This window comes from Ehrlichia ruminantium, assembly GCF_009728835.1.
Taxonomy (GTDB): domain Bacteria; phylum Pseudomonadota; class Alphaproteobacteria; order Rickettsiales; family Anaplasmataceae; genus Ehrlichia; species Ehrlichia ruminantium_B.
Genome location: NZ_CP033455.1, coordinates 230,687 through 346,029, shown reverse-complemented (window position 1 = coordinate 346,029; position 115,343 = coordinate 230,687). Strand labels below are relative to the sequence as shown.

The following is a 115,343-nucleotide window of genomic DNA, read 5'->3' as shown; positions in this document are numbered from 1 at the left end:
TACTCACTACATCAGTAAGTTCATGCAAGTGAATAGAACAAAACTGTACTAAATCTTCTTGATCTACAATACATATTTTATCAACACCACATTCATACATCAAAAACAAGACCCAACTAACAAATTTTAATTAATATCAGACTATACTTCTTATAAAAGTATCACTTATTATATACCAACATTGTTTTGACAAATTAATTCAATATATATAAAAGAACCAACATTCCTATAAAGATAATGTTACAATTATACTTAATACCGAGTATTAGTTTAATTCACAATATGAAGTAAATAACCTACTAAATAATAAGCAAAAAACTTTCATTTTTCACTAGCATTATCGAATTATATCCCTAGAAATAACATTAAACACAACCAATAATATATTACATAATACCAAACAAAATACTCACACAATAAACCCTACAACTTACTATGGTACTAAAAATATTGTCAATAATATAATACTAGGGCACTCCAATCACTAGCTCAGGATATTAATAAATAACTTACCATAGAAATAAACTTGAAACTCTAACCATTAGCTCATCATAGAAGCAAATATCTTACCATAAACACAAGCTTGAAATTATATGAAAAAGCACATCAATATATTAGGGAAAAACCTATTAATCACTGCCTCATCATAGAAATAAATACCTTAGCATAAAACAAGTTTGCAATGATATGAGAAAGCATTAAATATATCAGGAAAAACCTATTAATCACTGCTTCATCACAGAAATAAATACCTTAGCGTAAAAACAAGTTTGCAATGATATGAGAAAACATAAATATATCAGGAAAAACCTATTAATCACTGCTTCACCACAGAAATAAATACCTTAGCATAAAACAAGTTTGCAATGATATGAGAAAGCATTAAATATATCAGGAAAAACCTATTAATCACTGTTTCATCATAGAAATAAATACCTTAGCGTAAAAACAAGTTTGCAATGATATGAGCAAGTATAAATACATCATGAAAAAATTATCGCCATTAGCTCATTATAAGAAATAAATAACTTATCATAGGAATAACTTTGAAATCATATAGAGCATTGGCACATAAGAATGATAAAAATACCACATTAAACTTTTTTAATTATAAACATGCAACCCAATTGTGGCCTCAAAAATAATCTAATTAAGGATTTCCGTATATTAAATAACATAATAAATAAGAGGATTACATACCAAACGATACAAGGTCATCTACTGATATACATGGCATCACTAAGCAAAATCCTATCAAATAAATAAAGTTCTTGATAATATAGTAATTACCAATAGCAAATTATAAATATTACATAATATTGATTCATATTAAGACAATATTGCTTATTACATAGCTACATTACGCAAACTTAAATCAACTGACTATTATTTCTACTCGCAAATATTCTTTTAATGTTGCATTTTATTGAAGTACTGGATAATTGTCGCTGCTATTTCTTCAACAGACTTTTGTGTAACATCTATAACAGGCCATCCATTCTTAGCACATATTTTTTTCGTTGCATTGATTTCCATAAGTACATGTTCATAATCAACATATCCATAATTACTTTGATTTTTCATCGATACCAATCTAGCCCTTCGTATTTCTATTAATCTATCAATATCAATTGTCAAACCAACTATCAGCTTATTCTTCATCTTTGATAAATCTACAGACAATTCAACAGAATTTATTAATGGTATATTAACTACCCTATATCCACGATATGCCAAATATATACTAGTAGGAGATTTTGAAGTTCTAGAAACACCTAGAATAATTATATCAGCTTGATCTATATCCCAAAGATTTTGTCCATCATCATGAGCAATAGTATAATTAATTGCATCAATACGAGTAAAATATTCATCATCCAATCCAATACTAGCACTAATATACGGATCTTTTTTTACATTTAGGTAGCAAGAAATTTCCCTAATAACATGTGATAACACAGGAATACATGGTATTTCCTGGATACCAGCTTTTTGTTTTAAATATTTCCTTATATCATCATCAAACATTGTATACATAATAAAATTATATTTATCATGCTCAATTGTTAACATAATTTTATCTATTTGTTCACAGCTGTTAATACATGACCAAACAAATTCATGAACTTCTACAGACTTAAAATGCTCAAGCGCAGATCTTGCAACTGCAGCAACAGTTTCACATGTAGAATCCGAAATGAGATGCAAATTTAAAATAACAGGATTACTCATAAAAATATATGCATGACACAAAATAAAATCCGCAAAAAATTGCCTTATTTAAGTATAAACACATAAAATTTATAAAATAAATAAATTTTTTACTAAAATATTTGACATATATAACATTTACTAATTCCACAATATCCAAAAAAATAATTAGGAAATTTATTACCCACCGTAATCTTACTACTCAATGTAACAGTTCCATTATAAAAATATATTATATTTCTACCAATTTTAAAACATTACAAATATATAACAATCAGAAAATTTCTGACACATTTTCTACTATAATTAACATATTATACATTATCTAAAAATTTCAATTTACATTTTTTAATATAATCATCAATAAATTCAGAATTTAACATTTATCTTACTAGACAATTTAGCATAGTTAAATAACTTAGAATTATAATAGCAGCCTTACCAGTTCTAAAGAAGAATAACTCTTAAAACACTTTAAAAACACAACCAACAAATAATCAAAAAATACTATACATTACTTTTACAATCAGAACACAATACATGCCCTCGAGATACTGACTTCATTTCCTCTGGTGTAACACTCACATAACACGATATACATTTAACATCACCAGGAACTAACTTATCATCAACTATGATTCTGTCATCAAAAGTAAAACAGTAACCTTCCCATAGATTATTTATATTACCAGTACTTTTAAAATATTCTAGAATTCCCCCTTTCAAATGGTATACCCTATTAAATCCTAAGTCTTTCATAAAGGCTGTAGATTTTTCACATCTTATACCACCAGTACAATACATAGCGATAATAGGATCATCACTAACCTTATTTTCTGCCCAAGATATAGCCCAATCTGGAAAATCACGGAAACAACTTGTTTTTGGATCTATTGCATTTTTGAACTTTCCAAAATTAATTTCATAACCATTCCTAGTATCTATAGTATATACATCAGACCTAGAAATAAAATCATCCCAATCTTCCGGATTGATATATTCACCACATATAGTATTATCAAAATCCTCAATACCTAAACATACCAATTCTTTCCTTAATTTTACTTTCATTTTAGAAAATGGGTTACATACAGCAAAACTTTTATGATATTGTAAATTACTTAATCTATCATCTAAATCTAGGAAAGAAAAAAATTTATCCAAAGAATCTTGACTCCCAGCTATTGTAGCATTAATACCTTGCTCAGCTAAAATTATAGTACCCTTGATATCATGCCGTACACAAAACTCCTTTAATACAGGTTGAATATCATAATAATTAGATAAATATACAAAACGATAAAAAGTTGAAACAACATACCCCATATTGGATTTCTCTTTCTTTCTAATGTTTTTAATATATTTTATAAAAGCAAGACTGTCAATTAAGCACAGTTTCTCGACTTACATAAAATAACATAACCTAAGATCAAAAAGCACACCATATTTTTTACATGCTAATAAGCAAAACAATACACAAAATTATAAATATTCCCCATAATACCTCAAGAATACTTATATTAACCAAATATTTTCTACAAATAATAAAATGTTTTATTATCATGACTAGATATGAATAAAAATCTTACACTATATCAAGTTTCATTATATACCTGCATTATAAAAATTCAGACATATAAAGTTATGTATCTCACGATTACACTATCCCAAAATCTTCAAGTAATTAATACACTTTCTTAGCTATTAAGTAATTGAATATCCTTTAACATTATAACCACAGATAAAATTTTCAATACTACACACAGTTTTACCTTCCATCTGTACTATAAGGGGAACTAATATGGTATTATCTTTACATTTTATATGCATTTCAGAATTAATAATCCTACTAGATGCTACATTTTTCACATTATCATCAAAATAATAACCCGCTTTCAATATCCTTAATCTTTTACCATTCAAAAATATAAATGCTCTAGGATATAAAGCTCTAATTCGTCTACATGCAACCTCAGCTGTTTCATTAATATCTATATGAAAATCCTCTATTTTATTTGTATAGGTCGCATCATTTCCATCTTGTACAGTAGGAACTAAATTATCAATATTATTCAAAACCTCTAGCAACATTTCTCCACCTAAATTAGATAACTTATTACTTAGAGTTTCAATATTATCTTGTTCATCTATTGGGAGCTTTTTTTGTAAGAGAATATCACCTTCATCCCAACCTTCATTCATCTGCATGATTGTTACTCCAGTCTGATTATCGCCGTGTAGAATTGCATAATGTATCGGAGCAGCCCCACGCCATCGTGGCAATAGTGAAGGATGGATATTTATACATCCATACTTTGGCGTACATAACACCTCTTTTGGTATAATTAACCCATACGCAACTACAACAATCACATCAGGATTTAACTCTCTAATCCTATCTTGCTCATCACTACTCTTTAAAGATTTCGGAGTATAAACTGTTAGACCATTAACTTCAGCAACATTATGAACAGGAGTTTTAGTAAGTACTTTACCTCTACCAGCAGGTTTAGGTATTCTCGTATAAACAGCAATTATTTCATGCTTCGTATCATCTAGAATACATGAGAGTACAGTTACAGAAAACTCTGGAGACCCCATAAATATTATTTTCATAATAACGAAATACCTCAGTTACATATAAGCAATGTATATCAAATCTATCAAATAAAGCAAGCATGATACTTTACACAGTGATAGACTTAATAAAAAACTTAAATAAGTAAATCGAATATATACAATTTAAACATACTATGTTATGTTATTATGTACTTTAGGATTTATACTTCCAAAATTGATAAATATAATATGTTTCAAATATTTAAAACATATATGCTTCTAATCCAAATAGTATTCCACACAACATCAAAAAATACTCTTAACCCTATTCATAAATATTATGCCTCTAATATTTATAGAGAATAAACACTCAACTTACATAACAACCAAAATGCATTATAGATCACACATATCGTATATTAATGAATTTATGATATACACTTAATACACACCCTGTAATTTAATGTTTCTTGGAGAAATCACAGGAACACATAACCCATATTTCAAAAATTGATTAACATAATATGTTTCAAATATTTAAAACATATATGCTTTTAATCCAAATAGTATTCCACACAACATCAAAAAATACTCTTAACCCTATTCATAAATATTATGCCTCTAATATTTATAGAAAATAAACACTCAACTTACATAATAACCAAAATGCATTACAGATCACACATATCGTATATTAATGAATTTATGATATACACTTAGTACATTTAATGTTTCTTAGAGAAACCACAGGAACACATAACCCATATTTCAAAAATTGATTAACATAATATGTTTCAAATATTTAAAACATATATGCTTTTAATCCAAATAGTATTCCACACAATATCAAAAAATACTCTTAATTCTACTCATAAATATTATGCCTCTAATATTTATAGAGAATAAATACTAAGTTTACGAACAACCTGAATGTATTAGATCACATATATTGTAAGTCAACAAATCTATTATATATACTCAATACAAAAACCTGTAATTTACTGTGTCTTAAAAAAACAACAAGAATACAACTTCATCTCTCAAAATTGATTAACATAACACGTTTCAATATTTAATGTGCTTTTAACACACATAATACTGAATTTGATATTACACACTACATAGTACTCGCCAGTCATTAAATACAGTATGTAAACTACCACTTATACGGTAAAGTACACTACCTCAACTCTATACTAATACTGAATAATAATACCTTAAATAACTGCACGAAGATACAATGTTTAGTTATTTATATATTTTAATACGCTAAGTATGCTGATACAAATGCTAATCAATAACAAGATATACAATAAATAACACTAACCATATGTACTCATATCCTACTTACATTCTTCATGTTAAAACTTATAGCAAACATATCATTTTTAAAACAACAACATTACACAACTACACATCTGATATTTTACATCAGCCAATATTAACTTAACCATTACTAATTAACTTACATGTAACGTCACCTTTATCAACACTATACAAGATAAGAGTGGGGCGGGTAGGACTTGAACCTACGACCTTGTCGTTATGAGCGACCTGCTCTAACCAACTGAGCTACAGCCCCATAAAAAGTTATCATACCATAGGCATATTATGTATCATACATAACAGCAATTTACAATAAAAAGTTAATCGCAATTTATACTATCAAAGAATATCAATCAAAGCCACACAACTATTTATATCACATACTATATTGTAAATAACATTCTCAACACCTAATAACACATAATAGAACCTACATAGACCTAAACAGCTGAACTACCACTATCACTACATATATGGACCTGACATAAATATAGTAATACATACCAAGAACAAATCAAACTTAATGCTGAACTGCATCAAGGTCATCAACTTCTACAATATCTTGTGTTACAATATGGTCCTGTTTTATCATATCTACAATTTGGCGAGTTAACGCTGCACTAATTACTTCATCAACATTAGAAACAAAAATTAATTCCAGCCCTGATTTAATATTATCTGGAATTTCCACAATATCTTTCTCATTTCTAGAAGGTAGTATGACAGTTTTTATACCACTACGTAACGCAGCTAATAATTTCTCACGCAAACCACCAATAGCAAGAACCCTACCTCTTAATGTCACTTCTCCAGTCATAGCAACAGTTTTCTTCACGGGTATATTAGTCATCAATGATACAATCGAAGTACACATAGCTATCCCAGCAGATGGCCCATCTTTTGGTACTGCACCTTCTGGTACATGCACATGTATATCATTTTCCATAAACCTCTTAGGACTAATACCAAAATTTGCACATCTAGAACGTATATAACTATACGCAGCTTTAACAGATTCCTGCATTATTTCACCTAATTTTCCAGTGTATTTTACCTCTCCCTTTCCAGGCATCAACACTGATTCTATGGTTAAAATGTCTCCTCCAGTATCAGTATAAGCTAATCCTGTAACCATACCAACTAAGTCTTCCTTCTCAATTATACCAAAACTAAACTTACGTACACCTGCATACTTCTCAATGTTATCCATATCAACATGGATACTTTTAACCTTATCAACTAAGACTTCTTTAACTGCTTTCCTCATCAAACTTGCAAGTTCTCTTTTAAAACTACGAACACCACTCTCTCTAGTATAAAACCTTATCAAATGATATATTGCCTCGTCAGAAATACTCCACTCTTTTTCTTGTAGACCATGATCCTTATATAATTTTGGAATCAAATGTGCTCTCGCTATTTCTAATTTTTCATCTTCTGTATATCCAGATATATTTATTATTTCCATTCGATCAATTAATGGTTTACTTAAATTTAAAGTATTAGCTGTTGCAATAAACATAACATTTGAAAGATCAAATTCTACCTCTATATAATGATCTACAAAATGCTTATTGTGTTCTGAATCTAAAACTTCAAGCAATGCAGCAGTAGGATCACCACGAAAATCTGAACCTATCTTGTCTATTTCATCTAAAAGGAACAAAGGATTAGATGTCTTCGCCTTTTTCATTTGCTTAATTATCTTACCAGGCATAGCACCAACATAAGTTCTACGATGTCCCCTTATTTCTGATTCATCATGTATACCACCTAAAGAAACATGTACAAAATTCCGACCTGTAGCTTCAGCAATTGACCTAGCTAGCGAAGTTTTACCCACACCAGGAGGCCCAACTAAACATAATATAGGACCTTTAGGTTTCTTAATACGTTTTAAAACAGCTAAAAATTCCAAAATCCTTTCTTTAATCTTATGCATACCATAATGATTATTATCCAGAATTTTAAGAGAATTAGCCATATTAATCTTTGCATCCGAATATTTCCCCCATGGAAGATCAAGAACCCAATGAAGATAACTAGATATTATGTTGGCTTCCGGAGACATAAAATTCATTTTCTTATATCTCTTTAAATCAGTCATAAGACGGTCTTTAGCTTCATCAGATAAAGCAGTTGCATTTATTTTCTTCTCAAATTCAGTAGCAGAATCTATATCAGCAGTACTCCCATCACTCTCTTCCAATTCTTTTTGTATAGCTTTTAGTTGTTCATTTAAATAATAAACTCTCTGAGTTGTCTCAATTTGAGATTTCACACGGTTACGAATTTTCTTCTGCGCATTTAATACACTTATTTCTAATTTTAAGAAATCATACACCTTCTCTAATCTTTTAACAATGTTGAAAGTTTCAAGTATTAGTTGCTTTTCTGAAACCTTAATACCTAAATGTGATGCTATAATATCTGCTAAGCTACTTAACTCTTTCATATCGTAAATAGATGATGCAGCTTCTGCCTGTATTTTTTTACTTAATTTATTCCAAGCATCAAATTCACTGATGACAGACCTTTTTAAAGCCTCAAGCTTATCATCAACAACCAAAGCTGCATCCTTACAAATAATTGATACCTGAGCCTTAAAGAACATTTGATCATCAATAAGCTTTACTACTTTAGCTCTACTTTCTCCTTTAATCAGGATCTTTACAGCCCCATCGGGAAGCTTCAATAATTGCACAATATCTGCCACTGTACCTACTCTATATAAATCATCAGTAGTAGGATTATCAACAGAACCATCTATCTGAGTTAATAATAAAATTTTGTAATTATTATTCTGGGCAGCATATTCTAGTGCATTAATTGATTTTTCTCTCCCAACAAACAACGGTATAACTACTTGAGGAAACACTATAGTATCACGTAAAGTGAGTACTGGTAGCAAAGTTTTATTTTTCATATAATACCCTCAATGCTTCAAAAACAATCGCGAATTTACCATCGACTCTTCAACCATCTGCTTACTAACTACTATCTGATCAATATTAGAAGCTCCCGGAGTATCAAACATTAAATCAAGTAATAAGTTTTCTAAAATTGCTCTTAATCCTCTAGCTCCAGCTTTTCTGATAGCCGCTTTTCTTGCAATCTCTGATAATGCACTATCATCAAATTCAAGATTTATATTATCCATTTCAAAAAGTTTCTTGTATTGCTTTACTAAAGAATTCTTTGGTTCAACTAAAATACGACATAAAGTAGTTTCATCTAATTCACCTAAAGATGTAATAACAGGTATCCTACCAACAAACTCTGGAATTAGACCAAATTTAACTAGATCTTCAGGTTCAGTATAGCAGAAAATATCTTTATCTTTTGAAGCCTTTTGTACATTAGCCTCAAAACCCATATTACTACCCCTATGACGAGATTCTATAATCTTTTCTAAACCATCAAATGCTCCACCAAATATAAATAAAATATTATCAGTATTTATCTGTATAAATTCTTGATGCGGATGTTTTCTCCCACCTTGAGGAGGAACAGAAGAAACTGTACCTTCAATTACTTTCAATAAAGCTTGTTGTACACCCTCACCAGACACATCACGAGTAATAGACGCATTCTCAGATTTCCTAGATATTTTATCTACTTCATCAATATAAATAATGCCACGCTGCGCAGCATCTACATTAAAATTTGCTGCTTGCAACAATTTTAACAATATGCTTTCTACATCTTCTCCAACATATCCAGCCTCTGTTAAAGTAGTAGCATCAGCCATAGCAAAAGGAACCTGCAATACTCTAGCTAAAGTACGAGCTAGTAATGTCTTACCTGATCCAGTAGGCCCAATTAATAAAACATTAGATTTTGAAATTTCAACATCACTAATAACACCAGAATTCGATAAACGCTTATAATGATTATATACAGCAACTGATAATACCTTTTTTGAGTGTTCTTGACCTATTACATATTCATCAAGAACTTTTTTGATCTCCCTAGGTTTTAAATCAAGAGCATCACCCTTCTTATAGGAGCTACTTTCTTCCTGTAGTATACCACTACATAAATCTATACACTCATTACAAATAAAAACTGATGGCCCAGCAATTAATTTACGGACTTCACTATGGATCTTGCCACAGAAAGAACAACTGCAAGAATTTTTATCACTATCTGCCATATTTATCCAATCCTAATTATTTATCTCAATATCAAGACGCTTTTCTATAATCCTATCAATAATACCAAAATCTTGAGCTCTTTCAGCACACATAAAATTATCTCTTTCCATATTCTCTACAATTTCTGACAATGCTCTACCTGTATGTTTGACGTATATATCATTGAGCCTGCTTTTTATATTTAATATTTCTTTAGCGTGTATTTCTATATCAGTTGCTTGTCCTTGAAAACCACCGGAAGGTTGATGTATCATGATTCTCGAATTAGGAAGGGCACAACGTAATCCTTTTTCACCACCAGCTAACAATAATGAACCCATAGAAGCTGCCTGCCCTAAGCACAATGTAGCAATTCTTGGTTTAATATATTGCATAGTATCATATATAGATAAACCAGCAGTAACAACACCTCCTGGAGAGTTAATATACATAGCGATATCCTTTTCTGGATTCTCTGCTTCTAAAAATATAAGTTGAGCAACTACTAAGCTTGCCATTTGGTCTTCTATTGGTCCAGTGATAAAAATTATACGTTCTTTTAGCAACCGAGAATATATATCATAAGCACGCTCACCGCGACTAGTTTGCTCAACCACCATAGGGACTAAAGTCATATAGATTTCTCCTTACTCACACCACAATTTATAATAAACATCATGTCAATTAATACTACTTATCACATATTCTCAAGCACAAGGTCAAGCTCTTGAGTAGTCATAACTTTCTTATCTTTTTTGACTAACCTTATTATATAATTAATAACCTTATCTTCAAGTACTTTCCCACTAATATAATTCGCAAAATCTTTATTAGATCGTAGCATTTTTAATACAGCATTTAGGCTTATTCCATAATCAGAATAATAAGTGTTGATAAAACTTAAAATATCATCTTTATTTACAGAAATACTATTATGACGCGACATTTTTACCAATAGAATACCAAGTTTTACACGTCTTACTGCTTCAGCTGTTACATCAATTTGTTCTTTCTCAGGATTATCCTGTATTTCTTGATTAATCTTTTCAATTTCTTGATTTACAACACATTCTGGAACATCTATAGAATAAGTCTTATCCATATAGTCAAATAATTCCTTTTTAACTACAGCAAAACTTATTTTATCACATTGTTGTTTTATTTTATTCTTAGCAAAATCCTTCAGCGCTTCTTCATTTGTAAAATTATAATATTTAACAACACTTTCATTATCTTCAACAGCTTTAGCCATAAATATACTTTTTACAGTCACTGACACATCTGCGTTCTTACCAGCAAGATGCATAACTGCATAATTGTCCGGAAACCTAATAGGGAAATTTTTTGTTTCTCCAATTTTCATGCCTATCAATTGATCTTCAAAATCTTTTAAAACTGCCCCACTTCCTATCACTACAGTAAGATCCTTAATATCACCACCCTTTAACATCTTACCCCTGATTTTATTTTGATAATCAACAACTACCTTATCACCATTTTGAATTTCATACCCTAAATCAGACACTTCAACAAAATCAGAACATTGCTTTTTTAAATCCTCTATAAACTCATCAATATCAGAATCCTGAATATTTACTTCAATATCACTTAAGACTATATCATCAAGAACTAACAGTGGAGCCTCTGGCATAACTTCAAAACTAAGCTTATACACTAAACTATCCTTGCCCATATTATTACTTTTATTATCCGCATCCACCCCACAGTCAGGACAGGAGATAACAGAAATATTTGACGATATTATTTCTCCAAACTTACCATTTTTTATAAAATCAGAAGATGTATTTTCAATAATTTTTCTAATTAAGCTACTTACAGCATCATTCAGGTATTCTTTTTTGATTAAATCAACTGAAACTTTTCCAGCTCTAAAACCAGGAATTTTTACATTTTTGGCAATTTCTGACAATTTAGTATCTAATTGATTAAAAAAATATTCGTTGTCAATCACGAATTCATATTCCCGTTTCAACTTATCACTTAAAATTTCTTTTACTACATAATTATTCAGCATATCACTATACCCTGTACGATCACTAAAGTGCGGATAGAGGGACTTGAACCCCCAATGAGTTACCTCGCTAGGACCTAAACCTAGTACGTCTACCAATTTCCGCCATATCCGCCTAAAACCACTGTAATAATAACCAAAAAAACAACTAAACTATAATTATAGGTATTAATGGTATAATACTCAAGGCTTTATTATTTAATAAAATTATATATACATAAGAAAGCATTGTTTATAGATTAAACAACATCACCTAAACTTATAATTCATAAAAACAGAATTTCTCCCAATACTTCAGTAGCTTGTAAACGAAGTAGTCCCGATGTGATTCGAACACACGACACACTGATTAAGAGTCAGTTGCTCTACCAACTGAGCTACGGGACTTTACACAAACACAGAGTAACCCTGTATTAATTAGTTGTCAAATCCAAATCCAGTATAATTATTATTATTTACTGCTTATAAATTATAAATATGTCCTAACTACATAAAAAATTAGAGTATATTTAATATTTTTTTAAGATAGTAGTCTTGACTGCTGACATTATCAATCATACAATACAGGATGCTAGGTTAGTAGCACCATAATATGTGGTTTACACTATAACTATTAGGAGTATTACATGAAATTACTAAAAGTACTATTTTTTATAATGTTAATGTGTGCTATGTCTGGATGTTCTATGTTTTCAAAAAGAGAACGTAGGATTAGAAGTCCTTGTATCAATTCAATGGGTAATACTACTCCTTGTTATAAATATAATGTAAATGACTATTGGTTAAAACATAAGTAAATTTTATTTAGTATTCACATGGTTATAATAATAGTGAGTTGATAATTTAATATATCAGTTATTATGCACTTTATTAGCCATAATCACAAAACGAGGTGATTTTGTTTATGTGGAGGTAATGTGCAAGTACATACAATAATAGCCACGTGGTTTGGTTGCGGTAATATAAGTAAGGCTCCTGGAACTATTGCTAGTTTAGCCACAATATTACTTACTCCAGCTATAATTTTTAATACTTTAATTGGTATGTTATTACTAATACTAGTGTTAATTATAGGGTTTATTACAACTTCAAGATATTTACTCGATTATCCAGGTGTGATTGACCCAAAAGAAGTTGTTATTGACGAAGTCATAGGACAGCTTATAGCGTTTAGTATTCCCGTTATTTTTTTTAGGCATTATAATTATATGCCTGAAACATTTGACATTTCATACATATTACATTATTTGAGCATGTTCACCTTTAGTTTCATATTTTTTAGAGCATTTGATATAGTAAAAATATGGCCCATAAATGCTATTGAGCGTATACCTGGTACTTCTGGTATAATATTAGATGATATGCTTGCAGGTATTATGTCTTCTGTATGCACTATATTCATTATTACTCAAATAGGTACTTAGGTGGAAAATACTCACATTTCTTCTTTAGTAATGGATAACTTAAAAAACTATTTTACATATGTAATGCAAATATCAAAGTTAGAGGCCCATCACTTTCAAGACATCACATTAATTATCAATGAGCAACACACTTCATTACTAAACTTTGCTTTCCATGATACAAAAACAAGTCATTGTAATGAAGCAGCCGTAATAGAAGCCTTAGAGTTTTTAAAAAAAAGAAATATAGAAATAACATGGGCAGTAGATTCACATATGAAAAAACTCAAGTCAACACTTGAAAGGCTAGGATTAGTAAGTGTTAGTTTCCCTAAAAAAGCTGTTGCAAACATAGAAAACTACATCATACCAAACACACAAAACTTAGGAATCACATTAAATGTCGTAGATAATCAAGCAAAATTACTTGAATTAGATAATATAGCACTACACATATTTCACAGTTCTCCTGGAGAAATTGCAACTTTCCTTAGAGGATTGGCTAATAATGATGATATAAGCAACTCTCCACTTAAATTTTTCTTAGTAAAATACAATAATGTCAAAGTAGGTATATGTGGCATGTATGTGCAAAATAAAGTTGTCGGTTTTTATAGTGATGGTGTACTTCCAGGGTATCGTAATCAAGGAATAGCAAGTCAAATGGTAATAGAAAGAATTAAAATTGCAAAAAAACAATATGCCTGTAAATATGCTATTGCTCAATGTATGAAACCCTCTGTGAATCTTTATAAAAGATTAGGATTTAAAATGCTAGGTAGTTTATCTTTATACACATCCTTAGTTTAAAGATTAACTAAAATTATACTAACAATAACGTATTATGTTTATTTATATAACTATTTTTTTGCTAATATTTGTTTTAGGATTGTTAATTAACGCATACTACCAAGCACATATTGACATATGTGCTTTAAAACATAATAACAACCTTATCAATAGCCTACTCTCAACATTAGGAGATGGGTTTTACTTATGGGATGAAAAGAGACGTATTGAAAAATTTTCTAGCAATTTACAAATCTTATTAAATACAATTTTTTACTCTTTTGATGAATTTGCTGATTTTTTTGAAGAATCGCAAGAATTACAGAAGGAGTTCACAGAAGCAAAAAAAGTCAATAAATCCTTCACTATGAACCTTAAAGGACAAGAAACAGAAATCTATTGTTCGTGTTATGGACAAAGCATAGTTGACAATAATGGGCAAATAATTGGCGTATTACTTTGGGTACAGAACATAACAAATTATAAATTATCAATAGTCAGCCTAGAATATGAGAATACAAAATTGAAAGAAAACTTACTAAACTACACAGACATGCTAAACAATTTACCATATCCTCTATGGAAAAAAGATAAGGATTTTAAAATCAAGGCACATAACTCATTTTACACAGAATTTATAAAAAATAACATTAACTCAGAAATCAAGCAAAACGAAAAGCCTAACGTAAGAAATAACAAAATCAGCCAAAAAGTACAGTATGCTATAATCAACAATGAAAGAAGATTATATAATATGGTAGAAGTGCCTATAAAAAATTCCACAGAATTTATTGGATATGGAGAAGACATAACACGTATTAGTTACTTCACCCAAGAATTAAAAAATTATACCACATTACAGAAAAACTTACTTAATAATTTACCTAATCCAGTAGCTATTTATAACAGAGATAGCTCTATTATATTTTATAATGAAATGTTCACAAAATTTTGGCACTTAAGTCCTTCATGGTTAGACACTCACCCAAATTATCTCAGCATTTTTCATAAAATATACAAAGAAAGGAATCTTCTAGATAAGGAGAAATTTGAGTTTATAAAACAACAACAATACGAAATCTTTAAACAAATAACAGAACCATATCATGGAACAATGGTTTTAAAAAACAAGACTACTATAAAAGTCATAGTAATTCCAAATTTTAAACAAGAATTAACATTTATATACAATCAAATATTTCACACAGAAAACTCTGACTAAAGCTTCAAATAATCAACACATAACCATACAGTATCAAACAATAACGATAGCGAACACATTATTTATTACGTTCTTCATTCCAAGCTAATTGTATTGACTCAAGGATTTTTTCATTACACCCACGATCATCATCATTAAACCCAGGTAGTTTTAACACCATTAACCGCAAGTCTGTAAATCTAGTATAAAATATATCTTGTGCTGGATAATTTTCTTCTAAAGAAATAGCTATACTTTCAATATCAGTCCATTTCATAACAAAACCCATTTATATTAATTCAAAAAAATTCAATATACATATTAAAGCATATACACTAAAATGCACACAAAACATTATAAATTCCTCAAGCCTGTAATTAAGATATTTTAAACACATAATAATACATCTTTTATTATAATCAGTAATTCTTAAACATTAAATTTATCATATAGTTTAACAACACTTACTACAACTACATACTAAACAGTGATTCTTAGAATAAATTATTAACCCAATTAAATAAGCACTGATAAATAACTTAAAGCCAAATATTACAACAAGTAGACAATACGCTATTTATAACCAATTTTGTAATTAAAGGATGTACATCAAGATAAAATACCTAATATTTTAAATTCTATCATTTTATAAAATTCACATAGGGTTTAATGCAGTGAAAAATAGTACATTTACAAGTATATCTTCTTGTAATTTTAATTCTTTTTACTACCATTTGACCCGCCATTTCTTGAGTACAATACTCTGGAAGTACACTATCACTTTAAATGAATAAATATCTTTTTATTAAACACTTTCAATTCAATAAATATTTTTCACACTACTAAACAAACTACCTATTACATTCATTTTACATTTTACTTTGAAAGTTTTATAATAAGTTAATATTAAAAATACCAGTAGTTCTTAAAAACAAGTCTATTAACAGTTCAAACAATTTACCAAAACTCTACTAAACACATAGCTTTAATCCTACCCGACAGAGAAGAAATTTTTAGTGTATATAAGAATAACATCAATATTATATATTTTTCAACAAAAACTCACTTACAAATTACAATATATCCTATTAATTTAGACACATAACATACCAAAATATTACCTTTACTAACCCAATTTTAGATTGCTAACATACTACTACAGTCATCCTAGGATAAATGCATAAAAATACATTGACATGTATTAATAAAGTTATGATACTAAAACTCATGTAGTTTTGTATTATTAAACTGCATATTTGTTTTGCATTTGTTAAAAGCATCAAGGTGCTTTTAATTCTATTTTTAGGTTTTTTATTAAATAAAGGGTGTATGGTAATACAGAGAAAATATAGAGCAAGTCGTAGGTTGGGTGTAAACTTATGGGGTAGATCTAAGGATCCATTTAACACAAGAAATTATCCTCCTGGTCAGCATGGTAGCATGGGTTATAAAAAGCCATCTGACTTTGGTAAGCAGTTCGGAGCACATAAGAAATTTAAGTGCTATTATGCTATCAGCAGTAAGCAAATGCGTAACATATTTTTAAAAGCTTACAAGAAAAAAGGTGATACTGGTGATAATTTTGTTGGGTTATTAGAATCTATGCTATCAAGTGTTTTATACAGTTCTGGGTTAGTACCAACTATCTTTTGTGCAAGACAATTAATATCGCATAAACATATACTAGTAAATGGAAAAGTAGTGAATATATCAAGCTATACTGTCAAACCAGGTGATACTATTAAACTTAGAGAAAAAGCAACAAATCTTCCTGCAGTACTTGCAGCAATTGACGCTCAAGAACAAAAAGTACCTGACTACTTAGAAGTTGATGTAAAAGAAAAGTCTGTGAAATATCTAAGAGTACCTAAGTATTGTGAAATACCATATCCAGCAAATATGGAAGTCAACTTAGTCATCGAGTTTTATTCTAGGTAGAGTTAGTTATACGCCCATGTGGCGGAATGGTAGACGCGACGGACTTAAAATCCGTTAGCTGTATAGCTGTGGGAGTTCGACTCTCCCCATGGGCACCATAGTTAAGAGGTATAGTTAACTATATAATATATGTTTTCCCTGACTTGCTAGAGAGTTATTTGTTTTTCCGTACATTAGTTATTTTATAGGCCTTATGGCAAGTATGGGATTTGTATAATAGTAGTTGATATAATATGTCCATCTACAATAAAGTAATGTAAATACCTGCTATAACATACAGTGTCAGAATGATTTAAGATTATTTGATTACAATCGCAAGTTAAAGATCACACAAAGAGTGAAATTTTTTTATATAATAGCTAGCATAATGCATCAAAATAATATACCATTACCGTTAGTGTAAACAATTAAGCCAATGAGTGATCACATTTCTAAGTTAGTTAATCAATATATAACATATGGTATAGCCATAGCTGTAATTTTACTAGTAGGTTTTATTATGGAACCAGTATTAGTTCCGTGTTCCACTGCCATGATAGTTGCCTATCTTTTAAATCCACTTGTCAATAAACTAGAAAAGCTTAAACTACCAAGACAACTATCTGTCCTAATTATCTTAACATCTGTACTATATATCATTATAGCTTGCCTGGTTATATTAATTCCACTCGCATACTCACAACTTTTATCATTAGTAAAGTTTTTGGCAGAAAAAATACCAGTAATCAGCAAAAATAACATAACACCTTTTCTACAGAAATATAACATTAGCGAATATGAAGAAATAGTCAAAGCTATAAAATTACCAGAATCATCACTTGAAAGCTTATTAAATTACGACAATATGAAATCTTTACTGAGTATCTTTAGTACTGGGTTAAAGAATATAGATACTATATTTCTTGGAGCAATAAATTCTAGCATAAATATCAGTTATATAGTTTCTACAATATTAATTACTCTTATATTCTTATTTTACATATTATCCAACTGGCCATCTATCATAAAACAAGCAACAGCATTAATACCTGTAAAATATCAAAACACTATAAAGCAGTATACAGAAAAAATAGATCACATAATTTCAGCATATATAAAGGGTCAATTAAGTGTATGTCTCATTATGGCTATATATTACACCATATGTCTTTGCGTGATAAATTTAAAATATTTCTTCATCATAGGACTTATTTCCGGTATGATGACTTTTATCCCATATATAGGGCCAATTTTCTGTGCAGTACTAAGTTGTGTTATAACAATGCTCCAATTCAATAATTGGACAATATGTTGCATAGTAATTGTAATGTTTATCATTGGACAAACAGTTGAGTCAAATGTTATCACTCCATTCCTAATAGGAAAACGTATAGACATACATCCTATCTGGATAATTATTGGAATGATAATATGTGGATCACAAATTGGATTCATAGGCATATTATTATCAATTCCTATAACTGCTATAGCAGGTGTATTTATCAAATCAATTGTAAATCAGTATATGAATAGCAAGTTCTATAGTAACATTGATTAAAAATTCAATAACATCTTACCCACATAATTAAATACGTTTACTACTTAATACCTTAAAAAAGTATAGCCTTTTATTTAGTACTCCCAGTAAACTACTTGATTGTAGGATTCATAAAATAGTGCTTAAGGAAATTGATTTTTTGCACCATGTATATTGAGTTTAGCACAGTGTCTTGTGTTTTTTTGTATTATTGCTATGACTTCTGCAATACTAACTTTTTTTTTTGTTAAATATTAAATAATTTTTGGTACACTGTGAGCTTTTATTGCAGGAAAATATTCTGGTATATTTAAAGAGATGAATTAACCATAATAATATAAGGAATCCAATATGTTACTCTTACTACATAAAGTATATAATTACTTATAGTGAATTATTTAAAAGCATAACGCCTTGTAGATTATGTAGTGTGTTCAATTCCTTACTAAGAACTGATTATAACATCAATGAACAAGATTTAATAGTATTACTGTCTTTTGCAGTAGCATTACTTGTATTATTTATTATATATAAATTGAATTAGAAGCTTTTATGTCTCGTAGCAATAACAAATATAAATCTAATAAAGGACTTTTTAAAATGAACAGTAATACCATAATATATAAAAAACCCTAGATATTAGAAAACTGTATTTTTATAAACTGATGTAATACACAAGTAAATTCTATAAACATACTACAATAATATAATCCTTATACATTCAGAAACTACACCTACACAGAGCTGAATAACCAAATTTTACGAAATTCATTCCTAAAAATTCACATAATATTACTTAGACGCAATAAATCTTAGAAGAAAAAAATTTACAAATACATAAAAATATCATTTCTTATCTAGTATAGGCCAATCATACTACAATGAATGGTAAATTATCATATTAAGATAATCAAAATGAACATCATATCTATGTAAACATATTAACCCTACGAAATCACTTCAAAATAACCCCTACAATGGTACTTTATAATTATAGATAACAAGAACATTCAATAAAACTCAATCTATGATACAAGATTATAATAAATAATTTTGAGATACAGCCTATTCAATAACAATGATATACGAAGTAATATTTTTATTTTTATCAACTCCATATTTGACGAATATATTCTTTAACTATCCACACAAATAATTCTCAAAAACACAAAATAAAAATATAATCAACAAAATCCACTCTATTAAAAAACATTTTAACTGATAAACTGTTCACATTATCCATAATACAAAAGATAAATCCTATAACGATAATTAACACACGTAATTAATAACACTATTTAATTTTGGGGAAAGTTCCCACTATTACTATCATGACTACATACTGCTAGAAAAAAATCAAGAAACACATAACATGCTAATTTATAAACTGTTCATTATTACTTATAATACAAGGGATAAATCTCATAAACGGTAATTTATAAACTGTTCACATTACCCATAATACAAAAGATAAATCCTATAACGATAATTAACACACGTAATTAATAACACTATTTGATCTCGAGGAAAGTTATTCCTATAACTATCATGACTATACACTGCTAGAAAAAAATCAAGAAACACATAACATGCTAATTTATAAACTGTTCACATTATCCATAATACAAAAGATAAATCCTATAACGATAATTAACACACGTAATTAATAACACTATTTGATTTTGAGGAAAGTTCCCACTATCACTATCATGACTACATACTTCTAGAGAAAAATCAAAAAACACATAATATGCTAATTTATAAACTGTTCATTATTACTTATAATACAAGGGATAAATCTCATAAACGGTAATTTATACATGCAACTAACACTATTTGATCTCGAGGAAAGTTATTCCTACAACTACCATGACTATATACTGCTAGAAAAAAATCAAGAAACATATAACATGTTAATGAACCAACAGTGGACTTCCTTTATCCTATACGGAAAATCAGGTTCAGGAAAAACCCATCTTGCACACATATGGCAAAAACTTAAAAATGCTATTTTTATTGATCACAATCTAATAAATACAGAAAAAGATATAGAAAATGTAATATCAAGTAGTAATGCTTTTATAATTGAAAACATAGAGAATATAAGCAACGAATTATCTGCTTTACATTATTATAATTATATAAAAGAAAATAAAAAACTACTACTGATGACTTCTTCTATAGCCCCCAGATTTTTAAACTATAAAATTAAGGATTTAAAATCTCGAATGTTATACACCATGAATGCAAAACTAGCAAATCCAGATGAAGAATTACTAAAAATTATGCTAATAAAATTATTTGTAGACAAACAAATGCATATAGAACTCAAAGTTATAAACTACATTCTTAATAATACAGAACGTTCTTTCCAAAGTCTAAGCAATATTGTAAAATGCATATACCGAGAATTACCATACTATAACAATGGAGTAACCATCCCATTTGTAAAATCTATAATAGGAAAACATGAATCAATATAAAGGAAAAGTACTGACTATAGCTGGATCCGATTCTGGTGGCGGAGCAGGTATTCAAGCAGATATTAAGACAATATCATCTCTCGGATGTTATGCTGCAAGTTGCATTACATCAGTTACTGTTCAAAACACAATGCAAGTTTATAAGGTACACAATATACCACAAGACATAATAAAAGGACAAATAGAAGCTGTATTATCTGATATGACAATAGATGCAATAAAAATCGGTATGCTACAATCTCATGAAGTAATAACAGCAGTAGCAAAATCACTACCATCAGATATTCCCATAATTGTAGATCCAGTAATGATATCAACATCAAATTTTAAATTAATGAACGATAGTGCAGTTCTTCATTTTATAGAATACATAATTCCACAAGCAACCGTAATTACACCAAATATACTAGAAGCAGAAGTTCTTACTAATACAAAAATCTCAAATAAAAACTGCATGAAAAAAGCAAGCAAAATTCTTAAATTACTTGGTACAAAATCCGTTTTAATTAAAGGTGGACACCTAAATCACGAAACTATAGATAATATTTTGTTAACAGAAGATAATGAAATATTCAACTTTTCTCACAAAAGAATACCACAAAATGAACTACATGGAACAGGATGCACTTTATCTTCAGCTATAGCAAGCTTTATATCACAAAAAATCCCTATACCAGATAGCATAGATCTGGCTATTAAGTATCTTCTTAATACCATAAGGATAATACCAAAAATAGGGAAAGGCAATAATCCAGTATTTCATAACTATAATACTATACACAACTCACTTCCATAATAACTTTAATAGACATATTACATACACATCCTACATTCATTACTAGCTATATTAGTAATTTCAAGTTTACTTTCATATTATATGAAAATTAAAATATATGCACATAGATCCAATCTATATGTGAACACTTATACACTCAACACATAATAGAAGATACTATTCTAAATACTGAGCAAAAAACATAAATCCTAAAAACCCTTACTAGAACCTTTAGCTTCTTGTTTTCTTAACGCAGCATTTACATCTTGTGGTGTTCCATACGCTATCTCTGATGCTAAACTTTTACCAATTTCAGCCACTTGTTCCAAATCTGCACGACTAATTCTTTGTTTACTACCTCTTGTCTCCTGTTGTGGCAAATCTTTACCCGATATTTTTTCCTGTATAAAACCAGATTTCCCTTCCATATGATGCCTTAAATATTCACCATCCATACATAATCTAGCTTTAGTTTCTGCACACGTTTTAACTAAATTTACACCTGATGTTTTGAGATCAGACACACATCTTTTAACTGGATCAACAATCGCCGTTAATCCTGCCCTCACAGGTAAACATTGCATATTTTCATTATGTATACCATTTATAATCGCACTAGGTGATCTAATAATAGCTTCACTAAAATCCGCAGAATTTCTTACAATGCAAGATACAGTAGACAATACATTTCCCAAAACAGATAGTATACACACAAAAACTGCACCAATTGCACCAACAGGGCGCCATTTATTTTGTAATACTCCTGAACTAGTGTGTATAATATCTCTATCTATTTTATCCGCAAGATATTTAGCCGGAATACTACAACATTTTGCTACAGCACTTAAAACACTAGCAACTAACCTACCTGCACATCCAACTACTAAACCACACGCATTAAAAGGAAGTACTATCAAGGATAATACGAAATCTGTTTTTTTAGTTTCATGATTTACAATAGAAAACGAAAAAGGATAAACTGTTGTTTGAAAATCAGCTACAACTTTTCTACTACCTCTTCCTGGAACTGGATCAACACATTTATTCCCATCATAAGCTACAACTAATACCTTATTCTCCTCTACCTTACCTTCAAAATCTGAATAATTATTAGTTCCTGCAGTATTAATAGCGAATAACTTATTACCATTAACATCTAATACTTGTTCTCCATTACTTCCTGATAATGGAGTAATAGGATATCTTTTACCCTTATATACTACAAATTTTCCTTGAATTTCTAAACCAAACCTATGACATTTACTAGATACATATCGACATTCTTGATTCTTATGTATAACTGGTACTCGAGCTCTACATGTAACTTGTTGAACAGTTCCAAAGTCAGGTAGTCTTCTCAATATTGGAAGGATACCCATATTTCGATATATTGTTCGTAAAACACCTAATCCTTTGAAGGGTGCATTTACTATATTTTTGGCACCACTAGCAATCGCTTTACCAAAATTATTTAACATACTTTAGCTACATAACAGAACATATTAAACATTATACATTAAATGGTAAAAGAAATTAATACTAAAAGCGCTAAAATTAAGGAATATAATAAAGAGCATCACGCAAAACGCTCTACTATTAGAACCTTATGATAAACAAATAAAAATAAAAATTACTTATTAAGCTTTTTATAACCATACAAAAACACAATATATTAAGTACTAATAAATAAACCTCAAAACTCAACTTATACTAAATACAGCAAATACCAAAAATAATAAAGTAATAATGACAACCACATTTATAAACACAAGCGCAGAGATCCTCAATACAGAAGATTGTACATAATCTTCTAATATAACTTGTAAACCTAATATTGCATGATAAAAAGCAACCACAAAAAAACATATTGATGCAATTAAATCAACAGTTGTTAATTTTAAAAAAGTCAAATCAAGTTCTGAAACAGACTTACATACTACAGAAATAAAACGTAAAAACTTATAAAAAAACCATACAGAAAAAGGTAGCATTACAAACGCTGTAATCCTCTGAGATAACCAATGATAAACCGAGCTGCTCATTATAATCCCCTACCATAAATTTAAAAAAACATTATAAACAATAAAAGAAAATAATAAGGACAAAACCAATACTACAATACCACTAATTTTAACAGCAGACTTAGTTAAACCTAGCCCAAAATCCCACAGTATATGCCTTATACCATTTAAATAATGATAACACAAAACATTTAAGCAAACAAAAATAAATAACTTAAAACTATAAAGTGCAAAATAAGAAGCAGAAAAAAAAACATAAGCTTTATGTACAACTTCAGGGTATATAGCACAAGCAATAAAGGTCCATGCAAGAAGTAATAAGCCAATAAATAATAAAACACCAGTAAACCGATGAGTAATGGATAGTACTGCAGCCATCGGCAACTTATAGACCTGCAGATGAGGAGATAAAGGCCTAATTTTTGACATTAACTTAATATAATAAAAAACCCTAAAACTTTAATAACTTAAATTAAGTAATAATAAAACCTTTAATTACCAAGTAGCTTAATTAAACAAAATAGAAATAAAGACGGCGCAGCACCTTATTTATCAACGTTACTGAGAAATAACATAAAATAAGACAGCCTAAAAGGAGGTAATCCAGCCGCAGGTTCACCTACAGCTACCTTGTTACGACTTCACCCTAGTCACTAACCCAACCTTAAATGGCTGCTTCCTTACGGTTAGCACACCAGCTTCGAGTTAAGCCAATTCCCATGGCGTGACGGGCAGTGTGTACAAGACCCGAGAACGTATTCACCGTGGCATGATGATCCACGATTACTAGCGATTCCGACTTCATGCTCTCGAGTTGCAGAGAACAATCCGAACTGAGACAACTTTTTTGGATTAGCTAAACCTCGCGGTCTCGCAACCTATTGTAGTTGCCATTGTAGCACGTGTGTAGCCCACCCTATAAGGGCCGTGCTGACTTGACATCATCCCCACCTTCCTCCAGTTTATCACTGGCAGTTTCCTTAGAGTGCCCAGCATTACCTGTTGGTAACTAAGGATGAGGGTTGCGCTCGTTGCGGGACTTAACCCAACATCTCACGACACGAGCTGACGACAGCCATGCAGCACCTGTGTAAGGTCCAGCCGAACTGACTCCCTCGGTTAAAAGGGATACGACCTTCATGTCAAAAAGTGGTAAGGTTTTTCGCGTTGCATCGAATTAAACCACATGCTCCACCGCTTGTGCGGGTCCCCGTCAATTCCTTTGAGTTTTAGTCTTGCGACCGTAGTCCCCAGGCGGAGTGCTTAACGCGTTAGCTACAATACAAAGATAAAATCCTCACATTTAGCACTCATCGTTTACAGCGTGGACTACCAGGGTATCTAATCCTGTTTGCTCCCCACGCTTTCGCACCTCAGTGTCAGTATCGAGCCAGATAGCCGCCTTCGCCACCGGTGTTCCTCCTAATATCTACGAATTTCACCTCTACACTAGGAATTCCGCTATCCTCTCTCGACCTCTAGTCTAGCAGTATTAAAAGCAGCTCCAAAGTTGAGCTCTGGTATTTCACTTTTAACTTACTAGTCCACCTACGTGCCCTTTACGCCCAATAATTCCGAACAACGCTTGCCCCCTCCGTATTACCGCGGCTGCTGGCACGGAGTTTGCCGGGACTTTTTCTATAGGTACCGTCATTATCTTCCCTATTAAAAGAGTTTTACAACCCGAAGGCCTTCTTCACTCACGCGGCATAGCTGGATCAGGCTTTCGCCCATTGTCCAATATTCCCCACTGCTGCCTCCCGTAGGAGTCTGGACCGTATCTCAGTTCCAGTGTGGCTGATCGTCCTCTCAGACCAGCTATAGATCATTGCCTTGGTAAGCCATTACCTTACCAACTAGCTAATCTAACGTAGGCTCATCTAATAGCGATAAATCTTTCCCCCGCAGGGATTATACAGTATTACCTATCATTTCTAATAGCTATTCCATACTACTAGGCAGATTCCTACGCATTACTCACCCGTCTGCCACTAACAGATACTTATAACCGAGGCTATAAACAACTGTCCGTTCGACTTGCATGTGTTAAGCTTGCCGCCAGCGTTCGTTCTGAGCCAGGATCAAACTCTCAAGTTTGACAAAACCATAATTACTTATGGCTTGGACTCATGCAAAAAAACAAATATAAAAAACGTAAATGCATGATAAAAAATAAATTAGCTATTATGCATCGCCGCCTTTACTTCTATTCTATAAATATTAAACTATTCAAACAACTTTATTATTACGACACTTAGCCATGGGCTAGATTATCAGTTAATACGACATATATGTCAATATATTTTTTAATATTAATTTCAAATAAAAAATTATGTAAATGTAATCTTGGCTCCATGTTTATTAAATAAATCTACTATTGCAATAAAATCACTTGTTTTTCTAATGTTTTTTATCTCGACAGAACTATTAGACACCATACCTAAAATTAAACTTACTACTGTAACTTTAAAGTCATAACATGCATCTATTAAAATTCCACCAAGTATATTACCAGAGCAACCATGAATAATTAAATTATCAGCTTCTATTTCTACCTTAATCCCACATCTAATTAGACCATTAATAAGATTTTGCAACCTTTTATCAATAAATCTCCTTAATAAACCACTAAACATAGTAATACCATGAGCATAGGCAGAAATAACCATCATAATTAAACACTCATCCAGACTAAAATCTTCACTAATTAAACAATCAACTCCTATTAATATACTACTTTTTACTAACAGATCTGCAATTTCCGCACCAAGAACATTTTGCCTCTTATTGATAAAAAAAATATTTCCTCCCATTTTTATCAAAATCTGATAAAAACTTTTTATCTCATCATTTAATAATACATCCAGTATCACAATCTCTGAGTTTTCTACCATAAGTGCCACAGCTATAACAGCTAATGTACAAAAAAAATCATTCGGTATATATATATCTTTAGAATATAACTCTTGTTGACCACATATATTAACACGCTTTTGAGAAGCAAAACATTCTATAGAGACATTAAAGTGTTTTAACACTGGTATAATTTTATCATAATCTATAGTATTATCAATTATAGTGGTAGTACCACATACATTTAATGCTGCAAATAATAACATAGTTTTTATTTCATTTTTGTTAGTGATATATTCTATAGGCAACATATCCATACAACCAATGAGAGCAATCGGAAATCTATTACCATTTAACATAAATCTTGCCCCCATTAATGATAACGGTTTTATTATTTCACTAACATTCAAATCATAATCTCCATCAAAAAAAGATATAAAAGGACAACTAGATAATCCCCCTATCATCATGTAGATAGATGGATTGTTTAAATACAATGTATTTTTAGGGCAAATAAATCCACCTACCCCTACCCCTTGTACAGTACATACACCATCTTCATATTTAACTTGCACATCAAGTGAATTTAATGCCTTAATAGTAAGTATCACTTCATCATTATACGTAATATGATGAATTTTAGTCATTCCAACTACCTGAGATGCTAATATCAGTGCCGTATGAGATATAAAACTATCTTTAAGTATATTAATATTTCCATTTATCTGGCCTATCTTTTCAGATGTAACCACCATATACAACCCCATTATGGAAGAAATACAATGCTATAGAATATAATGATTGCAAAACTTATCAATGCAAATTTTAACACAGCATTACATGTCTTTAATATCCCAAAATTTTAAATAAAGTCATTTTAATTCCAAATATTGATCATAAGAAATCTAAAAAATAATACACTTTTTTCTAACATAACAATCCTTACTTGTACTTGTGTAATCAACCTACTCTACAATCTTGATTGGCAGCATGCAACATAAGACCCCTTTTTACAACAAATAGGGAAATGATGCCCAATAGAATACTCATCCTAATCTGTAAAGGCTGACAACGATACGATGGCAACTATACAACGTGAAAGTATTTGTTCAGTAATTTATACATTCAAATATATTATCAGATACATGCTATTTTATAAACATACAACCCAAAAATTCTTACATATTAAATCTCAAATTACAATGTTACCATTCGGGATCTACATACAACAGCAACTATACTTAACCTTAAACAACTTAATTCTCTAATAACAAATACATATTACCAGAACATATCATTCTATAATTATACACAAAAGGCTCTATATTAATATTCCACGGTGATTTGATATATTAATTCTTCATATATAATGCCTTTTCAGACCACAAGATCATTGATACTAATATCTCTAACCCAATTCAGCTTAAAAATTTGCATAAAAATCAAAGGAGTCACAAGAAAACTATTAGGTAATTGAATAGTAATATGATCATCTGGAAGTAATAAATCAATAAAAACCACAGTGTTACCACTGTCTTTCAACAAATTAGACAATTCCTTTATCACTATACTATTTTCAGAACTAACATATACTGTCATACTCTTAATCATTGAAGCAATCTTTCTTTCAAAACTGTATATGTTTTTACCTAATAATCTTACTGAAGAACTATAAAAAGTATTGTCCATTTCAACAATTACGGGTACACCACTATTAAACAAGTCCTTGCTATCTTCTATTACATTACCACTATAAAAGGCTATCTCATGAATATTATGTGGATCAGAAAGAGTCACAAGTGCAAATTTATCCTTATTTGCTGAGCGAACTTTAACACTCGAAACAACACCCGCTATCTTATTATTATAAGCAGACTTATTATCATAGTTAATAAATCCTATGTTTAACCTATCCAAAAGGTCCTTATAGCTCTGCATAGGATGATTGTTAAGATAAAAACCTATGGAAGAAAATTCATTATATAATTTCTCTTCCTTACTCCAATCATCAGTCTCTACTAATTTATAATGATTTTTATCATTAAATAAACTAATTTGATTAAAGTTAGAATTATATCTATTATATTCAATAATATCTAAAAATAAAATTACTGATTCAAAAAGTTGCTTCCTGTTACTATGAATACTATCTAATACTCCAGCTTTAATAATATTTTCCAACATTCTTTTATGGACAGATTTAGTACTGACTCTATCAATAAAATCCCATATGTCCTTATATTTAACATCACTGATCAACTCATGAGCGGCATACTGTCCTACATTCTTCAACGCCCCAAGGGCATATCTAATAGATGATCCCTCAATAACAAAAAACACTTTCGAAGAATTAATATCAGGAGGTAGTATATTAATCCCATGCAATTTTGCCTGATGACAAAACATTTCTAATTTATCTTTATCAGTTATATCAATATTCATTGATGCAGTAAAAAATTCAATAGTATAGTTAGCTTTTAAATAAGCAGTTTGATAACTAATCAATGCATAAGCTGCAGCATGCGATTTATTAAATCCATACCCAGCAAACTTTGCAACTAAATCAAAAATATAACTCGCTTTTTCTTGATCTATCCCATTATTCACAGCTCCATTTATAAAAGTCCTACGCTGGTTATCCATTTCCTCCTTAATTTTTTTACCCATAGCACGTCTTAGCAAGTCTGCTTCACCCAAACTATATCCAGCCATAATTTTAGCAATTTCCATTACTTGCTCTTGATAAATTATTACTCCAAAAGTTTCTTTAAGGACACCTTCAAGAATTGAATGTATATAGTCAGGCTGTTCTAACCCATGTTTACGAGCTATATATACAGGTATATTATCCATAGGACCAGGCCTATATAAAGAGATTAACGCAATAATATCATTTATATTATCAGGCTTTAACTTACTGATTACCTCTCTCATTCCAGAACTTTCAAGCTGGAATACACCAATAGAATCACCACTAGATAACATCTCATATGTTTTTCTATCATCTAAAGGAATAGATAATATATCAACAACATGACCCCTATCATTTACCAATTGACAAATCTGATTTATTACAGTTAGTGTACGTAGCCCTAAAAAATCAAATTTAACTAATCCTGCTTTCTCCGTATATTTCATATTATACTGCGTAATAGGTAAGGAAGCTGTACTATCATAATACAGTGGTACTAGTTCTTCTAATCTCCTATCACATATTACAATACCAGCCGCATGTATTGAAACATGACGATATAGACCTTCAAGTTTCAGTGATATTTCCAATAATTTTGCAACTGTTTCATCATCATCACGTTCTTTTTGTAGATTCTTATCCATTCCTATTGCTTCGGATAAAGTCACTGGCCTAACAGGATTGTAAGGAATCATTTTACAAATTCTATCCACTTGAAAATAAGGAATCTGCATTACTCTACCTACATCTCGTAACACAGCTCGGGCTTGTAATTTACCAAAAGTTATAATATGAGCAACATAACCATATTTTTTTCTTACGTATTCTATCACTAGATCTCTTTTCTCCTGACAGAAGTCAATATCAAAATCAGGCATCGATATACGATCAGGATTTAAGAACCTCTCAAAAATTAAACCAAACTCTATTGGGTCAAGATCAGTAATCTGCAAAGACCAAGCAACAAGAGAACCAGCACCAGATCCTCTACCAGGGCCTACCATTATACCATTCCTTTTACTCCAACAAATAAAATCCGATACTATTAAAAAATATCCAGCATAATCCATAGAAATAATAACATCTAACTCATATCGTAACCTTTCATTATATTTAACCACATCTTCTTCTGTTAGATTTTTCAACTTTAAACGTTTGTCCAATCCTGATAATGCTTGAGTAATTAACTCCTGACTTTCATTTTTACCACTTGAACACGGGAAATGTGGTAGTATAGGCTTCCTTACCTCAGGCATAAAAGAACAACGTTGTGCTATCAATACCGTATTGTAAATTGCTTCTGGAACATCATGAAACAAGTTATACATTTCTTCTGAGGACTTAAAATAATGTTCTGCTGTAAACATCTTTCTATCTTCTTGAGCAATATAATGACCATCTGATATACAAGATAACACATCATATGCTGGAAAATCCTCTTTCTTGATAAACAATACATCATTAGTAGCAACTAATGGCAAATTTTTTTCATATGCAAATTTAATAAGCGCGTTTTCTACAATGCTTTCTTCTTTAACACCATGACGTTGCAACTCAACATAAAGATTATTTTCAAACGCAACTAACAACTTATCAACAATACCACGATTTATAACATCATGTAATAAAAGCTGAGCTAATAATCCTTCATACCCTCCTGTTAAAACAATAATACCATCTTTTAGTTCAATCAACTTATTGAAATCAACTCGATTGAATTTACTTGATTGATTCTCTTTAAATGAACTGCTAACAATATCAATGATATTTCTATATCCAACTTGATCTTTAGCTAATAATACTAACTCTCCAATGCTATTGCCATGATAGTGCATCATGATATTACAACCTATAATAGGCTGCACCCCAGCATTAGCAGCATAATCAGAAAATTCTAAAGATCCAAATAAATTTCCAGAATCCGTTAATGCAACTGCAGGCATATTATACTGGACACACAAACTGACTAAAGCATCTATTTTAATCATTCCACGAAGTAATGAATAATCACTATGAGATCTAAGATGAACAAATATCTGATTCATAATTACCAACCAAAAAAAGGAATGTTAACAACCCAGATGATGAATACATATAAAAATCAGTTCCTCACATATTAAGAAATAAACAACTCATCACTTCTTCAATATACAAAAACGTACCTATATAGTCATGAATTATAAGTAGACATACAATAATAATCTTACACTACAAGATCAACAATCAAGACTATAATTATATAAATTAAGTATCAGACTGACAAACTTACAATGATATTCATCGAAATAAAAATTTAGGAATTAAATTCACAACTTGCAAATATAAAAATCACTCAATAAAACTTATATCATATAAACTAACTACTATACAATATTAAGTATATTACAAGATGTAGCATCTATAAATTACCACTCACTCACAGTAAGTGATGTTGCAGATAAACTATCTATGAGACTTGCTATAATGTGTTTATATTAGATTATTAACCTCATCTACATCAAAAATATTATAAAAACATCTACAGGATATAAAAGCGTAATTATATAGTGTACTTTCTTGGCCAACAAATTCCGCTAAAACACTATTGTTTACCTGTAAGTATGTCACTTAATGACTTATTATAACTCACACTACTAGCTTTATTGGCAACATGACTGCAACGTGTACTATCGACAAGAGCATTAATAGCTTCCTGTAGCATTATTTCTTCATATTATATACATAAATATATCCCCTAATTTATATAAACACGCAAAATTGCTTTTACAGCTCAATTAGAAAAATACTACATATATAGAATGAAACATATAACTAGTAATATAGTCTACTCTATAAGACTTTTGAACTATTTTCAACAAGGAAAGATTTTGAAGACTGTATTAAATTATTTACCTATAGTCCACTAAACTTTAACTAACTCTTTATACTTACTTTGAGAAGAATTACAAATATATCAATTGACTATAACCATTTAAGCACACTTAAGTTATTAGCTATGAATGTAAATTACTAACACTTGAACATATCAAAAATTTTTAATATGCATCTTATATTTGAATTATCCAAATTTTACTTTTACGTTAATAATATCTATTACAAACAGATTAGACAACACACACACAAATCTAATGTGATAGATTTATCACTCACTTTCAAAACACAAAAATTATAAATTTATAGTTACATGTTTATAACATACAGTCTTATCATCAATACAGTTAAGACAAATTTTATGTCTACTAACATATCGATTACAACAGCTTAGCAAATACAAGTTTACATAACATAAATCTAATATGATAGACTTATCACTCACTTTCAAAACACAAAAATTATAAATTTATAGTTACATGTTTATAACATACAGTCTTACCATCAATACAGTTAAGACAAATTTTATGTCTACTAACATGTCGATTACAACAGCTTAGCAAATACAAGTTTACATAACATAAATCTAATATGATAGACTTATCACTCACTTTCAAAACACAAAAATTATAAATTTATAGTTACATGTTTATAACATACAGTCTTACCATCAATACAGTTAAGATAAACTTCATGCTTACCAAAAAAATCAATACAAGTTCTACTTTTTCACTATACCAAAATGTCGACTAATTTTTTCCAGATATTTTTTAAACTATTTCGTCGAAATATAAAACACAACACTTAGCCCAAATTAAGCTAAAATGACCCCAATATTATCATAATGTCCATTACATTATTAAAATAAAACTATAGAGAACATAACATCAACATTATATAACCATTAGGATCCTCAAAATAGAAATAACATATATAGATTTTAAAACATAAAACTAACAGACATCATGAAGAAAGATCAATTACAAAAATTCAATCCCATACAATAAGTATCGTAAACAACACTAAGCGTGACTATAGACTAAATAATAGTTAACAGAGTACCCTTGTACATACAATATAACTTAGATATATAGATAACTTACTAATTACAATAAAATTACATAAATATAGTTTTCAATTTCACCTCTAACACAGATTCTTACCTATATACGGCAGGTAGTGCAAATAGATCATGCAATATCACGTTAACTAAATAATTACCATATAGACATGCAATACCAGATAAGCAAAATCAGTACCAAACTACAATAATAACACTATGGTCTGCATATTTTTATTACAGTAAGTAATGCTATGGCATAACAACTGATATAAAAAATAATGTTAACAACAGAAATATAGAAAATATAAATATCACTCTTGGAATTTGCATTAATCATTAAATAATACCAGCAATCAAGATATTGCTACAACCAAGAAAAACTGATGAATATTTTCTTCCCAGTGCAATAATAAAGTAATTATTCATTAATGATCTGGTGATTACTAATATTAGTATTCCAAGCGTTATGCCCAAATACAAAATAAAATCAATTATTGAATTAAGCACAAATTACTTTAATATAAACCTAACAAAATATACAGTTTGACTATCTACAATAAATTTAACTACCTATACAATAAATCACTAAAAAATAATAACACTACAAGTTTACGATATTGTATCCTTTATACAATTACACTCCCCTTTACCAGCTCTACAACTTGGAGTTAAATCAGAAAAAAACGTAACAATTGCATCCTTACTAGCTACTAGAGAATAAGTAATACCATTATACTCATAAAGACAGAACTTATTTGTCGTAAGATTAATACTTTGGGATAATCCTTTATACGCTTTTGTAGCATATATTATAATATCATCAGCATGTGATAAATCATACCCTTTCCTATTATCAATAATAAGCCGATTACTATAAGGATTTTTAAATATAATACCAACTGTAAAAATTTTATCACTAACTTCGTCACTAGGGTGATAATATCTACCAGCCCAACCATTTTGCTGAGCCTGTATATAACGACCAAAGAAATGCATCCCTGCTAATCTGTTTTTTCTAGGTTCACCACACATTATGTGAGTAAAACCACGCCTCCTGAACCATAGCCTTGCTAATTCTCGTTTAAACGTCTCAAGATCAGCATTTGGACTAAAAACTTGATGATCTAATTCCGTATAAATCTTATCAATATATTCTTTATATTTAACATCATCTAACATATGTCTAAACCCTTCTATTTTAGGTTTGTCACCCCAACTACCACACAAGTCAAGTACAGCCTGATCAAACTTGTTTAGTTCAGGCATAATTGGTAAATCACACTTACTTTCTTGTGTAGGTTTAAAAAAGAAATTAAATCCAGAAACACTATCAACACACTCACGAGTACTATCATGAGCTGTAACAGCCATCAAATTTAACGGTACTAATAAAATATAAAGATAAGAAATATATTTATAAAAACTCATAAATTTTGCTCCATATAATAAAAAATATTTTTATGTATACATTATATACTAATATTAGCATAATATTAATATATTATCATTATATTAATAAAATAAGTTTAGTAAATAAATTAAATTTTACTAATTTATTAAAATTATATCTTTAATATAGTAATGTACTATACACAAAGCTTTAATAAGCTAAACAACATAGGGAAACTTCCCACAATACAATATAAATGTTATAATAACCAAACAGCACAAACCACAAATAATATGGATATAATTCAAAAGATAAAAAATAAAGTTACATCAACACTAAATGTCTTAAGTCTTGAAATAATCGATGAATCTATAAAGCACACAGGACATAACTTTCATTCTATATCTAACATTTCACATATTAAAATCATACTAGTATCAGATGACTTTACAGGCATGATCAAGATTAACAGACAAAGGCTACTCCATAAGATCTTATACTCAGAAATAAAACTCATACATTCAATTTCATTTCACTTATATACACATAAAGAATATAACAGCTACACTTAGGAAAATCTTTAATCACAGTAGATTTTATATAATCACAAGCAATAGCAAGTGCACTAATTCTTATAAAATTAATTATAAGTAACCTGGCTTCTAATATTTACAGCTAACTTGTAAAGAACTAACATAATAAAAACCAAACATTTACTATTTAACACAACCAATATAATAAATACTCCACGTATATAAAAGGATATAACAACTTACATTAAATAAACCTGACACAAATAAAATTAAAACTAATAAAAAAATACGTAAAGTGTTATTAATATTGACTAGGTTGATAACAGAATAAACACATAAACTTATTCAATACTTTATCATACTTTCAATCACACATATTATAAGTTTCGCATCCTAAACTATAAAATATCATAAGCGCAGCAAAGCTTGCAATCATATATTATATAATATTTCATTTATACATCTTAAGTAGCTTTAATATACTGGTACCTAGTATGAATTCTATCCACATCTTCTCTCAAAATTTCATCAACATAGGAATATTGTTCAGGCCTTCAATAACCCAACCTAAATACTAATTGATTATACATCCCTTACATATCTAATGTAAAAAGTATCACACCACACTTAGATATATATTTACAAACATTATTTTACGGATATAACTCTATAACACTCCACTCATGTGTATCATTAGGTATAGTGTACTGGTACCTAGTATGAATTCTATCCACATCTTCTCTCAAAATTTCATCAACATAGGAATATTGTTCAGACCTTCAATAACTCAACCTAAATACTAATTGATTATACATCCCTTACATATCTAATGTAAAAAGTATCACACCACACTTAGATATATATTTACAAACATTACTTTATGGATATAACTCTACAACACTCCACTCATGTGCATCATTAGGTCTAGTGTACTGGTACCTAGTATGAATTCTATCTACACCTTCCTGCCAAAACTCCATCAACATAGGAATAACTCTGAGACCAATCCAATAACTTGGCCGAGGTATTGGTTTACCCATGAACTCTACTTCCATTTTTTTCATGCTTGTAATAAACTCTTCTCTATCTTCCAAAATACTAGATTGTTTAGAACAACAAGCACTTATTTGGCTACCACGTAATCTAGTGGCATAATATTTATCTGAATCTTCAGGTAATAAAGCTTCTATTACACCTTCAACTCTAACCTGCTTAGAAATATGCCTCCAATCAAACACTAGAGAAACAAAAGGATTCTCACTGATATCTTTTCCCTTACGACTATTCATATTTGTAAAAAATACAAACCCTCGATCACTATGTTGTTTTAATAATACAACCCGTGCTGAAGGTTTAAGATTCTTACCACATGTAGCAAGTACCATTGCAGTAGGCTCCTTACAATGAACCTTGAGTACTTCTTTATACCACAGATTAAAAAAATCGATAGGGTTCTTCTCAATCATAAATTTTTCAGACTTACTAATACTGCCATATAATATCTATACTACTCAACAACAATAACAAATACTATTACTTTATCTTTAATTATAAACTAATTATCTCAAAATATTCAAACACAAATATAGTCTTATACTCTCAAAAACACACATTTCTACAATATTTATCCCATATAAAATAAATAGTTACACATTATTAACATTAATGATACTATGCTAGTATAAGAATTACCAATTCATGTACATACTGACACTTACTTTGTCTTGAGATTACCTAGATACAAGCACATAGCTATTATAATACTTATTCCATATACTTGATAGATCTATATATAAAAATATATCACAAACCTCAAGTAGGTAACAAATATATTACATTTAATTAGCTTTATCACTCAGAACTATTTGACAAAATTCATCTATCTTACCCAAATTATCTGCTAAAATCCTTTGAGCATCTTTTTGAACATTTCCAATATTTACTGGTGATGCATCACTAAAATCATGCGTAGCATACTTTATATCACCTGACATTCTAAAATACTTATCACTTGCTTTAATGAGCCTTTCCATTTTATAGTCTACAGCATCTAACCCAGCATCAACTATAACAAAAATGATCTTAGATCCCCAATATAACAATGAATTTTGTACATGTGAAAAATCCATATTAATGGTACCACATCCAACAGATAAACAATATACCGTTTCACCAGGATATAATACCTGTGCTGCAGCATAGGCCTCTATTATAGGATTATTAGAAACAAGAGAACTATCAATCAATAATTCTTTCTTATTATTTACTACCAATTCATAAGGCGTAAAATAAGTAGGAGCACCTACAGCAGCTCTTGCAACATCACGCACTTTTACACTTCGATATTTTTCTATCCAACTTCTAAACATTACAGTTCGATTTGAATACAAATCATAACTTGGTACCATAAAATTCAGCATTAAATCATTCATCGTAGTATCACCAAATACTTCCTGTAAAGTTGCATTTAAATTTTCATCAGAATACATTGGACCAGCAACCACTGATATAACTTTTCTTGTAATTGAATTACTAAAAATTCTACCAGAACTATGTAACAATATATCTAATACATCAGATACACTATATTTATGCATCCCATTATTATTCTTAAGACATAACGCAGCACCTATAAGACTACCTACTGAACTACCAGCTATTAAATCAAATATATCAGCAATCGGCTTATTAATTTTCTTTTGTATTGCTTGTAGTATAGTTGCGGCAACTATTCCTCTAACTCCACCACCATCTATTGATAATATATACCTAGCCATAAAAATACACTCTTATGTTTATAAATATACTATTAATATTATATTAAAGACAAAAATGCACAAAACACTTTATTAAGATTTTTGTCATGGACAACTTGATTATTATGAATTTATTAACCTAAAAATATAACTTATTAAGTAAAATTAACAAAAACATACACACCAATAATAATACTATCCCTTACATAAATCTCTGATCATTAGTTAACTTATACACCTAACTGTCCATACTTACTCTTATAATAATATACAATTCACACATATAGGGTACACTAGATAAACTTCCATAAAAAACATATATATCGCGAAAACATTAGTCCTGAATAAAAATGGAATTACATACCATATTCATCAATAAGTATATGTTAACAATCTATACAATACATCTTGATAACGTTTTATAACTTATAAGTATTAGTTATATACAATTAATAACAATCCAATATCAAAGAGAAGATTCACTACCTATTCATCGATATTACACAAAAATTTATTCTAACTTGATAAAACATCATATTTAGGCAATTATGCCTGAATTTACCCTTCTCAACTATCATTACAACACATTAAACATCACTGTTATTTCTAGTAATTTATAAAACAATACATCTTCAACTAAACATATTAAATATCACCTGACTTATCTATGAATAATAAATTCACTAAACCTTAGTAACACCATGACAAAATACACATTCCCTAATTTGATAAAACATCATAGTGAAGCAGTTATGCTTGAATTTACCCTTCTCAACTATTATCACAACACATTAAACATCACTATTATTTCTAGTAATTTATAAAACAATACATCTTCAACTAAACATATTAAATATCACCTGACTTATCTATGAATAATAAATTCACTAAACCTTAGTAACACCATGACAAATACACATTCCCTAATTTGATAAAACATCATAGTGAAGCAATTATGCCCGAATTTACCCTTCTCAACTATTATCACAACACATTAAACATCACTATTATTTCTAGTAATTTATAAAACAATACATCTTCAACTAAACATATTAAATATCACCTGACTTATCTATGAATAATAAATTCACTAAACCTTAGTAACACCATGACAAAATACACATTCCCTAATTTGATAAAACATCATAGTGAAGCAATTATGCCCGAATTTACCCTTTCTCAACTATCATCACAACACATTAAATATCACTGTTATTTCTAGTAATTTATAAAACAATACACTCTTACCTAACACACCAAAAATTATCTGATTTCTTCATGAATAAAAAAACCCACTACATCCTAGTAACATTATGACAAAAATACACACTTTTAACCTGATACAACATCATAGTAAGGAAAACACACTTAGATTTACATATTCTCAATTAACACATTAAATATTATTGTCATTTCTAATAATTTACAAGATAATACACCCACAACTAACATATAAAAAATCATATGACAAACCCTCTATGGGGAGGAAGATTTACTACATCCTCCAGCGATATTATGAAAAAAATCAACGAATCAATATCATTCGATAAAGCATTATATGAAGAAGACATCCTTGGATCAATTGCACATTGTAAGATGCTAGTAAATCAAAAAATCATTAGTAAATATGAAGGGCAGCTCATTATTCATGGACTAGAGGTCATACAAAAACAAATCGCTTCTGGTGATTTCAAATTCAGCACAGATTTAGAAGATATACATATGAATATAGAGTATAACCTAAAAAAAATGATAGGCAATATTGCTGGAAAATTGCATACTGCAAGATCTCGAAATGATCAAGTTGCAACAGATCTTAAGTTATGGATTAGAAAATCAATAAAAAAATTAAAACAACAACTATATGAACTACAACTAACTTTATTAAAAATAGCTGAAACTCACTATGATACAATTATGCCAGGTTTTACACACTTACAAATTGCCCAACCAGTAACATTAGGCCATCATCTTATGGCATATTTTGAAATGTTCAAAAGGGATTATTCACGGTGGGACGACCTATATAGACGTATGAACCAATGTCCAGCAGGATCTGCAGCATTAGCAGGTACGTCTTTCCCAATAGATCGTCATTTTATTGCTCAGGAGTTAGGATTCGATAGTCCAACTGAAAATTCCATCGATGCAGTTTCAGATAGAGATTATGCTATAGAATTTTTATCTAATGCTTCAATATGTATAATGCACTTGTCAAGACTGGCAGAAGAAATTATTTTATGGTGCAGTTACAATTTTAAGTTTATCACACTCTCTGACAACATCACAACTGGCAGTTCAATAATGCCACAGAAAAAAAACCCAGACGCTGCAGAATTAATCAGGGGGAAAACTGGTAGAATCTTTGCATCACTTAATCATGTATTAGTCGTAATGAAAGGTCTACCACTAGCATATAGTAAAGACATGCAAGAAGACAAAGAGCCTATATTTGATGCGGCAGAAAACCTAATACTATGTATAGAAGCAATGAATAGTATGCTACAAAACATTACAATAAATAGTAAAAACATGTTAGAAGCTGCAGAAGACAATTATTCAACAGCAACAGACTTAGCAGACTGGTTAGTAAAACATTTAAATTTATCGTTTAGAGAGTCCCATGAAATCACTGGGCAAATAGTAAAACTAGCAGAACAAAATCAATGCAAAATACATGAACTAACATTAACACAAATGCAAACAATAGTGCCATCTATTACTGAAGATATATTTTTAGTTCTATCAGTAAAGAATTCTGTAACCAGTAGAACTAGCTACGGAGGTACTGCTCCAGTCAATGTTCTAAAAGCAGTAGAAAATGGTAAGTTATATTTAGAGAAGATAAATGATAAAACATAAGCCCTAGCTTATGAGTATACTTTTAATGGCAGCATTATTATTCATAAAATAATCTATCTAAACACTACTCCTCTCCTTTCTCCTAATAAAACAAGTAAAATACAATAGTAATTAAGTTAAAAATTATACATAATAACTCATTATACAATACTACTAAATAACTTATTGTATATCTGATAAACATACAGCTATTAATACGAATTACAGACCATAATCTCACATTACAGGCAATAACTTATTACACAACACTATTAAAAACTAGTTCATATTTCAAAATACATAGTTTATTAATAAAAAGTATAAATTCTTTTACTTATATACACATAACTTAATTGACATAAGAATCAAATCCAATAGTGATATTTTAAGAACATTTATTCAGTTATTACTCACCATATGTATTTATACCATAATGCCATATTAGTTTTGGTAATATTAAAAATGCTCAATATCTTACAAAATATTTTTTATTCATAATATAACAACACATTTAAAAAATAAACTTTGCAAGTTTACAAGAACTAGCAAAATTTATAGATTAAAATTATACATCATAAATAAAAAATTTTCTATATAAGCTAGAATCTAATACTTTACATTAACTATAGAATTATGACTTACAATCCTTTCAAAATAAACTTCTAATACAAGTATTATAATGTCAAGCAACTTATCAAGAAGCTATAACTAAACATGTACTTAAAAAAAGCTTATATTTACTAAGTTGTATATGTTCAAATCAAAACATTATTATACATCACAAAACCTATAACTTAACAACACCTATAATAACACTACAACATAAATGTAACAATGCTAAACCATAACCAACTTTTAAATCATAATCCACTGATAATTATTTGATTACTTACCTTACACCTAATTTCAGCAATAAAGTCATACATAAATACTGAACTTTAAATAACATTATCTTGAAATATCTTATAAGTAAATAGCACATGTATACAAAATAACTTAAATAAAAGCTCATAAATTTCCGTATACTAAGAGATATATAGAACTTAAACCCTATTATAAATTAGTAAACAATCTGTATAGAACCTAAACATATAGTTATTAAAAGTTACTACTCCTAAAATACAAAACTTAGTCATAATAAATTAACGTACAACTACTTATATCCGTAATGAATACAACACAAAAATGTTTCTAAAAATAGCTTATGGTAAAACATAGAGACCCATCACAGGCCATCACCAAAACCTAAAAATATAAACAGGATGATAATTTATTATACCATGACATAGGAAAACATATATTAGATCATATAGATGCATTATTATTCCATTAGATAACACTAGTTTAAATATTACACAGTAACACACTACTTCCCAGCAAATATAACCCTATAATTTCTCATAACAACTTTCACTTTTTAGCCATAAGTAATATATGTATCACACTGTGATCCTCTTCAGAAACACTATGCACACAATGATTTTTTATATTATCTACAACATTAGCAAGCAGTATTCCATTTAAATGATCCATTTCATGTTGTATACATCTAGATAACCATCCATATACCCTTATTATACACTTATTTCCAAATAAATCCGTATACCTAAAATCCATGTGCTTTGGTCTTGTAATATTAATCAACCCATAGGATTTTGCTGATGAACACCCTTCAAACAAATCAACAGTTTCAGCAGAAAAGCTTAAGATTTCAGGATTTATACATACCATATTTTTGCCATGTAAGGAATGATGTCCAGATAACACTTTAATATCTTGTGTCATATCAAATAACCCACTAAACATATTAATAACAAACATCCTTTTATGACTACCAAGTTGCACTGCAGATAATCCTACAGTTTTACTACTTTCCATAACTTTCATCATATCATCAGCTAGTGCTATAACATCTTGATCTATTTTCTCAATAGGATGAGATATAGCATGTAAATTTCGCAAATCTTGAACATTATCAACGGATAAGATATTCATAATTATATTCCTCTCAACTTTTAGTATAAGCAATTTACAGTATAATTCTATACATTTCATTATCTTAACAGTTGTTATACGTATTTAATCAGTTATACAAGTAGGATTTTATAAGAAATTGACATAATAAAAGTACAAGCATATAAACTAATCATTAAATATTATGTCCTACAGCGTATGTTTACTAATGCACTGTTTTGTATTCCACCAGAAATTGCTCACAAGATGACAATTTTTGCATTAAAAAATAATTTTATTCCAATAAAAAAAGTTGACCTACCAAGATCGCTTAATATTTCACTTTTTAACAAATCTCTTAAGACACCAATAGGAGTAGCAGCTGGCTTTGATAAAAATGCTGAAGTAATTAAACCTTTGCTATTAACTGGTTTTAGTTTTGTTGAAGTAGGTACTGTAACAAGATATCCACAAAAAGGAAACAAGAAACCACGTGTATTTAGATTAATAAAAGAAGAAGCACTTATCAATAGTTTAGGTTTTAACAATAAAGGCATAGATTTTGTAATAAAAAAAGTAAATGACGCAGAACTTAATCACTGTATGTTTGGTATTAATATAGGGTTTAACAAAACATCACCTAATCCTATACAAGACTATTTCGAATTAGTAAAAAAAATATATGGCCTTAGTAACTACATAACATTGAATATATCATCCCCTAACACTCCTGGATTACGGGATTTTCAAAAACAAGAGTTACTATCAGAATTACTAACAGCAATATCACAAGTAAGAAAACTCACAGATTATGCAGAATCTGTACCAATTATGTTAAAAATCTCCCCAGATATCAGTGATAATGAAAAACAAGATCTTGTAGATCTATCAATAAAACATAAAGTTTCTGGTTTGATTATAAGTAATACCTCAGTTCAACATCAAAAATTACTAGGCAACTCACATGCAAATACACAAGGAGGATTAAGTGGTAAGCCGATATTTGACTTATCAACTCAAGTTTTATCTGAAATATACAAAATTAGCCAACAAAAACTCATACTAATAGGCTGTGGAGGAGTAAGCAGTGGGTACCATGCATATGAAAAAATAAAAGCTGGAGCATCATTAATACAGCTATACACAGCTATAGTATATAATGGATTTAATATAGCAAATAAAATCAGCCTCGAATTAGCAGAACTATTATCTGCAGATGGGTTTCCAACAGTAAGCCATGCGATAGGATATAACAATTGACGTAGAAAACAATGTTAATAATAGATATAGGAAATACAAATATTAAATTTGGAATTTGCATTAATAATAAAATAATACAAACAATCAGAATATCGTCACAACCCAGAAAAACAGCTGATGAATATTTTGTTTTCTTTAGTTCAATGGTAAACCAATTACACATTGATGATTTTACAATTACTAGCATTATCATTTCAAGCGTTGTTCCAAGTATAACAAAGCCAATTATTGAATTAAGTACAAATTACTTTAATATAAATCCCATTATCATAAATAACTACCACGCAGATATTTGTAATATTAAGATAGATTTAAATGATAAATTATTAGGATCTGACAGATTAGCAAGTATCATAGGAGCAGTTACTCTATATCCAAATAAAAATTTATTAGTAATAAGTATGGGCACTGCAACAGTATTCAATTTAATAAGTAAAGAGAGATCCATCTATGGACAAGTTATAGCTCCTGGGGTACATATTATGGCACAAAGTATGAGACAACACACAGCATTGTTGCCAGAAATATCTCAAATTAAAGTCAATAAAGTAGTACATAACACATTGTTTTACGCTATAGAAGCAGGCGTATACTGGGGATATATTGCTATGGTTGAAGGGATTGTAAAACAGATATTACATGAAGAAAAGAAAGATTTATACACAATAGCAACAGGTGGAAATGCAACTTTATTCAGTGATCATAAAAATGTTATTAAGAACATCGATGCAGACTTAACCACAAAAGGTATGATACACTTATACAACATACTATCCCACAAATAGCTCATAAGCATCTTATGAGATTTCTTATGTTACCACAACAATTGTATTCTTACTGTAAAAAATACATATGTGATGCGTCCTCATTTATTACAAAAAACATTCGTAATGTTGGTTTATCTTTATCTTCACACGGCATATTACATAACACTATGGTAGATCGATAACCAAAGTATTCATATTTTACTAATCAATTAATAAACGCATAAACATAGACATATGTTTATGCAATATTACAAGATTATACTAAACTTATATACTCATAAATTCATCATAGGTAAAAATATTACGCAAAATACAACAGTATATATACAAGTATGCTGAAAAACATACACATTACATTATAGCAAATTACAAATTATATTACCCAGCTTTCATTACAGATTCTCAGATAGATTATATATCTAATAAATATTATCAAATTACACTAAACCTACATATTTACAGATCAACTATACTAAACAATACTATTAAAGTATCACAGATTCATACAAATACACTGGACAACATACACATTACATTATAGAAAATCATAAATTATAATTACCTAGCTTTCATCACAGACTCTCAGACAGATTATATATCTAATAAATATTGTCAAATTATACTAAACCTACATATTTACAGTTCACTCATATTAAAAAATATTATTAAAGTATTACAGATTTACACAAATACATTGGACAACATACACATTACATTATAGCAAATCATAAATTATAATTACCTAGCTTTCATGACAGACTCTCAGACAGATTATATATCTAATAAATATTGTCAAATTACATTAAACCTACATATTTACAGATCAACTATACTAAACAATACTATTAAAGTATTACAGATTTATACAAATACACTGGACAACATACACATTACATTATAGTAAATCATAAATTATAATTACTCAGCTTTCATTACAGACTCTCAGACAGATTATATATCTAATAAATATTATCAAATTACACTAACTCCATATATTCACAATTTTGCTATAGTTAAAAACACTGTTAAGAGGAACAAACTATCATATAAACATATATTAAGTGCATAGCTTAATCCATTAATATTCTGTAACATATTAATTTGTATAAAATACATATAAAGCTATACTTCAAATATATTTGAGCACATACCCTACCTATTTATAATCAGCATATCTGTTATATATAATAAGACATATAAAAAAGCATTTTTTCAATAAAATTATATGATAAATATCTAATATTCTCTAGTTTACTCAGGTGTAGTAATATTTTTTTCAGTAGTGTACATTACTTCAAAACGTGATATGGTCATTAATACACATAATCAATTACACCAAAATCAATCTTTGACTTGGTTATGATATCTTTCTCAAATAATTGATCCACATTATTTATCCATAAAAAATATAACTGTCTCCAGATAGTATCAAAAATAAGACATTGATTATCTAAACCACTATATAGTGATAAAAAAAACTCAAGTTATAAAAATATAGCAACATTACGAAATTTATAACATACTTGATCACATACTAAAAACGATGTGTATAGCAGTTTTAATCAACTTCTTTATACAAAGTACATGAAGACTATACCAAAGACCCTACTAAAAAAACTAATCTCCACTATATCTAATAACAAACTATATAATCATTAACTTATAAGGAAACCATAACATACGACAAACTTTTGATTTATCCTATAAATCATATTTCAACATAATTAAGATAATGCACTAACATTAGAACAATTACATTTAATAGGTATTTTTGTAGATATTTTTTGAATTTTTTCAGCTACATTTTTACTTACACCTGACAATATACGGGATAAAGTTGTATCATCAAGATAACTTACGATTAATAATAACGAATCCATATCCGATAATTCAAATATTTTAATAGCTAACTCTATTGGCATATTTTTATATATTGCTGATATACCACGTATCTTCTGTAAGTTATCTTGTATATCAAGATTAAGCAATGCCACTATTTCTTGTTTTACTTTCTCTAGATATAAGACCTGGTCTTGATTATGCTGTTCAATTGCCTTCAACCTTAACTCTTTATCTTCTAATTCTTTTCTTTGCTCTAATAAATTATAATATGACTTTTCTAAATCTACTACAGAAACTGACCCACTATTTACTTGTAACAACTGTACTTTCTTAGCTAAGTTACCCAATAAAATATTATTACGCTGATCCTGTACAAATTCAGCATTATCTAGTACATGAAACCTTGCAACTTTACTATTATCAGCATAATAAAAATATGGAAACAAAATGCCAATAACACAAAATACTAATATTACATTAACAATATAAACTACTTGCATATTACAATTTAAATATTTATAATCTCATTAAAATTCATTATGTATGATAAGGTACCGTATTAATTTCGCAATAAGTAATTATTGTACCTTACATTAATATTGTTATACAAGTAAAGACATTTTAGTAAGTATTAAAAGGTGAGGCTATTTTTTATTTTATTTGTATTGTGGTTAGCACTATCAGGATACTTTGATCTATTTTTTATAGGCTTAGGTATTGCAAGTACTATATTTGCAGTATTTATCACAAAAAGACTAGAAAATGCTATACCAGATGATAGCAGCTACACCTATAGAACAAAAACAAGAAAACTTAGCTGTACACCCTTGTATTTTATACGCTACTGCTTTTGGATTATATTACAAGTAGCATTATCTAACTTACATATAATCAAAAAGGTATGGAATTTTAAAACAATTATTGGCCCACCAATTTTTAGGTTAGTACAAACCAAACAAAAAAGTGCTATCAGTGTATCACTACTTGCAAATTCTATTACATTAACTCCTGGTACAGTAAGTGTTAACGTGTCAGAACTTAATGCACCATATGAGATTAGGGTTTTAGCTATAGATGAAGAATCTATGTCTGGTGTTACAGATATCGACAATAAAGTTAGTCAGGTATTTGTTGATGATTAAATTATACACACTTGACTAATAAATACAGCTTTCCTCAGTTCACTACAGAACATACGTACTGATTCGTCATTTGCTTACGTAATTGTATTTTCTTAGTAAAATTATCTAAGTTCTCGATAAATCCAGTATCATCAATGTACAGAAAATGATATTTTATAAAACTTGATTACATCAAGATGTATATAATAATATTCAGTACTATTTATATACATAACTTAATTAACAAAAAAAACCTTTTTCCTACGTTTCAATATAAACATCTCTACCTTTATACCCTAACAAAAATAATTTGGACTGCCACCATACACTCTCATTTTATATAATGATCCAAGTATTACCTAAACCTTATATTACATTTATTAATGATCACTTACTACCAGAATAAAGTAAAATCTTTCATTAAATGAAATTTCACAAGATATCCTCTACTTACAAGCATAATCATGAACAACACTTTCATAAGCAAGGGAATCCACAACCACACCTTGAACATTATTATCAACACGTTGTGTGTTTATTGCACCAGAATTACCTTCTTGCTTACTGAACTCAAGCGCAATCAGACGTTTTAGTTCTGAGACTTCAAACGTCCAAAACTTGCTTGATAATAAAGAAACCTCACAATCACTACATTTATCACTTAATTTAAAGTCTTTTCCTTTTTTAACACAAAACCTACAACTAAAAGCTAACAGATACTTAACCTTAAGGTGACAATCAATAAATACATTTCTAATATTATTTAACTTTAACCAAAAAGCATTACCAACCTTACAAGCAATATATAAATATATTCCATCCGAACTAAATATAGAACCTGTAAATGCATCACTTTTTATTACTATTTCAGTATTTTGACCAGTAATGTCCCCAGCAACGTTATTTCCATACATCTCAATATTACCATTAGTACATGATACACTAGCAAATTTAGCTACATCACCTCGAACAATAATCCCATTGTTACTGGATTTATACAAGCTATTACATACAACATGCCCAGAAACTGATCCATTAACCTCCACTAAACCATCATTTGATATGATACAACCCTGAACATTGCCATAAACCTTAATACTTTGACAATTTATTTGAAATCCTTTTGGAATATTACCCATTATAACGATTTCTTTACACAACATTGCCCGCAACGTAGCATCATTAGGTATAGATTTAAAATGCTCTTCAGAAAATATCACTCGACCTTGTACTGAAAACAATGTTAAATCTTCTTCCACAATACATTCAGTATCAAATACACTAAATAAGTTCCTTAATTTCTCAACCAATTCTTCATTTACACCAGACATATATTTTCTAGTTTCACATCTTATATTGTCTTGACCCATAGCAAAAAACACATCCTCCAACTTTCCTTTATGGATTAAACTATGAATAGGCTTCACTTTAGAATTTATCCAATCCAGACTATGTAAGCCTTCAATATACAAACTTGAAATCTCAGGGTCAGGAACTGAAAGAATAGTTTTATAGTACTTACAACAGGGCTTTATATCATTTATAATAGTTGCTTCACATTTCTCAAAATCTGAAGACTTAATTATACATAACATTATCCAATTGAAAAGCATATACTTACTTTCTGAACGCAAGCGTTCAGTCAGACCACCAATACCATAGACCGTATTACATAGCTGTCCGAACAAATCCTTGATAAACGCCTTCAATTCTTCAGGTGTCAAAATTTGACGTTTGTAAGAAACATCACTTGACATCTTAAATATAGAAGAATTCTTTCCAGAACGTTTTGATGAAACGTTACGTACACCTAATAAAGATTTATTTACTAAGTTGCACAAACTACCATCAACAACTACCGAATCCTGAGAATCATCCAAGCTAGAAACTGATGAAGAAAGACTAGTACATTTACTACTTACCGATGAAAATGATGATAGCCGTTTTACTGTTCTTGTGAAGACAAAATTTTGATCAGCAAATGAACCTGTATTTTTTGATTTAGCATCTGACTTTCCACTCCCAGCAACACTTTTCATAGATAACTTGCCATTATTCATACCACTTGTTGAAGGCATATTTTTACTATCATCACAATCTCCATAAGGCGATACTCTTGATCCTAAATTTGATTTCACATTTATACTATCAGCAACACCCATCCCAAGAGCACTATGACCAGATAATTTGGACGATGGATTATTTGCCTTATAATTTGGTAGAGTATTACTACGACAAAACTCTCCACGATCAAAACAAGTGTCCTTACTTGAAATTCCAGATACCCCATACAGAGATGAATCCTTTTTCATAATATTTGACATATCTTGTAAAGATACATTACCTATACTTTCAGATGATTGTACACTTTGACTAGCACATTTGTCTTCTTCTTCTAAAATATGAGGTATATTAGCACTACAATCTATTTTCTTCTGTATATTATTTAATACATAATCTACAAACATTTGTAATAAATATACTATTTTAACATTTCCAGAATCATCATACCTAATAAATAGGCCATTCCTATCCCTGACCACAATATCACAAAGTTTACTACTCAAACTAGATTCAACCTCAGATAGTTCTATACTAGGGAATATTTCAAGTAATTTATCCTGACCTATTTCTGCAACCAATATTTTAATCAACTGCTCTTTACTACCAACATCAGAAATCAATGATTTTAACAGCGCATGCCTATTTTCTTCATGTAGCATACATTGCACTACAAAAAAATTATATACCCCTATCGATATCCTACTAGCAGAAAGATTAAGCATATTTGTAGAATCTTCACCTGGTAACTGATCTACACTCTTTGTTTTACCACTCTTTTTTCTAAGAGAAACTCCTGCATTACCGGTCCTTAAAGTTAATGGAGCAGATGTTGAATAAATAGTATCTGTTAATCGAGTACTCACTCTTATCTGACTACTAGAAGGTCCAGGCAGAGAATCACATGGTACCTTATCTTCCGCAACAGTAACTTTAGGTGTAGATTTGTCAGATACTGCTATATTATCAGATATACTAGTAGTCGATTTCTCAATAGCATCAGGTACTACCAAAGTATTCACATCAACAAACAATATATTATTTCGTCTACTGTCAGATCTACCATAGGTTTTTGCATTACTAACCCGCCTAACAATCCCCTGTTCTTCTAAACTTGATCCTGTGACTGCAGCACCTTCTACCTTCTCTGTACTGCTACATGACTCTATAGTAGCACCTTGTATTTCCTGAGCAACAACATCATCACATATTTTTATTTTCCCTACTTGATCTTCTTTCACACTAAAATCTGTTTTTAATACCATACACTCGGATTCAACTCTTCCATATGAAGATTCACCATCAGTTCTACTACTTGCCACATCAACTTTTGCTGACAAAGATGCTACAACAATAGACTCACCATCAGTTTGATTATTAACACTACTTAAATCATCAGCAACCAGAGCAGATCCTGAAGGATCTACACTCTGCATGTTAAAATCTGTTTGTAATACCACACACTCGGATTCAACTCTTCCATACGAAGATTCATCATCAGTTCTACTACTTGCCACATCAACTTTTGCTGACAAAGATGGTACAACAATAGACTCACCATCAGTTTGACCATTAACATTACTTAAATCATCAGCAACCAGAGCAAATCCTGAAGGATCTACACTCTGCATGTTAAAATCTGTTTGTAATACCATACACTCAGATTCAACTCTTCCATACGAAGATTCATCATCAGTTCTACTACTTGCCACATCAACTTTTGCTGACAAAGATGCTACAACAATAGACTCACCATCAGTTTGATTATTAACACTACTTAAATCATCAGCAACCAAAGCAGATCCCGAAGGATCTACACTCTGCATGTTAAAATCTGTTTGTAATACCACACACTCGGATTCAACTCTTCCATATGAAGATTCATCATCAGTTCTACTACTTGCCACATCAACTTTTGCTGACAAAGATGGTACAATAATAGACTCACCATCAGTTTGACCATTAACATTACTTAAATCATCAGCAACCAGAACAGATCCCGAAGGATCTACACTCTGCATGTTAAAATCTGTTTGTAATATCACACACTCGGATTCAACTCTTCCATATGAAGATTCATCATCAGTTCTACTACTTGCCACATCAACTTTTACTGACAAAGATGCTACAACAATAGACTCACCATCAGTTTGATTATTAACACTACTTAAATCATCAGCAACCAAAGCAGATCCTGAAGGATCTACACTCTGCATGTTAAAATCTGTTTGTAATACCACACACTCGGATTCAACTCTTTCATATGAAGGTTCATCATCAGTTCTACTACTTGCCACATCAACTTTTGCTGACAAAGATGGTACAACAATAGACTCACCATCAGTTTGACCATTAATACTACTCAAATCACCTGCAGTTACAGTAACTTCATAAGGATTTACACTTTCTATTGTACTGACTACAACACCATCAATGCCACGTTCATCACTTACTAATACAGTATGTTGTTCTTCTTCATTTTCCAAATATGATGTAATAACAATATCATTTTCAATCAGGATATCTTCAGTACTTACATCTTGAAGAACAGACCACAACTCTTGATCATAATTATTATTGACATAGCATATAAAAGATCTCAACGTAGGATATACCTTATAATCTACTGAATTTAATAACTGTCCATGCTCTGTTGTACTAAAATTAGAAGATCCGTGTCCAACAATGTTACTAGGTTTCTGTGTAAATACTGTAGGAAATATTTTAACCAATTTATCCATATCAATTTCAGCAGATAGTATTCTAATCAACTGGTCTTTATTACCCACTTCTAAAATTAACGTCCTCATTAACTCTTCCCGACCAGCACTTGATGATATACAATTCCAAATATAAAACTCATTAATTTTATGTGCAGCATCAGGAGCAAACGGATCAAATTTATCATAGCTCTCAATCTGGCTCCTAACCTTAACAGGGTCTACATTAGGTTGAAAAACACTGCCCTTTTTAATAACATCATATTTTTGTACAGCTCTTTCTCTTGTAACCGTAGATAAAGGGTGAACTCCACTAAAACTATTAGATGATTTTAACATTATTTGCCTTTTCTTACTCGCAATACGATTTAATGTAAGTGATCTACCAAAAGACTCTCTATCAGCCATTTCTGTAGCCTGACTCTGCCCCCTATCTAACACCATAACACTCAATTGATTGCCCAATTCCTCCAATGTAGAACACAACTGATTCATCTGATCTATTACATTATGTATCTCTAAGTCTAACTTAAATAACTTCAGCAGAATAACAGGATTAATAATTCCTTTTTTAAATCCCCTACTTTCTACATCAGATGTATCATTAAATATTTGCAACAAGTTTCTTATAATAATTTGCGTTTTTTCAATTAACTCAACAATAACCTTTCTCTGCTTTATAATGAATGCAAGTTCACTACTTTTATTAACTGCTACCTTAAAATCATAATCAATAAAAGAAAATATATCATCCTGACCATTTCCTTGCTTACTTATCTCGCTTTGAATTTTAACAGAATCAGTAACTTCCTTATCAACTACACTGTGGTCTTGTCTTAATACTCCTTGAGTTGATGTAGAAGAAGCATTATTATCATCAACATTCGCTTGAATTGCTGCTACAGTATAATAACCAGCATTCTGACTATCTACTGTCATAGTTTTGTGTCTCCTCCTACGTGAATGCTTTGAACTCATCATACGATCTACACATGTGGTACAGAAAGCATTATGCTGACTATCAATAGTTTTCTTAGATAACACATTAAGTGATGTAGTTTCATACCCAACAGAAACATCTAATACATCCTGAATACAATTTACACGATATAAAATATCCTCAATACAGGACAAGCACACTACATCAAAAAAAGCTACCTGCTGGTCATAATTCTTTTCAAATTGCCTAGAAATAATATCATATATTCCTACATATATTCCTCTCAATTTTTCATTTAATCGTGCAATAACTTCTCGATTAGCATCTAAATCAACATCACTATCTGGCACAGTATATTCTGCTACTTCATCACTATGCTCTTTAATTGAAACACCATTCGCCTGATGTTGGTCAGAGGATTGTTTACCAGAACTAGAGGACTCCTTAACTTTAAACTTAGCAGCAAATTTGAGCATCATTAATATAACCTAATTTATAAATATTTTTCTTAATTTATATAGTTCTGGTATTAATATATAAAAATAATTACAAAACATGTTACATAAACATCCATTACATTCATCAAGTAAGAAATTAAGATAAATATAAGGCAACTGCATTAACAAAACAAAAAACACAAACAATAAGCATAAAACAACTTAGCGTTAGAATTTTCTCCATGAGAAGCTTTAAAATTACTTTATACTCAATAAATATGGTAGTACTTATTTTTCTAATACTATAACTGGACTTTTTAATTTTTAACTAATTTATAAATAAATTAATATGTAAACAAATGTAATCTACTATGTTTACAGTTTAATCTACAATAAATAACTTTATTTAATTAGAGACTACAAACTCTATGCCACACAATTTCTGAATCAGATTATCAAATAATTAAACTATTAACTAAATATTTAGCTAGTTTATAATAATCTTACAAGATAACATGCCACTAATAATAAAGTCAAAAACAAAAGTTTAACTAAACAAGAACACAGAATCACCAATTAAAATATTACCTACCTAATAAGCCTATAGTATGGATTATCATAACAACACAACAAGAAAAATATAATGTTTTCTGTGCTTAAAATGTCCATCATTACAATATAATCGATATTTTTCACCGTATAAAACCATCCTCCTAATTTTTAATAAATATTAATGCAACAAATACACAATGTTAAGATTCATTTTTTATTATTTATACCAATTTAATATATAAACATTCACAATATATGTAAAAAAAATAATAAGTCAATATAAAAAAATTAATATAATAAATAAATTTTTTAATAAATAGTGGATGATCAAACTTGCTATAATCTAACGTTCTACATTAAACAACTGGACAATATAATTTGTAACATAGATCCAGATAACTTACCACAATATCAGTAAAAAATCCAATTTAACATACAAGATTAACAAATTTCATTACATTTACAATATTATCCTATTCACACATACATTATTAAGGATTACATACACAACTGATGATTTTTTATTGTAGATCTTGAAATATATATTATTTATATTTAATGTTTTACTAAGCCCCATACATTATACACACTACACATTTTATAAAAATGTTTACATAAATTAATAACTACTAAAATAATATTATGCCAGATTTCTCTATAGAAAATGAAATATTAAAATTAAAAAATAATAGCAACTGTGTCATCGCAGGAGTTGATGAGGTAGGGTACGGGTCTCTAGCTGGCCCTGTAGTATCAGCAGCCGTTTTTTTTCCAAATTACAATAACAATATAATACTAGATATTAACGATTCAAAAAAACTAACTCCAACAAAAAGACAAAAGATTTATAATCATATCATCACAATAGTAAAATGGAGCATAGGATTTGCACATATATCAGAAATAGACGAACATAATATATTAAATGCCACACACATCGCAATGAAAAGGGCACTAACAGGTCTAAATGCTCATACAGATATAGATTATGTAATAATAGATGGAAATAAAGTACCAGATATACCGTGGAATGCACAAGCAATCATAGGAGGAGATACCATTAGTACATCAATTGCTGCTGCATCTATAATAGCAAAAGTTACACGAGATAGACTTATGGAAATGTTACATACACAGTACCCAAAATATCATTGGCACAAAAACAAAGGATATGGAACTAAAGATCACATAACATCTTTATATAAATATGGAAAAACTATATACCACAGAAATACATTTACTCCAATATCACAAATTACCCATACTTATAAAAACTAGTAATTCAATATGCACAAAACCAAATATCACTAAAACCTTTTTACAAAAATATGTTTAAATACTTAATTACTAAACATAAATAATTATACCTTAAAAGTATTTAATCAAATTCACTAAAAACCAGCTATATAAAAATCAACATCATATCCTATGTATTTTAGAAATCACAAATCCTTTTACTACAATCGCTATCATAACTAATATATTACAAGGTTCATAAGATCATATTTACTAAAATACAATACATACATAAGAGAACATACTACGTAAAACATTAAACACTATTCCAAAGCATTGTAGAAATTACAAACTCTTTACTACAACCGCTACCATAACTAATATATTACAAGGTTCATAAGATCATATTTACTAAAATACAATGTATACATAAGAGAACATACTACGTAAAACATTAAACTCTATTCTCAATACACTGTAGAAATCACAAATCCTTTTACTACAATCGCTATCATAACTAATATATTACAAGGTTTATAAGATCACATTTACTAAAATTACAATATATACATAAGAGAACATACTACGTAAAACATTAAACTCTATTCTCAATACACTGTAGAAATCACAAATCCTTTTACTACAACCGCTACCATAACTAATATATTACAAGGTTCATAAGATCACATTTACTAAAATTACAATACATACATAAGAGAACATACTACATAAAACATTAAACTCTATTCTCAATGCACTGTAGAAATTACAAACTCTTTACTACAATTGCTACTATAGTTAATATACTACAGATTTATAAAACCAAATTCATTAAAACTAGATATACAAAATTACTATATGTAACAATAGAGAAGATATACTACGTAAAAAAGAAAACTAACTTTAGAGATAGACAACCCACCATTATAGTGGATATTAATTAAATAATTTTAAGACATGTAATGCTATTTTTTTATAGATACTACAAGTTACAATACTATTATACAATAAATAAAATACCCTAAATAAGATATAAAAACCAACCCCATTAGATCTAAAATTCTTATTCTAAAATATCCAGACAATATATTAACAATGGCACCCCATACTGGAACCCATGAACATACTAAGGATAATAACATTAAAACTGAACAGATATAACGACCTAGCCTGCCATAATCATCTTGCGTTTTATGATATCCCATACGTGCACAAATTATCATCCTGCCAAGTACCCAATTAATAATGCTACCAACTACTGATCCCAGCGTTGCCACTAACAACATTAAAAAATAATTATAGCCTCCAAAATAACTCATTATCTTAAATATTAACACCTTATTTAGTGGAAGCACAAGAGCAGCAACTAAACTATCAATAAACAATAAGCTATAAATTTCTAGCATATGTAGATATACCATATTATACTTCAATGGGACCGGTGCGATTTGAACGCACGACCTCCAGATTAGGAATCTAATGCTCTATCCTACTGAGCTACGGCCCCAACATACGATTCAATCATATCCATTATCTGTATAATGTAAATAAATTTTCAAACTTACATAACACTACATACAAACATATCTGATTTAAAAATATAACTACTTTATACATAAATGAACATCACTTAGTATGTTAACAAACCATAGTGTAAATAAACAAAATTATTCATATAAAAAATGAATTTTGTTTCTAACATATAGACATAAGTGACAACTTTTTATTATCCTACTCTCATTATAAAATCTCATGTGATTTTTCATCAATAACTATTAAAGATCAAAAAAACATACATCTCAATACCACTATAAAAGAAGTAACATAAAATGACTCTATTATGACCTAGGATTCCTATGTTATTAAAATATTAATAGCGTTTTTAATTAATACAACATAGAAATAAAACTACACTATTTTTCTTTGTTTAAGAACTTCACATAATCTTTCCACGTCAGACAGTTTATGAGATGCATTAAATACAAACCTTAATCTTGGGGTAGGAGAAGTAGGAGGACGTATTGCAATAACGAATAATCCTTCTTCTTGTAAAACTTTCTGTGCACTTAAAGCAGTGGTTACATCTTTCATAATTATCGGCACTATATGACTACTAGGTTCTGGAAAGCCTAAATTCTTACAGAAAAACTTTGCAAGTTTAATCGGAGCATCTATAACAGATTTATTAATAATGTCCAATGCAGAACTCGCAGCTGCAACTACCATTGGTGGTAATGCTGTTGTATATATAAAAGTCTTTGCTTTATTTTGTATATATTTTATTACAACTTCAGACGCACACACATATCCACCCAAAACACCAGCTGCTTTAGATAAAGTACCCACATATATATCCGAATCAGAATGCATCATCAATCCAAGACTATGAGCACAATCGGTAATAAGCCACGCATTGTACTTTCTTGCCAATACTTTTAACTGTTTAATAGGTGCGATATCACCATCCATACTATATACTTGTTCAACAATAATTAAACAGCGCCTATGTAAATTTCTATATTTTTCTAAAATATATTCACAATCTAGATAATCATTATGTTTAAATCTATAGTTTTTAGCTTGTGAAAGCTTGATTCCATCAATAATAGAAGAGTGTACTAATTTATCAGAAACTACCATATCATGTCTACATATCAAGGCAGAAATTACCCCTACATTAGCTAAATAACCACTACTAAATACTAGAGCCATCTCTTTATCATATAATTTAGCTAACTTAGATTCTAAACAGTGATACAAACAATTATCCCCAGTAATCATTCTAGAAGCTCCAGCTCCTACTCCATAAAGATTTATTGCATCAATAGCCGATTTTTTTAATATAGGATGACCTATTAACCCTAAATAATTATTACATGAAAAGGACACTAATTTTTTATCATTGTGATAAATCATACATCCGGCATCATATCTAGTAATGTTAGGAAGTTCTCTATACATACTACTATGTTTCAATTCTATCAGCTCTTGATTCAACACTTGGTCTAACATAACGTACCAATATTTGCCTTCTCTATAATGATTTATTATATAATATCGTTATTTCATATCATAACATTACCTATTCTTCCAATGATATTAGAACAACATTCCAGCATCTGTATTTCAAGATTATAATAAGAAAACAACACACAGAAAAAATCTCATATACAAAAAATTATATTAAATCTCTCCTAACAGTACCAAAGATATATCAATCCTGTAATAGGTTCAGCGTACTGTTTTACCACAAACATTTACTCTGATAAAAATAAAAAAATATAAAATACTTTTCAAGAAATCCCACTAGAAAATAACTGAAACATACAACTAAATATCACAAATATTCAACTACTAAACTGTACAATTCATTATCTATTCCTATATAAGTCTCCATAATCAATACTTAACCCGTTTAATCTCCAAAGTTTACATTACAAAACATCACTATTAACTTTAACGTAACAACGTACAGCTTCACTTAAACACAGAATTCCCTACCACTATAGCAATATACACTTACCATTAGCACAACCTATATAATAAACTTCACTTTTTATAATTGAAAACCAAAGATAAACAACAACATAATCCTTATATTCTAAATATAAACTTTCAACATTTTACTATGTATTAGCCTACATTCAAAATATAAAAAATTATCACAATTACAGTGTATACAATATGAATATTTAATAACAATATGTAAACACTTCACAGATCTTATTCGCATTAAATATCACTTAGATAGAATACACATCCTTCATAAAACACATTTATTCAAAACATGCATATCTTATAGACCCCATATTCTAAAAATACTACATAATAAGCCACTCAGCTTATATTCTAAAACGTACAAAATTATCAACAACTACAAAGTATATAATTTGAGTATTTAATAACAATATGTAAACATTTCACAGATCTTATTCGCATTAAATATCACTTAGATAGAATACACATCCTTCATAAAACACATTTATTCAAAACATGCATATCTTATAGACCCCATATTCTAAAAATACTACATAATAAGCCACCCAGCTTATATTCTAAAACGTACAAAATTATCAACAACTACAAGGTATATAATATGAATATTTAATAACAATATGTAAACATTTCACAGGTCTTACTTGTACTAAATATTACTTAGATAGAACTGAAATTCTTAATAAATAGATTCAATAATAAGATAATATACAAAATACTATTTAGAAATATTAGAAACTTACAAAATTAAAACACAATACACCTCTAATATGAATAGCATTATAAATAAACAGAAATTAATGCATACAACAAACTAAAAAGTCATAAAAATAATTCATATTATACTTAATTTGAATAAATACCTACCATTGGACTGTAGTATAAATATAAAAGAAAAAACCGTAGACCTGGCACCATAACTTATTAGCATAATTAATACTTGTATGGATAATACAGCCGTAATTTAAAGTATGGTGCTTTTTAAATAACTATGCAGCAACCTACTAAAATATATTAAGACTAAATCAACTGTCCAATACCAATAATAAATATAAGTAGATTACAACACACAATACCGAGTACACCTAATTATAATCTCAAAATTACACACCAAAAAACAAATTGTAATACTATATTTAATTCTTAGTAATCAACAACACCCCCAGTATCAGACACTCCATCAGAAATGCCGCAGTTATTATAATGATCATCAGCTTCAATCGATGCTAGATCTTGATATTCACTATTATAATACATAGAATAATCATCCTTATTTAGTAAAGATAATTTCTTTATTTTATTCATTAAAAATCCAGTTCCTGCTGGTATTAATCTACCTACAATAACATTTTCCTTTAATCCATATAAAGAGTCTTCTTTACCAGAAAATGCTGCTTCTGTAAGTACTTTTGTAGTTTCTTGGAATGAAGCTGCAGAAACAAATGAATTAGTATCAAGACTCGCTCTAGTAATACCTTGTAGTATTGGTATATATTTAGCAGGCGACTTACCAATTTTTTCCATATCATTGTTGGTTTTTATAACTTCTTCTATATCTACATTTTCCCCTATTAGATACATAGTATCCCCTGGTTCAAATATTTCAACCTTTTGTAACATCTGTCTTAAAATTACTTCTATATGTTTATTATCAATACGTACACCTTGTAATCTATAAACCTGCTGGATTTCAGCAATCATGTAATTTGCTAAGGCTTCTACTCCCAATACACGTAATATATCATGAGGATCAGGATCACCATCCATCAACAAATCTCCTTTATGTACAAAATCACCTTCATTTACAATAGTATGCTTACCTTTAGGCACTAAATACTCTACAGGAGATAACTTATCATCTACTGGTTTAATAAATATACGTCTTTTAGATCTGTAATAATCTTTCCCAAATTCAACATAACCATCAATATCACTCACTATAGCATGCTCTTTTGGACGACGTGCCTCAAATAACTCAATTACTCTTGGTAAACCACCTGTAATATCCCTAGTTTTAATGGATTCTCGTGGAATTCTGGTAATTATGTCACCAGCATGAACTTTTTGTCCATCTTGTACACTTAATACTGCCCCTATTGGTATAAAATAATTAGCTTCCAACCCACTAGACAATGTTATAACATTACCATTATCATCAACTAGAACTAACCTAGGTCTTAAATTAGCACCTTGCAAATGTAACTTCCAATCGACTACTACCCTATTAGAAATACCAGTAGATTCATCCAATACTTCATTAATTGATACACCATCTATCAAATCCATATACTTAATTATACCAGTTTTCTCAGTAATAATAGGCATTGTATAAGGATCCCAATCAGCAATTTTTTCAGTAATTTTAACAAGTTGACCATCATTTACATAGAGCCGAGCACCATAAGGAATACTATGACGCATTTTCTCATTTCCAACACTATCAAGCAATACTACATCACACGATCTACTCATCACAATCTTATTGCCATACTTATCTTCAACAACATTACTATTGACTAATTTAACCTTAGCATCCAATACAGCTATTAAATTTGAAGTCTCAACCCCTCTCATTGCAGTACCTCCAACGTGGAAAGTACGCATAGTCAACTGAGTACCAGGTTCACCAACAGATTGAGCAGCAATTACTCCAACAGCCTCACCTATAGATACAATATCACCAATAGCAAGATCCCTACCATAACACAACGCACAAATACCTTTTTTAGCCTCACAAGTAAGAGGAGATCTTACTTTAACAGCATCCAACCCCGCTATTTTTATTTTTTCTACTTTAGCCTCATCTATCAACTCCCCTGCTTTTACAAGCAACTCTTTAGTTATAGGATTATACACATCAACAGCAGCTACCCTTCCTAAGATAATATTATCTAAAGTTTCAACTACAGTACCACCATCAATAACCGATCTCATAGCAAAACCATTATGTGTCTTACAATCATACTGAACAACTATACAATCCTGAGCAACATCAACAAGCCTACGAGTTAAGTATCCAGAGTTCGCTGTTTTCAAAGCTGTATCTGCTAAACCTTTTCTTGCACCATGTGTTGAATTGAAGTATTCAAATACATTCAATCCTTCCCGGAAATTAGAGATGATAGGAGTTTCAATAATTTCACCTGAAGGCTTCGCCATTAATCCTCTCATTCCAGCTAATTGTTTCATCTGAGATGCAGATCCCCTAGCCCCAGAATGAGCCATCATATAAATAGAATTCAATTTATCTTCTTCATCATATACAGAAATAGCTTTCATCATATCTTTAGCAATAAGATCAGTACACTTAGACCATTCATCTATAACTTTATTATATCTCTCACTCTTCGTAATTAATCCATCCTGATACTGCATAGCAAATTCTTTAATTTTCTCACTTGCATTATCTACATGCATTGTTTTAGTATCTGGAATGATCATATCTCTACGTCCAAATGAAATCCCAGACTGAGAAGCATACTTGAACCCAAGCGACATTAATTTATCTGAAAATTCAACAGTCTCACTTTGACCACAACTTCTATATACTAAATCAACTATAGACGTGATTTCTTTTACAGTTAGTACCTGATTTACTAAATCAAAAGTTAAATTCTTATGTTCTGGAAATATCTGCCATAATATCAACCTACCAGGTGTAGTTTCTATAATTTTTGAATAATATGTAACATTACCATCTAATGGATTAGTATTACAATAATTCATCTTGTACTTAATCTTAGTACATATATGTATATCCTTATTATGCAACGCGTATTCTACGTGGCTAAAATCACCAAAGAATAAAATGTCTGCAGGCTCAACATGATCTTGCAAAGTCAAATAATATATCCCAAGTATTATGTCTTTAGAAGGTACAATTATCGGTTTACCATTAGAAGGACTCAAAATATTATTAGTAGACATCATCAATATTCTAGCTTCAAGTTGAGCTTCAAGTGACAAAGGTATATGAACAGCCATCTGATCTCCATCGAAGTCAGCGTTAAATGCACTACACACCAAAGGATGTAATTGTATTGCTTTTCCTTCTATCAACACCGGATCAAATGCTTGTATACCTAATCTATGTAAAGTAGGAGCTCTGTTTAATAATATAGGATGCTCATGTATAACCTCATCTAAAATATCCCAAACTTCTGGTTTTTCATTTTGTATCATTTTATTCGCTAATTTTACTGTTGGAACAATACCATACATTTTTAGCTTAGAACAAATAAAGGGCTTGAATAATTCTAAGGCCATTTTCTTAGGTAAACCACATTGATGCAGCTTTAAATTAGGACCCACAACTATTACTGATCTACCAGAATAGTCCACTCTCTTTCCTAACAAATTCTGTCTAAAACGCCCTTGTTTACCTTTGAGCATGTCACTTAATGACTTCTTATAACCCACACTACCAGCTTTATTGGAAACATAACTACGACGTGTACTATCAAAAAGAGCATCAACAGCTTCCTGTAGCATTCTTTTCTCATTACGTATCATAATCGCAGGAGGATTAAGCTTTAACAACTTACCTAATCTATTATTACGATTAATAATAGTCCTATAATGATGATTTAAATCAGAAACTGCAGGTCTCCCATTTTCCAAAGAAACAAGTGGTCTTAAATCAGGTGGTAAAATTGGAATCACCGTTAATATCATCCATTCTGGTCTATTACCAGAATTAATAAAATTCTCTACAATACGTAACCTTTTTACTATTTTCTTTCTCTTCATTTCTGAAGTTGTAGATTCTAATTCACTTCTCAAACTTGCATTTATTGCATGAAGATCTAACCTAACTAACAACTCTCTTATAGCTTCAGCCCCAGTCAATGCAATAAAACTATCTTCCCCATAATTATCTTTCGCTTGATTATAAGCACTTTCACTAATAACCTCACCTTTAGACAATGGAGTTGCAATAGGATCAATAACTACAAAATCACCACTATATAAAATACTTTCTATTAACTTAAGTGGCATATCGAGTAAAGCACCTATACGTGATGGCAAAGACTTTAAAAACCAAACATGAGCAACAGGAGATACAAGTTCTATATGCCCCATTCTTTCCCTACGTACTTTTGATGAAGTTACTTCAACACCACACTTTTCACAGATTACGCCCCTATAACGTTTTTTTCTGTACTTACCACATAAACATTCATCATCGTTAACTGGTCCAAATATCTTAGGACAAAACAATCCACCTTTTTCCACCTTAAACGTACGATAATTAGTGGTAGAAATATCTTTAATTTCACCATACGACATTGCTCTTATGCTTTCAGGGCTAGCTATAGATATACAAATCTTATCAAAAGATTGTGCAATGCTAGTATAGCCATATAAATCCAACATCTTCATACACTACTACCCTTAACTATCAATTATTAACTTTTTTGTCATGTAAGAAATCTTTATCTTGCTTTAAAGCAACATCTAAACATAATGAACGTAATTCTTTTACCATCACATTAAATGATTCTGGTATACCACACTCAAAATTACTATCACCCTTAATGATAGATTCATAAATTTTAACTCTTCCCACAATATCATCAGATTTTACTGTAAGCATTTCTTGTAAAGTATAAGCAGCACCATAAGCTTGTAATGCCCAACATTCCATCTCCCCAAAACGTTGACCACCAAAGTGAGATTTACCTCCTAATGGTTGCTGAGTCACTAACCCATATGGACCTACAGATCTTGCATGTATCTTATCATCAACCAAGTGATGTAATTTAAGCATATATATGTACCCCACAGTAACTTTACGATCAAATTTCTCACCTATACGTCCATCATAAAGATCCACTTGACCAGAAACATCTAGATCAGCTAATTTCAATAAGTTAGAAATTTGACTATCTTTTGGCCCTTCAAATACTGGTGCTGCCATTGGTACACCATCACGTAACCTTTCTGCAAAAACTAACAAATCATCATCACTCATGGATTGGATACTATACTTCAAATCTTGACCATCATATACCTGATCCAAGAAATTTCTAAGATGGGTAATTGTCAATTCATCAATATTATCCAATATATGCCCTATCTTCTTACCTAAATTAACAGATGCCCAGCCTAGATGTGTCTCTAAGATTTGTCCAACATTCATACGAGAAGGAACACCCAAAGAATTAAGTATAATATCAACAGGAGTACCATCTTCTAAATATGGCATATCTTCAACAGGAACAATACGAGAAATAACCCCCTTATTCCCATGTCTACCTGCCATCTTATCACCAGGTTGCAGATTATGTTTAACTGCAACAAAAACCTTTACTATACATAAAACACCTTGAGGAAGATCATATCCATAATTAAGTTTATCTATCTTTTGATCAAACTTACTATGAGCATTTTGAATCATTGAATCAAACTTTTCTTTTAAGTCATTAATTTGGGATAATACAGATTCATCATATAACTTGATATCCCACCAGCTCTTCTGTGGAATTGATGCTAAATAATCTTCCATATTTTGATTATTATATTGTGCATTAGTATTTACTAACACTCTCTTTAGTTCATCATAAAAGTACTCACTTACAACATCAATTTCATAATCTCTTTCTTTGATGAACCCATTAATTTCATTTTGCTTAATCAGAAGAGATCTATCATTCTCTTCAACACCACGACGCACAAACACATGTACATCAACTACTGTTCCCTCAACATCAATTGGTAAATATAAAGATGAATCCACACAATCAAATACTTTTTCACCAAATATAGTAACTAATAACTTTGTCTCTGGCGGTAAAGAAACAGGAGGTCTAGGAGTCACTTTCCCTACTAAAATGTCTCCTGCAGAAACTTCAGCACCAACATTCACAATACCAACATCATCTAGATGAGATAAACTATCCTCATTAACATCAGGAATGGATCTCATAATTTTCTCTGGACCAAGTGCAGTATCCCTTACTACACATTCAAACTCTTCTATATGTATCGAAGTAAATACATCTTTTTTAACAACTTCACTTGAAATAACTATTGAATCTTCAAAGTTATACCCTTGCCACGACATGAAAGCAACCAATACGTTCTTTCCTAATGCAAGTTCACCTTGATCAATTGCAGACCCATCAGCAATTACATCATTTACTTTTACATAATCCCCAGGTTTTACTAATGGCTTTTGGTTAATACAAGTATTATGGTTAGAACGCTGAAATTTCCTTAAATTATAAATATCGACACCTAAATATTCATTCTTCTCCTTATCAAATGCACGTATTACTATATATAAACCATCTACCCTATGAACAATTCCACTACGTTTTGCTAAAACAACAGTACCTGAACCAGCTGCAACTACCGATTCCATCCCAGTACCAACTAAAGGAGCATCTGCTTTCAACAATGGCACCGCCTGACGTTGCATATTAGATCCCATCAGAGCACGATTTGCATCATTATTTTCTAAGAAAGGAATTAACGATGCAGCTACAGATACAATTTGTTTCGGGGATACATCTATGTAATCAACTTGCTCTCTCTTTACCATAACAAAATTGCCATCATGTCTACAATATAACATATCATCAACAAACCTGTTATTTTTATCAAGAGTAGCACTAGCATCTGCAATATAGTAATTACTCTCTTGCATAGCTAATAAATACTCAACCTTATCAGTAACAACCCCATTATCTACTTTTCTGTATGGGCTTTCAATAAATCCATGTTTATTAATACGAGCATATATAGCCAAACTACTTATCAACCCAATATTCTGACCTTCTGGGGTTTCAATTGGACAAATTCTACCATAATGAGTTGGATGAACATCTCTAACTTCAAAGCCAGCTCTTTCTCTAGTCAAACCACCTGGCCCAAGTGCAGATAATCTACGCTTATGGGTAACTTCAGATAATGGATTAGTTTGATCCATAAATTGAGAAAGTTGAGAAGAACTAAAGAAATCTTTTAGTACTGTAGCTAATACCTTAGGATTTACAAAGTCACATGGCATTGCATTATCAAAATTTACAGAAGACATGTAATCCATTATCATCCTTTCAAGTCTCAATATACCAATTCTAAATTGATTTTCAATAAACTCACCAACAGATCTTACTCTTCTATTACCAAGATGATCTATATCATCAACAAAACCTTCGCCATCTCTTAACAATACTAACTTCTTTATAACATGGATTATATCATCCTTAGTTAATACAGTAACATCTTCACTAATATTTAACCCTAGATGGTCATTTAATTTTATTCTTCCAACAGTGGATAAATCATACCTTTCTTTTTCAAAAAATAGTCCATCAAAAAATGCCTTCATTGTGTCCAAACTAGGAGACTCCCCAGAACGTAAAACCTTATATATTTCAAAAAGAGCATCTTCATATGATACATTTTTATCTAAAAATAATGTATTCAAAATATATGGACCAACTGTTAGAAAATCTATATTTAAAACAAAAATTTCATTGATATCAAACAACTGTAATTTATTTACATGTTCACTAGTGATGCTTTCACCTGCACACATAATCATTATATTGCCAGTAGGATCCATCAAATCATTAGCAATAAATAACCCTTGAATCTCAGCAAATGGAACTAAATACTTTTTTAACCCATCGTTAGCTAACTTTTTAGCCATCCTTAAAGTAATTCTCGTGTTAGCCTTTACTAATACATTTCCATCTACATCAATCAGATCATAAGATAATCTTACACCCCTAAATCTATCTACAACAAATGGTACTATCCATCCTCTTTCACATCTTCGATAATGTATCTTGTCATAAAAGGTATCTAAAATTTCACTATTAGATAAGCCTAAAGCCCTCAACAATAAAGAAACCGGTAACTTTCTCTTTCTATCAATACGGAAATACAATATATCTTTTATATCAAACTCAAAGTCTAACCACGACCCTCTATAAGGAATAATACGAGCCAAGTAAATTAACTTCCCAGAACTATAGGTCTTCCCTTTATCACTATCAAAAAATACACCAGGGGAACGATGCATCTGTGATACTATAACCCTTTCCACTCCATTAATAATAAATGTTCCATAAGAAGTCATAGTGGGGAGATCACCTATAGATACCTCTTGTTCTTTTATGTACTTTATACTTTTTTCTGAAGTTTCCTCATCTACCACATACTTTACTTCTTTAAAAGAAACTTCTTGAACCTTCCACACTATAAAACGTAAAACTATACGTATAGGAACAGAATAAGTAATACCTCTTTTTATACATTCATATTCATCATACTGTGGCTCACCAATACTATAACTAACAAACTGAAGTACTGCACGCCCTAACAGATCTTGTATAGGGAACATAGACTCAAAAATATTTTTTATACCGCTATCAACATCCCGATCTATTCCAATAAATGCATTATATGAATCTCTCTGTATCTTTATTAAATCAGTTAACGAGTCTTTAATATCTATAGACTTTGCATAAGATAACCTAGGCACTGAATTAAAAGAATTTAATACATATTTAGAAGTTACAGAAGAAGACATTAAAATTCCTCAAGATTAATAAATTACAAACAAAAATATAAAAAAATTCCCTATTTAATTGTGACTTTTGCACCAGCATCCTCAAGTTTTTTCTTAATTTCTTCAGCTTCTTCTTTTTTATATTTTTTGCCTTCTACTAATTCTTTTGCACCTTCTTTTTCAACAAACTCTTTCGCTTCTTTCAATCCCAAACTTGTACACTCTCTAACAGCCTTAATAACAGAAATTTTCTTATCAGCAGCATAACTGTCAAAGATTACAGAAAATTCCGTTTTTTCCTCTACTACACTTTCAGCTTGACTACCTCCTGTAGCTGGCACTGCAGTTAATAAGCCACCTTTTGGGAACCCCAGCTTTTGCTCCATCTTATCTACTAATTCTGCTGCCTTACATAAATCCAAACTACAAATTTGATCTACCAAACTATCTATATCAATATTACTCATAACAATTAACCCCAATAATAAAACAATAAACAATAAAGCCTTTACTTACTCTTTTTGACCAAGAGCTTTTAAACACAACGCTAACCTTACAGGAATATTATAAGATATCATACTCATAATCTGTGCATGCAATTCCCTTAAAGATGGCAAGCTAGCAAAATATGAAACCTTATCACTACTTAATATTTCATCATCATCACATGCACACAATAAACTAATCTTGCTTTTATTATTTTTCATAAATTTTGCAAGAATCTTTGAAATCACTATTATATCATCTGAATAGACAATAAAAACAGATCCATGAAACTTAGTAGATAATTCCTCCTTACCTATTTTTTTTAGAGCAATACGAGCAAGACTATTTTTTGTTACCATTAAACCACTACTAGCCATTTTTAATTCTTTTCTTAAAGAAAAAAAATCATTAGCTACCATACCCTGGAAATTAGCTATTATAAAATACTTAAATTTTATAAATAACCCCTCAACTTTGCTTAGATGCAATTCCTTACTACTACGCTTCACTATTTTTACTCCAATAACTAATTATTTAAACTTTCTACTTTAACAGATTTTCCCATAGTTGAAACAATAAACACATCTTTAAAATATACACCTTTGATAGACGCAGGCTTAGATTGTTTAACTGCATCAATGACTGCATTAAAATTTTGTAATAAATCTTCTATAGAAAATTTAACATTTCCAATTTTCACATGAACAATACCTGCCTTATCAGATTTAAACCTAATCTGACCAGATTTTATAATTTTTATAGCTTTAACAAGATCAAAAGTCACTGTATTAAACTTAGGATTTGGCATTAATCCCCTAGGCCCTAAAATCTTAGCAATAGAAGATACCGAAGGCATAAAATCTGGAGTAGTAAGACACCAATCTACATCTAACTTACATTTTTTTCGCTTTATTTCTTCAATTAAATCTTCATCACCCACAATATCAGCCATAGCTTCTTTTGCTGCATCCAAATGTCCTCCTTTAGCAAACACTGCAACTCTTACTTCTCTGCCCAATCCTTTAGGTAATACAACTGATCCTCTAACTTGCTCATCAGATTTTGAGCTATTAATATTAAGATTAATTGCAAGATCTACAGACTCACAAAAATTAGCTTTAGCAGATTCTATAACTTTCCTAAAACCAGACGCAGCATCATAAATTCCATCATTATTTGCTAACAAACTCATATAATCCCCGTATAATACTCAACTTAATCCTGCTCTACAACAATTCCCATAGAAGATGCTGTACCAATAACCATTTTAACTGCAGCATCCACTGTATCAGCATTCATATCAGACATCTTACGTTTTGCTATCTCACAAACAGCTGACATTTTAACTTTACCTACACTCTCTTTTCCTGGATTAACCGAACCTTTATCAATTGCAGCAGCTTTTTTTAATAAATAAGATACAGGAGAATCACTAATTGTAAAACTATAGGACTTGTCATTATAAATTGATATCCTAGCAGTCACCAAATCACCAACCTTATATTTATTATTCGCACTACTTGTAATATCATTAAATTCTTTACAAAACTTAGGCATCGGTATACCACGAGGACCTAATACAGAAGCAATTTTAGGCCCAGGATTTGCCTTACCAGCCTCTATCATCAAATTTATTTTAGATACTAAAACAGCACTCATACTTATCCCTCTACTTTCTGTATATGCTCTAACTTAAATTCTATCTTAGTCAAACGACCAAATATCATAACACTGACTCCTGCCACTTTCTTATCTTCATTAATATATTCAACCTTACCATTAAAATCTTGAAATAATCCATCATTTATCACAACTTCATCACCAATGTCAAAATTAATAACATTGGTATCATCTACTACACTCTGACACATTTTCCTACGCATAGATTCCATTTCACTTTCTGCAATAACCTTAGGTACCCCAAAATCATTATTTAAAAAATTTAATACTTTTGGTATACTTCTAACAAAATTTACCGAATCTTCATTTAAATTCATATACAAAAAAACATATCCTGGTGATAATTTTCTCTTTACCAACACTTTCTTATTATGTTTAACTCGAGTAACTTCTTCATATGGAATAAATACTTCACGAAAATTTTCTGCCATTCCTAATATCTTAGAATTATCCAAAATTGCTTGACAAACTTTATCTTCACTCCCAGACGATACTTGAATAATATACCATTCATACTTCATAAATTACCCCAAGTACTATTTTTATTAACCTTAAAAATAAAAAATCCACACAGCAAAATAAAATAGACATAAAGATAATTATTAATACTACTACAAATAAAAACCCAATAACCTCATTCTTAGAAGCCCATGAAACATGCAAAGCTTCTTGTTTCACACTTAATAAAAATTTAGCAATACTATTCATTACAAAAATTACCTACACAATAACATCATTAACTTTATGGCAGGAGCGATAGGACTCGAACCTACAACCACCAGTTTTGGAGACTGGGGCTCTACCAAATTGAGCTACACTCCTATAAAAGACTAATGTACATTGATTACTCCAAAATCTCAGTAATAATACCAGAACCAACAGTTCTACCACCTTCACGAATTGCAAATCTTAATCCTTTATCAATCGCAACTGGTTTATCTAAACTCACTTCAATACTTATATTATCACCAGGCATTACCATCTCAACTCCTTCAGGTAACTTAATACTACCTGTTACATCAGTGGTCCTGACATAAAATTGTGGTTGATAATTTGAAAAAAATGGAGTGTGCCTCCCACCTTCTTCCTTCTTTAATATATATACTTCCGCCTTGAACTTCTTATAAGAATGTATTTGTCCAGGTGCACTTAATACCTGTCCTCTCTCTACATCTTCCTTCTTTATACCTCTTAGCAATATCCCTGCATTATCACCTGCTTCCCCAGCCTCTAAAGCCTTATGGAACATTTCAACACCAGTACATACCGTACTTTGTATATCCCTTAAACCTACTATATCTATCTTGTCCCCTACCTTGATTACTCCTCTCTCTATCCTTCCTGTTACTACTGTACCTCTCCCAGGTATTGAAAATACATCCTCTATCGACATTAAAAATGGCTTGTCTTTCTCTCTTACTGGTAAATCTATCTTCTCTAAGGCATTCATTAATTCCATTATCTTCTCACTCCATTCACCATCCGCTGACTCCTCTTCTAATGCCTTGACCGCAGATCCTTTTACTACATCTATATCATCACCAGGATATCCATATTTTGTTAATAACTCCCTTATCTCCATCTCAACTAGTGATAACATCTCTTCATCATCTACTACATCACATTTATTCATCCATACTACTATATCTTTTACTCCTACCTGCTTTGCTAATAAGATATGTTCCCTTGTCTGTGGCATAGCACCATCAGTAGCAGAAACTACTAATATCGCTGCATCCATCTGTGCTGCACCTGTTATCATATTCTTTATATAATCAGCATGCCCTGGACAATCTACATGTGCGTAATGTCTATTCTCTGTCTCATATTCTACATGTGCTGTTGAAATGGTAATCCCTCTTGCCTTCTCCTCCGGTGCTTTATCTATTTCATCATATTTGACACTTTTATTCCCTTCACCACTTAACCTCTTTGCTAACACTGTTGTTAATGCAGCAGTTAATGTTGTCTTACCATGATCAACATGCCCGATCGTTCCAACATTTATATGCGGCTTCCTTCCATCTACCATAACATTACACCTACTATATTACTTCTTTATTTCATTTGCTAATATGTTATCAGGTACTTGCTCATAGCAGGAAAAATACATGCTATACTGTGCCCTACCTTGAGACATAGATCGCAAATCCTTAACATAACCAAACATTTTTGCTAAAGGAATAAATGCTAATATTACTTTGGTATTAGTGCGATCTTGCATCTCAGCAACTCTACCTCTCCTACTATTAACATCCCCTATAACATCCCCCATATACTCATCAGGAGTAACTATTTCAACTTTCATGATAGGCTCAAGCAATATAGCACCAGCTTTACTCACCATATCCCTAAAAGCACCTTTTGCAGCTAACTCAAATGCTAATGGACTAGAATCTACCTCATGAAATGCACCATCAAACAACGTTGCCTTGAAATCAATCACAGGGAATCCTGCTAACATACCACTACCTCTAACAGCTTCAAGACCATTTTGTACTCCTGGAATATACTCTTTGGGTATAGCACCACCAGTGATTTTACTTTCAAATTGAAATCCAGATCCAGGAGGCAATGGCTCAAATAATATATTAACCTTAGCAAATTGGCCAGCACCACCAGTCTGTTTCTTATGAATGTACTCAATCTCTACAGATTTAGTAATTGTTTCTCTATATGCAACCTGAGGAGCACCAATATTAGCCTCCACATTAAATTCACGTCGCATTCTATCCACAATTACTTCAAGATGCAATTCACCCATTCCCTTAAGAATGGTTTGACCACTTTCAGGATTAACACACATACCAAGTGAAGGATCTTCAGATACTAATCTACTCAAAGCTATCCCCATTTTCTCCTGATCTGCTGTAGACTTCGGCTCCACAGCAATTTCCATAACAGGATCGGGAAATTCCATACGCTCTAGTACCACAGGATAATCCAAAGCACATAATGTATCCCCAGTTACCGTTTTCTTTAACCCAGCCAAAGCAACAATATCACCTGCCTTAGCTTCAGTTATATCTTCTCTATTATTTGCATGCATTAATAAAATTCTACCTATAGATTCAGTAGAATTTTTCACAGCATTCAATACTGTAGTCTTACTAGATAATTTTCCAGAATAAATTCTTATAAAAGTTAAACTACCTACAAACTTATCAGTCATGACTTTAAAAGCCAACGCAACAAATTTCTCATCCACAGATGATTTTATACTTACAGGATTAGACGTCTTAACATCAAGACCCTCAATCATAGCAACATCATTAGGTGCAGGAAGAAAATCAACTACAGCATCTAATAAAGGCTGCACCCCTCTATTCTTAAAAGCAGACCCACATAATACAGGCACGAACTTTGACTGAATCACTCCTAAACGAATACAGCTTTTTAATAAAGGAACAGGTACTTCCTTACCGTCAAAATACAAATTCATCGCTTCATCATTCAATTCAACAGCACTTTCTAAAAGCTTATGTCTATATTCGTGAGCTAGATCTATCATATCTCCTGGAATTTCCCCATAATGGAAACTTGCACCAAGAGATTCTTCGTCCCATATAATAGAACGCATTTCTAAAAGGTCAACAACTCCTACAAAATCTTTCTCAATTCCTATAGGTAACTGTAATACCAGAGGTGTAGCACCTAACCGATCAACTACCATATCAACACAACGATAAAAATTCGCTCCCATTCTGTCCATTTTATTCATGAAACAAATCCTAGGAACATTATATTTATCAGCTTGACGCCATACCGTTTCTGATTGTGGCTCAACACCAGCTACTCCATCAAATACAGCAACTGCACCATCCAAAACACGCAATGATCTTTCCACCTCTATTGTAAAATCAACGTGTCCTGGTGTATCAATAATATTAATCCTATGATCATTCCAAAAACATGTAGTAGCTGCAGAAGTTATTGTAATACCTCTTTCTTTTTCTTGCTCCATCCAATCCATAGATGCAGCACCTTCATGAACTTCACCAATCCTATTTTGTTTGCCAGTATAAAAGAGGATACGCTCAGTAGTAGTAGTCTTCCCCGCATCTATATGCGCCATAATTCCTATATTTCTACACTTAGATAATTCATTATCTATGTTCACTAACTTATCTCCAAAAATTAATTCTAATTAAAGCGAAAATGAGAAAATGCCTTGTTTGCTTCCGCCATCTTATATTTCTCTTCTCTAATCTTATACGCACCACCACGCTTATTATAGGCTTCTAATAACTCATTACATAAACAATCCATATACATTTTATTACTACGTTTCCTAGCTGTAGCTGCTGCTCTCGAAATCCAACGCAAAGCTAAAGAAACAGATCTATCTTCCTTTACTTCAACTGGTACCTGATACGTTACACCACCTATTCTACGGGAACGAACCTCCATTTGAGGCATTACATTATTTAAAGCAGCATTAAAAATTGACATAGCATTTTCACCAAGACGAGTTTCTGCTTTACTCAATGCTCCATAAACTATCTTTTCAGCAATAGACCGTTCACCAGAACGCATAATAACATTAATAAAACGTGCCAACAATACACTATTATATTTTGAATCAGGAGTAATAATCCTCTTACTTGCCCTACGACGACGAGACATATATAACCACTATTAATTAACTTTTCTTCACACCATATTTTGAGCGCGCTTTTTTCCTATTTTGTACCCCTCTAGAATCTAATGCACCACGTATAATATGATACCTAACCCCAGGCAAATCCTTTACACGTCCACCTCTAATTAATACTACTGAGTGCTCTTGCAAGTTATGCCCTTCACCTGGTATATAAGCTATCACTTCACTACCATAACCAGCAATCTTTACACGTGCAACTTTACGCAATGCTGAATTAGGTTTCCTAGGAGTAGTAGTATATACTTTTACACAAACTGCTCTTTTTTGTGGATTATGTTGAAGCGCAGGTGCTTTATTCAATGAAGTACGAGATTTGCGTGGACTACGAACTAATTGATTTATCGTTGGCATAATGTAATAACCTTACAGTTTAAAATTTATAGAAAAGTATCCCATGTTCTAAATTACAGAAGCATGCCTTACTTATAAAAGAATCAAAAATTCTAGTCAATAGAAATTTAATGATTTTACAATATTGACAAATGCAATATTACAAAATCTCATCAATAATTCAAGTATCCTTTTATATATATTATGAAAAAATAATTGTCGCTACATATTTTTATCAATTTCACAACAATCAGCTATTCATTTCTAGAAGGTTAATACGAACACGTTATACCTAGCAAATTATCTTAATTATATTTATATCATATAATTGATCTCTTCACCAAATTAACTTCCCAATAAGCTAATTACAAAATGCCATCACAATAACATAACTAACATTCATAATTCCTAAGACACAAATAAAGTGAAAAATATATGATTCATCTCATATGCTACAACTTCACTTGTTCAAAATATTCCTTGTTTTACAAACTGTCTTTAAGAATCTTACACAGCGCAACAAATCAATTATGTAACACTTAACCTGCATAGCATATCCTATACAAGACTATAACCAAAACATTCTCAAACATATTTACATATACAACAAAATTAACCAAAATATTTTCAAATAACCCATTAAATCCTATAAACTTTGATCAATTCCAACAATACATAAACTACATAACACAAGAACAACAAATCCAAAATTCTCACTAACAACAAGTGCTAAGTATACTTCAAAAATTTCATTATATAATTACATACAGATCTTTTATTACAAAAAGAATTTAAAGACATAAATCTCCAATTATTTAGTCTTACGCATAAATATCAATAAGGTTACAACTTTCATATTGATTCTCAGAATTCAAACATAGATCAAGAATATAAACACTAAAGCCATGACCCTGTCTTTTATCTTTTTACGATTACTTCTTATATTTAAGAATAGTACCTTAATCCAACAAATCTACATGTGCTTATAACTAATCCGCTATATAAATATAGATACTCAATAAAACATCATATAATATATGAATTGTAAAATCAGGACTATTCTATTATTGTTAAATAAGATAATGCATTTTTATAAGTCATTTTATATAAGCTACCTATTTAACAGTTGTGTAAAATTCAATAGTATTATAGTACACTCAACATATAATTCTGAATAGCTTAATGAGCTGCAACAAACATACCTAATATTGAAAAACATACAACCTTTAAATTTACTTAAATACCTCTTATCATCAATATTTACGAGATTTACAATTGTTAACAGCCATAATCTAATAAACTAATACATACATACTATATAATACATTATTAGAGTATAAAATATTAAATTTACACAACACTAAATGATGATAATAATTGATTCTCAATCTCTTTAACTACTAACTTAGTTGCAACATTTTCAGTACCTTCTACATTTATATTATCAGCAAAATTACTACAGATACCTAAACATGCACTTAATGTTCTAAATCCAAAATATAATCCAATCAAAACTGTGCCAACAACTAGTGTAACACTATAAATATCTGATATAAAGTCCTTATTCACACTAAAAAAATTATTAAGAACTAATAAATAACCACTAAAAACACATACAAAAACAAGTATAGTACTACCTACATACCTAAAAACCGCTACTTTATTAGCTGGCTTGTTATTTACTGACCTCCTAACTTGACTATCATGTAATAATTCTTTTCCCTTCTGATTATGAACACTATCAAAACAATTACTCATTAATTTAGAAAAAGATAATGTTAGGAACAAAGCTACTGATATACCAACTAACCAACTAGACGCTAAATTTAAGTCTCTACTGATTAAATTATAGTGCTTTAATATGAAAAATATTGCACCTATAACATACACTAACAGACAAGTTATACGTATCTGTTCAAATAAATTAATATTTTGTATTTTCATTACACACTATATCCTTGTAAACATTGTTCACAACAAAAGTATTTAACAACCTTTTACTTGGTAAATCAAATAAATGTAATTGATATTTTTATACCAAACACACACTCCTGACTTGCATTATATATTTATTTCAAATACAATTACCTATTAAGTCACTTATACACTTAGTTGTATTGTACTTTATATTTAGATTTATTAACTTGGACATGTTTGAATACTCAGGATTAAAAAATTAACAATAGTTATCCTAATACTTTTCTTTAAGGATTAAATAAGGTATGCTACTTTTTGAAATTTTATAATGTAATAATAAATGAATACAGAAAATTTATTGTTTATACCATTGGGTGGAGTTGGACAAATAGGCATGAATGTTAATTTATACCACTTCAAAGGCAAGTGGATTATAATTGACTTCGGAGCTGGTTTTGCTGATGATAATATGCCAGGAATAGATATGATTGTTGCTGATATCAGCTTCATTAAAAAAAACAAGAAAGATCTACTAGGTATAATACTCACTCATGCTCATGAAGATCATATAGGAGGTATACAATACTTATGGCATGATCTACAATGTCCAATATATGCAACTAAGCTCACTGCTACTTTATTGTATTCAAAACTAAAAGAATTTTCATTAAACGTCAATATTACAGAAATAGATCCTTCTCAAGAATTAAAATTAGGCCCATTTACTCTTGAATTTATAAATATGACGCATTCTATACCAGAAATGAATGCAATAGCATTGCACACCGAAAAAGGAGTGATAGTACACACAGGAGATTGGAAATTGGATGATAATCCAGTAATTAGTCCATTATCTAATACACAAAGATTACAAGAACTGGGAGATCATGGAGTACTAGCACTTGTATGTGATTCAACTAATATTTTTACTAAAAAAAAGTCAGGATCAGAAGGTGAGTTAGAAGAAAGTTTATTTAATATACTCAAAACTCATAACAATAGAGTTGCTATATCATTATTTGCTTCTAATATTGCAAGAATTAATACTATAGCATATGTAGCAAAAAAACTAGGTAGGAAAATAGCAATACTAGGTAAATCTCTTGTACGTATTATACAAGCTGCAAAAGATAGTGGGTATTTGACAGATGTGCCAGAATTTATTGATATTACTCAAGCAAATAAATTACCAAAAAATCAAATACTATTTTTATGCACTGGATGCCAAGGTGAGCCATTAGCAGCTACTGCCAAACTTGCAAATAACTCTCATTCTTTAACAAAATTAGAAAATGGAGACACTATAATTTTTTCTTCTAAAATTATTCCAGGTAATGAAAAACGTATATACAACATATTCAATAAGTTTGTGAATATGGGAATTAATGTAATTACAGAATTTATGGAACACGTACATGTATCTGGTCATCCTTCTAGACCTGAAGTATGTACAATGTATTCTTTAGTAAGACCTAAAATATCCATTCCCGTACACGGAGAATATATTCATATGTATGAACATGCCAAGGTTGCACAAGAGTGCAATGTAGAACAGGCAATAATAGTACACCCAGGAGATGTAATAGATATAGTACACGGGAAAAAAATTGATTCTGTAAAATCTGGTTATTTTGGTGTGGATGGTAATTTTTTACATCACCCACAAAGTAATGTAATATTCATGCGAAAAAAAATGAGAGATGCAGGAATAATCATAGTAACACTGATTTTCAATAGAAGAAAAGAGTTACTCAAAGCACCAAGAATTTTCGCACCAGGAGTGTTAGATAACTCAAATGATAATAATCTGCTAATAAAAAAAATTGCATCTAGAATTGGTGCTAAGCTTCATTTTAAAAAAGAAAATCAAATAAGACATCATGTAGAAAGTATAGTTTTTAATGCATTAAAACATGATATAAAAAATAAACCATTTATTGAAGTACAAATAGAATATGTAGATTATTAGCTATTATAAGTATTTTTAATCAACAGTTCACTCAAATATTATTTACCTAAATTGGTTACCATTATGTCTATAATACTTATTACTAAAAGTAATGTTTTAAACTTTACTATTGGTGACTATTAAATACAACTCATATCTTATCATTTGCAGCGCATATCTTATCGATGCCTAAAACTGATTAAACTTAAGTATAACATACACAAATTAGCATTATCAGGATTTTAACACTTGCTATACCAGATTAGTACAACATTGACTATAGATCTTGTAATAATAGTATTTAAATATAGCAAAATACAGTAAATATAAATTATACATGCCATACATATAGAAGATTGCATTATATCATAATATTTCAATATTCATACATACAGTGCCATAATTAGGTAATTTTGATTCAATATTTATTTAATAATATTACCATATTAGTTATATATAAAAAATATCTTACCTAATTGTCAGATCTTGATATTATATATATACAGCTTAATGTGAAGATATAAGTATAATGGACAATCTCTCTATAATAATAAAAACAACAATTAGGCTAATACCATTTTATGGCGTATCAGACGAAACACTATTAAAAGCATGTATAGACTTAAACCTATATAATGATTTCTGTAAGTTCCATAATGGAATACATGATGTACTAAACTATATTAATGAGGATCTGATTAACTTTATTACTACAAAATTCAACACAACAGATAACATTAACAACTTTAAAATCCGAGAAAAAATACAACATGCTATACAGTTATGTTTAATATACTATTCATCTTTGCCAAATTACAGAGAATTATTAAAAAATATACTATCTGCAGTACCATACAATATGTGTTTTTTTACCACATCATTATATAAAATAACAAATACCATTTGGAACTTAGCAGGAGACACATCCACTGATTTTAATTATTATACAAAAAGAACTACATTAGCAGCTATATATATGAGTACTCTTATATATTTTATTAATGATTTTTCTGAAGACCATACTTATACTACCCTATTTTTAGAAAGACGCATTAATAACATAATACAGGTACACAAGGCTAAATCTTTTATAACCAATAAATTAGAAAAGTTTAATATATTCAAAGTCAAATTTGATTCTTAATACCAAATATCATAAGTTTAAAAATTATGAATTATCATATTGATATCTGTAAAAATAACCCCAAGGCAATTTACAAACAATGTTTCCCAAATAACTCTAGCTTTTTCCCCAAATCAAATTATTAAGTAGCTAATATATAATTTCTTAAAAAACATACCAATAGCTATTGGTATTTTCAACAAGAAGACTGGCCTTAAAGTAAAATTTATTAAAATTTTATATAAGTCAATGTATTTTAAGATATTTATTTAACAAATTGTATCTTATAATTATCTATTAGATATGTTATAACCTAGATGTCAAAATTACTGTATAATACATATGTATAAAAAATTCAAAGAACTTATAAAGACAGGATTTTCTCTTCCAGAACTTTTAGGGCATAATACATTACATACAACAAATAATGAAACACAAAGAAAATCAAATGTTTTACAAAAAATACTATACACAGTAGATAATGTCATAAACTTCTTATTTAAATACAATAAAAAAGATACATCAAATGAAGTATTAAAGGTATCATGGGGTCCATTATTTACTGGTTTTATAGTAATTTTATTATTCTTTGGTATATTTGGAATATGGGCAGCTATTGCTCCGTTAGATGGATCTGTAGTTGCACAAGGAGAAGTAATATCTTCATCAGAAAAACAGATTGTACAACACCTAGAAGGTGGTATAATAAAGAAAATTTTAGTAAAGGAAGGAGAGTTTGTAGAAAAACATCAACCTATAATATACCTACATAACACTACAGCTCAGGCCAATTTAGATATAATCAAAGAACGTCTATTGGATATGCTAGCAACAGAAGCCAGGCTTACAGCTATAAAATATAACCATAACCACATAACATTTCCAAACTCTATAAATAACCTATCTGATAAAGAAACATTAAATCAGATTATTAAGAACCAACAACAGCTCTTTGAATCCCACAAGAAAAATATATCTGGACAAATCAACATCTTACAACAACGCACTAAGCAATTACATCAAGAATTATCAGGATTATCTGCACAATTAACGTCAGCAATGACACAACATCAACTAATCAAGGAAGAATTAGAGGCTAAAAAAAGCTTACTAGCAGATGGATATATAAGCAAACCTTACATAATTGCCCTTGAACGGCAACATGCTGAATCTCAGGGGAAAATAGGACAAATAGAATCTTCCATCGCATCAGTAAATCAAAAAATTGGAGAAAACAAATTAGAAATAATCAATATAACCAATAACGTACAAAATAAGATAAGTATTGAACTCAAAGACACAATTTCTGCAATTGCAGACCTAAAAGAAAGAATGAAAACTGCCCAAGATGTACTAGACCGTACAGTAGTAAGATCCCCTCAATCAGGGATTATTACAGGACTGAAATACCATACAGAAGGAGGTGTTATACCACCTGGAGCACCTATTACTAACGTAGTTCCATCAGACGATGACTTAGTTATAGATGCAAAAATACAAACACGAAACATAGAAGAAATATTATCAGCACAAGCAAAAGAAGTTAATATGGTATCGTACGAAAATTACAAAGGTTTAAAAGCAAAAGTACGTCTCAGTGCTTACAACATACGTAAAGTTGGGTTAGCAAATGGAATAGTGACACAAGTATCAGCTGACGCACTAACTGAAGCAAACGGCATGCGTTATTACAAGATACAAGTAATTATTCCTAAGGAACAGTCTAAAAAACTTAAAAATCTCAGGTTATATCCAGGGATGCCAGCAGAAGTTTTCATTATAACACAATCACGTACTTTACTTAATTACCTATTTACCCCTATAACAAGTACATTTGAAAAAGCGTTTAATGAAAGGTAGCTCATAAAAAAAATAGCTACTCTTACAGGTATACCATGCCCTTAAACATATTCTTTTCACCAGAAGCTAAGTTCTCTATTATCCCAATACTAACCGCTACATATTAGGAATAACACAACTTAACTGCACTCAACACTATAGATCAAACGAAACAATATACATTAGATATATAACTAAGAGAATAGCCCTTTTTACCAAATATATCATACCTGTAAACACATTACTCTATCAGAGACTAAGTCTCTATTATCCCAATACTAATTGCTACATATTAGTATTAACACAATTTAGCTGCACTCAACACTACAGATCAAACGAAACAATATACATTAGATACTCATAACTAAGAGAATAGCTCTTTTTACCAAATATATCATACCTGTAAACATATTACTCTATCAGAAACTAAGTCTCTATTATCCCAATACTAATTGCTACATATTAGTATTAACACAATTTAGCTGCACTCAACACTATAGACCAAACGAAACAATATACATTAGATATTCATAACTAAGAAAATAGCCCTTTTTACCAAATATATCATACCTGTAAACACATTACTCTATCAGAAACTAAGTCTCTATTATCCCAATACTAACCGCTACATATTAGTATTAACACAATTTAGCTGCACTCAACACTACAGATCAAATGAAATAATACATATTCTATATTTAGAATTAAGAAAATAGCTTTTCTTACAAAACATATTTTATCTCCAAATACATTTTGCACCAAAAACTACTTATTTTTATTCAGAAGAACCACAAGTTAGTAATAATAAACAAAAATTTCCCTATACACATTATATACACTATAGCTATGAACTAACACACCAATACCAACCACAATAAAAAAATTTCAGCACTAATTTATTCGATTTAACAAAAACAAATGTCCACCTAAATTTTGAAATAAAATTATTTTCTAAGTAGAAGTGCTAAATTAAACTAATAATAACCATGCATTCGAAAAACTGTAGAACTTTACTTTAAAACATATAAACGCTTTTGATTAGCATTACTGATACTCCTTATACTACGCTTTTTTATAATATTGATCTGTAAGTTTTGTTATATAAGCTAAGACATATTATGCATTACTACACCTAGTAAATGACAACATCAAACTAAATTTACAACAACTAATCTATTATATCTATAAGAAAATTCCTAATAGCAGAATCAGGTATTTAACAACTTATTATATCTAAATCTACAATGTGTTAACATCATGAAACCATTTTATTTTGTACAAAACTATAATTATAAAACCTTATATCTTATAATATCAACACCTCACTCACCTATATTATCATTCACATATAGAACTTAACAACTGCTGACAAAACAGCATAAAAACACATTGAAAATAATTTTCTATAAAACTCTACTACACAAACTACGTTAGTTCTTATATCATTACTAACTGTCTGATATATAACAAACTACCTGTGAATTAGGATAGTATAATATTAGATAAATTTACTATTATTATTACACAATATTATTCACTTGATACACGATACATAAGTCACTACAAATTAATATTTAATTCAAAAAAAAAAACAACAACTACATTTATCTTGTTAAATTACTACTTACTTTACCTACAAAGCTTATATATTTTACCAGAATTATTCTAAACACCACTTCTACACAATCATTATTAATTAATTTTTTCTTTGCGTATTATTCACATAATTAATAACCCTTAGAATTATATATAACTAATAAAATGTAGTGTAAAAACTACCCACCAAATAAACCATTAGTATAAAGTTACTCATGCTAATTACTTTTGCATATCTATGTAGCTTATATTTACTACACAATCTTTATCTTTTACATCATATTAATATCGAATAATTTCTCACATAATATATTTTCCACTCTTACCTATATAATTTCAAACCTTTAACTACATGGGACTAACCCTATATAAGACTAGTCAAAAACCATAACTAATACAATTATATAGCCAGCTGCCCATTTCGAAATAAAGGAAATTTTGTATTAGGTAGTTTTACATTCTTATTTTCCTCTTGATATCAACTTTTATTTAGTAAAAATTCACGAATTCAACTAAATAAATCGTTACAGAAAAAAATCGCTAACAGTAGGTGATTATTAAACTACTACATATTTTTTACAATACCACACCATCAATATGCAATAATCTTGAAATAAGATATTCTTTAAATATAAACAACTATACAATAACTTTACTATATTTAGTTCTATCATATTGAAATATTTTACACAATATCACTACCGATACTAATCCAACCAACACTACTATTAATGCATACGGAGCAGCATCAGCATATCTTTCATCACCAATAAGCTCATACATTCTAGTAGTCATAGTATCAAAATTAAAAGGCCTTATAATTAACGTCGCTGCTAATTCTTTTATAACATCAACAAATACTAACAAAAATCCCACTACTACACTTTTCTGAATCATTGGTATATGCACATTCACACATGTAGAAATCATATTATGTCCCATCAATGAAGAAGACCAATCTATCTCTCTGGGTACTTTATTTAATCCAGATTCTATAGGACCTAAAGATACAGCAAGAAACTTAAAAACATAAGAATACATCAACCCAAATACTGTTCCAATAAGAGTAACTGAAAAATAAGAACTAAAAAAACTAGATAAACTACCAAGTAAAACCATTACACTAACAGCAACAATTGTATTAGGGATGGCATAACCCATAACAACAAATTTTATAGCATAAGATAAGGATTCTTTTTTCCTAACAATGTATGACATAATAATTGATATTATAACAGTAATAATTGCAGTAAAAAATGCTACATAAATACTATTGAATATTGATACATAAAACTTAGTACTTGTAATAAACGTTCCAATTCTTTCCATACTCCAATATAACAATGGAATAATTGGTACAACAAAGCCTATCAATATTGGCACTAAACATATTAAATATATTAGTATAAGGGCAATTTTACCTTTAACTTGCCAAGTATGGTAATAATCAGTGTTCATTTTAATCGTAGAATAAGATATGCCTTTACCACGTAATAGTTTTTCTAATATAATTAGTAAAAATATAAAAAACAATGCAATCAACGCAAATAAACATGCAGAATATTTATCATGTAATAGGAACCAACTTCTATATATACCACGAGTAAATGTATCTATCGCAAGAAATTGCGGAGTACCAAAATCAGATATTACTTCCATTAATACAAACGACATACCTGCTGCAATAGCTGGTCGAATTGTTGGTAACCCAATAGCAGTTAATATTTTATATCTTGAAGCACATAAAGTAGTAGCAACTGCAATAGTACTCCGAATTGCTATTAACCCAGTTCTAACTAACATATATACATATGGATATAGATTAAATCCTATAATAATAACCCCACACGTTAATGATTTCACACTAGGGAAATAATAATCACCTTTGTGCCAGTGAAACATCGATCTTAAAAAACTTTGCACAGGACCTGAAAATTCAAAAATATTCACATATACATATGCTACTATATACCCTGGTATTGAAAGTGGTAAAAAAAGTGCTACCTCAAAAAACTTACGTCCAGGAAAAGAATAATAAGTTACAAACCAAGCTGTTGCTATTCCAACAACTAACGTTAGAACTCCAACTCCTAACATTAAAATTACTGTATTAACAGTATATTCAGAAAAAATATATGCAAATAAATCTACTACTTGATTTTCAGTCAATATAACAGATATCAATGAAAATATCGGGGCTATAAATAACCCGATCGATACATATATAAAGACATTTCTTGCAAGACTTATAAACGACACTATATTTATTTCAGAGAGCTAATTATCTAACTTTAATTTTATTATACAGAAAGAATCCTATCAGTCACTTAAAACCTTTCTGTATTAACATAATATTTACACATTAAAAGTACTGCTAATGTGTAAAAGTTTAAAAACATTTCACCCAACTATATAAAAACATTAACTGTCCTAAATATTGATTTTCTACTATATAACTTCTCTCATGAAACATCAAAAAAACCTTTTATTAACCAATGCTAAATTATAGCTTAAAAGTTTATAAGCCATATTAGCATTATCATAAATTATGAAAAATTCACCATTCAATTTTATATAGTAATTGCAAATTCTAAGCTGATTATGTTACTAATACTGTAATTGCATTTTATAGTTAGTTTTACTACAAGCAAAATCAACTTGCCAAAGTGATCAAGTTCTGTATAGCTAAAAAGAACCATGTAATATATATAATACTGGAATAATCTTGTTAACAAGGTTTCCTAGTATACAAATTTCTCCTATATAATATTATATATCTTATACATAGATTTGATAATACCAAATCTCACCATTCAAGATACGTGACTGATGAATTATCCTAATAATAATCATAAAAAATAATCTTTTCGATTACTATTTATAGTATATCATAAACAAAAGAATAGATAACTACAATCTTAGATTAAAATACATTAGACCATAGAAGAATTCATCATCTTGTAGCTATTTATATAAAATAATCACACATTATATTTTGTATCATAATAGGTATCATTAAAAATGATACAATTATTATATTGATAATATTTCTTTATATATGTATACAGGTATATTATATACTTTAACTAAACCGATGAAAGAAAAGTATCATTACTCAGTTAGGATAATGCATTGGTTGACTGGTATACCAATTATATTAATGTTAATTTTAGGATTCTGGATGAAGTCACTACCTAATACTTACCCAGTACTAAAAAATATATATATATTACACAAATCAATAGGTATAATATTACTAGCACTACTGCTATTACGTGTAATGTTCAGGACCCTATCAGTAATTCCACCATACTATAAGGGTTTTCCAAATTATTTAGCTATTATATCTAAGATTACACATGTTAGTTTATATATACTATCTATAACAATGGCAACATCTGGTTATGTTATGTCTTCAGCTTCAGGTAGAGCAATACAGATCTTTTCCTTAAACGTACCACTACTGATTGACATTAATGAAAATATTGCTATCATTGCAAAGCAGTGTCATAATGTTTGCGCGTATATGCTCTCCGTAACTATAATCTTGCATATACTAGCAGTACTAAAGCATAAGTTTATAGACAAAGACAATATTTTTAATCGTATAATATAATAGAATTGTTATGCTATCAGAACTATGGAAATCAGGTACAGAGTTTTTAGGCAGCAGCTTTGCAATTATGGGCGGAGCAATGAGCTGGGTATCAGATCATAATTTAGTATCTGCAATATCAAATGCTGGAGGTTTTGGTGTCTTAGCATGTGGTTCTATAGATCCCAGTACATTAAAAAAAGAAATAATACTTACTCAACAATTGACTGCTCGTCCTTTTGGAGTTAACTTAATTATAATGCATCCAGATTTAGCCGACCTTATTGATGTTTGTGTAGAAACTGGGATAACACATATAGTGCTTGCAGGAGGCATTCCTAACAGCAAGATGATAAACCATGTCAAGAATGCAAAAATCAAAATAATGTGTTTTGCTCCATCGTTATCTATAGCAAAACGTCTAGTTAGAGCCGGAGTGGATGCATTAATAATAGAAGGGATGGAAGCCGGAGGACACATAGGTCCCGTTAGCACATCTGTACTTGCACAAGAAATCCTACCATATTTTCGTCAAGACGACTCTTTAAAAAAAGTACCTATTTTTATTGCAGGTGGAATTGGACGTGGGGAAATGATAGCACATTATCTTATAATGGGTGCAAGCGGGTGTCAAATTGGTACTCTCTTTGTATGTACATATGAATCGCGTATACATAACAATTTTAAGGAAGTATTCATTAAATCTTCCTCTAGAGATGCCGTATCATCTGTACAATTAAATAAAGATTTTCCTGTCATTCCAGTAAGGGCTATAGAGAATGACGCAAGCATCAAATTTTTAGAGTTACAACAAAACATTATTAACTTATACAATCAAGGAAAAATTTCAAAACAAGATGGTCAGCTTTGTATCGAGAAATTTTGGGCTGGAGCATTAAAAAAAGCAGTAATAGATGGAGATATCGTAAATGGATCCCTTATGGCTGGACAAAGTGTAGGCATGGTACACAACATAGAAACCACTGCACAGGTAATCAATAACCTAATATCACAAGCATGCAACTATATTACCTCTGTACAAAATATTAAACCATCAGCTGTAAATTAGCTTCTAAGGGTTTAATATTAAATCCCACACCTTTATCAACATACTTTAAAGAAAATAGACATTAAGTAATCTTCTAGTATTTACAAATTGTCTTATTATAACTTTGGCTTAGAATATCAAAATATCAACCTGTATAGTAAAAAATTAACTAAAAAAATACTTTAATTCCACAGCCTCACATCTACTTATATACAAAACAGCACTAATAGTATCGATTAAAATTTATTTAGTACAGATAGCTAAATACCCCACAACAATAAATTAAATTCGCAATACATAAGTGATAAATAGTAAATATTTTCATATGAGTGATTTCAATTACATATATACATTAATAGACATAAATACTACTGACTTTAACATAATACGTAGATTGATTATTATTCACTGGTCTGAACACAATGTTGATTTAGGACTTGTTTTATCTGCTGAAAATACATTCACCTTTTAGCCTTAAATACACATAACCAACTATGTAACATAAAAAGATAAATTAATTCAAATTTCGCTAATAACTTAGTACTACATAAAATTTGTAGAAATTTTAGTATACTAAGTTATACATTTAAATACTACTAAGGTAAAACATACTATAAAAATTTTTAGTAACTTGACATAACATTACATTGCTATAGCATATATGATACGTGTTTTTATAAAAAAACTCTCATTTTATACAACGGAGCATATTACATGAAGGCTATTAAATTTATATTGAACCTATGTTTATTGTTTGCAGCAATCTTTTTAGGATACTCTTATATAACGAAACAAGGTATATTTCAGCCAAAATTACACAACTCTCCTGACGTTAACATATCTAACAAAGCTGATATAAACACTAACTTTACTTTAACTAATCAAGATGGTGTAACAATATCTAGCAAAGACTTTCTTGGAAAGCATATGTTAGTCTTCTTTGGCTTTTCTTCTTGTAAAACTATTTGTCCTATGGAATTAGGCCTAGCATCTCAAGTTCTTGACCAACTTGGTGACAAAGCAAATAAGTTACAAGTAATCTTCATTACTATTGATCCAGCAAGAGATACTGTAAGTACGTTGAAAGAATTCCACAAAAATTTTGATTCACGGATTCAAATGCTGACAGGAAGTATTGAGGCTATTAATGAAGTAGTAAAAGGTTATAAGGCATATGTTGGCAAACCAGATAATGATAACCAAATTGACCATTCTGGAATAATGTACATTGTAGACAAAAAAGGAGAATATCTAGCACATTTTGCGCCAGAATTAAAATCACAAGAGCCTCAAGTAGATAAGTTATTATCTTTAATTAAGCAGTATCTTTAAACTTAATACTTAATTAAAAGGAATAGTACAGACTTTTATATAGAATCAAACCGTTGGGGTGTATATCTAATGCAGAAGTTTCTTTTGATTTTATTTTTACTATCTATGATGCTACCTACAGATTCTAACTCGCAACATATACATGTTGTTGGATCATCCACAGCATTCCCATTTATTGCAGCAATAGCAGAAGAATTTGGAAGGTTTTCAGATTATGGTACTCCTATCATAGAATCTGTAGGTAGTGGAATGGGCTTTAGTATGTTTTGCCAAGGCGTAGGAAAAAGCACCCCAGATATAGTCATGTCATCTCGTAAGGTAAAAGGCGCAGAAATAGAACTATGTAAAAGTAATAATGTGAATGATATTATTGAAATAATTATAGGTTATGATGGCATAGTTATTGCAAATTCTAATAACAGTAATAAACTTGATTTTACAAAAAAAGATTTATTTCAAGCCTTAAGTAAGTATTCTACATCAGAAGAATACACACAGAATATGCCAGCAAATGACTTTAAGTATTGGTCAGAAATTAACAGTAGGTTTCCCAATGTTGATATTGAAATTTATGGTCCATATAAAAACACAGGAACTTACAACATACTAATTGAAGAAATAATGCAAGATTCTTGCATTAATCATAAAAATTTTATCGAAGTATACCCAGATCTCAAAAAAAGAGAACATGCGTGTAGTATGATCCGGAATGATGGCAAATACATTGAAGTTGCAGCAAATGAAAATATAATTATTCAGAAAATTGCAAAAAATAATGCTGCTTTTGGTATTTTCAGTTTTAGCTTTTTAATACAAAATCAAGATAAAATACACGGGAATAAAATTGCAGGGGTAGAGCCTACATATGAAACTATTTCTTCAGGAAAATACATTTTATCAAGACCCATATATATATATATCAAGCAAAAGCATATTAGTGGTTTCCCTGGATTAAAAGAATTCATTAAAGCAATTTTAAAACAGGAATCTATTGGTAAAAATGGGTATCTTGTTGGTTTAGGATTCATACCTTTATCAAATAGTGAATTAGAAAATACTAGAAATCGTATCACTAATATATTAGAAAAGATCAATTAGGATATACCACATTTTCACGTGTAGGCAGTACATGATAATCATAATTTCTTAAAAAGGATTTGACATAATTAATTCCTTATTGTTATGATGATTGGTCTTTTATCTATATAGGAGGATTTTCTTTGGTTGAAGTTATAGTTTATCACGGAGATATAGAGCAAGGTATACGTACCCTCAAAAAAAAATTACAACGTGAAGGCAAGCCTAGGCAAATGAAAATTACACATCATGAAAAGCCGTCAGAAAAACGCGCAAGAAAAAAAGACGATTGTGAGAGGAGAAGAAAAAAATTACACAAGATACCTTATGAACCTATGTTTACTAAATTTCAGGTCAGTGCTAGACATTTCCAAGTGAAGAGACCCTCTCAGTCTAATCAACCTAATGAGAATATCGAATAATAATATGTGATTTTATTAGAGTTATCCTGTAGATCATTATAACTCTTCTGTAAGTGTATGTTAAATTTAGTAGTTATGGTAGAAAGGTATACTATATGAATATTCATGAATATCAAGCAAAACAAATATTAAAAAAGTTTGGTATAAGTGTCCCAGAAGGAGTTATTGTACATTCATTAGATGAGGTGAATGACGCATTAAGCAAGATTAACTCGAAAGTAATTGTGGTTAAAGCACAAATCCATGCAGGAGGTCGAGGAAAAGCAGGAGGAGTCATAGTTTCACGTACGTTAGATGAAGCAAAAACTGCAATCAAAAACATGTTAGGATCAACTCTAGTAACACATCAAACTTCAAAAAACGGACAAAAAGTAAGGAAAGTATATTTGGAAGAAGGATGTGATATAAAAAAAGAATATTACATCAGTAGTATTGTGAACCGCAAGCAAGGCCAGGTTAGCATTATATTCTCAACAGAAGGTGGTGTTGATATAGAGGAAGTAGCTTCAAATTCTCCAGAAAAAGTAATTGTATGTAACATTGACCCAATATTCGGATTTCAAGGATTTCATGGACGTAACTTATGCTTTGATAGCAATTTAAGTGTAGATCAAACACGGAAAATCAGTGCTATAGCTGAAAAAATGTACAGAGCTGTTCTAGAAACAGATGCTAGTCAAATAGAAATTAATCCTCTTGTAGAAACATCATCTGGAGATTTTATTGCTCTCGATGCAAAAATGAACTTCGATGATAATGCTATATACCGTCATCCAGAAATTTCAGAGTTGCGTGATTATGATGAGGAAATTCCAGAAGAAATAGAAGCATCAAAATATGGCTTAAGCTACATTAAGATGGATGGTAATATTGGATGTATGGTTAATGGAGCAGGACTTGCTATGGCCACTATGGACATCATCAAATACTATGGAGCTGAACCTGCAAACTTTCTTGACGTAGGCGGTGGAGCAAGTCAGAAAACTGTAACTGAAGCATTTAAAATCATCCTATCAGATAATGTTGATGGGATATTAGTTAATATATTTGGTGGAATAATGCGTTGTGACATAATTGCTAATGGTATTATTGCTGCTATACAAGAAATCGGCATAAACGTTCCACTTGTTGTAAGATTATCTGGTACAAATTTTGAACTAGGTAAAAAGCTACTTGATGATTCAAAGTTAAATATCATCACAGCAAATGACTTAAGCGAAGCAGCATACAATGTAGTTAATATAGTAAAAAAATAGAGGCAACATGTCCATTTTAGTAGATAGTAATACAAAAGTGATTTGCCAGGGATTCACTGGTGCTCATGGTACATTTCATTCCGAACAAGCTATTGCTTATGGAACAAAAATGGTTGGAGGAGTTACGCCAGGTAAAGGTGGTACATATCATCTAAACTTACCAGTGTTTAACACTGTGAAACAAGCAAAACTACAAGTAGGAGCTAATGCTACAGTAATTTATGTTCCTGCTCCATATGCAGCTGATGCAATATTAGAAGCAATTGATGCTGAAATAGAACTTATAGTTTGTATCACGGAAGGTATTCCTACTTTAGATATGGTACAAGTAAAACGAGCTTTATGTAATTCTAGTAGTATTTTAATAGGCCCTAATTGTCCAGGAATCATTACCCCAGGAGAATGTAAAATTGGTATTATGCCTGGATATATACATAAACGTGGACATATAGGGGTAATTTCACGATCTGGCACACTTACATATGAAGCAGTAGCACAAACTACAGAAGCAGGATTAGGACAATCAACATGTATTGGTATTGGTGGAGATCCTATACATGGTATGTCTTTTACAGATTGCCTTAAATTATTCATAAACGACCCTGATACACACGGCATCATTATGATTGGGGAAATTGGTGGGTCAGAAGAAGAAGAGGCAGCAGAATTCATTAAATCATCAGGAACAACTAAACCTATAGTTGGATTTGTTGCTGGCAAAACTGCACCCCCTGGTAAACGTATGGGACATGCCGGAGCAATCTCATCAGGTAGTTCAGGCAGTGCTGAAAGTAAGATAGAAGTTATGAAAAGCGCTGGCATTATTATAGCTGAGACTCCAGCAGTTATAGGAAAAACAATGTTTGAAGCAATGAACAAAATATTATAAAACATTAATAACTTTTTTGCTGCTTACATACGCTAGTTATTTTTTACATTATGAAAGATTATAATGTATTTACATCATGCTATGTACTACATAGCATTAACAGTTACCATCATTAAATACCATATTGCTTATATGTAATATTTATTACTGTTTTTTTACTCAGCTACTCAGTGGATTATAAGTTAATAAGCATATCTTGTACAACTTCACAGCCATAATATGTACATTCCGAATAACTAAAATTCATACCAAATATTATATGGAAGTATTAGCACAAAACCATATATATCTACATTATCTCAACACACCAACTATAGCAAAATATTGAAACACAAATATAATTTCATACTTTCAAAAATACACACTTCTACAATATTTATTCCATATAAAATAAATAGTTACATATTATTAACACTAATTACACTATTCTAGTATAAGAATTACCAGTTCATGTACATACTGATACTTATACTTGAAAAAATAATAATAATTATTATTTTAACACTTATTTTTAAGGATTTTAATAAAATATGTTACTTTTCAAATTTTACACATTATTCATATTATTTCGATAAAGCTGAGTTAAACAGACTAACATAAATGTATTATCACATTAATAAATAACAGTTTTAATAATTCTGCATATACTTTACCTAAATAAGTTACTTACTAGGTCATAACATAATAAACACTAATTCTACATTACATATACTTTATAAAGCAATAGACTAAGTAAGTACCCTTTATTACTTCACTTCTTATATACAAATCATATAAATTTCTTCATTTCTTATAGTGATAATCAAGTTGCTCTACATAAGTTACGACACTCTAACAACTCTGCATATACCTATTACTAACTCAACAAGTTTACTGACCAGTTTACAACACAATAAATACTAATCCACATTACATATACTTTATAAAGCAATAGACTAACTAAGAACAATTCATTACTTCACTTCTCACATACAATATCATATAAATTTCTTCATTTCTTATAGCAATAATCAAGTTGCTCTACATAAGTTACGACACTCTAACAACTCTGCATATACCTATTACTAACTCAACAAGTTTACTGACCAGTTTACAACACAATAAATACTAATCCACATTACATATACTTTATAAAGCAATAGACTAACTAAGAACAATTCATTACTTCACTTCTCACATACAATATCATATAAATTTCTTCATTTCTTACAGCAATAATCAAGTTGCTCTACATAAGTTACGACACTCTAACAACTCTGCATATACCTATTATTAACTCAATAAGTTTACTGACCAGTTTACAACACAATAAATACTAATCCACATTACATATACTTTATAAAGCAATAGACTAACTAAGAACAATTCATTACTTCACTTCTCACATACAATATCATATAAATTTCTTATAGCAATAATCAAGTTGCTCTACATAAGTTACGACACTCTAACAACTCTGCATATACCTATTACTAACTCAACAAGTTTACTGACTGTTCACAATACAATAAACATTGATTAAAGCAAGATACACTTTATAAAGTATAAATAGATCAGTTAAAAATATTTACTATCTCATTCTTTATATGTGATATAATGTCAACTTCTTTTGTATATTCTATGCTAATTTGAGCAAGCTGGGCGTTCCCTCCACCTTTACTTTTGACAGCATCACCTATGGTTTTTACAAAATCTGTAGCCTTAATTTTATTATGTAGATTACTGCCCACACCTACAATATATATAACATTATGACCTGTTATATTAGAAAACAATATAATCATATCCTTAGTTAGACGTTTAGTAATAAATTTTCTTACAATATCAATTGGTATATTATTTAACTTGCTATGTAAAAAATCTATAGTCCCTATTTTTTCAACATTAACACTCTTAACATCAATAATATTAAAATAAGCATTCAATAATTTCTGCTTCAACTCTTGATTCTCCCTGTTGATTTTATCTACTTGTACTAGTACACTCTCTACAGGAGATTTAACACTATCAGCAACCTGATATAAAATCTTCTCTTGCCGTCTAAAATAATCTATAGCATACTGACCAGTCACAGCTTCTATTCTACGTATTCCACAAGCGATACTAGCTTCTGATATTATTTTAAAACATCCTATCTCACCAGTATACTTAACATGAGTACCACAACATAATTCTTTTGAATTTCCTATATTAACCACCCTAACCCCATGACTATCATATTTCTCAGTAAATAATGCCATAGCACCACCTTCAATTGCATCTTGCAAATCGCATATATTAGTTTCTACAGGATGATTTTGCCTAATTAAATCACATATCCTATCCTCAACCAATTTAATTTGTTCCTTTGTTAACGCCATATTGTGATTGAAATCAAAACGCAATTTATCACCGCTTACTAATGATCCTTTCTGCATAATATTACTATCAACTTCCAACTTTAAAATATAATGTAATAAGTGCGTTGCAGAATGATTAGCACATAAATCTTTTCTTCTTCTAGAATTTATTTCTGCAGAGATAATATCACCTATAACCAAACATCCACTTTTTACAACACACTCATGGACATAAAGACCATCAAGGATATTTTTCGTATTTACAACTTCAGCAATATTATTAGATGCAAGTAAACTCGTTCCTTGCCTTATCATAACACTAAGTAATCCTATATCTGCCTGTTGTCCCCCAGATTCAGGATAAAATGGTGTAACATCCATTAATAGATCAACTTTATCCCCAACATTAGCTATTTCAATACTTCTACTATTATCTATAACGATCGCTAATATTTTAGCTTGAGACTTAAAATTGTCATATCCAACAAATTTCGTATTATCAAAACTCTGTCTAATATCTTCCCATACCTTCCCTTTTAATTGCTCTATAGACTTTATAGAATGATGAAGCCTAGATCTAGTTTTCTGCTGCTCCATGTTATCGTAAAAGCCTTTTTCATCAAATTTAACACCTCTTTCTTTAATAATATCTAAGGTAATATCTACTGGAAACCCATAAGTATCATATAATTTAAAAATAATATCACCTGACAACATATCACCAGTAGACAAACATGCTAATTCCTTTTCAAGCAACGGCAATGCTCTAATTAAAGTATCTTTAAAATTTTCTTCCTCAGTTCTTAAAATAGATATTATCATATCCCTAGCCTTAAACAACTCTGGATAATAATCCGCCATATATGCATTACTCTGTTCATCAATTAATGCAGGAAAAATTTTATACATTAAAGGACCTGTATATTTTAACATATACACATAACGTGCAGCTCTTCTAATAATACGACGCAAAATATAATCGCGTCCTTCATTACCAGGAGTTAATCCTTCTGCTATTAAAAATGCAGCTGAACGTACATGATCTGCTATTACTCTATGTGCAATCTCACTAGAATTATTACCGGATTCTTTTTTTGATACAGTAATTAATGCTTTAAATAAACTTATATCATAATTATCATGTACCCCTTGCATAACAGCAGCAATTCTTTCAAGTCCCATACCGGTATCTATACATTTTCTTGGTAACACAGATAACTCACCTTCTGCTGTTTTGTTATATTCCATGAATACTAAATTCCAAATCTCTGTAAATCTTGCCCCATCTTCTTCTGCAGTCCCAGGCAAACCTCCTTTTATAGATTCACCATAATCATAGAAAATCTCAGAACAAGGACCACAAGGCCCTGTATTTCCCATACTCCAAAAATTATCATTAGTTTTTATCTTGATTATTTTATCATCAGAAAAATCACTAATTTTTTTCCATAAACTAAATGCATCTTTATCATCATGATATACAGTCAGATACAGCCTATTTTTATCTAAAGCTAACTCTTTAGTTACAAAATTCCAAGCTAACTCTATTGCATGCTCTTTAAAATAATTACCAAAACTAAAATTACCAAGCATTTCAAAAAATGTATGGTGCCTATTCGTATGCCCAACATTTTCTAAATCATTATGCTTACCACCTACTCTCAAACATTTTTGACTTGATACAGCAGTACTAATATTTTTATCATCAACACTAGTAAACATTTGCTTAAATTGTACCATACCTGCATTAGTAAATAATAACGAAGGGTCATCTTTTACTATTAATGAAGAAGAAGGAAAAACCTGATGACCATTTTTAACAAAAAAATCTATAAATAGTTTTCTAAGATCACTAACTAAATTACGCTTAATCATATATTAATTCTTTTAAATACAGGTTATAATAATAAAAATACACATTTGATATTACAAAGCACTATAAAAGTGATAAAATAACATATTATTAACTTATACTATAAGGGTATAATTCTTAATTATATAATGTAAAAACTTGTGAACTTTATTTCTTAAACAATTATGATACTACTTACAATCTTATTGTCTATTGCATTATTAACAGGAAATTACTATAAAACCACACTTACTTTTGAGGATAAGTTTCATATTATAACTTCTCTGAACATCATTTCTCCAATAATAATTTCCTATCTACTGTATCTACAAGACTTTAACATTATATTTACTAGCACAATATTTGTTATAATAGTTGTAATATTAATAGCAACATATATAGACAAAAATTTCTTACTATTAAAATCCATTATGTTCTTCTCTATAGCATTATTATCTTTTATTGTTATATGTATAATAGTATGCTTAGGCTATAATTCAGCATTATTTTTTAGTAAAATACCACTAGTAGACTTTCTATTCGGTACTAGCTGGCAACCCAATCCAGAAGCAATTAATGAAAACTTAGCAGGATCATTTGGAATATTACCATTATTAAGTGGTACATTATTAATTGTCATAGTTGCTATTACAATTGCAGTACCTTTAGGACTATTATCTGCAATTTATATCAGTGAATACGCAAGTAAAAGAATCAGGTACATAATTAATACGACTCTTGAAATACTAGCAGGAATTCCTACAGTAGTATATGGATATTTTGCAGTAGTATTTCTATCACCATCAATTAGAAGCTTAGCAAAATATTATAACCTCAATGCTCAATCAGAAAATGCACTAGTAGCTGGACTAGTAATAGGTATAATGATACTTCCATTGATAACATCTTTAATGGAAAATGCTATACGTTCTGTACCAAAGACTATAAAATACGGATCTATGGCACTTGGGGCAACAAGAGCAGACACTATATGGAACATAATAATTCCATATGCTTTACCAAATATTATCAGTGCAATCATATTATCAATTTCACGAATAATAGGAGAAACAATGATTGTATTAATGGCTGCTGGAATCACAGCACACCTAACTTTTAATCCGTTACAAACTGTAACCACTATTACAGTACAGATAGCAACTATTTTAACAGGCGATCAAAACTTCAACAGTATACAAACATCATCTGCATATGCTTTAGGACTTACACTTTTTATCATAACATGGCTCCTTAACATACTTGCACTATATATTACAAAAAAAGCAATAAAACCAATCAAAGTTAATTAGTACACATGTTAGAATATACATTAAATTATCTTATTAATAACCTCAACGTAATTCCAGTAATAGGAATAGAGTTAGAATTCTACTTTGATAACATACCAAAAAATAATTTTACCTTACTGATTAATAGTATTAAAAATAAACTATCTTGTTTCAGTTGTAATATCTCACAAGAAAAAAGTGAGTTACAGTACGAAATACAAACATTACATACTAGTAATATTTCCAGGCTCATTTCTGAAATTGACACATTTAAAGAGATTTTACAGAATAATGCAGAAAAATTTCACGGAAATACTAATTTTTTTGCAAAACCATATTTAGATAAACCAGGAAATGCATTCCATGTTCATATAAATCTACTTGATAAAAACACAAACAATTTATTTTCTCAACAAAATAATGAAATGAGCACACACTTGTTATATAGCATAGGAGGGTTATGTACATTAATGAAAAAACACATGATTTTTTTTGCCCCACATCACAATTCATACTTGAGATACATACATGCTGACATAGATACCCCTACTACTGTAAGCTGGGGAGGAAATAACAGAAGCACTGCTATTAGAATACCAAACACTACAAATAATCCTAGTAGCTGTAGAATAGAACACAGAGTAGCCGGGGCAGATTGTAATTATAAACAAGTGATTACTTCTATTCTACAAGGAATAATCTATGGAATACAAAACAAAATACAACCTATACCAAGAACTTACGGCATTGCTTCAGATTCACAATACAACCTAGAAAAATTGCCAACAAGTTTAGATGAATCAATAAAACACTTTATTACAGATTTAGAGAATAATTCTTAACCCTACATACTAATTATAATTAGATGTATTTACTCTCTACTATAATCTTCAGCATATATTGTTTACAAAGTTATATAAAAACACACACAAAATCTATCATACAAAAGTAGAATTAACACCTATAATTCCAAATTGTATAATCATAAACCCTTAATAATAAAGATATTCTTTTAGTACTACAGACATAACAAGCTTATTTTCTGTATACTATAACACTCAATGTAATAAACTACAAACAACATTGAAATTTGTTGTTACATAAAACTCAATAACTACACATACTAATTACATAAGCATTAGTCATAACATTACACATACAGTAAACTATCAGTATAAAAACACATTATAGAACAAATAACTTACAATATAATAGCTAACAATTATTCAAAATATCAACTTACGCTGAAAGTTGTAGTCCATCATAACCAACAATTACATTAGCATTAATACGACTTTTTATATAATCAATTAGAGAATAGTACTCTAAATCATGACTCATATGAGTTAGGATTGTAGTGTCAGGCTTTAGTTCTGCTATCCAGTCCAGACATGTATCAACACTAGAATGTGCAAAAGATTCTTCATATTTTAAACATCCTAATATTAGTACTTTCATTTTATATAGCAATTCAAAAGATTCTTTTGGGAAAGACTTAACATCTGTACAATAGGCCACATTATTGTTGAATATAAACCCATTACAAGGAGCAACACCATGATCTTGTTTGATCATTAATATCTGAAAATCCCCAATATTATGTTCCTGATAATAATACATAATGTTAGGAGTTAAATAATGACATTTTTTCCATTTAGATACAATTCCTCGAATGAAAAAATATGAATTACTTGCAACAAGCGAACATAAAGTCATTATATCACTATATATATGTACAGTATTTAATTCATTAGTAGGTACAAAAGGTTGAAGATCAGAAATACCATCACAATGGTCTGAATGAAAGTGTGTGTAAAGTATACCATCAACAGATGACAAATTATGTTGTAATGCTTGAACCCTTAAATCAGGACTAGTATCAATCAGTAGCTTAGTATTCTTATATTCAACAAGTGCTGAAGCTCTTGTACGTTTGTTATACTGCAAATGTGACTTACACGCATTACAATCACACCCTATAATTGGCACTCCACTAGACGAGCCAGAACCAAGAATTGTTATCTTCATAAAACATTTATACTTCTAATGATGCGTGATCAATATCATCTGTTTTCTTATTAGTCAAGTACATAAATCATCAACTACTAGGTTAACTTCACAATATCAAAAATAACATATTAGACCAAGTAAATACCTAGGCTGAGTAGAATATTCCTTATTACAAAATTTCAACTTAAAAATATTTATAGCATCATTTAAATGTACCTAATATCTAAATCATTTTGAGATATTATACACTTCAAATAAGTAAACTGCCTGACATAAAAAACTGGAAATAACATGATGTACAATGGCTTTATATTTACTGTATCTATCTTAAAAATTCTTGCACCGTATCTAACTAACAGAGTTTTGTCTATATAGGTAGTTTATTTTTATACATATCCTTAGTTGAAAAATTGGGTACAAATAGCGTATTATGTTAACCTATTTTAATCTTTGTCTTCAAGTTATTGATCAATGCTTATCTATTGAGCTAATTATTTATTTTAATAATCACTTTTTAGTACGAAATCATAGTAAATATTGTAAAACTACATGATAATATTTAATGTCTAAAAATTATTAATCATGAGTTAATTGTATCTCTTCTTATAATTAACTGTCTTATATTAGATAGAATTTATACAAAACCACAATTCTTGTATCAGTAGACCCATTAAGTATATCAAGTACATTACATACGAATTTATCATAAAAACTTTTTTAATGATACTTTATATTAAATCAGCCTATATTACTAATTTTATCACTATCAATTACTTGTTACAACTTACAAACATACAAGTTTTTAAACTAGATATATAAGAAACAATTAACTCAATAATACGTGTGTACCACTTTAAACATACACAAGTATATTAAACTCGTAACATTTAAAATGTACAACCATAATATATCATATTGTATACTCAACTCCAATTTGATTGATAATACTAATGATGCTGTCGTTTTCTACTTTGAACATATATGCTACGTAATGATTCGACATCCTTATTTGGAAAAAATATACTTTTAATTTTACTAATATCAGATTTTCTCTTTTCCAATCCAGCCGTACGCTCAACTTCTAATGCATTCTCCTCAGTTACTTCCTCATTTTCTGGTATTACACTTTCCTGAACTACAGAGTAAAAGTCACATACGTTAGACAACATATGATCAATCTTATCAACATCCATATTTACATTATTAGTTACTACCTTGACTAAATATTCAGACATTTGTTCTAACTTTTCCTGAGGTAAATAACACAACATAACACTGGAACTATCTTGTTCAAAAAACTTACAACGACCATTACGCATACCAAAAACTGTATATTGAATCTTATCATCAACAAAATCTATATCACAAGTATATTTTGAACAATGATTTAAAGCATATATAAGACCAAGACAATCATGCTGACTAGCTCTACACACATTACAAACCATACATAAAATTACTACTAATATTATGCTAACTTTCATTGATAAACTTACCTACTATACTATACAAATCAAATACAATCCTACCTCTAACAGTAGATACAGATTCACCTTTTAAAGCAGACTGTAATATTTCATTTGTAATTTCTGTATCCTTTCCAATGCTAACATTAATAATTTTAACATACCCTGAAATATCGTGACGTATGGCATTAATAAACAAAAATACTTGTTCATCACTAATAGAAGCAAACTTCAGTTTAACACGACTTTTAATTACACTGATATACTGTTTATTAAAAGTATCGCCAATGACTTCAGGATTAGATATGCTAATTTCAGAATTAAATAAATAATATTTCTTACATAAATCACTAATTAACGTACCCAAATTCTCTTCATAAGAGGTACTATATATATTTGAATTTGATATTTCTTGCCATAAACTACCACTATTATTAAGCATCGCCTCATGTTTATGAACATCCACAATTTTAAAACTTAGCTTACGAATTTCATTCATAATATTAGCATTATACTGCACTACATAAGCATTAGATTTAGACAAATAATATAATGTAACAGACAAACTACACAACAAAACTAAACATACTGAAATTTTAATTGCACATACCCACTTCAATAATTTGCTGTTCATCCAATCATTTCTCCAATTTAACCACAATAATCTTATGACTATCTAAAGCATTAGGTAGTGAATCTATAATTTCTACTTTATATTCTTTAAATTCATTACCCATATTAACCTTCAAGTTATTACAATAGTCTAAAAATTTTTCGCCCTTATTAAATTTAAGTAATAACTTCACCTTAACACCATTGCTATCGGTATGTAGTGATAAATAATTGATGACAAATCCAGTTAAATCTACATTGTATAATTTAAATATCAAATCAAGTGAAAAAAAATCATTAGCTAACAGTGATTTATATACATCCATTGTTTCATACATCTCATTAACTTGCCTAATACTGGCATCCTCGTCAATCTTTTCAACATGAGATGTTAGTTGCTCATGATGAAGTAGCATACCAACTCTCTCATCATAATTACTATCTATACTTAGCATATATCCCACATTAAATAAGGAAACCAAAGTAATTAAACACAGTAAAAATGGTATTAAGTACGTATTAATAAAACGAATTTTATACAATAATCTAGTATATTTAGTATGAAAGACCACAAATGAAAACTGCTCCATTATAGCACATAATATAACAGTGTCGCAAAATTCACTCATGATATTTGTAGATTGATTTAACATCAAAACTTTTGATAACTCATATGGAGTTAAAATATTGCTATCCATATTTTTAAAATCACAGGACAGCAAACTAGTTTTTATGGTACTAGATGTTATAATATATAGAGTCACTACTGATTCTTTAGTATCTCCAAGCTTAGAAAGTGACAAAAGTATATCTTGTACTTCCTGACAGATTTTACCAGCAATAATACCTGGAGATGTATCATCTTCAGAAACCATAATATTACCAACATATACCATTTTTCCTTTATATAGCACAATATGTCTAAAATCATTGGTCTTAGTATAAGCTACAAATACTGTCCATCTATCACAGCTTTTACCTTGTATACTTAACAATCTATTGCAAACGCATGCCAATTCAACCGGCAATAGCAATATACCACAAAAATTCTCTGAATTATTAAGAACAATCTCTAATATATTTTTAGATAATTCATTAAGTCGACTCGTTGCATACATATAATGCCAATTCTTATTTGTAGAATTCGGAGCTGTTAACAAAAACGCATTACCAACATCATAATTTTTCATTATCTTATTGAGATTAATTCTCATTAAAGATTTCGCAATAATTCTATTACTTGCAGGTAACTTATGTTCAGTATAGACTTGATCAGAGTGATTTAATACAAGATATACAGGTGATTTTTTGTATTCAGTAATACATGAAATAATTTTTGACATAGACACATCGTGTATTCCTTCAATAAAGTATTTATCCTTTACTACAGTATCCACAATGTTAAGTACTATTGCCCCATAATCTCCCACAGATATAATAATCTTACTCTTAGGTATTTTAGAAAAAAATAACATGATTTTTCACAAAAAACACAATATCAAAAGTATTAATAACAATCTCACTAACTAATATTAAACAGTAATAAATGAAGATATATTAATTAAAAATATGACATACAACACGAAATAACTCCTAAATTAATACTATTTTTACAAAGAATATGTACACAACTATAAGGTATTTTCTGTATGTCGGGATGTAAGATTTTCAAATTGCACTCCAGAAACATTATGTTGAATATTATCCAAATCAAACATTACAAATCCTTGTTCATTTCTAGATACTCTTCTTCTATTTAATTTTGCTAAATACCACATAACACACTTAAAACCACCTAATAACAAGAAAACAAAAAATATAATTGATATTGCTGAAAATATTACTTTATAATTATTTGAGTTAAGTTGAGTACTAAAAGTAGCATTACTATTTAATAAACTACTATTATAGTCACTACTACTATTCTGAGTAAGATTAAACAACATAATGTCCGTACTAATATTATCTTGTCCACTATTATACGTATATGTCTTAGCAGTAGTACTTTTATTACGTGGATTAATACCAGACTTAATAGTACTACGTCTTATATTATACTTTGCCTTTTTACCTAATATTTTATCCTTTTTCCCAACACTTTTAGACACTTTAATACCTGTCGGCTGTAATAATACACCACTATGATTTTCATATTGTACATTATCTTTAACACCATTCTTTTTACTCTTAGATACATTATTATATGTCTCACCCATCAACACTGAGTTTAACGTAGCACTTTGTTTTACTAAAACACCATCAGTACTTTTCATTCCGTATGAAACATTACTACTATTCGGTAATTTCGATGGCAATGTCACATGTTCAATATGACTAGTAGGTTCTACATAACTTGCAATGTGCCCAACAAGCCTTGCAGTACCTTCAAACACATTATCTGTCTCACCAGCTGGCACTGATGTCGTTGTTGCACTTGTATGCATTATAGAACTTGTCTTAGTGCTTATAGGCACTACAATGTTATCATCTGGTAATTTCGATGGCAATGTCACATGTTCAATATGATTAGTAGGTTCTATATAACTTGCAATGTGCTCAACAAACCTTGCAGTACCTTCAAACATATTATCTGTCCTACCAACTGGTACTGATGTTGTTGTTGCACTTGTATGCATTACAGAACTTGTCTTAGTGCTTATAGGCACTATAATGTTATCATCTGGTAATTTCGATGGCAACGTCACATGTTCAATATGACTAGTAGATTCTACATAACTTGCAATGTGCCCAACAAACCCTGCAGTACCTTCAAACATATTATCTGTCCTACCAACTGGTACTGATGTCGTTGTTGCACTTGGATGCATTATAGAACTTATCTTAGTGTTTATAGGCACTATACTGTTATCATCTGGTAATTTCGATGGCAACGTCACATGTTCAATATGACTAGTAGGTTCTACATAACTTGCAATGTGCCCAACAAACCCTGCAGGGTTTCTAAATATATTATCTTCTCTACCAATTGAAACTTGCGTTGTTATTGAACTGATATCATTTGAAGTATTAACAACACTACTTAAATATCTTATAGTAGACAATGATAATGCTTCATCACTCATTACAGTAGTATAATTGATACCATAACTAGTAGGAATAGTAGAAACATCTGTAGAAAAATTACCATATAGACTGCTCAAATTCCTAAGCAAATCATCAAATGCTACTTCCCTAATATTTAGCGAAAATTCAGATATCCCATAATTAACATTAGATCTTGTAGCTGATACACTATCTAGGCTAACATACTCAACATCATTAAGTCCCAAAACTCCATCAACAACATATGTAAAATCAGCAATGTTTTTTATTACATTACGTGGGATATTTACAATATCAATATGATCAATAATTCCTGACTTTAACTGTAACTTTGAAACTTCATATCTGATAAGATTATCAGATCCCATAATTGTAATTGCCAAAACATTCTCATGGGAACTTATATATACCGTACTAACATTTTCTTCAACACGTACAAAATCATATATATATAACTGCTCATCTTCCACAGTACGTGCAATAACTAACTGCTTATCACTTCCAAACTTACTATCAAATACACTACCAACATACGCTATATATACATCTTTACCATCATACAAAACATTAATTGTATGAATACACCCCTTCGGTATATCATACTGTCTATTACTGCTAGCATTACATCCATAAGAAGAACGTATAAGACATTCTTCTGGGTCAGGGTTTACATTATAATTTATTGATAGATTGTACATACTAGAAAAAAAACGATAGTTCTTAGAAATATGCTTCCCAACATAAAAGAAATTTATAGTATTGTTTAACCCTAACTTTATAATCAATCTATCACGACACTTACCACGGTTTATATAACCAGAATGTTTAAACAAATAAGCAGCATTAAACTTCCTATATCCTCCACTATCTATGTTAACAACTTCAAATTTATCATTCTTATACTCTAATTTCCACATCACATATAATCTATCTGTAGCATCACCACGATAATCATTATCTACCCTTGCAATAATGATTATTCTACCAACTATATCTTGATGTAAAATAACAGGATATTTTACTTCCTCCCTGGCATAACCATCACAACTAACTAATTGCATTTTATACAATTGGAGTAAAGATACATTGGGCTTATAATTAATCTTATATACTTTTACAACTAAAGTTTTACTACTTTTACTTTCCTCAGGAAGTACAATCAACATTAAATCACTTTGACCATATGTTACAAACAACATTTCCAGTGGATAATCTACAGCACGAAAATCAAAAATAGGATAATCATTTATCTTTAAATAATAAATAAACTTACCATGTTGAATTTCACATATTATATCCTGACCACTAACACCATTTTTTACATAATATAAAGAGTAAATAATGTCACCTTTCTTAAAGAAATTAACACTAGATGCATACACTATACTAGTATTATTAGTAAACTGTCTGTTAACAACATCATCTGCTGTTTTAGTATGTGTAATAAACTGGGTAACTGATCTATGCATTATTCAAACTTAAGAAATTAATAATTATTAATATTATTATGAATAATTAATAAATCAATAATATTATTAATTTTCTAGTAATAGGTCAGTAAACTCACAAACAACTATACAAAAATCTTAAACTTGCAAACAATCACTCAGTTCTTTATCATTACAGGGTTCTCACTTAAAGTAATAAAGATGAATAAACATGAATTTCTTATAATTGGAAGCGGACCTGGCGGGTATATAGCAGCCATTCGAGCAGCACAATTAGGATATGATGTAGCTATTATAGAAAAAGAGAATACACTAGGAGGTATATGCTTAAACTGGGGATGTATACCTACAAAATCTCTACTACACTCGGCATTAATCTACCATAACATAAAAAAAGCAGATATTTTTGGGATCAATGTAACAGACGTTACATATAATTTTACAAAAATAATAGAACGTTCACGCAATGTTGTCGACAAATTATCAAATGGGATTCATGGATTAATGAAAAAAAACAACATTAAAGTTTACTTTGGCACTGCAAAATTGCTAGGTCAAGAAATGGTACAAGTTTTAGATCACAACAACAATACAATTAATATTACATCAAAGCACATAATTCTTGCTACAGGAACTTACCCTAGAAACTTACCAGATATAGACTTTGATAACAATATAGTGTGGAATGCTAAAAATGCAATGACATCAACTATATTACCCAAGTCATTAGCGATAATAGGAACAGGAGCTATCGGCACAGAATTTGCAAGTTTCTATAATACATTTGGTACCCAAGTAACAATGATAGAACTCAAGGAAAATATATTACCATTAGAAGATCATGAAATATCTCAATCAATGCATCATATTTTAAGTCAAAAAGGAGTAAAAATTTATACAAAAAGTTCAGTTACAAAATTAGAAAAATCCAATAATAATGCTAGAATTCAAATCTCAGATACAATAGATTTAGAAGTAGATAAAATCATATTGGCAGTTGGCATACAGCCTAATATTCATGATTTAGGACTTAACAACACAAAAGTACAAACAGATAAAGCAGGATTTATTATAACCGATGAATATTGTTGTACAGCAGAATCAGGAATTTATGCAATTGGTGACGTTGCTGGTCCTCCATGCTTAGCACATAAGGCTAGTCATGAAGCAATACTATGTGTTGAAAATATAGCAGTACAAGAAAAAAAGATTATAGGAAACAATATACATCCTATAAATAAAGAAAACATACCTAGTTGTATATTTTCAATACCTCAAGTAGCAAGTATTGGATTAACCGAACATCAAGCAAAAAATGCAGGATACGATATCAAAATTGGAAAATTCAATGCAAGTTGTAGTGGTAAAGCTGTAGCGATAGACGAAACAGAAGGCTTTGTGAAAGTTATAATCAATAAAGCTACTGGAGAGTTATTAGGTGCACACATGATTGGAGCAGAAGTAACAGAAATGATCAATGGATATATTATAGGGAAACAAGTAGAAGCAACAGATCGTGATATTATTTCATCTATTTTCCCACATCCAACATTATCAGAAATGATCCATGAAGCAGTACTTGCATCAAACAATGAGTCACTAAATAGCTAAGCAATAAATTTTATATGTTGTATATAGAAAACAACATAAGTATAGATTATGAATACCTAAGATTAGTTTTATATATTTTCTATGAAGTACTTATCTAAGGCTTATTATTCACAGGTTTTAAATTGCAACGTAATACCACACCCTATATGAAGAATACTGTTGTTTATTTAATAAAACGATCACTTACAACAAGAAAGTATGTATAAACTAATACAATACACCACAAAGTTAACGACTCCCCATTACTACACATGTTAAGTGCGATTTTTTACAACAAAAGCATTACAATAGCTGTGATATACGTTAGTTTAACATAATTTACTTTTACAGTTAGAAAGAACCATTACACACTAATAAATCTATGTTACATATATTTTAAAAACACTATAATATGCTACCATAACGTAGCTCTGTACAATTTACTTTACATTTAGAATGCACAACACTAGCTACTGACTTTTCTACTACATCTATTTTTACATTCACCACAAAAGTACTGTAATAGTTATCATAATGTAGGCCAAGATAATGGCATTCATATCAAACCGTATAACAACGAACCAATGAATCTTCATTATATACACCTCTTACATTCATAATAATAACATTAGAACAGCTATCATAACGTAGCTCTGCACAATTTACTTTACATTTAGAACACACAACACTAGCTACTGACTTTTCTACTACATCTATTTTTACATTCACCACAAAAGTACTGTAATAGTTATCATAATGTAGGCCAAGATAATGGCATTCATATCAAACCGTATAACAACGAACTAATGAATCTTCATTATATACACTTCTTACATTCATAATAATAACATTAGAACAGCTATCATAACGTAGCTCTGCACAATTTACTTTACATTTAGAACACACAACACTAGCTACTGACTTTTCTACTACATCTATTTTTACATTCACCACAAAAGCATTATAATATGCTATAATATGCTTTAGTTCTGTACAATTTCTTTGACATTTAGAAAGTACATGTACACTAAGTTTAAGATTTACAATTCTTATTTTCACATACAATATCAGTAATAAAAATCTTGAGATCTTCATAAAAACAATAATAATCAATATGCTTGAGTATATATGTATGTAGATAAAAGATTTATTCAATTAACATATATCTAACAAAATCCCAATGTGACTCAGTTAATAAATGTTCTTATTGTAATAAGTATATAAATGTTATTTATTTATTTTAAAATTTCATTAGAGCTTTAATTAAAATAAACAATCCAATAATTATACAAAAGTTAAAAGAGAATTATTTATATACTTATAACTTCACTCCTGTACAATAAACAACTAAATCATTGATTATCTGCTAAGGATACCTAACATTATAAAATACTTAAATCAGTTTAATATTATTAAGCTTTATACCCTAATTACACTTAAAAATACATAATAGATCATATTAAAATTATATCAGCTTAATACAAGCAACTTCTATATGGTTTCACTATTACCTTTCAATGCACTATTTATTAAAAATTCACCATCTAAGACACTGTGACTAATTTAACATTAATTTCGATAATTTCGTGATACTCAAAAACGTATAATAGCTCATACTCAACAAATAATTATATTAGCTTTAATACCAACAACTCCTATACGGTATCAAATACATCACTATTATTCTTCAATGGACTATTTATTAAAAATTCACCACCTAAGACACTGTGACTAATCTAACATTAATTACATAACTGACAAGTGCTATATTGTTTATACAGCAACAATAAAATTAATAGCATTAATACACAAAAACGAAAAACATATGATCTTCAATAACATTAAAAAACATTTTTTAACCATACTTAACTATTCATCATGTCAAAAAACTCATTATTATCTTTCGTTATTGATAACTTATCCCTCAGAAATTCCATTGCTTCTACAGCTCCCATTGATGATAGTAACCTTCTTAATAACCATACCTTCTTTAGACAAACATGATCTATTAACATATCTTCTTTCCTTGTACCAGATTTCGAAATGTCTATTGCAGGGTATACTCTTTTATCCGATATCTTCCTATCCAATATTATTTCACAATTCCCAGTACCTTTAAATTCCTCAAAGATTACCTCATCCATCTTCGATCCAGTCTCAATTAATGCAGTTGCTATTATTGTTAATGATCCTCCATTCTCTATATTCCTTGCTGCACCAAAAAATCTCTTTGGTCTTTGTAACGCATTGGAATCTACACCTCCTGTCAACACTTTACCAGATGATGGTATTACAGAGTTATACGCTCTTGCTAATCTTGTAATTGAATCTAATAATATTACTACATTCTTCCTATGCTCTACCATCCTCTTTGCTTTCTCTATTACAATCTCCGCAAGCTGTACATGTCTATATCCAGGTTCATCAAATGTTGAACTAACTACTTCACCTTTTACTGATCTACACATATCAGTTACTTCCTCTGGCCTTTCACCTATTAGTAACACTATTAACTCAATATCCGGATGATTCACAGATATTGAATGCGCTATTTGTTGTAATATTATTGTTTTACCAGCCCTTGGTGGAGCAACTATCAGTGCTCTCTGTCCCTTACCTAATGGTGCAACTATATCTATCACTCTCATGCTTATATCTTTCTTGCTTAAGCTAATAGGATCATTACACTCTAATAATATTCTTTCTTCCGGATATAACGGTATTAAATCATCAAAGTGTACATACCTTTGTAACTTACCCATATCAGTAAAGTTAATGCTATGTGCTTTTACTAATGTAAAGTATCTTTCTTTCTCACTTGGAGCTCTAATTTCTCCACTTACTATATCACCAGTTCTTAAGTTAAACTTTTTTATTTGTCCTGCTGAAATATATACGTCATCACTACTTGCAGCATAATTTGCTTCAGGAGATCTTAAAAATCCAAAACCATCAGATAATATTTCTACTACCCCTCCACCTATTGCAGATCCTCCATCATTCACTACCTTTTTCATCAAATGAAAGATTATTTCCTGTTTTAGCATTCTTCCATTACTTACTACACCCAGGTCTTCTGCTATTTTTAACAGATCTTCTATACTTCTCTTTTTTAATTCACTTAAATCTAGTACTTTACCTTCTGCTTCCCTATTCCCTGGTACATTCTCTTCTTCCTCTACAACTTGTACATCTACTACTTTATCTTCTTCTTTTGCTAAAAGAACAGAAGATTCAACAGTAGGACTTTTATTACTTCTTCTTCCACCAGTACGTCTTACACGTTTTTTTCGATCACTTAACACCATTAACCTATCACTATATAAATAAAATTATAAATATCCTACACACTTCATTCCTAAATTATTGAAAGAAAACTAAGACTTAAGCTTTATGATGCTCATTAACAACACGTAACATCAGTTACCACAATTATATATCTTTCTTAATAATAACAACTAATGTGCTTAACCTAAGTAACTTATAGAACTTTTACTTCATACTTTACTAAAAAGGACCATACACTTAGATATACTATATAACTAAGCTTGCCTTAATTACTCATAAAATACAAAGAAAGAGATAGTAGAAAACTTAATTATATAATATTCTATTAGTAAAACATTAACATATAATTATATAACACAAAATCCACCTGTACTCAATATAATACATTACACATTATTAAGAAAACAGTAATAACAAAACACATAACATCTAAATTTTGTGTAATTAATATATTATAGCGAATCAGATGTAGAAAACTCATTGATATTTTTTACTCTTCTTTCTCTTTCTGCAACTATTTGAGCTTTCATAATCGCCTCATCAAGATCTACTTGAGTACATAATCCTAACAATACAGGATCTCTAGGTTTAATATTACTAGAATTCCAGTGTTCCTTGTTTCTTATAGCAGCAATAGTAGACTTTGTTGTCCCTATAAGCTTTGCTATACATGCATCCTGCATTTCTGGACAATACTTTAAAATCCAAGATACAGCATCAGGTTTGTCTCTACGGCGTGCTACAGGTGTATACCTAACAGTACGCTTCTTACTTTTCTTGAAATTTCTATAACTTATTAATTTAGGTATTCTCGTAGGGTCATTTTGACAATACTCAATTTCTTCTTTTGTTACTTGTCCCATCGTAATTGGATTACATCCAACTACACCTTTAGCAACCTCACCGTCAGCAATACCCTTAACTTCTAGTATATGTAAGTTACAAAATTTAGCTATCTGTTCAAAAGTCAATATAGTATTATCTACTAACCACACTGCAACAGCTCTAGGCATCAAAGGACCAGAATCCTCCAGCATAGAAGATTCTTTATTATTAGAACCCAAAGGATTATTACTACTTGACATATATACTATCTCCAAATTTCCAACCAACAAATAAATAAGTTAACACCAACTTAAATAATTAAAGTACATGATCACACAATACCTACACTTATAAATTATTGACGTATACTTTGCAATAATTATGTAAAAACTGCAGTCTACTCTGATAATTATCGCAATAAATTAGTAAGCTATTATTAAACAAACAGTCTCTACGTAATTAAACTACAATACTTTTAAAACTTTATTAATAAATATAGCCTAAAGCTTTTAATAGATATTTTAGAAAATACACTTGACTCATACACGCGAATAGATTAAGATTCAGTTTTCTGCGAAAATTTTAGGATAGAGATGCCAAAATTAAAAACTAAATCTTCTGTAAAGAAAAGGTTTAGTGTTACAGCAACAGGTAAAATAAAGTCTACCCAATCTGCAAAAAGGCATGGTATGACAAAAAGAAGTAAAAGGAGTATTCGTGTTCAACGTGGTACTACTATAATGAATCAGTCTGATTCACGTATAATCAAGCTCTTCATGCCGTATAGCAGGTAAAGGTATAGTAAACTTAGGAGTTATAGATGGCTAGGGTTAAGCGTAGCGTTACAACAAGGGCACGGCATAAGAAAATTATTAAGTTAGCAAAAGGCTATAGAGGACGTTCTAAAAATTGTTATAGAATTGCCTTACAGCGGGTGGAAAAGGCTTTACAATATGCTTATCGTGATAGACGTAACCGCAAAAGGTTTTTTAGAAGCTTATGGATCATGCGTATTAATGCTGCAGTAAGACAACATGGGCTCTTATATTCAGATTTTATTCACG

General features: G+C 30.0%; 77 protein-coding genes, 6 tRNA genes, 1 rRNA gene and 2 pseudogenes (2 of these 86 running past the window's edge). 32 read left to right on the top strand and 54 right to left on the bottom strand.

Annotated features, from left to right (window positions below):
- The 11 genes from thiE to EDL80_RS01100 all read right to left on the bottom strand — a co-directional run.
- Window positions 1–100, bottom strand: the beginning of a protein-coding gene (gene thiE / locus EDL80_RS01150) for a thiamine phosphate synthase (protein WP_158406380.1). The gene continues 947 nt to the left of window position 1, outside the view; 100 of the gene's 1,047 nt are visible here — the first part of the coding sequence; it begins with the start codon at window positions 98–100; its stop codon lies beyond the left edge, outside the window.
- A 1,310-nt stretch (window positions 101–1,410) separates the two neighbouring features.
- Window positions 1,411–2,232 (bottom strand): pyruvate, water dikinase regulatory protein, encoded by an 822-nt coding sequence (locus EDL80_RS01145; protein ID WP_158406379.1) that lies wholly within the window; start codon window positions 2,230–2,232, stop codon window positions 1,411–1,413.
- 486 nt (window positions 2,233–2,718) lie between these two features.
- Window positions 2,719–3,537, bottom strand: a complete 819-nt coding sequence (locus EDL80_RS01140) for a rhodanese-related sulfurtransferase (RefSeq protein WP_158406378.1) — start codon at window positions 3,535–3,537, stop codon at window positions 2,719–2,721.
- Window positions 3,538–3,915: 378 nt separating this feature from the next.
- Window positions 3,916–4,827 (bottom strand): methionyl-tRNA formyltransferase, encoded by a 912-nt coding sequence (gene fmt, locus EDL80_RS01135; RefSeq protein WP_158406377.1) that lies wholly within the window; start codon window positions 4,825–4,827, stop codon window positions 3,916–3,918.
- A 1,451-nt stretch (window positions 4,828–6,278) separates the two neighbouring features.
- Window positions 6,279–6,352 (bottom strand) — tRNA-Met (locus EDL80_RS01130).
- Between the two features lie 264 nt (window positions 6,353–6,616).
- Window positions 6,617–9,022, bottom strand: a complete 2,406-nt coding sequence (lon, locus tag EDL80_RS01125) for an endopeptidase La (RefSeq protein ID WP_158406376.1) — start codon at window positions 9,020–9,022, stop codon at window positions 6,617–6,619.
- Between the two features lie 9 nt (window positions 9,023–9,031).
- Complete coding sequence (gene clpX / locus EDL80_RS01120) at window positions 9,032–10,252, bottom strand: ATP-dependent Clp protease ATP-binding subunit ClpX (protein ID WP_158406375.1); 1,221 nt, start codon at window positions 10,250–10,252, stop codon at window positions 9,032–9,034.
- Window positions 10,253–10,264: 12 nt separating this feature from the next.
- Window positions 10,265–10,867: an ATP-dependent Clp endopeptidase proteolytic subunit ClpP gene (gene clpP, locus EDL80_RS01115; RefSeq protein ID WP_158406374.1), complete on the bottom strand. Its 603-nt coding sequence runs from the start codon at window positions 10,865–10,867 to the stop codon at window positions 10,265–10,267.
- Between the two features lie 62 nt (window positions 10,868–10,929).
- Window positions 10,930–12,267: a trigger factor gene (tig, locus tag EDL80_RS01110; RefSeq protein WP_158406373.1), complete on the bottom strand. Its 1,338-nt coding sequence runs from the start codon at window positions 12,265–12,267 to the stop codon at window positions 10,930–10,932.
- Window positions 12,268–12,295: 28 nt separating this feature from the next.
- A tRNA-Leu gene (locus EDL80_RS01105) sits at window positions 12,296–12,379 on the bottom strand.
- A gap of 199 nt (window positions 12,380–12,578) precedes the next feature.
- A tRNA-Lys gene (locus tag EDL80_RS01100) sits at window positions 12,579–12,651 on the bottom strand.
- A 239-nt stretch (window positions 12,652–12,890) separates the two neighbouring features.
- On the opposite strand from EDL80_RS01100, the gene EDL80_RS01095 reads away from it, so the two are divergent.
- From EDL80_RS01095 to EDL80_RS01080, 4 genes are all read left to right on the top strand, one after another.
- Window positions 12,891–13,061, top strand: coding sequence for a type IV secretion system protein VirB7 (locus tag EDL80_RS01095; protein ID WP_158406372.1), 171 nt, complete (start codon window positions 12,891–12,893; stop codon window positions 13,059–13,061).
- A 120-nt stretch (window positions 13,062–13,181) separates the two neighbouring features.
- Window positions 13,182–13,688 carry a phosphatidylglycerophosphatase A gene (locus tag EDL80_RS01090; protein WP_158406371.1) on the top strand — a complete coding sequence of 169 codons (507 nt, stop codon included), beginning with the start codon at window positions 13,182–13,184 and terminating at the stop codon, window positions 13,686–13,688.
- Window positions 13,689–14,477 carry a GNAT family N-acetyltransferase gene (locus tag EDL80_RS01085; RefSeq protein WP_158406370.1) on the top strand — a complete coding sequence of 263 codons (789 nt, stop codon included), beginning with the start codon at window positions 13,689–13,691 and terminating at the stop codon, window positions 14,475–14,477.
- Between the two features lie 34 nt (window positions 14,478–14,511).
- On the top strand, window positions 14,512–15,678 hold the full coding sequence (locus tag EDL80_RS01080) for a hypothetical protein (protein ID WP_158406369.1): 1,167 nt from the start codon (window positions 14,512–14,514) through the stop codon (window positions 15,676–15,678).
- 58 nt (window positions 15,679–15,736) lie between these two features.
- Here the strand turns inward: EDL80_RS01080 and iscX are convergent, their stop codons facing one another.
- Window positions 15,737–15,934, bottom strand: coding sequence for a Fe-S cluster assembly protein IscX (iscX, locus tag EDL80_RS01075; protein WP_196492743.1), 198 nt, complete (start codon window positions 15,932–15,934; stop codon window positions 15,737–15,739).
- 1,052 nt (window positions 15,935–16,986) lie between these two features.
- On the opposite strand from iscX, the gene rpsD reads away from it, so the two are divergent.
- The 3 genes from rpsD (at window position 16,987) to EDL80_RS01060 (ending at window position 19,132) form a co-directional block, all read left to right on the top strand.
- A complete protein-coding gene (gene rpsD / locus EDL80_RS01070; protein WP_158406367.1) occupies window positions 16,987–17,595 on the top strand; it encodes a 30S ribosomal protein S4 in 609 nt (202 codons plus the stop codon).
- A gap of 12 nt (window positions 17,596–17,607) precedes the next feature.
- A tRNA-Leu gene (locus EDL80_RS01065) sits at window positions 17,608–17,693 on the top strand.
- A gap of 317 nt (window positions 17,694–18,010) precedes the next feature.
- On the top strand, window positions 18,011–19,132 hold the full coding sequence (locus EDL80_RS01060; protein WP_158406366.1) for an AI-2E family transporter: 1,122 nt from the start codon (window positions 18,011–18,013) through the stop codon (window positions 19,130–19,132).
- A 122-nt stretch (window positions 19,133–19,254) separates the two neighbouring features.
- On the opposite strand, the pseudogene EDL80_RS05040 reads toward EDL80_RS01060, so the two are convergent.
- Window positions 19,255–19,431, bottom strand: a pseudogene (locus tag EDL80_RS05040) (tRNA (adenosine(37)-N6)-dimethylallyltransferase MiaA); the annotation flags it as partial.
- A gap of 1,500 nt (window positions 19,432–20,931) precedes the next feature.
- On the opposite strand from EDL80_RS05040, the gene EDL80_RS01050 reads away from it, so the two are divergent.
- The gene (locus tag EDL80_RS01050; protein ID WP_158406365.1) at window positions 20,932–21,594 is read left to right on the top strand and encodes a DnaA ATPase domain-containing protein; all 663 of its coding nucleotides are present in this window, start codon (window positions 20,932–20,934) and stop codon (window positions 21,592–21,594) included.
- On the top strand, window positions 21,581–22,390 hold the full coding sequence (gene thiD, locus EDL80_RS01045; protein WP_158406364.1) for a bifunctional hydroxymethylpyrimidine kinase/phosphomethylpyrimidine kinase: 810 nt from the start codon (window positions 21,581–21,583) through the stop codon (window positions 22,388–22,390). Before EDL80_RS01050 ends, thiD begins: the two co-directional genes overlap by 14 nt.
- Window positions 22,391–22,578: 188 nt before the next feature.
- Here the strand turns inward: thiD and EDL80_RS01040 are convergent, their stop codons facing one another.
- The 7 genes from EDL80_RS01040 to EDL80_RS01010 all read right to left on the bottom strand — a co-directional run bounded on the left by EDL80_RS01040 (window position 22,579) and on the right by EDL80_RS01010 (window position 35,297).
- Complete coding sequence (locus EDL80_RS01040; RefSeq protein WP_158406363.1) at window positions 22,579–23,847, bottom strand: hypothetical protein; 1,269 nt, start codon at window positions 23,845–23,847, stop codon at window positions 22,579–22,581.
- Window positions 23,848–24,069: 222 nt separating this feature from the next.
- On the bottom strand, window positions 24,070–24,411 hold the full coding sequence (gene sdhD, locus EDL80_RS01035) for a succinate dehydrogenase, hydrophobic membrane anchor protein (protein WP_158406362.1): 342 nt from the start codon (window positions 24,409–24,411) through the stop codon (window positions 24,070–24,072).
- Between the two features lie 9 nt (window positions 24,412–24,420).
- Entirely contained in the window at window positions 24,421–24,819 is a 399-nt protein-coding gene (sdhC, locus tag EDL80_RS01030) for a succinate dehydrogenase, cytochrome b556 subunit (RefSeq protein ID WP_158406361.1), read from the bottom strand.
- 162 nt (window positions 24,820–24,981) lie between these two features.
- Window positions 24,982–26,487, bottom strand: a 16S ribosomal RNA gene (locus EDL80_RS01025).
- Window positions 26,488–26,720: 233 nt separating this feature from the next.
- A complete protein-coding gene (locus EDL80_RS01020; RefSeq protein WP_230957215.1) occupies window positions 26,721–27,998 on the bottom strand; it encodes a 3-phosphoshikimate 1-carboxyvinyltransferase in 1,278 nt (425 codons plus the stop codon).
- Window positions 27,999–28,620: 622 nt separating this feature from the next.
- Window positions 28,621–31,980, bottom strand: coding sequence for a DNA polymerase III subunit alpha (gene dnaE, locus EDL80_RS01015; RefSeq protein ID WP_196492742.1), 3,360 nt, complete (start codon window positions 31,978–31,980; stop codon window positions 28,621–28,623).
- 2,498 nt (window positions 31,981–34,478) lie between these two features.
- Window positions 34,479–35,297, bottom strand: a complete 819-nt coding sequence (locus tag EDL80_RS01010) for an EndoU domain-containing protein (protein WP_158406359.1) — start codon at window positions 35,295–35,297, stop codon at window positions 34,479–34,481.
- A gap of 255 nt (window positions 35,298–35,552) precedes the next feature.
- Here EDL80_RS01010 and EDL80_RS01005 point away from each other — a divergent pair, with 255 nt between their 5' ends.
- Complete coding sequence (locus EDL80_RS01005) at window positions 35,553–35,831, top strand: BolA family protein (RefSeq protein WP_158406358.1); 279 nt, start codon at window positions 35,553–35,555, stop codon at window positions 35,829–35,831.
- A 614-nt stretch (window positions 35,832–36,445) separates the two neighbouring features.
- Here EDL80_RS01005 and EDL80_RS05015 read toward each other — a convergent pair.
- The 3 genes and pseudogenes from EDL80_RS05015 to EDL80_RS00995 all read right to left on the bottom strand — a co-directional run.
- Window positions 36,446–36,570 (bottom strand): annotated as a pseudogene (locus tag EDL80_RS05015) (pyridoxamine 5'-phosphate oxidase); the annotation flags it as partial.
- A 100-nt stretch (window positions 36,571–36,670) separates the two neighbouring features.
- Window positions 36,671–37,258: a pyridoxamine 5'-phosphate oxidase gene (gene pdxH, locus EDL80_RS01000; protein WP_158406357.1), complete on the bottom strand. Its 588-nt coding sequence runs from the start codon at window positions 37,256–37,258 to the stop codon at window positions 36,671–36,673.
- Window positions 37,259–37,630: 372 nt separating this feature from the next.
- Window positions 37,631–38,569 (bottom strand): patatin-like phospholipase family protein, encoded by a 939-nt coding sequence (locus tag EDL80_RS00995; protein WP_158406356.1) that lies wholly within the window; start codon window positions 38,567–38,569, stop codon window positions 37,631–37,633.
- A 1,443-nt stretch (window positions 38,570–40,012) separates the two neighbouring features.
- Here EDL80_RS00995 and argH point away from each other — a divergent pair.
- The gene (gene argH, locus EDL80_RS00990; RefSeq protein ID WP_158406355.1) at window positions 40,013–41,410 is read left to right on the top strand and encodes an argininosuccinate lyase; all 1,398 of its coding nucleotides are present in this window, start codon (window positions 40,013–40,015) and stop codon (window positions 41,408–41,410) included.
- 1,389 nt (window positions 41,411–42,799) lie between these two features.
- Here argH and EDL80_RS00985 read toward each other — a convergent pair.
- Window positions 42,800–43,384 (bottom strand): peptide deformylase, encoded by a 585-nt coding sequence (locus EDL80_RS00985; RefSeq protein ID WP_158406354.1) that lies wholly within the window; start codon window positions 43,382–43,384, stop codon window positions 42,800–42,802.
- Between the two features lie 177 nt (window positions 43,385–43,561).
- Between EDL80_RS00985 and EDL80_RS00980 the strand changes: the two genes are divergently transcribed.
- The 3 genes from EDL80_RS00980 to EDL80_RS00970 are packed head-to-tail and all read left to right on the top strand — an operon-like array spanning window position 43,562 to window position 45,551.
- A complete protein-coding gene (locus tag EDL80_RS00980; RefSeq protein ID WP_158406353.1) occupies window positions 43,562–44,602 on the top strand; it encodes a quinone-dependent dihydroorotate dehydrogenase in 1,041 nt (346 codons plus the stop codon).
- A gap of 11 nt (window positions 44,603–44,613) precedes the next feature.
- Window positions 44,614–45,387, top strand: a complete 774-nt coding sequence (locus EDL80_RS00975) for a type III pantothenate kinase (RefSeq protein ID WP_158406352.1) — start codon at window positions 44,614–44,616, stop codon at window positions 45,385–45,387.
- Window positions 45,388–45,401: 14 nt separating this feature from the next.
- Window positions 45,402–45,551, top strand: a complete 150-nt coding sequence (locus EDL80_RS00970; protein ID WP_158406351.1) for a hypothetical protein — start codon at window positions 45,402–45,404, stop codon at window positions 45,549–45,551.
- A 1,542-nt stretch (window positions 45,552–47,093) separates the two neighbouring features.
- Here EDL80_RS00970 and EDL80_RS00965 read toward each other — a convergent pair.
- A complete protein-coding gene (locus tag EDL80_RS00965; protein WP_158406350.1) occupies window positions 47,094–47,711 on the bottom strand; it encodes a MotE family protein in 618 nt (205 codons plus the stop codon).
- Window positions 47,712–47,849: 138 nt separating this feature from the next.
- Between EDL80_RS00965 and EDL80_RS00960 the strand changes: the two genes are divergently transcribed.
- Window positions 47,850–48,353 carry a Na+/H+ antiporter subunit E gene (locus EDL80_RS00960; RefSeq protein ID WP_158406349.1) on the top strand — a complete coding sequence of 168 codons (504 nt, stop codon included), beginning with the start codon at window positions 47,850–47,852 and terminating at the stop codon, window positions 48,351–48,353.
- 425 nt (window positions 48,354–48,778) lie between these two features.
- On the opposite strand, the gene EDL80_RS00955 is transcribed toward EDL80_RS00960, so the two are convergent.
- Window positions 48,779–54,532: a hypothetical protein gene (locus EDL80_RS00955; RefSeq protein WP_158406348.1), complete on the bottom strand. Its 5,754-nt coding sequence runs from the start codon at window positions 54,530–54,532 to the stop codon at window positions 48,779–48,781.
- Window positions 54,533–55,684: 1,152 nt separating this feature from the next.
- Between EDL80_RS00955 and EDL80_RS00950 the strand changes: the two genes are divergently transcribed.
- Window positions 55,685–56,320 (top strand): ribonuclease HII, encoded by a 636-nt coding sequence (locus EDL80_RS00950; protein WP_158406347.1) that lies wholly within the window; start codon window positions 55,685–55,687, stop codon window positions 56,318–56,320.
- A 947-nt stretch (window positions 56,321–57,267) separates the two neighbouring features.
- On the opposite strand, the gene EDL80_RS00945 is transcribed toward EDL80_RS00950, so the two are convergent.
- From EDL80_RS00945 to EDL80_RS00865, 17 genes are all read right to left on the bottom strand, one after another.
- Window positions 57,268–57,684: a DedA family protein gene (locus EDL80_RS00945; protein ID WP_158406346.1), complete on the bottom strand. Its 417-nt coding sequence runs from the start codon at window positions 57,682–57,684 to the stop codon at window positions 57,268–57,270.
- A 27-nt stretch (window positions 57,685–57,711) separates the two neighbouring features.
- Window positions 57,712–57,785 (bottom strand) — tRNA-Arg (locus EDL80_RS00940).
- A 401-nt stretch (window positions 57,786–58,186) separates the two neighbouring features.
- Window positions 58,187–59,290, bottom strand: coding sequence for an aminotransferase class I/II-fold pyridoxal phosphate-dependent enzyme (locus tag EDL80_RS00935; protein ID WP_158406345.1), 1,104 nt, complete (start codon window positions 59,288–59,290; stop codon window positions 58,187–58,189).
- Window positions 59,291–60,916: 1,626 nt separating this feature from the next.
- Window positions 60,917–65,155, bottom strand: a complete 4,239-nt coding sequence (gene rpoC, locus EDL80_RS00930; RefSeq protein ID WP_158406344.1) for a DNA-directed RNA polymerase subunit beta' — start codon at window positions 65,153–65,155, stop codon at window positions 60,917–60,919.
- 19 nt (window positions 65,156–65,174) lie between these two features.
- A complete protein-coding gene (gene rpoB / locus EDL80_RS00925) occupies window positions 65,175–69,317 on the bottom strand; it encodes a DNA-directed RNA polymerase subunit beta (RefSeq protein ID WP_158406343.1) in 4,143 nt (1,380 codons plus the stop codon).
- Window positions 69,318–69,367: 50 nt separating this feature from the next.
- Complete coding sequence (gene rplL / locus EDL80_RS00920) at window positions 69,368–69,763, bottom strand: 50S ribosomal protein L7/L12 (RefSeq protein WP_158406342.1); 396 nt, start codon at window positions 69,761–69,763, stop codon at window positions 69,368–69,370.
- A 45-nt stretch (window positions 69,764–69,808) separates the two neighbouring features.
- A complete protein-coding gene (rplJ, locus tag EDL80_RS00915; protein ID WP_158406341.1) occupies window positions 69,809–70,291 on the bottom strand; it encodes a 50S ribosomal protein L10 in 483 nt (160 codons plus the stop codon).
- Between the two features lie 17 nt (window positions 70,292–70,308).
- Entirely contained in the window at window positions 70,309–70,974 is a 666-nt protein-coding gene (gene rplA / locus EDL80_RS00910; protein ID WP_158406340.1) for a 50S ribosomal protein L1, read from the bottom strand.
- A gap of 23 nt (window positions 70,975–70,997) precedes the next feature.
- The gene (rplK, locus tag EDL80_RS00905) at window positions 70,998–71,441 is read right to left on the bottom strand and encodes a 50S ribosomal protein L11 (protein WP_158406339.1); all 444 of its coding nucleotides are present in this window, start codon (window positions 71,439–71,441) and stop codon (window positions 70,998–71,000) included.
- 2 nt (window positions 71,442–71,443) lie between these two features.
- Entirely contained in the window at window positions 71,444–71,983 is a 540-nt protein-coding gene (gene nusG, locus EDL80_RS00900; RefSeq protein ID WP_158406338.1) for a transcription termination/antitermination protein NusG, read from the bottom strand.
- Window positions 71,973–72,170 carry a preprotein translocase subunit SecE gene (gene secE, locus EDL80_RS00895; RefSeq protein ID WP_158406337.1) on the bottom strand — a complete coding sequence of 66 codons (198 nt, stop codon included), beginning with the start codon at window positions 72,168–72,170 and terminating at the stop codon, window positions 71,973–71,975. The genes nusG and secE overlap by 11 nt, the downstream gene beginning before the upstream one ends.
- 37 nt (window positions 72,171–72,207) lie before the next feature.
- A tRNA-Trp gene (locus EDL80_RS00890) sits at window positions 72,208–72,284 on the bottom strand.
- A gap of 22 nt (window positions 72,285–72,306) precedes the next feature.
- Window positions 72,307–73,494 (bottom strand): elongation factor Tu, encoded by a 1,188-nt coding sequence (gene tuf, locus EDL80_RS00885; protein ID WP_158406336.1) that lies wholly within the window; start codon window positions 73,492–73,494, stop codon window positions 72,307–72,309.
- A gap of 18 nt (window positions 73,495–73,512) precedes the next feature.
- Complete coding sequence (fusA, locus tag EDL80_RS00880) at window positions 73,513–75,582, bottom strand: elongation factor G (RefSeq protein ID WP_158406335.1); 2,070 nt, start codon at window positions 75,580–75,582, stop codon at window positions 73,513–73,515.
- Window positions 75,583–75,605: 23 nt separating this feature from the next.
- Window positions 75,606–76,088 (bottom strand): 30S ribosomal protein S7, encoded by a 483-nt coding sequence (gene rpsG, locus EDL80_RS00875; protein WP_158406334.1) that lies wholly within the window; start codon window positions 76,086–76,088, stop codon window positions 75,606–75,608.
- A gap of 16 nt (window positions 76,089–76,104) precedes the next feature.
- Window positions 76,105–76,476 carry a 30S ribosomal protein S12 gene (rpsL, locus tag EDL80_RS00870; RefSeq protein WP_158406333.1) on the bottom strand — a complete coding sequence of 124 codons (372 nt, stop codon included), beginning with the start codon at window positions 76,474–76,476 and terminating at the stop codon, window positions 76,105–76,107.
- Window positions 76,477–77,805: 1,329 nt separating this feature from the next.
- Window positions 77,806–78,399: a hypothetical protein gene (locus EDL80_RS00865; RefSeq protein ID WP_158406332.1), complete on the bottom strand. Its 594-nt coding sequence runs from the start codon at window positions 78,397–78,399 to the stop codon at window positions 77,806–77,808.
- Window positions 78,400–78,712: 313 nt separating this feature from the next.
- Between EDL80_RS00865 and EDL80_RS00860 the strand changes: the two genes are divergently transcribed.
- The 3 genes from EDL80_RS00860 (at window position 78,713) to EDL80_RS00850 (ending at window position 83,303) form a co-directional block, all read left to right on the top strand.
- A complete protein-coding gene (locus EDL80_RS00860; protein WP_158406331.1) occupies window positions 78,713–80,341 on the top strand; it encodes a ribonuclease J in 1,629 nt (542 codons plus the stop codon).
- 508 nt (window positions 80,342–80,849) lie between these two features.
- Window positions 80,850–81,464 carry a COQ9 family protein gene (locus tag EDL80_RS00855; RefSeq protein ID WP_158406330.1) on the top strand — a complete coding sequence of 205 codons (615 nt, stop codon included), beginning with the start codon at window positions 80,850–80,852 and terminating at the stop codon, window positions 81,462–81,464.
- Between the two features lie 321 nt (window positions 81,465–81,785).
- Window positions 81,786–83,303, top strand: a complete 1,518-nt coding sequence (locus EDL80_RS00850; RefSeq protein ID WP_158406329.1) for an HlyD family type I secretion periplasmic adaptor subunit — start codon at window positions 81,786–81,788, stop codon at window positions 83,301–83,303.
- 2,214 nt (window positions 83,304–85,517) lie between these two features.
- Here the strand turns inward: EDL80_RS00850 and EDL80_RS00845 are convergent.
- Entirely contained in the window at window positions 85,518–87,137 is a 1,620-nt protein-coding gene (locus EDL80_RS00845; protein WP_158406328.1) for an ABC transporter permease, read from the bottom strand.
- 835 nt (window positions 87,138–87,972) lie between these two features.
- On the opposite strand from EDL80_RS00845, the gene EDL80_RS00840 reads away from it, so the two are divergent.
- From EDL80_RS00840 to sucD, 8 genes are all read left to right on the top strand, one after another.
- A complete protein-coding gene (locus EDL80_RS00840) occupies window positions 87,973–88,494 on the top strand; it encodes a cytochrome b (RefSeq protein WP_158406327.1) in 522 nt (173 codons plus the stop codon).
- 10 nt (window positions 88,495–88,504) lie between these two features.
- Window positions 88,505–89,542, top strand: coding sequence for an NAD(P)H-dependent flavin oxidoreductase (locus EDL80_RS00835; RefSeq protein ID WP_158406326.1), 1,038 nt, complete (start codon window positions 88,505–88,507; stop codon window positions 89,540–89,542).
- A 304-nt stretch (window positions 89,543–89,846) separates the two neighbouring features.
- Entirely contained in the window at window positions 89,847–89,993 is a 147-nt protein-coding gene (locus tag EDL80_RS00830; protein WP_158406325.1) for a hypothetical protein, read from the top strand.
- Between the two features lie 242 nt (window positions 89,994–90,235).
- Complete coding sequence (locus EDL80_RS00825) at window positions 90,236–90,853, top strand: SCO family protein (RefSeq protein ID WP_158406324.1); 618 nt, start codon at window positions 90,236–90,238, stop codon at window positions 90,851–90,853.
- Between the two features lie 69 nt (window positions 90,854–90,922).
- Window positions 90,923–91,951, top strand: a complete 1,029-nt coding sequence (locus tag EDL80_RS00820; protein WP_158406323.1) for a substrate-binding domain-containing protein — start codon at window positions 90,923–90,925, stop codon at window positions 91,949–91,951.
- A 122-nt stretch (window positions 91,952–92,073) separates the two neighbouring features.
- Window positions 92,074–92,352 (top strand): 30S ribosomal protein S21, encoded by a 279-nt coding sequence (gene rpsU / locus EDL80_RS00815; protein WP_158406322.1) that lies wholly within the window; start codon window positions 92,074–92,076, stop codon window positions 92,350–92,352.
- Window positions 92,353–92,447: 95 nt separating this feature from the next.
- Window positions 92,448–93,608 carry an ADP-forming succinate--CoA ligase subunit beta gene (gene sucC / locus EDL80_RS00810; RefSeq protein WP_158406321.1) on the top strand — a complete coding sequence of 387 codons (1,161 nt, stop codon included), beginning with the start codon at window positions 92,448–92,450 and terminating at the stop codon, window positions 93,606–93,608.
- A gap of 7 nt (window positions 93,609–93,615) precedes the next feature.
- Window positions 93,616–94,497, top strand: a complete 882-nt coding sequence (gene sucD / locus EDL80_RS00805; RefSeq protein WP_158406320.1) for a succinate--CoA ligase subunit alpha — start codon at window positions 93,616–93,618, stop codon at window positions 94,495–94,497.
- Window positions 94,498–96,050: 1,553 nt separating this feature from the next.
- On the opposite strand, the gene alaS is transcribed toward sucD, so the two are convergent.
- A complete protein-coding gene (alaS, locus tag EDL80_RS00800) occupies window positions 96,051–98,711 on the bottom strand; it encodes an alanine--tRNA ligase (protein WP_158406319.1) in 2,661 nt (886 codons plus the stop codon).
- A 162-nt stretch (window positions 98,712–98,873) separates the two neighbouring features.
- On the opposite strand from alaS, the gene pstC reads away from it, so the two are divergent.
- Together pstC and EDL80_RS00790 are read left to right on the top strand one after the other, a co-directional pair.
- Complete coding sequence (gene pstC, locus EDL80_RS00795) at window positions 98,874–99,998, top strand: phosphate ABC transporter permease subunit PstC (RefSeq protein ID WP_158406318.1); 1,125 nt, start codon at window positions 98,874–98,876, stop codon at window positions 99,996–99,998.
- Window positions 99,999–100,003: 5 nt separating this feature from the next.
- The gene (locus tag EDL80_RS00790; RefSeq protein WP_158406317.1) at window positions 100,004–100,819 is read left to right on the top strand and encodes a glutamine synthetase; all 816 of its coding nucleotides are present in this window, start codon (window positions 100,004–100,006) and stop codon (window positions 100,817–100,819) included.
- Window positions 100,820–101,216: 397 nt separating this feature from the next.
- On the opposite strand, the gene EDL80_RS00785 is transcribed toward EDL80_RS00790, so the two are convergent.
- The 5 genes from EDL80_RS00785 to EDL80_RS00765 all read right to left on the bottom strand — a co-directional run bounded on the left by EDL80_RS00785 (window position 101,217) and on the right by EDL80_RS00765 (window position 108,597).
- A complete protein-coding gene (locus EDL80_RS00785) occupies window positions 101,217–102,005 on the bottom strand; it encodes an MBL fold metallo-hydrolase (RefSeq protein WP_158406316.1) in 789 nt (262 codons plus the stop codon).
- 929 nt (window positions 102,006–102,934) lie between these two features.
- Window positions 102,935–103,435 carry a hypothetical protein gene (locus EDL80_RS00780; protein WP_230957610.1) on the bottom strand — a complete coding sequence of 167 codons (501 nt, stop codon included), beginning with the start codon at window positions 103,433–103,435 and terminating at the stop codon, window positions 102,935–102,937.
- 25 nt (window positions 103,436–103,460) lie between these two features.
- Entirely contained in the window at window positions 103,461–104,087 is a 627-nt protein-coding gene (locus tag EDL80_RS00775) for a hypothetical protein (RefSeq protein ID WP_158406314.1), read from the bottom strand.
- 4 nt (window positions 104,088–104,091) lie between these two features.
- The gene (locus EDL80_RS00770; protein WP_158406313.1) at window positions 104,092–105,540 is read right to left on the bottom strand and encodes a hypothetical protein; all 1,449 of its coding nucleotides are present in this window, start codon (window positions 105,538–105,540) and stop codon (window positions 104,092–104,094) included.
- Window positions 105,541–105,696: 156 nt separating this feature from the next.
- The gene (locus tag EDL80_RS00765) at window positions 105,697–108,597 is read right to left on the bottom strand and encodes a hypothetical protein (protein WP_230957214.1); all 2,901 of its coding nucleotides are present in this window, start codon (window positions 108,595–108,597) and stop codon (window positions 105,697–105,699) included.
- A gap of 180 nt (window positions 108,598–108,777) precedes the next feature.
- Between EDL80_RS00765 and lpdA the strand changes: the two genes are divergently transcribed.
- Entirely contained in the window at window positions 108,778–110,187 is a 1,410-nt protein-coding gene (lpdA, locus tag EDL80_RS00760) for a dihydrolipoyl dehydrogenase (RefSeq protein ID WP_158406312.1), read from the top strand.
- Window positions 110,188–110,727: 540 nt separating this feature from the next.
- Here lpdA and EDL80_RS00755 read toward each other — a convergent pair.
- From EDL80_RS00755 to EDL80_RS00740, 4 genes are all read right to left on the bottom strand, one after another.
- Window positions 110,728–110,898: a hypothetical protein gene (locus tag EDL80_RS00755; RefSeq protein ID WP_158406311.1), complete on the bottom strand. Its 171-nt coding sequence runs from the start codon at window positions 110,896–110,898 to the stop codon at window positions 110,728–110,730.
- Window positions 110,899–110,949: 51 nt separating this feature from the next.
- Window positions 110,950–111,225, bottom strand: a complete 276-nt coding sequence (locus EDL80_RS00750) for a hypothetical protein (RefSeq protein ID WP_158406310.1) — start codon at window positions 111,223–111,225, stop codon at window positions 110,950–110,952.
- A gap of 806 nt (window positions 111,226–112,031) precedes the next feature.
- A complete protein-coding gene (rho, locus tag EDL80_RS00745; protein WP_158406309.1) occupies window positions 112,032–113,471 on the bottom strand; it encodes a transcription termination factor Rho in 1,440 nt (479 codons plus the stop codon).
- Between the two features lie 435 nt (window positions 113,472–113,906).
- A complete protein-coding gene (locus tag EDL80_RS00740) occupies window positions 113,907–114,539 on the bottom strand; it encodes a DUF1013 domain-containing protein (protein ID WP_158406308.1) in 633 nt (210 codons plus the stop codon).
- Window positions 114,540–114,872: 333 nt separating this feature from the next.
- Between EDL80_RS00740 and rpmI the strand changes: the two genes are divergently transcribed.
- Together rpmI and rplT are read left to right on the top strand one after the other, a co-directional pair.
- The gene (rpmI, locus tag EDL80_RS00735; protein WP_158406307.1) at window positions 114,873–115,073 is read left to right on the top strand and encodes a 50S ribosomal protein L35; all 201 of its coding nucleotides are present in this window, start codon (window positions 114,873–114,875) and stop codon (window positions 115,071–115,073) included.
- Between the two features lie 26 nt (window positions 115,074–115,099).
- Window positions 115,100–115,343, top strand: partial view of a 50S ribosomal protein L20 gene (rplT, locus tag EDL80_RS00730; protein ID WP_158406306.1) — the 5' portion only. The gene runs 128 nt beyond the window's last position; only the first 244 of its 372 coding nucleotides appear in the window; it begins with the start codon at window positions 115,100–115,102; its stop codon lies beyond the right edge, outside the window.

Bases quoted from the DNA above. Each gene is read 5' to 3' on its own strand.
- EDL80_RS01145 (WP_158406379.1), bottom strand. From the start codon at position 2,232: ATGAGTAATCCTGTTATTTTAAATTTGCATCTCATTTCGGATTCTACA.
- EDL80_RS01140 (WP_158406378.1), bottom strand. From the start codon at position 3,537: ATGGGGTATGTTGTTTCAACTTTTTATCGTTTTGTATATTTATCTAAT.
- fmt (WP_158406377.1), bottom strand. From the start codon at position 4,827: ATGAAAATAATATTTATGGGGTCTCCAGAGTTTTCTGTAACTGTACTC.
- lon (WP_158406376.1), bottom strand. From the start codon at position 9,022: ATGAAAAATAAAACTTTGCTACCAGTACTCACTTTACGTGATACTATA.
- clpX (WP_158406375.1), bottom strand. From the start codon at position 10,252: ATGGCAGATAGTGATAAAAATTCTTGCAGTTGTTCTTTCTGTGGCAAG.
- clpP (WP_158406374.1), bottom strand. From the start codon at position 10,867: ATGACTTTAGTCCCTATGGTGGTTGAGCAAACTAGTCGCGGTGAGCGT.
- tig (WP_158406373.1), bottom strand. From the start codon at position 12,267: ATGCTGAATAATTATGTAGTAAAAGAAATTTTAAGTGATAAGTTGAAA.
- EDL80_RS01095 (WP_158406372.1), top strand. From the start codon at position 12,891: ATGAAATTACTAAAAGTACTATTTTTTATAATGTTAATGTGTGCTATG.
- EDL80_RS01080 (WP_158406369.1), top strand. From the start codon at position 14,512: ATGTTTATTTATATAACTATTTTTTTGCTAATATTTGTTTTAGGATTG.
- iscX (WP_196492743.1), bottom strand. From the start codon at position 15,934: ATGAAATGGACTGATATTGAAAGTATAGCTATTTCTTTAGAAGAAAAT.
- rpsD (WP_158406367.1), top strand. From the start codon at position 16,987: ATGGTAATACAGAGAAAATATAGAGCAAGTCGTAGGTTGGGTGTAAAC.
- EDL80_RS01060 (WP_158406366.1), top strand. From the start codon at position 18,011: ATGAGTGATCACATTTCTAAGTTAGTTAATCAATATATAACATATGGT.
- EDL80_RS01050 (WP_158406365.1), top strand. From the start codon at position 20,932: ATGCAACTAACACTATTTGATCTCGAGGAAAGTTATTCCTACAACTAC.
- thiD (WP_158406364.1), top strand. From the start codon at position 21,581: ATGAATCAATATAAAGGAAAAGTACTGACTATAGCTGGATCCGATTCT.
- EDL80_RS01040 (WP_158406363.1), bottom strand. From the start codon at position 23,847: ATGTTAAATAATTTTGGTAAAGCGATTGCTAGTGGTGCCAAAAATATA.
- sdhD (WP_158406362.1), bottom strand. From the start codon at position 24,411: ATGAGCAGCTCGGTTTATCATTGGTTATCTCAGAGGATTACAGCGTTT.
- sdhC (WP_158406361.1), bottom strand. From the start codon at position 24,819: ATGTCAAAAATTAGGCCTTTATCTCCTCATCTGCAGGTCTATAAGTTG.
- EDL80_RS01020 (WP_230957215.1), bottom strand. From the start codon at position 27,998: ATGGTGGTTACATCTGAAAAGATAGGCCAGATAAATGGAAATATTAAT.
- dnaE (WP_196492742.1), bottom strand. From the start codon at position 31,980: ATGAATCAGATATTTGTTCATCTTAGATCTCATAGTGATTATTCATTA.
- EDL80_RS01010 (WP_158406359.1), bottom strand. From the start codon at position 35,297: ATGAGTTTTTATAAATATATTTCTTATCTTTATATTTTATTAGTACCG.
- EDL80_RS01005 (WP_158406358.1), top strand. From the start codon at position 35,553: ATGGATATAATTCAAAAGATAAAAAATAAAGTTACATCAACACTAAAT.
- pdxH (WP_158406357.1), bottom strand. From the start codon at position 37,258: ATGATTGAGAAGAACCCTATCGATTTTTTTAATCTGTGGTATAAAGAA.
- EDL80_RS00995 (WP_158406356.1), bottom strand. From the start codon at position 38,569: ATGGCTAGGTATATATTATCAATAGATGGTGGTGGAGTTAGAGGAATA.
- argH (WP_158406355.1), top strand. From the start codon at position 40,013: ATGACAAACCCTCTATGGGGAGGAAGATTTACTACATCCTCCAGCGAT.
- EDL80_RS00985 (WP_158406354.1), bottom strand. From the start codon at position 43,384: ATGAATATCTTATCCGTTGATAATGTTCAAGATTTGCGAAATTTACAT.
- EDL80_RS00980 (WP_158406353.1), top strand. From the start codon at position 43,562: ATGTTTACTAATGCACTGTTTTGTATTCCACCAGAAATTGCTCACAAG.
- EDL80_RS00975 (WP_158406352.1), top strand. From the start codon at position 44,614: ATGTTAATAATAGATATAGGAAATACAAATATTAAATTTGGAATTTGC.
- EDL80_RS00970 (WP_158406351.1), top strand. From the start codon at position 45,402: ATGAGATTTCTTATGTTACCACAACAATTGTATTCTTACTGTAAAAAA.
- EDL80_RS00965 (WP_158406350.1), bottom strand. From the start codon at position 47,711: ATGCAAGTAGTTTATATTGTTAATGTAATATTAGTATTTTGTGTTATT.
- EDL80_RS00955 (WP_158406348.1), bottom strand. From the start codon at position 54,532: ATGATGCTCAAATTTGCTGCTAAGTTTAAAGTTAAGGAGTCCTCTAGT.
- EDL80_RS00950 (WP_158406347.1), top strand. From the start codon at position 55,685: ATGCCAGATTTCTCTATAGAAAATGAAATATTAAAATTAAAAAATAAT.
- EDL80_RS00945 (WP_158406346.1), bottom strand. From the start codon at position 57,684: ATGCTAGAAATTTATAGCTTATTGTTTATTGATAGTTTAGTTGCTGCT.
- EDL80_RS00935 (WP_158406345.1), bottom strand. From the start codon at position 59,290: ATGTTAGACCAAGTGTTGAATCAAGAGCTGATAGAATTGAAACATAGT.
- rpoC (WP_158406344.1), bottom strand. From the start codon at position 65,155: ATGAAGATGTTGGATTTATATGGCTATACTAGCATTGCACAATCTTTT.
- rpoB (WP_158406343.1), bottom strand. From the start codon at position 69,317: ATGTCTTCTTCTGTAACTTCTAAATATGTATTAAATTCTTTTAATTCA.
- rplL (WP_158406342.1), bottom strand. From the start codon at position 69,763: ATGAGTAATATTGATATAGATAGTTTGGTAGATCAAATTTGTAGTTTG.
- rplA (WP_158406340.1), bottom strand. From the start codon at position 70,974: ATGAGTTTGTTAGCAAATAATGATGGAATTTATGATGCTGCGTCTGGT.
- rplK (WP_158406339.1), bottom strand. From the start codon at position 71,441: ATGAGTGCTGTTTTAGTATCTAAAATAAATTTGATGATAGAGGCTGGT.
- nusG (WP_158406338.1), bottom strand. From the start codon at position 71,983: ATGAAGTATGAATGGTATATTATTCAAGTATCGTCTGGGAGTGAAGAT.
- secE (WP_158406337.1), bottom strand. From the start codon at position 72,170: ATGAATAGTATTGCTAAATTTTTATTAAGTGTGAAACAAGAAGCTTTG.
- tuf (WP_158406336.1), bottom strand. From the start codon at position 73,494: ATGGTAGATGGAAGGAAGCCGCATATAAATGTTGGAACGATCGGGCAT.
- rpsG (WP_158406334.1), bottom strand. From the start codon at position 76,088: ATGTCTCGTCGTCGTAGGGCAAGTAAGAGGATTATTACTCCTGATTCA.
- rpsL (WP_158406333.1), bottom strand. From the start codon at position 76,476: ATGCCAACGATAAATCAATTAGTTCGTAGTCCACGCAAATCTCGTACT.
- EDL80_RS00865 (WP_158406332.1), bottom strand. From the start codon at position 78,399: ATGAAAATACAAAATATTAATTTATTTGAACAGATACGTATAACTTGT.
- EDL80_RS00860 (WP_158406331.1), top strand. From the start codon at position 78,713: ATGAATACAGAAAATTTATTGTTTATACCATTGGGTGGAGTTGGACAA.
- EDL80_RS00855 (WP_158406330.1), top strand. From the start codon at position 80,850: ATGGACAATCTCTCTATAATAATAAAAACAACAATTAGGCTAATACCA.
- EDL80_RS00850 (WP_158406329.1), top strand. From the start codon at position 81,786: ATGTATAAAAAATTCAAAGAACTTATAAAGACAGGATTTTCTCTTCCA.
- EDL80_RS00840 (WP_158406327.1), top strand. From the start codon at position 87,973: ATGAAAGAAAAGTATCATTACTCAGTTAGGATAATGCATTGGTTGACT.
- EDL80_RS00835 (WP_158406326.1), top strand. From the start codon at position 88,505: ATGCTATCAGAACTATGGAAATCAGGTACAGAGTTTTTAGGCAGCAGC.
- EDL80_RS00830 (WP_158406325.1), top strand. From the start codon at position 89,847: ATGAGTGATTTCAATTACATATATACATTAATAGACATAAATACTACT.
- EDL80_RS00825 (WP_158406324.1), top strand. From the start codon at position 90,236: ATGAAGGCTATTAAATTTATATTGAACCTATGTTTATTGTTTGCAGCA.
- EDL80_RS00820 (WP_158406323.1), top strand. From the start codon at position 90,923: ATGCAGAAGTTTCTTTTGATTTTATTTTTACTATCTATGATGCTACCT.
- sucC (WP_158406321.1), top strand. From the start codon at position 92,448: ATGAATATTCATGAATATCAAGCAAAACAAATATTAAAAAAGTTTGGT.
- sucD (WP_158406320.1), top strand. From the start codon at position 93,616: ATGTCCATTTTAGTAGATAGTAATACAAAAGTGATTTGCCAGGGATTC.
- alaS (WP_158406319.1), bottom strand. From the start codon at position 98,711: ATGATTAAGCGTAATTTAGTTAGTGATCTTAGAAAACTATTTATAGAT.
- pstC (WP_158406318.1), top strand. From the start codon at position 98,874: ATGATACTACTTACAATCTTATTGTCTATTGCATTATTAACAGGAAAT.
- EDL80_RS00790 (WP_158406317.1), top strand. From the start codon at position 100,004: ATGTTAGAATATACATTAAATTATCTTATTAATAACCTCAACGTAATT.
- EDL80_RS00785 (WP_158406316.1), bottom strand. From the start codon at position 102,005: ATGAAGATAACAATTCTTGGTTCTGGCTCGTCTAGTGGAGTGCCAATT.
- EDL80_RS00780 (WP_230957610.1), bottom strand. From the start codon at position 103,435: ATGGTTTGTAATGTGTGTAGAGCTAGTCAGCATGATTGTCTTGGTCTT.
- EDL80_RS00775 (WP_158406314.1), bottom strand. From the start codon at position 104,087: ATGAACAGCAAATTATTGAAGTGGGTATGTGCAATTAAAATTTCAGTA.
- EDL80_RS00770 (WP_158406313.1), bottom strand. From the start codon at position 105,540: ATGTTATTTTTTTCTAAAATACCTAAGAGTAAGATTATTATATCTGTG.
- EDL80_RS00765 (WP_230957214.1), bottom strand. From the start codon at position 108,597: ATGCATAGATCAGTTACCCAGTTTATTACACATACTAAAACAGCAGAT.
- lpdA (WP_158406312.1), top strand. From the start codon at position 108,778: ATGAATAAACATGAATTTCTTATAATTGGAAGCGGACCTGGCGGGTAT.
- EDL80_RS00740 (WP_158406308.1), bottom strand. From the start codon at position 114,539: ATGTCAAGTAGTAATAATCCTTTGGGTTCTAATAATAAAGAATCTTCT.
- rpmI (WP_158406307.1), top strand. From the start codon at position 114,873: ATGCCAAAATTAAAAACTAAATCTTCTGTAAAGAAAAGGTTTAGTGTT.